At 60.6% G+C, this 104,321-nt stretch carries 95 protein-coding genes (1 of these 95 running past the window's edge); 49 read left to right on the forward strand and 46 right to left on the reverse strand.

The window, feature by feature from the left end; translation table 11 throughout:
- The 6 genes from B3605_RS06415 to B3605_RS06440 form a co-directional block, all read left to right on the forward strand.
- On the forward strand, positions 1-7 hold the 3' portion of the coding sequence (locus B3605_RS06415; protein WP_112820026.1) for a glutamine synthetase beta-grasp domain-containing protein. It extends 1,034 nt beyond the left edge of the window; the window shows 7 of its 1,041 coding nt (coding positions 1,035-1,041); its start codon lies beyond the left edge, outside the window; the stop codon is at positions 5-7.
- Positions 8-267: 260 nt separating this feature from the next.
- Entirely contained in the window at positions 268-2,217 is a 1,950-nt protein-coding gene (locus B3605_RS06420; protein WP_296433397.1) for a BTAD domain-containing putative transcriptional regulator, read from the forward strand.
- 120 nt (positions 2,218-2,337) lie between these two features.
- On the forward strand, positions 2,338-2,463 hold the full coding sequence (locus B3605_RS06425) for a hypothetical protein (RefSeq protein ID WP_280637067.1): 126 nt from the start codon (positions 2,338-2,340) through the stop codon (positions 2,461-2,463).
- A gap of 11 nt (positions 2,464-2,474) precedes the next feature.
- The gene (locus B3605_RS06430; protein WP_113168213.1) at positions 2,475-3,731 is read left to right on the forward strand and encodes a YcaO-like family protein; all 1,257 of its coding nucleotides are present in this window, start codon (positions 2,475-2,477) and stop codon (positions 3,729-3,731) included.
- Positions 3,728-4,471 (forward strand): TfuA-like protein, encoded by a 744-nt coding sequence (locus B3605_RS06435; protein WP_112943332.1) that lies wholly within the window; start codon positions 3,728-3,730, stop codon positions 4,469-4,471. The genes B3605_RS06430 and B3605_RS06435 overlap by 4 nt, the downstream gene beginning before the upstream one ends.
- Positions 4,472-4,550: 79 nt before the next feature.
- Entirely contained in the window at positions 4,551-4,820 is a 270-nt protein-coding gene (locus tag B3605_RS06440) for a hypothetical protein (protein ID WP_018896781.1), read from the forward strand.
- 27 nt (positions 4,821-4,847) lie between these two features.
- On the opposite strand, the gene B3605_RS06445 is transcribed toward B3605_RS06440, so the two are convergent.
- The 5 genes from B3605_RS06445 to B3605_RS06465 all read right to left on the reverse strand — a co-directional run bounded on the left by B3605_RS06445 (position 4,848) and on the right by B3605_RS06465 (position 8,573).
- Complete coding sequence (locus B3605_RS06445; protein ID WP_018896782.1) at positions 4,848-5,246, reverse strand: helix-turn-helix domain-containing protein; 399 nt, start codon at positions 5,244-5,246, stop codon at positions 4,848-4,850.
- A 601-nt stretch (positions 5,247-5,847) separates the two neighbouring features.
- Entirely contained in the window at positions 5,848-6,342 is a 495-nt protein-coding gene (locus B3605_RS06450; protein ID WP_113168212.1) for a cupin domain-containing protein, read from the reverse strand.
- 53 nt (positions 6,343-6,395) lie between these two features.
- Entirely contained in the window at positions 6,396-6,725 is a 330-nt protein-coding gene (locus B3605_RS06455) for a chaperone modulator CbpM (protein ID WP_112436559.1), read from the reverse strand.
- Between the two features lie 2 nt (positions 6,726-6,727).
- Entirely contained in the window at positions 6,728-7,645 is a 918-nt protein-coding gene (locus B3605_RS06460) for a DnaJ C-terminal domain-containing protein (RefSeq protein ID WP_112820016.1), read from the reverse strand.
- 127 nt (positions 7,646-7,772) lie between these two features.
- Positions 7,773-8,573 carry an inositol monophosphatase family protein gene (locus B3605_RS06465; protein ID WP_113168211.1) on the reverse strand — a complete coding sequence of 267 codons (801 nt, stop codon included), beginning with the start codon at positions 8,571-8,573 and terminating at the stop codon, positions 7,773-7,775.
- A 193-nt stretch (positions 8,574-8,766) separates the two neighbouring features.
- Between B3605_RS06465 and B3605_RS06470 the strand changes: the two genes are divergently transcribed.
- The 3 genes from B3605_RS06470 (at position 8,767) to B3605_RS06480 (ending at position 13,125) form a co-directional block, all read left to right on the forward strand.
- Positions 8,767-9,780 (forward strand): substrate-binding domain-containing protein, encoded by a 1,014-nt coding sequence (locus B3605_RS06470; RefSeq protein WP_289727756.1) that lies wholly within the window; start codon positions 8,767-8,769, stop codon positions 9,778-9,780.
- Between the two features lie 120 nt (positions 9,781-9,900).
- Positions 9,901-10,785, forward strand: a complete 885-nt coding sequence (locus B3605_RS06475) for a helix-turn-helix domain-containing protein (RefSeq protein ID WP_113009063.1) — start codon at positions 9,901-9,903, stop codon at positions 10,783-10,785.
- A gap of 171 nt (positions 10,786-10,956) precedes the next feature.
- Complete coding sequence (locus B3605_RS06480; RefSeq protein WP_296433355.1) at positions 10,957-13,125, forward strand: TonB-dependent siderophore receptor; 2,169 nt, start codon at positions 10,957-10,959, stop codon at positions 13,123-13,125.
- 104 nt (positions 13,126-13,229) lie between these two features.
- Here B3605_RS06480 and B3605_RS06485 read toward each other — a convergent pair whose 3' ends face one another.
- Positions 13,230-13,376, reverse strand: a complete 147-nt coding sequence (locus B3605_RS06485; RefSeq protein WP_018896790.1) for a hypothetical protein — start codon at positions 13,374-13,376, stop codon at positions 13,230-13,232.
- A gap of 283 nt (positions 13,377-13,659) precedes the next feature.
- Here B3605_RS06485 and B3605_RS06490 point away from each other — a divergent pair, with 283 nt between their 5' ends.
- Both B3605_RS06490 and B3605_RS06495 read left to right on the forward strand, forming a co-directional pair.
- Positions 13,660-16,596, forward strand: coding sequence for a PAS domain-containing protein (locus tag B3605_RS06490; RefSeq protein WP_296433356.1), 2,937 nt, complete (start codon positions 13,660-13,662; stop codon positions 16,594-16,596).
- A 153-nt stretch (positions 16,597-16,749) separates the two neighbouring features.
- Positions 16,750-17,364 carry a biliverdin-producing heme oxygenase gene (locus tag B3605_RS06495; RefSeq protein ID WP_289727752.1) on the forward strand — a complete coding sequence of 205 codons (615 nt, stop codon included), beginning with the start codon at positions 16,750-16,752 and terminating at the stop codon, positions 17,362-17,364.
- Positions 17,365-17,411: 47 nt separating this feature from the next.
- Here B3605_RS06495 and B3605_RS06500 read toward each other — a convergent pair whose 3' ends face one another.
- Positions 17,412-17,639: a hypothetical protein gene (locus B3605_RS06500; protein WP_165936888.1), complete on the reverse strand. Its 228-nt coding sequence runs from the start codon at positions 17,637-17,639 to the stop codon at positions 17,412-17,414.
- Positions 17,640-17,988: 349 nt separating this feature from the next.
- Here B3605_RS06500 and B3605_RS06505 point away from each other — a divergent pair, with 349 nt between their 5' ends.
- Positions 17,989-19,998, forward strand: coding sequence for a N,N-dimethylformamidase beta subunit family domain-containing protein (locus B3605_RS06505; RefSeq protein ID WP_296433357.1), 2,010 nt, complete (start codon positions 17,989-17,991; stop codon positions 19,996-19,998).
- On the opposite strand, the gene B3605_RS06510 is transcribed toward B3605_RS06505, so the two are convergent.
- From B3605_RS06510 to B3605_RS06550, 9 genes are all read right to left on the reverse strand, one after another.
- Positions 19,995-20,777 carry an ABC transporter ATP-binding protein gene (locus B3605_RS06510; RefSeq protein WP_112819996.1) on the reverse strand — a complete coding sequence of 261 codons (783 nt, stop codon included), beginning with the start codon at positions 20,775-20,777 and terminating at the stop codon, positions 19,995-19,997. The genes B3605_RS06505 and B3605_RS06510 overlap by 4 nt on opposite strands.
- A 1-nt stretch (position 20,778) precedes the next feature.
- Positions 20,779-21,636 carry an ABC transporter permease gene (locus B3605_RS06515; RefSeq protein ID WP_112819994.1) on the reverse strand — a complete coding sequence of 286 codons (858 nt, stop codon included), beginning with the start codon at positions 21,634-21,636 and terminating at the stop codon, positions 20,779-20,781.
- Between the two features lie 24 nt (positions 21,637-21,660).
- Complete coding sequence (locus B3605_RS06520) at positions 21,661-22,677, reverse strand: ABC transporter substrate-binding protein (protein WP_113168205.1); 1,017 nt, start codon at positions 22,675-22,677, stop codon at positions 21,661-21,663.
- 279 nt (positions 22,678-22,956) lie between these two features.
- Complete coding sequence (locus B3605_RS06525) at positions 22,957-24,249, reverse strand: hypothetical protein (RefSeq protein WP_113168204.1); 1,293 nt, start codon at positions 24,247-24,249, stop codon at positions 22,957-22,959.
- Positions 24,250-24,290: 41 nt separating this feature from the next.
- Positions 24,291-25,028, reverse strand: coding sequence for a histidine utilization repressor (gene hutC / locus B3605_RS06530; protein ID WP_113168203.1), 738 nt, complete (start codon positions 25,026-25,028; stop codon positions 24,291-24,293).
- 49 nt (positions 25,029-25,077) lie between these two features.
- On the reverse strand, positions 25,078-26,091 hold the full coding sequence (locus B3605_RS06535; protein WP_296433358.1) for a zinc-dependent alcohol dehydrogenase: 1,014 nt from the start codon (positions 26,089-26,091) through the stop codon (positions 25,078-25,080).
- A gap of 4 nt (positions 26,092-26,095) precedes the next feature.
- Positions 26,096-27,424, reverse strand: coding sequence for a histidinol dehydrogenase (hisD, locus tag B3605_RS06540; protein ID WP_296433359.1), 1,329 nt, complete (start codon positions 27,422-27,424; stop codon positions 26,096-26,098).
- Between the two features lie 230 nt (positions 27,425-27,654).
- Positions 27,655-28,425: a glucose 1-dehydrogenase gene (locus B3605_RS06545; protein WP_296433360.1), complete on the reverse strand. Its 771-nt coding sequence runs from the start codon at positions 28,423-28,425 to the stop codon at positions 27,655-27,657.
- 85 nt (positions 28,426-28,510) lie between these two features.
- Complete coding sequence (locus tag B3605_RS06550; RefSeq protein WP_112943317.1) at positions 28,511-29,314, reverse strand: potassium channel family protein; 804 nt, start codon at positions 29,312-29,314, stop codon at positions 28,511-28,513.
- Between the two features lie 212 nt (positions 29,315-29,526).
- Here B3605_RS06550 and B3605_RS06555 point away from each other — a divergent pair, with 212 nt between their 5' ends.
- A complete protein-coding gene (locus B3605_RS06555; protein ID WP_162704895.1) occupies positions 29,527-29,697 on the forward strand; it encodes a hypothetical protein in 171 nt (56 codons plus the stop codon).
- 317 nt (positions 29,698-30,014) lie between these two features.
- Here the strand turns inward: B3605_RS06555 and B3605_RS06560 are convergent, their stop codons facing one another.
- The 5 genes from B3605_RS06560 to B3605_RS06580 all read right to left on the reverse strand — a co-directional run bounded on the left by B3605_RS06560 (position 30,015) and on the right by B3605_RS06580 (position 35,782).
- Positions 30,015-31,079 (reverse strand): ABC transporter ATP-binding protein, encoded by a 1,065-nt coding sequence (locus B3605_RS06560; RefSeq protein ID WP_113168200.1) that lies wholly within the window; start codon positions 31,077-31,079, stop codon positions 30,015-30,017.
- Positions 31,080-31,103: 24 nt separating this feature from the next.
- Positions 31,104-32,624 (reverse strand): DUF5060 domain-containing protein, encoded by a 1,521-nt coding sequence (locus B3605_RS06565; RefSeq protein ID WP_113168199.1) that lies wholly within the window; start codon positions 32,622-32,624, stop codon positions 31,104-31,106.
- A 36-nt stretch (positions 32,625-32,660) separates the two neighbouring features.
- Positions 32,661-33,542: a carbohydrate ABC transporter permease gene (locus tag B3605_RS06570; protein ID WP_026282700.1), complete on the reverse strand. Its 882-nt coding sequence runs from the start codon at positions 33,540-33,542 to the stop codon at positions 32,661-32,663.
- 5 nt (positions 33,543-33,547) lie between these two features.
- A complete protein-coding gene (locus B3605_RS06575) occupies positions 33,548-34,444 on the reverse strand; it encodes a carbohydrate ABC transporter permease (RefSeq protein ID WP_113168198.1) in 897 nt (298 codons plus the stop codon).
- Between the two features lie 99 nt (positions 34,445-34,543).
- The gene (locus tag B3605_RS06580) at positions 34,544-35,782 is read right to left on the reverse strand and encodes an ABC transporter substrate-binding protein (protein ID WP_113168197.1); all 1,239 of its coding nucleotides are present in this window, start codon (positions 35,780-35,782) and stop codon (positions 34,544-34,546) included.
- A gap of 232 nt (positions 35,783-36,014) precedes the next feature.
- Between B3605_RS06580 and B3605_RS06585 the strand changes: the two genes are divergently transcribed.
- Complete coding sequence (locus B3605_RS06585; protein ID WP_113168196.1) at positions 36,015-37,214, forward strand: ROK family transcriptional regulator; 1,200 nt, start codon at positions 36,015-36,017, stop codon at positions 37,212-37,214.
- Positions 37,215-37,241: 27 nt separating this feature from the next.
- Here B3605_RS06585 and dhaL read toward each other — a convergent pair whose 3' ends face one another.
- From dhaL to oiaX, 13 genes are all read right to left on the reverse strand, one after another.
- Positions 37,242-37,886 (reverse strand): dihydroxyacetone kinase subunit DhaL, encoded by a 645-nt coding sequence (dhaL, locus tag B3605_RS06590; RefSeq protein WP_296433361.1) that lies wholly within the window; start codon positions 37,884-37,886, stop codon positions 37,242-37,244.
- Positions 37,886-38,902 carry a dihydroxyacetone kinase subunit DhaK gene (locus tag B3605_RS06595; RefSeq protein ID WP_112943310.1) on the reverse strand — a complete coding sequence of 339 codons (1,017 nt, stop codon included), beginning with the start codon at positions 38,900-38,902 and terminating at the stop codon, positions 37,886-37,888. Before B3605_RS06595 ends, dhaL begins: the two co-directional genes overlap by 1 nt.
- Before the next feature lie 58 nt (positions 38,903-38,960).
- Positions 38,961-40,838 carry a D-apionate lactonase gene (apnL, locus tag B3605_RS06600; RefSeq protein WP_296433362.1) on the reverse strand — a complete coding sequence of 626 codons (1,878 nt, stop codon included), beginning with the start codon at positions 40,836-40,838 and terminating at the stop codon, positions 38,961-38,963.
- The gene (locus B3605_RS06605) at positions 40,835-41,869 is read right to left on the reverse strand and encodes a Gfo/Idh/MocA family protein (protein WP_112943308.1); all 1,035 of its coding nucleotides are present in this window, start codon (positions 41,867-41,869) and stop codon (positions 40,835-40,837) included. Before B3605_RS06605 ends, apnL begins: the two co-directional genes overlap by 4 nt.
- 3 nt (positions 41,870-41,872) lie before the next feature.
- Positions 41,873-42,937 carry an ABC transporter permease gene (locus tag B3605_RS06610; RefSeq protein ID WP_018896822.1) on the reverse strand — a complete coding sequence of 355 codons (1,065 nt, stop codon included), beginning with the start codon at positions 42,935-42,937 and terminating at the stop codon, positions 41,873-41,875.
- Positions 42,934-44,478: a sugar ABC transporter ATP-binding protein gene (locus tag B3605_RS06615; protein ID WP_112435306.1), complete on the reverse strand. Its 1,545-nt coding sequence runs from the start codon at positions 44,476-44,478 to the stop codon at positions 42,934-42,936. Before B3605_RS06615 ends, B3605_RS06610 begins: the two co-directional genes overlap by 4 nt.
- 2 nt (positions 44,479-44,480) lie before the next feature.
- Positions 44,481-45,125, reverse strand: coding sequence for a DUF2291 family protein (locus tag B3605_RS06620; RefSeq protein WP_296433363.1), 645 nt, complete (start codon positions 45,123-45,125; stop codon positions 44,481-44,483).
- An 84-nt stretch (positions 45,126-45,209) separates the two neighbouring features.
- Positions 45,210-46,151: a D-ribose ABC transporter substrate-binding protein gene (locus B3605_RS06625; RefSeq protein ID WP_296433364.1), complete on the reverse strand. Its 942-nt coding sequence runs from the start codon at positions 46,149-46,151 to the stop codon at positions 45,210-45,212.
- A 76-nt stretch (positions 46,152-46,227) separates the two neighbouring features.
- Positions 46,228-47,055, reverse strand: a complete 828-nt coding sequence (locus B3605_RS06630) for a phosphogluconate dehydrogenase C-terminal domain-containing protein (RefSeq protein WP_112943306.1) — start codon at positions 47,053-47,055, stop codon at positions 46,228-46,230.
- A gap of 76 nt (positions 47,056-47,131) precedes the next feature.
- The gene (locus tag B3605_RS06635) at positions 47,132-47,569 is read right to left on the reverse strand and encodes an RpiB/LacA/LacB family sugar-phosphate isomerase (protein ID WP_296433365.1); all 438 of its coding nucleotides are present in this window, start codon (positions 47,567-47,569) and stop codon (positions 47,132-47,134) included.
- A gap of 55 nt (positions 47,570-47,624) precedes the next feature.
- Positions 47,625-48,383: a triose-phosphate isomerase gene (locus B3605_RS06640; RefSeq protein WP_296433366.1), complete on the reverse strand. Its 759-nt coding sequence runs from the start codon at positions 48,381-48,383 to the stop codon at positions 47,625-47,627.
- A 2-nt stretch (positions 48,384-48,385) separates the two neighbouring features.
- On the reverse strand, positions 48,386-49,720 hold the full coding sequence (locus B3605_RS06645) for a four-carbon acid sugar kinase family protein (protein ID WP_296433367.1): 1,335 nt from the start codon (positions 49,718-49,720) through the stop codon (positions 48,386-48,388).
- 4 nt (positions 49,721-49,724) lie between these two features.
- Positions 49,725-50,984, reverse strand: a complete 1,260-nt coding sequence (gene oiaX, locus B3605_RS06650) for a 3-oxo-isoapionate-4-phosphate decarboxylase OiaX (RefSeq protein ID WP_296433368.1) — start codon at positions 50,982-50,984, stop codon at positions 49,725-49,727.
- Positions 50,985-51,174: 190 nt separating this feature from the next.
- Here oiaX and B3605_RS06655 point away from each other — a divergent pair, with 190 nt between their 5' ends.
- The gene (locus B3605_RS06655) at positions 51,175-51,885 is read left to right on the forward strand and encodes a transcriptional regulator NanR (RefSeq protein ID WP_018896831.1); all 711 of its coding nucleotides are present in this window, start codon (positions 51,175-51,177) and stop codon (positions 51,883-51,885) included.
- A gap of 117 nt (positions 51,886-52,002) precedes the next feature.
- Here B3605_RS06655 and B3605_RS06660 read toward each other — a convergent pair whose 3' ends face one another.
- From B3605_RS06660 to B3605_RS06670, 3 genes are read right to left on the reverse strand one after another with little or no spacing between them, the layout of a single operon-like run.
- Complete coding sequence (locus B3605_RS06660; protein ID WP_296433369.1) at positions 52,003-53,637, reverse strand: GMC family oxidoreductase; 1,635 nt, start codon at positions 53,635-53,637, stop codon at positions 52,003-52,005.
- Positions 53,638-53,650: 13 nt separating this feature from the next.
- Positions 53,651-54,178, reverse strand: coding sequence for a sugar dehydrogenase complex small subunit (locus B3605_RS06665; protein WP_112819947.1), 528 nt, complete (start codon positions 54,176-54,178; stop codon positions 53,651-53,653).
- A 50-nt stretch (positions 54,179-54,228) separates the two neighbouring features.
- Positions 54,229-55,599 carry a c-type cytochrome gene (locus B3605_RS06670; RefSeq protein WP_296433370.1) on the reverse strand — a complete coding sequence of 457 codons (1,371 nt, stop codon included), beginning with the start codon at positions 55,597-55,599 and terminating at the stop codon, positions 54,229-54,231.
- A 366-nt stretch (positions 55,600-55,965) separates the two neighbouring features.
- On the opposite strand from B3605_RS06670, the gene B3605_RS06675 reads away from it, so the two are divergent.
- Positions 55,966-56,871, forward strand: coding sequence for a LysR family transcriptional regulator (locus B3605_RS06675; protein ID WP_112943301.1), 906 nt, complete (start codon positions 55,966-55,968; stop codon positions 56,869-56,871).
- Between the two features lie 34 nt (positions 56,872-56,905).
- Here B3605_RS06675 and B3605_RS06680 read toward each other — a convergent pair whose 3' ends face one another.
- Positions 56,906-57,193 carry a hypothetical protein gene (locus B3605_RS06680; protein WP_112819943.1) on the reverse strand — a complete coding sequence of 96 codons (288 nt, stop codon included), beginning with the start codon at positions 57,191-57,193 and terminating at the stop codon, positions 56,906-56,908.
- Positions 57,194-57,549: 356 nt separating this feature from the next.
- Here B3605_RS06680 and B3605_RS06685 point away from each other — a divergent pair, with 356 nt between their 5' ends.
- Positions 57,550-58,539, forward strand: coding sequence for an aldo/keto reductase (locus B3605_RS06685; protein WP_296433371.1), 990 nt, complete (start codon positions 57,550-57,552; stop codon positions 58,537-58,539).
- A gap of 75 nt (positions 58,540-58,614) precedes the next feature.
- On the opposite strand, the gene B3605_RS06690 is transcribed toward B3605_RS06685, so the two are convergent.
- Complete coding sequence (locus B3605_RS06690; RefSeq protein ID WP_296433372.1) at positions 58,615-59,508, reverse strand: LysR family transcriptional regulator; 894 nt, start codon at positions 59,506-59,508, stop codon at positions 58,615-58,617.
- 130 nt (positions 59,509-59,638) lie between these two features.
- Here B3605_RS06690 and B3605_RS06695 point away from each other — a divergent pair, with 130 nt between their 5' ends.
- From B3605_RS06695 to B3605_RS06775, 17 genes are all read left to right on the forward strand, one after another.
- Positions 59,639-60,832, forward strand: coding sequence for an MFS transporter (locus B3605_RS06695; protein ID WP_113009086.1), 1,194 nt, complete (start codon positions 59,639-59,641; stop codon positions 60,830-60,832).
- Positions 60,833-60,854: 22 nt separating this feature from the next.
- A complete protein-coding gene (locus B3605_RS06700; protein WP_296433373.1) occupies positions 60,855-61,685 on the forward strand; it encodes an aldo/keto reductase in 831 nt (276 codons plus the stop codon).
- A gap of 145 nt (positions 61,686-61,830) precedes the next feature.
- Positions 61,831-61,926 carry a pyrroloquinoline quinone precursor peptide PqqA gene (gene pqqA, locus B3605_RS06705; protein ID WP_018896842.1) on the forward strand — a complete coding sequence of 32 codons (96 nt, stop codon included), beginning with the start codon at positions 61,831-61,833 and terminating at the stop codon, positions 61,924-61,926.
- Positions 61,927-61,970: 44 nt separating this feature from the next.
- A complete protein-coding gene (gene pqqB, locus B3605_RS06710) occupies positions 61,971-62,885 on the forward strand; it encodes a pyrroloquinoline quinone biosynthesis protein PqqB (RefSeq protein WP_296433374.1) in 915 nt (304 codons plus the stop codon).
- Positions 62,857-63,639, forward strand: coding sequence for a pyrroloquinoline-quinone synthase PqqC (gene pqqC, locus B3605_RS06715; protein WP_051110751.1), 783 nt, complete (start codon positions 62,857-62,859; stop codon positions 63,637-63,639). Before pqqB ends, pqqC begins: the two co-directional genes overlap by 29 nt.
- Entirely contained in the window at positions 63,639-63,932 is a 294-nt protein-coding gene (gene pqqD, locus B3605_RS06720; protein ID WP_296433375.1) for a pyrroloquinoline quinone biosynthesis peptide chaperone PqqD, read from the forward strand. Before pqqC ends, pqqD begins: the two co-directional genes overlap by 1 nt.
- The gene (gene pqqE / locus B3605_RS06725) at positions 63,932-65,059 is read left to right on the forward strand and encodes a pyrroloquinoline quinone biosynthesis protein PqqE (protein ID WP_018896846.1); all 1,128 of its coding nucleotides are present in this window, start codon (positions 63,932-63,934) and stop codon (positions 65,057-65,059) included. The genes pqqD and pqqE overlap by 1 nt, the downstream gene beginning before the upstream one ends.
- 193 nt (positions 65,060-65,252) lie before the next feature.
- Positions 65,253-66,326, forward strand: coding sequence for an ABC transporter ATP-binding protein (locus B3605_RS06730; protein WP_183794297.1), 1,074 nt, complete (start codon positions 65,253-65,255; stop codon positions 66,324-66,326).
- A gap of 28 nt (positions 66,327-66,354) precedes the next feature.
- Positions 66,355-67,317: an ABC transporter substrate-binding protein gene (locus B3605_RS06735; protein WP_112819925.1), complete on the forward strand. Its 963-nt coding sequence runs from the start codon at positions 66,355-66,357 to the stop codon at positions 67,315-67,317.
- A 28-nt stretch (positions 67,318-67,345) separates the two neighbouring features.
- Complete coding sequence (locus B3605_RS06740; RefSeq protein WP_296433376.1) at positions 67,346-69,025, forward strand: ABC transporter permease; 1,680 nt, start codon at positions 67,346-67,348, stop codon at positions 69,023-69,025.
- 193 nt (positions 69,026-69,218) lie between these two features.
- Positions 69,219-70,187 (forward strand): 3'-5' exonuclease, encoded by a 969-nt coding sequence (locus tag B3605_RS06745; RefSeq protein ID WP_112943295.1) that lies wholly within the window; start codon positions 69,219-69,221, stop codon positions 70,185-70,187.
- A gap of 635 nt (positions 70,188-70,822) precedes the next feature.
- A complete protein-coding gene (locus B3605_RS06750) occupies positions 70,823-71,863 on the forward strand; it encodes a LacI family DNA-binding transcriptional regulator (protein ID WP_162704904.1) in 1,041 nt (346 codons plus the stop codon).
- A gap of 25 nt (positions 71,864-71,888) precedes the next feature.
- Positions 71,889-73,199: an ABC transporter substrate-binding protein gene (locus B3605_RS06755; RefSeq protein WP_112820151.1), complete on the forward strand. Its 1,311-nt coding sequence runs from the start codon at positions 71,889-71,891 to the stop codon at positions 73,197-73,199.
- A gap of 98 nt (positions 73,200-73,297) precedes the next feature.
- The gene (locus B3605_RS06760; protein ID WP_112819920.1) at positions 73,298-74,143 is read left to right on the forward strand and encodes a carbohydrate ABC transporter permease; all 846 of its coding nucleotides are present in this window, start codon (positions 73,298-73,300) and stop codon (positions 74,141-74,143) included.
- A complete protein-coding gene (locus B3605_RS06765) occupies positions 74,140-74,973 on the forward strand; it encodes a carbohydrate ABC transporter permease (protein ID WP_047511710.1) in 834 nt (277 codons plus the stop codon). Before B3605_RS06760 ends, B3605_RS06765 begins: the two co-directional genes overlap by 4 nt.
- A gap of 13 nt (positions 74,974-74,986) precedes the next feature.
- Complete coding sequence (locus tag B3605_RS06770; RefSeq protein WP_296433377.1) at positions 74,987-77,077, forward strand: ADP-ribosylglycohydrolase family protein; 2,091 nt, start codon at positions 74,987-74,989, stop codon at positions 77,075-77,077.
- Between the two features lie 11 nt (positions 77,078-77,088).
- Entirely contained in the window at positions 77,089-78,159 is a 1,071-nt protein-coding gene (locus tag B3605_RS06775; RefSeq protein ID WP_112943292.1) for an ABC transporter ATP-binding protein, read from the forward strand.
- A 51-nt stretch (positions 78,160-78,210) separates the two neighbouring features.
- Here B3605_RS06775 and B3605_RS06780 read toward each other — a convergent pair whose 3' ends face one another.
- Positions 78,211-78,468 carry a helix-turn-helix domain-containing protein gene (locus B3605_RS06780; protein WP_112819912.1) on the reverse strand — a complete coding sequence of 86 codons (258 nt, stop codon included), beginning with the start codon at positions 78,466-78,468 and terminating at the stop codon, positions 78,211-78,213.
- 139 nt (positions 78,469-78,607) lie between these two features.
- On the opposite strand from B3605_RS06780, the gene B3605_RS06785 reads away from it, so the two are divergent.
- The 6 genes from B3605_RS06785 to mnhG are packed head-to-tail and all read left to right on the forward strand — an operon-like array spanning position 78,608 to position 84,569.
- The gene (locus tag B3605_RS06785; RefSeq protein WP_296433378.1) at positions 78,608-81,511 is read left to right on the forward strand and encodes a monovalent cation/H+ antiporter subunit A; all 2,904 of its coding nucleotides are present in this window, start codon (positions 78,608-78,610) and stop codon (positions 81,509-81,511) included.
- Positions 81,511-81,846, forward strand: coding sequence for a Na+/H+ antiporter subunit C (locus B3605_RS06790; protein ID WP_112533468.1), 336 nt, complete (start codon positions 81,511-81,513; stop codon positions 81,844-81,846). Before B3605_RS06785 ends, B3605_RS06790 begins: the two co-directional genes overlap by 1 nt.
- Positions 81,843-83,462 (forward strand): monovalent cation/H+ antiporter subunit D, encoded by a 1,620-nt coding sequence (locus tag B3605_RS06795; RefSeq protein ID WP_296433379.1) that lies wholly within the window; start codon positions 81,843-81,845, stop codon positions 83,460-83,462. The genes B3605_RS06790 and B3605_RS06795 overlap by 4 nt, the downstream gene beginning before the upstream one ends.
- Complete coding sequence (locus tag B3605_RS06800) at positions 83,462-83,938, forward strand: Na+/H+ antiporter subunit E (RefSeq protein WP_112943288.1); 477 nt, start codon at positions 83,462-83,464, stop codon at positions 83,936-83,938. The genes B3605_RS06795 and B3605_RS06800 overlap by 1 nt, the downstream gene beginning before the upstream one ends.
- Positions 83,935-84,216, forward strand: coding sequence for a K+/H+ antiporter subunit F (locus tag B3605_RS06805; RefSeq protein ID WP_112819904.1), 282 nt, complete (start codon positions 83,935-83,937; stop codon positions 84,214-84,216). The genes B3605_RS06800 and B3605_RS06805 overlap by 4 nt, the downstream gene beginning before the upstream one ends.
- Positions 84,213-84,569, forward strand: coding sequence for a monovalent cation/H(+) antiporter subunit G (gene mnhG / locus B3605_RS06810; protein WP_183794294.1), 357 nt, complete (start codon positions 84,213-84,215; stop codon positions 84,567-84,569). The genes B3605_RS06805 and mnhG overlap by 4 nt, the downstream gene beginning before the upstream one ends.
- A 79-nt stretch (positions 84,570-84,648) precedes the next feature.
- Here the strand turns inward: mnhG and B3605_RS06815 are convergent, their stop codons facing one another.
- Entirely contained in the window at positions 84,649-85,659 is a 1,011-nt protein-coding gene (locus tag B3605_RS06815; protein ID WP_112820145.1) for a LacI family DNA-binding transcriptional regulator, read from the reverse strand.
- 263 nt (positions 85,660-85,922) lie between these two features.
- On the opposite strand from B3605_RS06815, the gene B3605_RS06820 reads away from it, so the two are divergent.
- The 6 genes from B3605_RS06820 (at position 85,923) to B3605_RS06845 (ending at position 93,199) form a co-directional block, all read left to right on the forward strand.
- A complete protein-coding gene (locus B3605_RS06820; RefSeq protein ID WP_112943287.1) occupies positions 85,923-86,969 on the forward strand; it encodes a sugar ABC transporter substrate-binding protein in 1,047 nt (348 codons plus the stop codon).
- 69 nt (positions 86,970-87,038) lie between these two features.
- Positions 87,039-87,860 (forward strand): ATP-binding cassette domain-containing protein, encoded by an 822-nt coding sequence (locus B3605_RS06825; protein WP_037179379.1) that lies wholly within the window; start codon positions 87,039-87,041, stop codon positions 87,858-87,860.
- Positions 87,857-89,119 (forward strand): sugar ABC transporter permease, encoded by a 1,263-nt coding sequence (locus B3605_RS06830; protein WP_296433381.1) that lies wholly within the window; start codon positions 87,857-87,859, stop codon positions 89,117-89,119. Before B3605_RS06825 ends, B3605_RS06830 begins: the two co-directional genes overlap by 4 nt.
- Positions 89,120-89,141: 22 nt before the next feature.
- On the forward strand, positions 89,142-89,870 hold the full coding sequence (locus B3605_RS06835; protein ID WP_296433382.1) for an SDR family oxidoreductase: 729 nt from the start codon (positions 89,142-89,144) through the stop codon (positions 89,868-89,870).
- Positions 89,871-89,931: 61 nt separating this feature from the next.
- A complete protein-coding gene (locus tag B3605_RS06840; protein WP_113168178.1) occupies positions 89,932-91,548 on the forward strand; it encodes an FGGY-family carbohydrate kinase in 1,617 nt (538 codons plus the stop codon).
- A 628-nt stretch (positions 91,549-92,176) separates the two neighbouring features.
- A complete protein-coding gene (locus tag B3605_RS06845; protein ID WP_113009098.1) occupies positions 92,177-93,199 on the forward strand; it encodes an LLM class flavin-dependent oxidoreductase in 1,023 nt (340 codons plus the stop codon).
- Between the two features lie 84 nt (positions 93,200-93,283).
- On the opposite strand, the gene B3605_RS06850 is transcribed toward B3605_RS06845, so the two are convergent.
- From B3605_RS06850 to B3605_RS06865, 4 genes are all read right to left on the reverse strand, one after another.
- A complete protein-coding gene (locus tag B3605_RS06850; protein WP_113168176.1) occupies positions 93,284-95,446 on the reverse strand; it encodes a glycosyltransferase family 2 protein in 2,163 nt (720 codons plus the stop codon).
- Positions 95,431-96,732, reverse strand: a complete 1,302-nt coding sequence (locus B3605_RS06855; protein WP_296433383.1) for a hypothetical protein — start codon at positions 96,730-96,732, stop codon at positions 95,431-95,433. The genes B3605_RS06850 and B3605_RS06855 overlap by 16 nt, the downstream gene beginning before the upstream one ends.
- Before the next feature lie 64 nt (positions 96,733-96,796).
- Complete coding sequence (locus B3605_RS06860) at positions 96,797-98,098, reverse strand: HlyD family secretion protein (protein ID WP_289727719.1); 1,302 nt, start codon at positions 98,096-98,098, stop codon at positions 96,797-96,799.
- Positions 98,099-98,436: 338 nt separating this feature from the next.
- The gene (locus B3605_RS06865) at positions 98,437-98,817 is read right to left on the reverse strand and encodes a MarR family winged helix-turn-helix transcriptional regulator (RefSeq protein WP_296433384.1); all 381 of its coding nucleotides are present in this window, start codon (positions 98,815-98,817) and stop codon (positions 98,437-98,439) included.
- A 230-nt stretch (positions 98,818-99,047) separates the two neighbouring features.
- Here B3605_RS06865 and B3605_RS06870 point away from each other — a divergent pair, with 230 nt between their 5' ends.
- Together B3605_RS06870 and B3605_RS06875 are read left to right on the forward strand one after the other, a co-directional pair.
- Positions 99,048-101,126, forward strand: a complete 2,079-nt coding sequence (locus B3605_RS06870; protein WP_113168175.1) for an FUSC family protein — start codon at positions 99,048-99,050, stop codon at positions 101,124-101,126.
- An 85-nt stretch (positions 101,127-101,211) separates the two neighbouring features.
- Entirely contained in the window at positions 101,212-101,661 is a 450-nt protein-coding gene (locus B3605_RS06875; RefSeq protein WP_296433385.1) for a YbaN family protein, read from the forward strand.
- Between the two features lie 16 nt (positions 101,662-101,677).
- Here the strand turns inward: B3605_RS06875 and B3605_RS06880 are convergent, their stop codons facing one another.
- On the reverse strand, positions 101,678-102,568 hold the full coding sequence (locus B3605_RS06880; protein ID WP_113009104.1) for an AraC family transcriptional regulator: 891 nt from the start codon (positions 102,566-102,568) through the stop codon (positions 101,678-101,680).
- A gap of 201 nt (positions 102,569-102,769) precedes the next feature.
- Here B3605_RS06880 and B3605_RS06885 point away from each other — a divergent pair, with 201 nt between their 5' ends.
- Entirely contained in the window at positions 102,770-104,236 is a 1,467-nt protein-coding gene (locus B3605_RS06885) for an alpha-glucosidase/alpha-galactosidase (RefSeq protein ID WP_113009105.1), read from the forward strand.
- Positions 104,237-104,321: the final 85 nt, after the last annotated feature.

A 104,321-nucleotide genomic window follows, 5' to 3' on the forward strand; every position in this document is an offset into this window, starting at 1 on the left:
CGCCTAAGCCAAATCCTGATTGATTGTGATGGCGCTGGTCGAAAGGCCGGCGCCATTTCTTTTGGATCACGGTTGATGTGCCTCGCATTGGCACGGTGATCGACCATCGTTGCGATTTCTTCCCGCGGATCCCGATTTTTCTAAACCCTGTTTGTGATCGGCATCGTCTAACGGTTGAAAAACTCAACCGAGCAGCCGCATTCCTTTTGCGTTACAGTTTCTTTTCACTATACTTGCCTTGGATCATCCAAACGCGAGTTACCCTTGGTGTCAGTGGCTAAGCACAGCCTCCTGCTTCGCTTGCTCGGAAAGCCCGCGCTTTTCGCCAATAACGGCGAAATCGTGCTTCCGGAAAAAGCCTATCCGCTCCTGGCTTTCGTGGCTGCGTCGTCGCAGTTCTCGATGGAGCGTGAGACATTGCGGGGCATGCTCTGGCAGTCCGACGTGTCGAAACAGCGCGCCGGCAGCCTTCGACAGCTGCTCGCCCGCATCGATCGCAGCGTGCCGGAAGGGCTTCCCCGCCTGATCACCGCCACCAACACCCATATCACGCTCAATGCCGAGTACTGGGCCACCGATGTCCTGCTGCTCAGGGATGCAACGCATCCGCTGGCGCGGAGCGATTGGGCCTTGCTTGCGGGCGAATTGCTCGAAGGTTTTCGCGCGCCGACGATGGAAGCGGACGAGTGGGTCACGATCGAGCGCCGTCGCATCGCCGAATGCCGCGATGCGCATCTGATGACGCTGCTTGATTCGCCCGACAAGCTGACGCTCGCCGATACCGTATTGCTGGCCGGCTTGCTGGTCGCCACCGATCCGGCGAACGAGGCGGCCTGCCGCGCACTGATGAAGGCGCATGCGACGGCGGGCGATCTTGCTTCCGCACGGCAGGCCTATTTCCGCTGCCGCAACGAATTGAAAGCCGAGTACGGCGCCGAGCCGGATGCGGCAACGCAGGCGCTCGCGCTGGAGTTCGGCATCATCGCGCCGGCCGCCCCTGCCGTAGCCGAAGCCGCCCCCGTCCGGCCCGCGACCGCCGATCCGCTCGGCCAGCCGCGCGTGCTCATCCTTCCGCCGGAAACAATGCTGTCGGAACCGCTTTTGCAGCGTGTCGGCCGCGCGCTGCTCGAGGACGTCACGATCGGTCTCAGCCAGCAGCGCGGCTTCAAGGTGATTGCTGCGCATACCAGCGTCGAGATCCTGAACCGCAGCCTCGCCAGCGGCGAACTGCAGCCGATGCCGCCGGAATTGCGTTTCGATTACACCGTCTACGTGACGATCCACGGCCGTGAGGACGAGATCTACGCGACCTGCCGACTGACCAAGACCTCGACCGCCGAAGTGCTTTGGGCGATCGACTTGCCGCTTGCCATGCAGAAGGTCAACCAGTCCTTCGGCCAATTGGCGCGGCGCATTGTCATGACGCTCGCCGATACGATCGAGCGGCGCGAATTGACGGATATGATGCACGATGTCTCGCCCTCGGCCTATCGGCTCTATCTCGAGGGCAAGCGGCTGGTTTCGAAGACCGATCTGCAGCACCTCCGGCAGGCACGCAAATGGTTCAAGTCGGCGCTGTCGAGACATGACCGCTTCTCCTCCGCCCATGCCGGCATGGCTCGCGTGTTGGGCATGGAATGGCTCGTTCGCGGCATGAAGGACACCGCACTTCTGGAAGAGGCCGATCGCTCGGCATGGCAGGCTCGCGACAGCGATCCGAACAGCGGAAGAGCCATGCGCGAGCTAGGCTTCGTGGCGCTCTATCGCCGCCGCTTTGCCGATAGCCTCGATTTCTTCGCCGAAGCGCAGATGCTCAATCCGAATGACGCGGATATTCTGGCCGATCACGCGGATGCGCTTTTGCATGACGGGCAGAGCGACCGCGCGCTAGAGCTCAGCCACGCCGCGCTGAAGCTCAATCCGCTGCCGCCGGATTACTACTACTGGAACCTGGGCGGCATTCATTTCGTCCAGGAGAATTACGCCAAGGCGATCGAGGTGCTCGACCGCGTCAAGGACCGGCCGGCGACCTCGCGTCTGCTCGCCGCAGCGCACGCCAAGAACGGCGACAAGGCCACCGCAGCGCATTATGCTTCGGTTGTCCTCGAGAATTTTCCGGATTTTCGCACGGAAGATGTCTGGCGTTTCGTGCCGGATCGCAACCCTGACGATACTCGCCAGTTGATAGACGGACTCAGGATGGCCGGCCTGTCCTGAAGTGCGACACATGACGATTTTTGCCGTTAATTAGCGAAATTTCCAGTCACACCGGAATAACGCCGGCCGGTCACAGTCTCTCCTGTCCGCAGCAAATGCTGCCACCAAAAGGAGAAAACCATGACCAACGCAATCAAGTCCACCGTTCGCCTCTCCGCTGCTGCCCAGGCCGTCCTGAAGCAGAACGCCGTTCAGCTCGACACCAACGCGACCGCGAACATCGTTCACGCTCTGAAGTTCCGTTGAGGTTTTTGCGAATGTCTGTTCAGGCAGCACTCACGGATCTGGCTGGGGATCTAAGTCTTTCCGCGGCGGGCGTCAGCGCCTACCACGACCGCTCCCTGACGCCTGGACAGACATTCGCGGCGATCAAGCCGCACTTTGCCGAGCTTGGAATAACGCGCGTCGGCTTGTTGACGGCGCTCGATCTTCTCGAAATTCCGGTCGCCTTCGCGACCCGTCCGAACAGCTACACACTGTCCGTCTTCCAGGGCAAAGGCATCGACGAGGACGCCGCGATGACCTCGGCTGCCATGGAAGCGGTCGAAACCCGCGTTGCCGAGATGCAGCCGGATGATCTGGTGATCGCCACGCTCGCCGGCATGAAGGCCGAGCGGGCGCCGCTCATCGATCTGGGTTCCGTCGCGCGCTGCGTGCCGGACGAAATCGATACAGGACCGCTCGCCTGGAGCGAAGGTCTTGATATCATGAACAACACGCCGGTTTTCGTGCCGTGGTCGCTCGTTGGCCTCGACCATCGTGGCACGCGCCCTTCCGGCTTCGAGCAGTCCAGCGACGGCTTGGCATCGGGCAATCGCCCTGCCGAAGCCGTACTTCACGGCCTGTGCGAACTGGTCGAGCGTGACGCATGGGCGCTGACGCAGCTGCGGCCCTTCGATGAACTGCGCGGCTCGCGCATCGATCCGGCTGGCTTCGGCGATCCCGTCATCGACATCATCACCGACCGCATCGCCCGCGCCGGCATGCGGCTCCTGCTGCTTGATATGACGACCGATATCGGCGTGCCGAGCTTTCTCGCTGTCATCGTTCCCGGCGACCTCGGCGACCGCGTCGATGCGCGCTGGACGAATGTCTGCGGCGGCTGCGGTTGTCATCCCGATCCTGTTCGCGCGGCGCTGCGCGCCATCACCGAGGCAGCGCAGAGCCGGCTGACGGCGATTGCCGGCAGCCGTGACGACTTCTCGCCGCGCGTCTACCAGCGCCTCGATGGCGACGGACCGATGCAGCAACTTATCGAACTCTGCGACGAGACGCCGGTCGCACCGCGCTTTGCCGAGCCTGCCAAGCGTAGCATCCAGCAGACCATTCGCCACATTCTGGATCGGCTGCGTGCGCGGGGTATTGAGCAGGTCGTGACCGTGCCGATCCCGCATCCGCGCCTTCCGGTCTCCGTTGTCCGCGTCATCGTGCCCGGCCTCGAGGTCGATGTCAGCGGAGAATTCATTCAACTTGGCTTGCGCGCGATCGGCGCCATGCAGGGAGCCCAGGCATGAGAGTAATTTTCGCAGGACCAAGCTTCGGCCGGGATCTCGACAAGCTTCAGGCCGAGCATCTGTCGATCGAGTTTCGCGGGCCAGCCGCCCGAGGCGATATCCTGCAGGCGGTGCGTGACGGCGCGCGTGCCATCGGCATCGTCGATGGCTATTTCGGCGAGATGCCGTCCGTCTGGCACAAGGAAATCCTCTTCGCGCTCGAGCAGAACGTCGTCGTCGCAGGCGGCGCCAGCATGGGCGCGCTCAGAGCCGCTGAATGCTCGGCGTTCGGCATGGTCGGCATCGGCTCGATCTATGACGACTACGCCGATGGCCGGCTCATCGACGATGAGGCGGTGGCGCTGGTTCACGCGCCGGCGGAGCTGGGCTGGCTGCCGCTCTCCGTTCCGTGGGTCGATTATCAGCCGACCATCGACGCGCTGAACAGGCAGGGCCTGCTGTTGTCGGGCGAATACAAGAAGCTTCTTCTGGCGGGCCGCGCGCTGCATTTTTCCGAGCGCACCTATCCGAAGGCGGTGGAAGGTTGCGCTTTCGACAACACCATGCGCGCCAAGGAGATCGTGAAATTGATTCGTGCGAACAAGATCGAGCGCAAGCGCGCCGATGCCGATATGGTTCTGGATTACCTCGAGAGCGTGAAATTCACCGCTGGAAAGCGCAACTGGGGCTTCGCAGCAACGTCACACTGGGAGATGCTGCATGCGGAAATCAGCACCCCGGTAACGCCTGTAACGCTCTAATAACGCCACGCCTGAATGATGGAAGCACTGGAGCCCCAAAGTGGTGTTTGGGGCGTCTCAGAGAGGCGGAGCGGACGAGATGAACATTCAGACGATGGACGAGGGAAGCGGAAGCGAATACGCGAGGATTTTCCGCTTGCTGTCGGCCGCGAAGGACGAAGCGCAGAAGCTCAAGTTGAACAACCTGACGCATCTGACGAACATGGCTCTGCTTCAGGTCGTCATCGATTGGGATGGAATCGACCCGGAGCGTGAGCTGGACGTGAATCTGGAGAAGCTGATCGGTACCAAGACGAAAGTGGCAATGAAAGACGCGCGAGAAAACCTCGTCGTACTGGAGCGCCACTAATCGTTGATGGGACCCGCCGAAGCCGCTTTATTCGGCGGCTTCGCTTTCGATCTGCTCCATGCCGGCAATTGCCTGCACCAGCTTGACGATCTTCTTGCGAACCTGCTCGTTCTTGATCGACAGGAAGGCAGCGTTCAGGAGTACACCGTCGCGCGATACGACGAATTCGTCGCTCGGGGTCGGATTGTCATTGGCGTTGGCCGAAATATCTTCGAAGAAGGAGCGGACGTCGACATCGAGCGCACCGGCGATTTCGACCAGCATGCTTGCCGAAACGCGGTTCGAGCCCTTCTCGTATTTCTGAATCTGCTGGAACGTGACGCCGACGCGGTCACCCAGTTCGGTCTGCGAAACCTTGCGCATCAGGCGCTTGATGCGGATCGTCTTGCCTACGTGAACGTCGACGGTATGCGGAGCTTCTTTCATGGCCTTATCCTTCTAACGCCAGTTGCGGCGTGCTTATTATTCCCTGCGGCAACCTTACCAAGATATTTGAACGGATCAATTGTGCCGCTCACTTTTATTCCCGCCAACTCATGTGCCTGAAGACCCTGACTTTCAACTGAAAAAAGCCTGTAGTTCAGCAAATTTGTGCGACGTCGAATGCAATCATAAGTAAGTATTCCGGTTTGTTTTGACCAAACGAGGCTTATATACATCTTCCGGTAGATAAATCGCCGGAATTTGAGACTTGCATCGAAGGCCTTGATATCCGCCTGGAACGGTCTTTTTAGGGCGTTTCCGGGTAGTAACAAAACGGTGTACGCGGCGGATTGAAGATTGGATTAGTACCTTCTGAACTTATTGTTGTGGTCTGCGCTTGTTCGCGCCGGCCACCGAAAGTCCCTGCTGGGCAGTGCTTCTGACGTAAGGTGCTGGACGGAAACATGAATCCGGCTGTCGTTTTCTCGTCGATTTCGGCCTTGGGGCTCGATGACCGTCATCTGCCGAGACGAAAGAATTATCTGAAGCGAATTTCGGATGTCGCCGTCGATCAATTCTTCGTTAGCGCACTACCGAGAGTGGATTATTTGTGTATCGGATCGATCCACCGAACGTCTTCCGGCAGTTCAACCGGTTCAATATCGAGATTGACCACCACGGGCTCCTGTCCGGACCGCACGAGGACGCATTCGAGCGTCTCGTTTTGGCTCGCATTGATCTCCTGGTGCGGCACGTAGGGCGGCACGAAAATGAAGTCTCCGGGTCCGGCCTCGGCAGTAAATTCAAGATTGTCGCCCCAGCGCATGCGGGCCTTGCCCTTCACCACATAGATGATGCTTTCGAGGTCACCATGATGGTGCGCGCCGGTCTTCGCGTTGGCGTGGATCGTGACCGTACCGGCCCAAATCTTCTCAGCGCCGGCGCGGGCATTGTTGATCGCCGTTGCTCGGTTCATGCCTGGGGTCTGCGCGGTGTTCGGATCGAGCGCATTACCCGGGATGACCTTCACGCCGTGTTCGCGCCAGTCGATGGGTTGATGCGGATAATCTGCGTCGTGGGAGCCGTCATCGTTGTTCAAGTATGGTCTCCTTTTCTTGTCCGGTCCCTTTGTTACCCGCAAGGCTGCGCCGTTCAGCCTGCTCGCGTGGACAGCGCGTCGAGTTTGCGACGCAGCCGGCGGCGTACGTCGTCGTCCTGCTGCTCCATGGCGCCAAGCATGTCACGGACGGTGCCGCGCAGCCCGTGTATCTGGTCAACGAGATCCATGATCAAGTCGACGCCGGCCTCGTTGACGCCCATATCGCGGGTGAGGTCGAGGATCAGCCGCGCGCGCGCGACATCGTCGTCGCGGAACTCACGATCGCCATCATGCGCTTCGGGGATCAGCCACCCCTGCTCAATCCATACGTCCACCACGGTCACGTCGATCTTCAGGGTTCGGCGGAATTCAAGATCATTCATGGCTACTCCTCCATGCCTTTTCTCGGATTCTGCGGATTGGCCGGCGTCCACTCGCTCATGAATTCGGCAAGCTTCGGGTCCGGCTCATCCGGCAAGACGACTTTCAGCGACACATAGATATCGCCGGCCCCGCCGCCGCGCTTCGGCGCGCCCTTGCCCTTCAGGCGCAAGACCTTGCCGCTGCTGGAATTCGCGGGCAGCGTCAGATTGACCGCGCCCGATGGCGTTGGCACACGCACCTTGCCGCCGAGCACCGCCTCAGGAAGCGATATCGGCAGATCGATGCGGATGTCATCGCCATCGCGAACATAAACCTTGTGCGGACGAACGCGGATCTCCACCAAAGCGTCACCTGGCGGACCGCCGCCGATCCCCGGCTCACCCTTTCCCTTCAGGCGCAGCGTCTGGCCGTCGCGGGTTCCCGCCGGGATCTGCAAGTCGAGGGCCGGGCCATCGGGAAGGCGTATCTGTGTCTTGGTGCCGTTGATGGCGTCGAGAAAATCGACTTCCATCGAGTATTGCCGGTTTTGCCCCTGCGAACGGAACTGCCCGCCGCTGCGTCCGCGTCCGGAGAAGAAGCTCGAGAATATGTCGTCGCTGTCGCCGAAATCGGCAAAGCCGGCATTGTTCTGATAGCGGCTGCCGGCACCGGCCTGCGAGGCGTAGTCGCGATAATAGTTGCGCTGCGCTTGCTCGGCGCCGGTCATGTCGATCTCGCCTTTGTCGAAGCGCTTGCGCTTGTCCTCATCGCCGACGATCTCGTAGGCGGCAGAGATTTCCTTGAAACGGTCCTCCGCCTTTTTGTCGCCAGGGTTAAGGTCCGGGTGCAGTTTCTTGGCGAGTTTGCGGAACGCGCTCTGGATCTCTTTTTGCGTAGCGTCCTTTTTGACGCCCAGAAGCTCGTACGGATCTCGGCTCATACATGTCTCCGTTCAGCCGGCGCGGATCGCCGGCATTCTTCGCATGTATATATAGGTTGCAAAATCGCGTGGGACGAGAGGCGCGATGTCGCTTCTGTTCTCGCGCCCGCCGTCGAGGCGAGCGTGTTTAGACGCCGGCGATCTTGCGGAGATCGTCGATGGCGCCGGGTCCCGCCGCGAGCACCTTGGCACCCTTGGTCAATCCCTCTCCATTGGTCGGGAAAGGATGGAACCAGCCGCCGGCTTCTTGGACGAGGCAATATCCGGCCAGGCAGTCCCAGGCATGCATGTAGGGCTCGTAATATCCGACGAGGCGGCCCGCGGCGACATAGGCGAGCATGAGCGCGCCGGAACCGTTGCGAATAAAATTGCCGCCCGCTTCCAGCAGTTCCTCGACCATCTTGGCGACTGTGGCGGGCGAAACATGGCTGTTCGCGCCGATACCGGTCACCGCGTTGCGGATGTTGCGGTCGGGGCTGAGTTCAAGCTTCTTGCCGTTCAAGGTGGCGCCCATGCCGAGGGCTGCGGCGTATATCTCATCATGGCAAGGCGAGGCGATGACGCCCACGACAGGCATATCGTCGTGCAGCAGGCCGATCGAGACGCACCAGTTCGGCATGCCGCTGACGAAGGGACTTGTGCCGTCGATCGGATCAATCACCCAGGTGAAGCCCGACGTGCCTGATGTCAGGCCATACTCCTCGCCGAGAACGCCATCTCCGGGATAGGCGTCCGCGAACCGTGCGCGGATCAGGTTCTCGACCTCACGGTCAGCGATCGACACCACGTCCTGCGGGTCGCGTTTTGTCTCAATCACGAGAGTGTCGCGGCGCTTGAAATAATCGAGCGCCACGGCGCCTGCCTCGCGGGCAACAGCCGCGGCTAGGGCCAGACGTGCTTCGAGCCCTGGAATAACGCGCAATGTCATCGCAACATGTCCTTTATTGGAAACGATGGCTGGATACAGCCGCTGAAAGTCGCGCTTGCAAGCGCGTGCAAAGCGAACACATCGCCGTGTGTGATGTCAATATTCGTCATGAAAACTTCATATTGGCTAGGGTCGTTACGGATTGCACGCAAGTGCAACTCGATGCAAAGGTGCGTGCAACAAAAGGATCGCTATGCCGTCTAAATTATTCGTCAGCGCGCAAGAAGTTGCCGAGAGGGCAGGGGTATCACGTTCCGCCGTATCACGAACCTTCACGCCCGGAGCCAGCGTATCCGCTGACACCCGCAGGCGGGTGCTGGAAGCAGCTGAGGCACTCGGCTATCACGTCAATCATCTCGCCCGCGGCCTGATGCGCAATGAGAGCGGCATCGTGTGCCTGATCGTTTCCGATGTCGCGACGCCGTATCGCTCGGCGCTGTTGCGGGAACTGACAATCCAGTTGCAGAACGCCGGCAAGGTCGCGATGTTTGTCAACACTGATCGCTCGGACGGCAGCGTCGACCGCGCGCTGCAGCAGGCTATCCGCTACCGGGCCGATGCCTCGATCATCCTCTCCGGACTGCCGGATAAGTCGATCACCCAGCTTTGCCTCCGCAGCGGCCAGCGCCTGGTGCTGATCAACCGCGATGACGACCAGCCCGGTCCGTTGAAGATCAACCTCGACGACTACGAGTCCGGCGGCAGGATCGCAACCGCATTCGTGCGCGCGGGGTGCAAGACGCTCGCTTTCGCGAACTCCGAAGCTGGGACGCCAAGCTTGATGGGTCGCGAGCGCGGCTTTATCGCTGCCGCCACAAAGCTCGGCCTCGAGGTCGTCGTCGAGCGCTATGGATCGACGGGATACGAGGCGGGTCGGGTGCTTGCGCAGCGTATGTTGACGCGCGCCGAGCGGCCTGATGGCGTGTTCTGCGCCACCGATTTGCTCGCCTTCGGTTTCATGGATGCCGCGCGTCACCAGTTCGGTCTGTCGATCCCGGATCAGCTGTGCGTTGCCGGCTTTGACGATATTGAGCAGGCGTCGTGGTCTTCCTTCAATCTCACGACCTTCGCGCAGCCGGTTATGGCGATCGCCACGCAGGCGGTAAAGTGGCTTGCTACCGGTGGCAATGAGGACGAGCCGGAAGAGGCTCATTCGGTTCGCTTGAAAGCCGAACTCATCTGGCGCGGGTCCATCCGCAAGGGCTGATCGAAGTCGCACGGCCACTGCGCCCTAAAATATGGGGGGCTTTTATAGCGCGGGATTGCGTTAGATCACCGCTTGCTTTAAACTTGACTTTATTAAGAAGGTATAGTGCGCGCCCCATCCATGACATTTCAGCCCCGCATGCAGAACAAGATCGAAGGTTTCTCCGTCGTCGGCGGCCTTCACAGGCGATCCTGGAACGGCATCGTTGCGGATGTTTGGGATGTGGAGTGCGCGCCCTATGCCGGCGGTTACTATGTGTCCAATGATCCCAGGCTTTTTATCCTTCTCGACATGAATGGCGCCGGCCGTTCGACGATGAAGCTGAGTTCAAAGGGTGCGGGTGCCGCGGAAGAGGACGAGAACCAGCCGATTTCCTATGTGCCTGCGGGAATGGAGCTCTGGGCCAATCTGAAGAACGTGCAATTTCTTCGTCACCTGGATCTGCATTTCGACGCCGAGATGGTCGCGCGCCGTTTGATGGAGGAGCTCGATCCCGATCGGCTGACGAGCCCGCGCTTACTGTTTTCCGACGAGCGCGTGCTGACGCTGTCGCGCATGATCGCGGCCGAATGCATGAATCCGGCGCCGTTGCACGATCTCTATGGCGACGGTCTGGCGCTAGCGCTGATCATCGACGTGATGAAGCTTGGGAAAAGCGAGGTGCGCAAGCGCAGCAAGCTCGCTTCATGGCAATTGCGCAAGGCAACGGATTTCATCACCGAGAACTGCATGCGCAATATTCGGCTGGAAGAGCTTGCGACGCTCGCCGGGCTCTCGCAATCCCACTTCAGCCATGCCTTCAAGGCATCCACCGGCATGGCGCCGCATCAGTGGCAGATGAATGCGCGGCTGGAGCGGGCGAAAGAGCTCCTGCTGAACGGCGACCAGCCGCTCATGGTCATCGCAGCCGAGACCGGTTTTTCGGACCAGGCGCATTTCACGCGCGTTTTCCGCAAGAATATCGGAACGCCGCCCGCCACCTGGAAAAAGGCCCACGTTGCTTGAACGACACACTGAGTGAGCGTTTGGCCGCTCCGCGAAAAATTGCCCAAAAACATTCAATTCTTCCGGGATCGCGACAAGCTGGGCCGTTAAAATTGAGTTAATCACTCATCTTATTCGTGATGTTGGCCGGGCCGTTGGGATGACGGTGGCGTGAGTAGGGTGACGACAAATATGGGTGCGAGAGCAGACCGAGTGATCTTCAAGGCAAAGCTTCTGGCGGGTGTCGCCATCTTCGGCGCGAGCGCCACGTTCGCAGTCGCGCAGGATGCGACCGAGCTGAAGCCCGTCGTCATCCAGGGCGCCGGAACTGCGGCGGCTGACGGCGCCAGCGAGGCAACCGGCCCGGTGAAGGGCTATGTGGCCAAGAAGAGCACGGCGGGCTCGAAGACGGATACGCCAATCAACGAAATACCGCAGTCCGTCTCGGTCGTCGGCCGCCAGGAGCTCGATGATCGCGCTGTCATCAACAAGGTCGATGAGGCCCTGCGTTACACGGCTGGCGTCGCCACGCAGACCTTCGGTACCGATCCGGATACCGACTGGTTCTACATCCGTGGTTTCGATGCCGGACAGAGCGGTGTCTATCTCGATGGCCTCAATCTGTTCTCCTATGGTTTCGGCAACTTCCAGATCGATCCCTTCATGCTGGAGCGCGTCGACGTCCTGAAGGGACCGGCTTCGGTTCTCTATGGTGGCGCCAATGCCGGCGGCATCATCGATATGATCAGAAAGCGGCCGACCGACGATCCGCTCTATTACACCGAAATCGGCATCAACTCGAATGGCAACGCCTTCACCGGCTTCGACGTTTCCGACAAGGTCGGGTCGAGCGACACGATGACCTATCGCCTGACCGGCAAGATCGCCGGCGGTGACGGCTATACCGATTACACCCATGATCTGCGCGGCTTCGTCATGCCGCAGCTGACCATTTCGCCGGATGATACGACAAGCCTGACCGTCTGGGCCTATGCCGGTGGTCTTGATCAGGTTCACACGGGCAATGGCTTCCTGCCCTACGAAGGTACGGTCGTCGACCGGCCCGGCGTCGGCAAGATCTCGCGCCGCTTCTTCCCCGGTGATCCGGATATCGATACCGGCCGCTACGATCAGCAGATGATCGGCTACGAGTTCGAGCACGAGTTCGAGGGCGGCTGGAAATACTCGTCGAATGCCCGTTACGGCCATCTCGATAAGTATGAGCGCCTTGTCTATCCTTATCTGTGGTCCGGTCCGACAGACCTTCAGCTTCTTAACTTCGAGGGCGACACCTCCGTCGATACGCTGGCCTGGGATAACCGCATCGAAAACACTTTCGATCTCGGCGGCACCGAGCACAAGGTCATGCTGGGCGTCGACTACCGCCTGTACCGCATCGACAACGTGCAGAACAACAAGTTCGGCTCCGGCTCGCTCAGCGTGACGAACCCCGTTTACGGCCTCCCGCAGCTGCCGATGGACCCGCTCTACAGCGAGCAAGTCACCATGAATCAGATCGGCCTTTACGCGCAGGATCAGATCCATTTCGGCGATGGTTGGCTGGCAACGCTCAACGGCCGCTACGATCACGTCAATACCGATTTCAAGGATCGGCTGGCGTCTTCTAACAGCTTCGAGGATTCCGACGGCGCCTGGAGCGGCCGCGCCGGTCTTGCATACGAGTTCGACAACGGCCTGACGCCCTATGTCAGCGCCGCGACCTTCTTCAACCCGCTGGTCGGCCGTGGCGGACACGGGCCGCTGAAGCCGGAAGAGGGCGAACAGTATGAAGCCGGCATCAAGTATGAGCCGACCTTCATGGATGCGTCCTTCACCGCCTCCGTCTTCCACATCAACAAGCGCAACAACTCTGTCTCTATCCCGGTCGCGCCCTTTACCGACCAGCTCGGCGAAGTGGAATCGAAGGGCTTTGAGCTCGAAGCCAAGGTCAACATCGACGACAACTGGAAGCTGCTCGGCGCCTTCGCCGCGACCGACGTGACCGTTAAACAGAACGACCCGAACCCCGGCCTGATCGGCAAGACGCCTTACGTCGTGCCTGACTATACGGCTTCCATGTGGGTCGATTACACTGTGACGAACGGCCCGCTCGAAGGCCTCAGCCTCGGCGCCGGCGTTCGCCACAAGGGTCGTTCCTGGGCGGATGAGGCCAACACGCTTCGCGTTCCGGAATCGACCGTGTTCGACGCGGCGATCCGCTACGAAAAGGAAAACTGGACGGCATCGCTCAACGTCGCCAACCTGTTCGACAAGGAATATGTCGAGGCTTGCCGCACTGAAGGCGCCTGCGGCTACGGCGATGCCCGGACTTTCACCTTCAAGCTTGCCAAGAAGTGGTAAGCTGACCGTACTCGTGAAAACGGCTGGAGAGCGATCTGTTTCGCTCTCCAGCCGTTTTCGTTTTAATGCGGTCGAGTCTTAAATGCGACTTGCAAGTGGCCGGATCAGCCAGCCAGCGTGAAATAGATCCAAGCCGCGACAAAGGCTGCGATCACCACGACGATCGAGATCAGCTTGCGCAGCCATGGGCGTGGCGGCTTCGGGGTCTTTTGTGGCGCGGGTTTGCGGAACTGGATGACGTTATCGCTCATCTCGCCTGTTTCCTCGTTCTAACGGACGACATCATGCTCCCATAGCAGCGTCAACTTAAATGAAAAAGCCGGTGATCGCGTCGGCTGTCTTTTTTCTGCTTATGGCAACCGAAGTGCAACTCCAACGGCCGTCGTTCCATCTTCTGCATTTAGCGGTTTTCCGGCGCGCGTCAGCGCCGCAATATTATGCCTGCTGGCGCGCTTGTTCTCGCCCTAGCGCCATGGACAGGGTCATTCCCGTCCCCTATGAAACAAGAGAATTTCTGGTTCAGTTGGTGGCTTTATGACTTATCAGTTCACGTCCGGCCATTGGCCCATCGGCGGCGGCGAGACCGGAGAACTTGTTCGCCGTTTCGATTGGGCGGCAACCTCGCTTGGCCCGATCAGCGAGTGGCCGCAGAACCTGAGAATCAAGGTCAATTCGATCGTCAATTCGCCCATCCCGCAGGTGCTGATGTGGGGCGATGATCATGTTATGATCTACAACGACGGCTACGTGGAAATTGCCGGCAATTATCATCCGCGCGCGCTCGGCGCGACGGTCCCCGGGATATGGCCGGAGATCTGGGACTGGAACAGCAAGATTCTCGAGGCCGGCTTCCGCGGTGAGGTCCAGTCATACCGCGACCAGAAGATGGTTCTGCATCGCCACGGCCTCCCTGAGGAAGTCGTATTCGACCTGTTCTACACGCCGATCTATGATGACGACGGCAAGGTGAACGGCGTTCTCTGTACGGTGCTCGAAAATACCGACAAGGTGAAGGCGGTGGCCGAGCTTGCGGAAAGCCGCGAGGAGCTGAAACGGCTGACGGATGCGCTCCCCATCCTCGTCGGTTTCATCGATCGCAGCCATATCTACCGCTTCGCCAACCAGGGCTACGTGGAATGGTTCGGCCTCGACGCAGCCGATGTGGTCGGCAAGCATGTGGCTGAGGTGATTGGCCAGACCAGCTACCAGACACGCCTTCCCATGGTCGAGCAGGCGATGGCCGGCGACCGCATCATCACCGATACATCCATCACCCGGCCGGATGGAACGGATCGCAATGTCGAGATACGCTATGTGCCCCGGCGGGCTTCAGGCGGCGATGTCGAAGGCATCTATGTGGTGATGATCGATATTGAGGATCGCAAGCGGTCCGAAGTAGCCTTGCAGCGGAGCAACGGCCGTTTCCGTGCGGCGGTGAATGCCGTCCACGGTGTGATCTGGACGAACGCCGCCGACGGCCGCATGCTCGGTGAGCAGCCGGCATGGTCGGCGCTGACTGGGCAGCCGTTCGAGAGCTACCAGGGTTACGGCTGGGCGGACGCCGTGCACCCGGATGACCAGGACGGCTCGGTCGAAAGCTGGAAGGCGGCGGTCGCGGCAAAGGCCACCTATGTTCATGAGCACAGGGTCCGGCGCGCCGATGGCGTCTACCGGACGTTCGCCATTCGCGGCGTGCCGATCTTCGATGTTTCGGGCGAGATCGAGGAATGGGTCGGTGTTCATACTGATATCACCGAACAGCGCGAGGCAGAGGCCAGCCTTCAGGAGCACGCCACAAGCCTCGAGCGCCAGGTTCGCCACCGCGTGAGAGCCGAAGAGCAGCTGCGGCAGCTGAACGAAAGCCTTGAGGCGCGAGTTGAAGCCGAAATCGCCGAGCGCCATCAAACCGAGCGCGCGTTGCAACAAGCGCAGAAAATGGAAGCGATTGGCCAGCTGACGGGCGGCGTGGCGCACGACTTCAACAATCTTCTTCAGGTGGTCTCGGGTAACCTGCAGCTCCTGTCCAAGGATCTGACGGGCAATGAGCGGGCGGAGCGGCGCTTGGCCAATGCGCTTGCAGGCGTCAACCGCGGTGCGAAGCTCGCAAGCCAGCTGCTCGCCTTCGGTCGCAGGCAGGCGCTCGAACCTCGGGTTATCAATATCGCCCGCTTCATCGGCGGAATGGACGATCTGCTGCGGCGTTCGTTGGGCGAAGCGGTCGAGATAGAGGTCATTACCAGTGGCGGGCTGTGGAACACCTATGCCGATCCCACGCAGGTGGAAAACGCGCTGCTCAACCTCGCGATCAACGCGCGCGACGCTATGAACGGTTCCGGCAAGTTGACGATAGAGATGGGCAACGCGGCGCTCGACCAGGAATATGCGCGCAGCCATCAGGAGGTCATGCCGGGTCAGTATGTGATGCTCGCTGTCACCGACACCGGCACGGGTATGGCGCCTGAAATCTTGAACAAGGTGTTCGAGCCGTTCTTCTCGACCAAGCCAGAAGGCAAGGGAACTGGGCTCGGGCTGTCCATGGTCTATGGCTTCGTCAAGCAGTCGGGCGGACATGTGAAGATCTACAGCGAGGTAGATCAGGGAACGACGGTGCGCATCTATCTGCCGCGTTCCGTTGCCGACGAGGACCGCGAGGTGACAGTGCATGGCGGGCCTGTGGTGGGCGGCACGGAAACGGTGCTTGTCGTCGAAGATGATGAGGAAGTCCGCGCGATCGTCGTCGAGACGCTGTCCGATCTCGGCTACAGCGTATTGACTGCGAAGGACGCGCAGGCCGGACTGAATGTGATCGAAAGTGGCATGCAAATCGACGTGATCTTCACCGACGTCGTCATGCCCGGGCCGCTGAAGAGCAGTGAGATGGCGCGCCGCGCGAAGGAGCGGCTGCCCGGTGTGGCAGTGCTCTTTACGTCAGGCTATACGGAAAACTCGATCGTTCACGGCGGAAGGCTCGACCCGGGTGTCGAGTTGCTATCGAAGCCCTATACGCGGGAGGCGTTGGCGCGCCGGCTCCGCCATGTGATCGCCAACCAGAAGCAGATCAGCCAGGCCTCCTCGCCGCGCAGCGCGGCACCGATCGACGAGCCTGTGGCTGCGGTGGTCCCACGAATTCTGCTTGTCGAGGACGATTTCCTGATCCGCTCCAACACAGCTGAAATGCTGCTCGAACTCGGGCACCAGGTGACGGAGGCGGCAGATGGCGCGGAGGCGCTCGAGTTCTTGCAGGGAAACGAGATCGACGTACTGGTCGCGGACATCGGACTACCTGATGTCAGCGGCGTCGATCTGGCTGCGGCCGTACGCCGTCTGTATCCAGACGTCGCCATTGTATTCGCTACGGGAGAACACAGTCTACCGACGGGCGCTCCGTCGAAGGCTCTCCTCCTGCGCAAACCCTATTCCGAGATGGAATTGAAATCGGCCGTTGAGCGCGCCTGGGCAACCAAGCGCTAAATGCTGTCCGGTCCCATTTGGGCGGTGGATGGGTGATAATGCTGGGCCCTCGATCGGCATTCGATATCACGGCTTGGCTTCGCAGAAGCGAGGCGCAAAAACCTGGCTGGGCGCAAGCTGAATGGCCGAGAACTGACTGAAGGACGGAATACAATGTCGATTGCCACGGAAATTTCGGCGGTGCCCGAGGAAAAGCGTACCCAGCGACTGAAGGCTGCGACGCATGCCGCGCACGAACGACTGGACAAGCGCATCATGCAGGCTAATCCCTTCACAGATCGCGAGAGCTACGGCCGGTTCGTCACCATGCAGTACCTGTTTCACCGTGATCTCGATGCCCTATTCTTCAATCAAGAGCTCGGCGCTTTGCTGCCAGATCTCTCCGGTCGCCGTCGTTTGACGTTCATAGAGCAGGACCTTGCCGATCTCGGGATCGCAGTCCCGCAGTCGATATGCACTCCGACATTCACCAAGGGAGACAAGGTCGCACTCGGCGATTCCCTTGGATGGCTATACGTGATCGAAGGGTCCAATCTTGGTGCTGCATTCCTTTTGAAATATGCGGCCAAGCTCGGTCTCGACGAGACGATGGGCGCGCGCCATCTTGCAGGTGCTCCTGAAGGGCGTGGCCTGCATTGGCGAACGTTTACCGCAGCGCTCGACAGCGTGGAACTGAGCGATGGAGAGGAGCGGGCCGTCATCGATGGAGCGGACGCTGCCTTCGCGCGCGTCTATGATTTCGCTGAGCTTGCCTTCTCGGAGCGTTGAAATGGGCGGGTTCTACCAATCTCACGTGAACCGACGACGCAGTCGGCTCAGCTGATCACCATAAAATTGGCGCAGCTTGCATCAACGCTTCCGATGCGGATTCGGTGTTCGGTCGTCGCAGCAAGCGGTCGGAAAATTACTCGCTTGGCGGCCTTCGCGCGCCGCAGCAATTCTTCGCCGGCAAACAACAGCCCGTCCTTCTCTGTCATTTCGTAGGCAACATGGCCGTTATGCCCGTCATCGGCAATGGTGATCGTCCCCAATCCTGAACGCATTATGTGAGTCTCCCTCGCATTGCGCATATCGTGCATTGGGGAGATAAGAAACTCAACGCTGTGAAAGGGTTGTCCACGTATTGAAGAATGGTTGGCGGACAAAGAAAAGCCTCGCGTAGGGGCGAGGCTGAAGTTTCGGCCGCATCGGGGAAAACGGATGCGGCCAAAGCGCTCTTAGCCTATTGCCCTCGTCGTTAACAGGTCAGAATCTGTCGGTTTGGTACGCATCGCAAGAATATCTCAGCCGGCGGAGCGCTTGACGGCATGAAGATGTATAGACAAAACTCCCGCCGATACTGGGTCGCCATCCGATTGCCGCCCCTACTTTGAGAATACGGGGTGTGCCTGCATGCGAAAGCAATTGAACCACGACGCAATGGCTGCGATTGGTTTCATCGAGCCTTGGAGCGTGAAGGCCGGCGGCGCCACGGGTGGTTTTCTGTCCTGCGCCGATCCGAACGCAAGCGTCAGGATCGTCACGCTTGATCGCGACGAGGTGGTAACCGTCGAATGGGAGATCGCACGGCATTCGACCACGCTCTCCATCCGGGAGTACGAACTCGGCTCCTGGGCCGAGATCCCGGCTACGGCTCTTCGGTCTGATGTCTATGAACTATCCCTCGAAATCCTCTTCACCAGGAACGAGACATCGAAGCCGGTTATCGCGATCGGTTCCCTGCTTCTCAGCCTGGAGCCGGATGGCCGTCTGGTTGCCGTGATTGATGGTCAGAGCCATACCGTTGCTGAAGTCCGCAACGAGCGATGGTATCAACTCGACCTCTCCGTTTCGCCGAGCGCGATCGGTTACAGGGTTAGGCGTGCTGACCAGCAAGCCGTAGCGGTACGGACGATCCCGCTCGTCGCGGCAGATACCGCCGGGCTGATCTGTATCGGCGGTGTCGCGGATCGCTCGCGACAGACCTTGAACGGCAGGCTCGGCCGCATCCGGTTAATCAGCGCCAGCCACGAGACGGAATGGCGCTTTCCCACGCGCGGGCCGATGCGCGATATTCGGCCTGTCCAGCAAGGTGATCCTGCGATCATCCTCCACAATGCGCCGACATTTGCCGTCGCCTCGCCGCGCTTTTCCGGTGAGATCCATGATCCCCGTCTGGATCCCGATCATTTCGATTCCATCCACCTGCACGACGATGATTTCGGCGGTTTCGACTGGGCGGCGGATCTGACTGTTCACATCCCCGAGGATGCCCGATCCGGTGTCTATGCGCTTGAGATAGGGACCGATCGCGGCGTGGAGAGGCTACCATTCTTCGTTCGCCCGACAGAGCCTCAATCGAAGGTGGCGGTGCTGCTGCCGACGGCGACCTATCTCGCTTACGCCGACGAACAACTGCCGCCGCATCGCTACCCCTGGCATGGCAGCGACCGCGCCCACCTGTTCGCGATCGACAACAATTTCCTCAGCCTATACGACACCCACAGCGACCTCAGCGGCGTCAGCCTGACCTCGAGCCGGCGCCCGCGCGCGACGTTGAGGGACGACTATCACTATCCTCTGTCGAACTCGCCGCATCTTCTCTCTGTCGATCTGCAGCTGCTGAAATTCTATGCGCGCCATGGCATCGCGGTCGATGTGCTGACCGATCACGATCTTCATGACGAAGGCTTGGAGAGCCTGTCGGCCTACAGCCTGGTGCTGACAGGCAGTCATCCGGAATACTGGTCGTCCGCGATGATGAGCGGGTTGGATCGCTATCTCGCGGCCGGCGGAAGCCTCGGTTATCTCGGTGGTAACGGCTTTTATTGGGTGGTCGCCTTTGACGGCGACAACATGGAACTGCGGCGCGGCAAGAACGATATCTGGAGTGGCCGGCCGGGCGAAATGCACCTCTCGATGACGGGCGAGCCGGGCGGAAACTGGGAAGATCGCGGCAACCGTCATCCCCAGGCGCTTGTTGGCGTCACCTATGTGATCATGAGCTTTGGTCCATCGCGACCGTACCGCCGGCTGGAAGGGAGTTACGGCGGCGAACATGCATGGCTGTTCGACGGTGTCGGCGAGGCCTTCGGCGATAGTGGCACGGTACTCGGCGGCGCAGCGGGATACGAGGTGGATGCGGTGCTGCGTTCGGAGGAAACCCCAGCCAACCTGGTTCGGCTGGCGGTCGCCGATGGTTTCGACGACAGCTTTCAGGTGCGTCCCGATCTTTGGCTTGCCGATGGCGAAGCGGAGCGGGCCGCGATGCGGCGATCGGATATGACGATTTACCGTCACGATGCCGGCGGATTGGTTTTTTCCGCCAGCTCCGTTGCGTGGATCGGCGCGCTGCCGGCGGCGGGAAAAGATAATGATGTCGGCCGCATTATGCTCAATCTCGTCGGCCGGTTCACAGCTTAGAGTGCATCATCCTGCTGCGAACCCGCGCGGATCGCCGCCAGCACTTCCTTCTGAATGGAGATGAAGTCCGAGGTCGAGATCATGTCCTGATGTCGCGGGCGCGCCAGGCCGACGTGGAAGGTTGCGTTAATTCGGCCGGGATTGATGCTCATCGAAATGATGCGGTCGGAAAGGTAGACGGCCTCTTCGACGTCATGGGTGACAAACAGCACGGTCAGGCGGTGCTCTTCCCAGATCTGCGTCAGCAATTCCTGCATCTGATGGCGGGTCAGCGCATCCAGCGCCCCGAAGGGCTCGTCCATCAGCAGCATCTTTGGCCTGTAGGACAGCGCTCGTGCGATGGCGACGCGCTGCTTCATGCCGCCGGATAGCTGCGAGGGGAAGGCATCGGCGAAACGGTCGAGCTTGACCAGATTGATATGGTGCCGCGCGACTTCCCTGCGTTCGGCAGCCGATAGGCCCGCCGCCTGAAGGGCGAACTCGACATTCTGCTGCGCGGTCAGCCAGGGCAGCAGCGTGTAGGACTGGAAGACAACGCCGCGATCGAGGCCGGGTCCCACGATCGGCGCGCCATCGGTCAGGAGCACTCCGTCGTTGAACTTCTGCAGGCCGGCGACGATCGACAGAAGCGTGCTCTTGCCGCAGCCGGAAGCGCCGACCAGCGACACGAATTCGTTGTCCGCCAGTTCCAGATCGATGTCGCTGAGGGCGTGAACGCTTCGTTTGCCCGATCCGTACCACTTGTTGAGCGCTTGGATCTTTAGTTTCGGTTCAGTCATATCAATGTCTCGACGTATAACGGAAGAAAACACGCTCGAGAGCTTTCATGCTCTGATCGGTGATCAGGCCAAGTATGCCAAGAAGCAGGATGTAGCCGATGATCGTCTGCGTCTGGAAATAGCGCTGGGACACAACGATGCGGTAGCCAAGCCCCGAGGTGGCCGCGACAAGTTCGGCCAGAACGAGCCACGTCCAGGCCCAACCCATGCTGATCCGGAGAGTGTCCCAGATCCCCGGCAGCGACGACGGAAGTACGATGCGCCAGAGGATCTTCGGTTCCGAAAGACCAAGCGTTCGTCCAAGCCCAACGAAGTCGGGCGGGACGCGCTTGACGCTGTCCATCACCATCAGCACTTGCTGGAAGAACGTCCCGATCCAGATGATGACGAATTTCTGGATGTCGCTGGTTCCGGCCCACAGGATCGTCAGTGGCACGAAAGCGACGACAGGCATGTAGCGCACGAAGTCAATAAATGGTTCGATCGCCGCTTCCCAGGTGCGGTAGCAGCCGATCATGATGCCGATCGGGATCGCCATCAGCGATGCCAGCGCGAAGCCAACGAGCATTCTATAGATGCTGATGCCGGCATCGTTCAGCAACGTCCCGTCAAGCGTCAGTTCCACCATCTTGGTCCAGACAGCGCCCGGGCTCGGAAGGAAAATGGGCTTGACCCAGCCGGTCGCGGTTGCTGACCACCAAAAGGCAAACAGCAGTGCGAAGACGCACACTGCGATCAGGAGGAACGTTTTTGCGCCAAGCGGATCACCGATGCGAAATGCACTGGGCGGTCGTCCGACACCCGCGCGCGACTGCGCGCGGGTGTCGGTGCTGGCAGACGAGGATTGTGATGCCGACATGGATGATCCGTCTTGAATAGCGCGTTACTTGTTGGCAGCGTCGACGAAGGACGAGTCGATCATCTGTTCCGCGGTCACGTCCTGGGTCAGGATCTTCGCAAGCTTCGCGGCCTTGAGCACATCAACGAAGGTCTTGGTCTTGAATTCGCCGGCGAAGGCCTTGGACGCTTCGGCGGTCGTGTAATACTGCACGCCGTCGAATGCAGTCGCGAGGTCTTCAGGCGATGCGCCTACGGCCTTGGCGATGATCGCGCGATCGTCGGCCGTGTTGGCCTTGTAGTCGGCAAGTGCTGCGTCCCAGGCCTTCAGCATGGCAAGAACCTGGCCCGGCTTGGACTTCAGAACGTCTTCGCGAACAACCAGAACGTCAGACACGAGGCCCGGATCCTTGCCGGCTTCGAAGAGAAGCTTGACAGCCTTGTCCTGCGCACGTGCGGTCGAGATGTAGGGTTCGTAGGTCACGGCAACCGGGACCTGGCCGGCGATCAGAGCGGAACCGGCATCGGCCGCCGGCATAGGAACACGGGTGATGTCGTCGATGGTTAAGCCGTTGGCGGCCAGCGCGTAATTGAGCAGGATGTCGCTGGTCGTACCTTCTTCATAAGCGACGCTCTTGCCCTTCAGGTCGGCGACGCTGTTGATGTCGCTGCCTGCGAGGATGGCGTCGGCCGTGAGGCTGAAGTCGAGGAGCGAGACGATCTTCACCGGCAGGCCGGCGGCGACCATGCCCATCGCGGTGTGGGTCGCGATATTAGCTGCGTCCAGCTGGCCGCTGGCGAGCGCTGCATTCAGGTCCTTGTCTTCCGTGAAGTTGACCAGTTCAACTTCCTCCAGACCGGACTTCTTGAAGAGATCCTTGCTGGCGGCGACGTGCCACTGGCCGTAGCCGAGCCAGGGCTCGATGCCGAGCTTGAAGGTGCCGGCTTCCGGCTTGGCGGGAATGTCGGCTGCCGAAGCCGGGACGGCCTGCGTGAGAGCGCCGATAACGCCGGCGACGATGGCCAGGCGCGACATGTGAGACTTGATCGATGCGTATGTCATGGTAACCCCTCTTTTCTATGATGAATGTGTTCGCTAGGCCCGAAGCCGAGACGGCATTCGTGCGTTTTGTATGTTCAGCCTATATTTTGGGCGATTGGCTGAGTAGCATTATGTATAGTCATTTCTTTGCCCGAACTTGTAAATCTGAATCTGCGCGATACCGCCAATTGGCGCCGCGCAAAGTCAGAAAACCTCTACCCCTCTATGAATGCGCCTGTCGATTTCGGCAATCGCCGATGTCGCGTTTTGGCGAATTCGTGATGGTGCAAAACGCTCATCTTACGCATTCTCCGGATCGATCGCGTCGAGGAAGCGGGTCACGATATCGGCGCCCGCTGTCGGCTCACTGCCCACCATGACCGCCGTTGAAAAGCCGATCAGTGAGGACGTCGGATTATGCGTGGCCGCGCCGGCGCGAAGGTTCATCACCAGCGTCGGGCAGAGGAACAGCCCGAGCCGGATCACCGTCCTCCAATCCGCTGGAAGCAGTGCGCGGCTCTTCAGTTCCGCAAGGAGCGGCTTCCACAGCGCCGTTGACTTGACGTCGAGAAGGGCCTGACGGACCGAGCTCGGCTGCCAATCGAAATTGGCATGCAGCGTGCCATTTTCGTAGCGCGCCCGGGCTTCGAATTTCTGCTCGGCAAGGGCAGGCTCGTAGAGCCAGAGCGGGTGTGCGAAGATGTTATGGAAGGTGGTTTTGACCTCGGCAAGGAGCGTCGGAATATGCTCGCCGGCGAAAGCGGGGTCGAAGAAGGCGAGCGACGCACCATCCTCGCTCTTGCGGTACCAGACGTTTGCGTTGTGAGCGTCGCCATGGGCGGTGACGCCGCCGGCATCGGCGAGGCGAAGTGGCGCAAGGCGGCTGTGCGCATCGTCAAACAGTTCGCCGACCGTCTTTTCATAGGCAATCCCGTTGATGACGAAGCGCGCCGCTGCGAATTCGCTCCAATCGAGCGAAACGCCAGGGAAGGCGAAGTGCTTGCCGATGTAAAAGCTCTCGTAGCGCCCGCCCGGGAATGTCGCGCCAGGTTCGCTGACGAGGCGGGCGGAAAACAGCCGGTGCACGGGCTCCTCGGCCACCTGCGCCGGCGTCACCGGGTGCAGCGTCTCCAGATAGACCTTCAGCACGGCCTCGCTGAGCTCGCGCTCTGCGTCCACCGCCTCCACGGCTGCGGCCGCATCCGGCTCAAGATCGATCGCGCGCAGCACGTCGGAGAAGCGCGGGTCGAAGCGACGTTTGTATACGAGGATCTGTTCACCCGGCAGGGTCGACATCATCACCGGCTGATCGACGGGAAGGCCCGCGCGCGTCAGGATATCGGCGCGGTAATACTCGCCGCCCATTTTCTCCTCGCCTTCCTCCTGGTGGAATTTGAAGAAGTATTTCTCCTCGCCGCTTTCGAAGAAGCCGTTCAACGAGTTCAGGCTGTACTGATCGAAATTGATCGCGAGATTCTGTGCATCGAGCTCGAACAGATCGAAAAGCAACTCGGCGAGAAGTGTCTCGGCCACGCCATCGCGCTTCTTGGCGTGATCGCGGATAATGGCGGTTCGGCTGTTGGTCTGGCTCATGGAATGCGCTTCTCGAATAAATAGGGTGTTGATGCGTGTTGTCAGGCAGGCTTGTGGGTCGGGCGATACCGGCTGCCGAGGGAGTAGCGGCTGCCGACATGAGTGAAGGTGTTGACGGTCGCGACCGTGGCGCCGGTCCAGGTCTTGCGGTGCAGGACGAGGCAGCTGTCGCGCTCGGGCATGTGCAGCAGACGCGCCTGCTCCGCGCCGGCAGGCACCGCGCTGATCAAGTGTTCGACCTCGGTCAGCGGCGTGCAGCGCTGCAGATATTCCAGCGTCGCGATCGAGGTGAAGTCCTGATCGAGATAATGCGGGACGAGAGCGGGGTTCACATACCGCTCCTCCAGCTGCACCGGAATGTCATTTTCGAAATGCACGACGAGTGAGTGATCGACGGGTTTGACGCGATCGAATTCGAATGCGCGGACAATGGCGGGCGCGGGATGTTCGACGCGCTCGAGCAGGATGACGCCGGCGCGATGCTTGCCGCCGCGATCACGGATCTCGTTGATGATGTTGCTGACTTCGATCAGCGTCGACTGCGCCTTGGGCGGCGCGACGAAGGTGCCGACGCCCTGGACCCTGCGAAGATGGCCTTCCGAGGTGAGTTCGCGCAGCGCACGGTGGACGGTCATTCGGGAGACGCCCAGCGAATTCACGAGATCGTTTTCGGAGGGCAGCCGGGCATTCTGCGCCCACTTGCCGCTGCCGATGTTCGCGAGCACGAAGTCCTTGACCTTCTCGTAGAGCGGCGATGCCGAATCCGAAAGTGCACTCAATGACAAACTCTCCAGTTCGTTCTCGTGAACGGCTATCGCGTGGCGAACCTCAATGCGCGATCTCGACGATGGCCTTCAATTTCTGGCTCTGGCCTTTGAGCAGCCGCTGATAGGCATTCGGGACATCGTCGAGCGACGCCAAGACCTCGCTGAATTCGATGAGCGCCGGCTCCAACTCGGCCAGCAGGGCGATCGCTTCCGGCAGCTCGGATGCGAAAGCATGGCAGCCGACCAACGATATTTCCCGTTCGACCAGGATATTCGGATCGAGATCCAGTTTGCCATGGCTGATGCCGACAAGCGCCAAGCCACCGCCGCCGGCAAGCAGATCGAGGCCGGCGGCAATCGCATCAACGTTGCCTGTCGCATCGATGGCATAGCGCAGCCGTTCGCCGATCAGCGCGGTGTCGATCGCAGCCTTGTCCAGCGCGACCGCCGTCCCGCTGCAGACGCGCGCGACCAGCGCCGCGCGCTCGGCATTGGTGTCGGCGAACAGAAGCTTGCCCTTATGGAGCTTCGACAACAGCAGCCCGCTCAAGCCGCCGATCGTGCCACAGCCGATAACGAGAACCGCTTCATTCTGTGCTGCGTTGAGGCGTTTGACAGCATGCAGCGCAACCGCGAGCGGCTCCGCCATCGCCGCGACCTTCGGTGCCAACGTTGGCTCATGCTTGAAGAGCAGCTTTGCCGGCAGCTGAACATGCTCGGCAAAACCGCCGTCGCATGCCTCTCCGACGAAGCCCAGCGTTTCGCATATATTGCTGCGTCCCGACATGCAGGCCGGGCAGGTGCCGCAGTAGACGCGCGAGTCTGCCGCCACGTAATCGCCAACCTTGAGATGCTCGACGCCTTCGCCGACATCGGTCACCCGGCCGCAGAACTCGTGACCTGCCGTCGAGGGGCGCCTGCTGATCCACTGGCCGGTGCGGAAGTTGTGCAGGTCGGAGCCGCATATGCCAGCGGCGCGAACCTCCACATTGACGAAGCCACTGGGTGGGGCCGATGGCGGGTCGATCGCTTCGACCCGCAAATCCCCAGCATCGTGGAGGCGCACAGCTTTCAAGGGCTCAGCCTTTCGTCTTCAGGTAAGCGTCGCGCACGTCGGAGACGGCATTGGCGTGCGAGGAGAAGCCTTCGTACAGCGCAAGCTTGTGAGCATGCGCTGCGAATTCGGGATAAGCAGGTGCTGTGACGTAGCCTATCGAGCTGCGCTTGACGAAGTCAGTGACCGACAGCGGGCCATAGGTGCGCGCCCACCGGCTGGTTGGGAGCACTGCGTTTGGGCCCAGGCAGAAATTGCCGATGCTGACGGGCGTGTGCGGTCCGAGCAGAATCTCGGCGGCTTCGGTGATGTGGCCGAGATGCGCAAAGGCGTCGGTAGAGAGAATTTCGAGGTGCTCAGGCGCGTAGGCGTTGACGAAGGCATAGCTCTCCTCGATCGAGGAGGTCAGCACGACGCCGCCGCATTTTCCTGTCAGCACGGTTTTGGAGAAGCCGACGCGCTGTTCCGTCATCCGGCCCCAATGCTCCGGAAGGGCCGCGATGGCTTCTTCCGCAACACGGCGGCTGTGGGTGACGAGATAGGCGGACGAATCCGGGCCGTGCTCGGCTTCGATCAAGAGGTCGAGTGCTGCGAGCCCGCCATGCACGGTGTCATCGGCAAAAATCATCGCCTCGGAGGGGCCTGCCGGCAGGCCTGTGTCGATCACGCCTGACAGGAGACGCTTCGCGGCGACGACCCACGGGCTGCCCGGTCCGACAATCTTCAACGCCGGCTTGATCGTCTCCGTGCCGTAGGCGACGGCGGCGACGGCCTGGGCTCCGCCGACCTTGTAGACGGTGTTGACACCAGCGAGACGGGCCGCGACCAGTGTTGCGGCATCGACGCTTCCATCCGGCGCGGGCGGGGTGACGATCGCAAGGTTCGGCACGCCGGCAACTACGGCCGGAACCGAGGTCATCATCGTGACCGAGGGGAAGGAGCCCTTTCCGCGCGGCACGTAGAGCGCGACGGACTGGATCGGCGTGAAGCGGTCGCCGGCGAAGGCGCCCGGGCGAATTTCCTTCAGCCACATGGCCTCGGGCTTCTGCTCATCGTGGAAGGTGCGGATGTTAGATATGCCGAACTTGATCGCCTCGATGACGTCGTCCTCGACGAGCTTGAAGGCGGCGTCGAACTCGGCCTCGGTCACCTGGATCGAGCCTTCCGTTACGTCCGCCTTGTCAAGCTCGCGGGCGAAGCGTGCAACGGCCCGGTCGCCTTCCGTGCGAACCGCCTCGAGGATCGGGCCCACCTTCTCGATAAAGCCGGAGATATCGGTCTCCGACCGGCGAAGCAGGGACGATTTTTCGTCTGAAGAAAGCTTCGAATATTCGTAAAAGGAGACTTCAGTCATTGTGCACGTAACCTTGTTGGCGTCTTGGGCAAGCGCCGGCGAAAACCCAGCAATGGGCACAGCTTCGCCGCCGATGTCCGTTCGATCGGCTGTCTACTCAAACCAGTGGCTCAGGTCGAGGATTGATGTTCCGCTTTATCTATTTTGACGGAGTGAAACATGTATATACATGCCATGTCAACGCACTTTGCACCGAGAATTGTGCGCCGCACCTTGCTGGCGGTCATGTGTCAGATGGAGGCGAGGAAACCGCCGTCGACGGGGAGGCAATGGCCGGTGATATAGCCCGCCGCGTCGCTGGCGAGAAACACGACGGCGCCCCCGAGATCAGCCGCCTCGCCAAAGCGGCGCTGCGGGATTCTTGTCAGTATGCGCGCCTGCCAGTCCTCGTCCTCATAGAAGCCGTCGGTCATCGCTGTCCTGAAATAGCCGGGCGCGATCGCGTTCACGCGAATACCGGCCTCGGCCCATTCGGCGGCGAGCGCACGCGTCATCCCGAGCAGACCGGATTTGGATGAGCCGTAGGGAACGGCGGTCGGAATGCCGACAAAGGAGGTCAGGGAGCAGAGATTGATGATGCTGCCGCTGGTCTCCTGCTTGGACATGCGCTTCGCCGCCGCCTGCGACCAGAAGAATGCGCCCTTGAGATTGGTTCCGACAATCCGGTCCCACAGCGCTTCGTCCACATCGAGCGAAGGCGCGACCTGCTCGATGCCGGCATTGTTGACGAGGATGTCGATCCTGCCGGTAAGCGCGCATGCCTGTTCCAGCGCTGCGTCGATCGAGGTGAGATCGCCGACATCTTGTGCGATAGCGATGCAGCGCACACCCCGGCCTTCTACCTTGGTCTTCGTGTCCTGCAGCGACACCAGCACTCTCGCCGTGATGCAGAGGTCGGCGCCCGCATCCGCCAGCGCAAGGGCGATCGCCTGGCCAAGGCCGCGGCTGGCGCCGGTGACGACGGCGACCCGCCCGTTCAGATTGAATGGATGTCCGGACATGTGATCCCTCCGATGTTGCGCCGAGGAAAGCATCTTTCCGCGATCATATCTATACATATAACGGTCGTGGCTGTTCGCGCCGCCGTCACTGGCCTTCGTCGGGAATGTTCAGCAGATGTCCGCAGGCCTTGCAATGCACGGCGTCGGCATCATGGCGCTGCAGGCCGCATTGCGGGCAGGGGAAGTTCACCTTGTAGGGACGCACGACCGCCTGCGCGAGGCGGACGAAGAGCGAGATGCCGACGATCATCGTCACGATCGATGTCAGCTTTCCCATGGCGCCGGGTAAGGTGATGTCGCCGAAGCCCGTCGTCGTGACCGTCGCCACGGTGAAATACAAGGCATCCACGAAGCCCTCCCATCCGCCTTGGCGGTAGAAGAATGTGGTGTAGACGAAGCCGGTGACGATGAAGAGGAAGACCACGAGGTTGACGCAGGCGCGTACGACATCCAGCAGATGCGCACAGCCAAGGCGCCGCAATCCCTCTTTCAGGAATGGGCTGTTGCCGATCGCCCAGATCCGCATGGCCCGCAGGAAGGTGAAGTTGAACAGCAGGTCCGGAAGCAGCAGCGTCGCCAGGATGAAAAGATCGATCCAGCTCATCGGTCGTTTCACGAAAGCCTTCAGGCTTCCGGCAACGATCGCCTGGGCGATCAGTTCAATCGCCACCCACACGGCGATCATATAGTCGATGATGAGATAGGACGGCCCGGTCCTCAGATATGGCCCGAACAGGAAGAAGGCAAGGATAGCGAGGTCGACGAAGGCAAGCAGACCCTGCAGCTGAAGCGAGCGGACATCCCTTCCGCGTTGCAGCCAGTTCAGTTGCTTTCGGAGTGTCTTGACGATGCCGTCTGCATCGTTTGAATCGGTGCGCGCGTTGCTCATGCGCCAGAACTATCAATCGCCTTCAGCTTTTCAACCGTGAAGGTGGGCGGAAATGAAATCGGAGCAGCGACATCCAGCAACTGCAACGTGTCATTTGCCTTGATCCTGCCACGCTGGCGACATTTGGGTGTTACATGCGCGTAGTATCCCTCCTTGCAACAAAGGAGTGTGCCATGCAGGACATGACCATGTCGGAAGTGTTGAGGGATCCGATGATCCGCCAGATGCTGCGGGCCGATCGGATCAGCCTCGGCGTTTTCGCCGAATTGCTCGAAACGGCGGCCAAAAAGCGCGCGCATGCCTTTGCCGCAAACAGAACGGCCGCGTTTTGCGCCGGCATGCGTGCCGAACAAGCTGAAACACAGGTCAAGACGGCGTCTTGAGCGACTGTCTGCCAACGCTCGGTTTCGGGCGTTGAAAGCTATTTCATCGCATAATCGAAAGTCTAGAACCCGTCCTCGCCCCGCGAGGACGGGTTTACCGATCCGTAACCCCACGGACCACGGTGTTTGGGACCGCTGTCCGTTTGATGGCATTGCTTCATGTTGCCATGCAACTGAAAGTACGTTGCTTGGTTAGCTGGTAAGGTTACCAGCCACGCGATGGGGGACAATACCTGCCTTGAAAGCAATACTGCTGCAAAAGCCTTGCATCCAAACCTTGAACCGACGAATGCAAGTCTTGTTCGTTTTGTCGCAGTCTAGATGCGGCGCTGCGTGACCTTGTCGAAGAAATGCACGTTCGGCGATTTCAGCGAGAGCTTGACGACCTGGCCCGGTGTCAGGTCGGCGCGTTCGCGCATGACCCAGGTGATCTCCTTGCCTTCGACCTCAAGCGCGACATGGGTTTCAGATCCTGTCGGTTCCACCACGCTGACGGTCGCCGGAACGCCGTCGTCTTGCGCGAACGCCAGGTCCTCAGGGCGAATGCCGACGATGACCTCGCGGCCATCGGTGTTCGCGGCACCCTGCGAGAGCTCGACCTGTTGGCCAGATGGCAGTGTCAGCCGCGGTGTGTCGCCGCCCGTCAACTTGCCTTCGAGAAAGTTCATCGCCGGCGAACCCATGAAGCCCGCGACGAAAACATTCTGCGGCCGATCGTAGAGTTCCAGCGGCGTGCCGATCTGCTCGACCTTACCGCCCTGCAACACGACGATCTTGTCGGCCATGGTCATGGCTTCGATCTGGTCGTGCGTGACGTAGACGATCGTGGTCTTCAGGCGCTGGTGCAGGGCCTTGATTTCCGCGCGCATCTTGACGCGCAACTTGGCGTCGAGGTTGGAGAGCGGCTCGTCGAAGAGGAACACCTTCGGATCGCGCACGATGGCGCGGCCCATGGCGACGCGCTGGCGCTGGCCGCCGGAGAGCTGTGCCGGCTTGCGGCTCAGCAGCGGCTGGAGGCCGAGGATGCCGGCAGCCTCGCCGACCTTCTTGTCGATCTCCGCCTTCTTCGCGCCGGCCAGTTCCAGCGCGAAGCCCATGTTCTGGGCCACCGTCATCTGTGGATAGAGCGCGTAGTTCTGGAATACCATCGCGATATCGCGATCCTTGGGCTGCAGATTGTTGACGACGCGGCCGCCGATCGAAATCTCGCCTCCGGTGATCTCCTCCAGCCCGGCGATCATTCTGAGCAAGGTCGATTTTCCGCATCCGGACGGGCCAACGAGAATGACGAACTCGCCATCGGCAATGTCGACGTCCACGCCGTGAATGATGTCCACGGCACCGTAGGATTTCTTGACGTTTCTAATGGCCAATCCGGACATAGAATTCCTCCCTGTGAGACCTGCTCAACGCTCGCTGCGCACGCGAAGTGCCAGATATGGCTTGCCTGGCAGCTCGACACCGAAAGCGGCATCGGCCTTGCCGCCGCGCACGATCGCGCCGTGGCGTGTCGGGTGCGGAATCGGCGCTTCCACCTTCTTGGCGGGCGTGATCGTCATGTTCCACGTGTCGATGATGTCGACCTCATAGTTGTCGCCATCTTTCGGGAAGCCCGAGGACCAGACGACGGGCTGATGCTCGCCGAGATAGATGTAGCGCAGGTCGGTGCTGCCATCGCGCACGCCGGAAACGCGGGTCCACGGCCATTCGCCGACAGCGCCCATGGGATCAAGGCCGTGTGTCACGTCCTGCTCCAAGAGGTTACGGAAGAAGCTAATGCGCTTCCAGGCTTCGCCGCGCAGCTCGCCGCCCTTGGCCCACCAGATCAGATCATCAGGGTGCGAATAGGTCTCACCATGTCCGGCATAGCCGCCGCGCGTCACGGTGATCCAGAAGCGGTGCACCAGCTCCTGCGCCGTCAGGTTGCCCCAGCACTGCACGATGTTGCCTTCATATTCCGGCTCGTCATTGACGACGGGCTTGCCATAGGCGTCGCGCCAGGTCTGCGTCAGCTTGACGTCGGGGTTCTGAATGCAGGTATGCGTAACCCATGGCTTGCGGTGATCGAAGTTCATCGACACCTCGCCGTTGTGGATCGACTTCAGGTGCTGGTAGGGATCGTTCTCTTCCAGGATGTGGAAATAGCGGTCCCACTGCTCGACCGGCTTGGTGTCGAGCAGGAAGTCGTATTCATTGGCGAGCGCCCACCAGACGTTACGATAGGCGGCAAGGCGTGCCGCGAGATATGCGACATAACGGAAGTCCTGCTCGGCCGACATGTCGGCGTAACCCCAGCGATCGTAGGGGTGGAACATGATGATGTCGGCTTCGATGCCGAGTTCGCAGAGAGCCGCGACCTGCTGTTCGAAATGGCGGAACATGACCGGGTTCGGACGATCGAAATCTTCCTTGCCGTCGGCGCCACTTTCAAAAGAGGGATAGAGCGGTTCGTTGGTGTTATAGGGGTAGTCCTTGGGGAATACGCCCATGCGGATCTTGTTGAAGCCTGCGGTCTTCAGCATCTCAAGCGTCTGCGCCTGCATCTCGAGTGGTTGATGCGTCCAGGCGTAGCAGGTCGTGCCGAAAGAGAGGAACGGCTTGCCGTCAGCATAGGCAAAATGGAACTTGTTACGCACGCGAACCGGGCCATGGTTGCCGGCAGACGGTGCGGTTGCGACGAATGCGCCGCTCTTGCCGTTGAGCTCGGCGGTCTGCGAGCGCGTCTTAAACGACCACTCGCCTTCGACATCGGGCATGAAGCGCACGCGATAGACGCCATCGCCGTCATAGAAACCCGGCACGCGGACTTCGCGGCTCTTATGGGTGAAGACGGCGTCGAGGCTCACGTCGAGATAGGGATTGCCGCCGGACGGGCCGTTGAAGGCCACTTCGAACACACCCCATTTTTCGACTGTTGCTGTGGACATGAAAGATCTCCTCGAAAGACTTTGAATTTCGGTCGCTCAGCCTTTGACCGCACCAGAGGTGAGGCCTGAGACGAAGTACCGTTGGAAAATGAGATAGACGAGCGTTGCGGGCAGGACCGTCATGACGATCGCGGCGTTCAACTGGCCGTAATCGCTGGAGAACTGGCCCTGGAAGGACATCAGGCCGAGCGGCAGCGTCCACATGTGTTGGTCCTGAAGAAGCACCAGCGCCATCGCGAATTCGTTCCAGGTGGAGACGAAGTCGAGGATGAGGAGCGCAGCCAGAACCGGCAGGCAGACCGGCAGGAAGATGCGCCGGAAGATGGTGAAGTGAGTGGCGCCATCAATCAGCGCGGCCTCGGACAGCTCCTTCGGCAGGCCCTTGAAGAAGCCGTGCAGGATGAAAACCTGGTAGGGAACGCCGAAGGCGATGTAGGGCAGGATGACGCCGGGATAAGTGTCGATCAGGCCGAACGAATTGACCAACGTGAAGAGCGGCGCCAGCATGACCTGGAATGGGATCATGGTTCCGAAGACGACGATGAGCAGCAGGAGCTTGCTTACTTTCATCTTGATCTTCGCCAGTGCGTAGGCCGCCATCGCCGACATGGCGAGGCCAAGCGGCACCTTGAAGACGGTGATGATCACGCTGTTCATGAACGACTCGGCGAAGTTGCCGCGGCTCCATGCACTGGCATAGTTCTCGAAGGCGAACTCGACCGGCGGCATGAACGCGCCGGTGCTTGTTACCGCCGCCTTCGTCTTCAGCGATGTGAAGACGATGAAGACGAAGGGCGCGAACCAGACGAGGGCTACGATGATCAGCGCGATCCACAGGCCGATCAGGACGGGGTCACGGCCGGGCTTGTTCGTGGTGGTGATGGTTTCAGACACAGAGATCGGTCCTGATGATGTCATCGTCATTATTCGGTGTCCTCATGCTTCTGCGTCCAGCGCAGGTACGGCACGACGATCGCGATGGTGATCAGCAGAAGGACGACCGAGATGGCGGCGCCGCGGCCGAAGTCGAAGATCTGCATCGCCTGCGTGAAGGCCCATAGCGCCAGCATCTGCGTGGATTGTGCCGGTCCTCCGCCGGTGAGGCCGTAGACGATATCGAATGCCTTCAATGACGAGATGATCGAGAGAACGAGCACGATGGTCATCGTGGTGCGCAGGGCCGGAAAGGTCACATGCTTGAATATCGCCCAGCGGCCGGCGCCATCGATGCGGGCGGCTTCGACCAGCGTCTGCGACACGTTCTGAAGGCCGGCCAGGAACAGCACCATCGAGAAGCCGACAGACTGCCAGAGATAGGCGACGAAGACCGAGTAGAGCGCGATGTTCTTGTCGCCCAACCAGTCCTTGATCCACATCTGCAGGCCCATATTGGTCATGAGCTGGCTGAAGAGACCGAAAAAGGGATCATACATCCACTTCCACATCGTCGCGACCGCGATCGGCGCGATGATGACGGGGAGATAGAAGATGGCGCGAAACGTGTTGCGGCCGAAGATCTTCTGATTGAGCGTCAGCGCCAGCAACAGGCCGACCATCGGCGGGAAGGCCACCGACATGATGGTCCAGATGACCGTGTTCTTGAAGGCGACCCAGAATACCGGATCGCGCGTGAAAATGTACTGGTAGTTCGCCAGGCCGACGAAGGGGCGTTGCGGATCTAGTCCGTTCCACTTCTGGAAGCTGAGGAGCACGACGTTTAGCATCGGGTAAAGCGCGAAGACCGCGTAGATCGCCATGGCAGGCGCGAGCAACAGGAGCGCCTGGAAGCGCGGGTCGTGTGTTCGATTTTTCAATGACATGGGTATCTGCTCCGCGCGACGTGTGTCTGGCGAGTGGCATTGGATTGAGCGGTGGTCGGTCCCAACGAGGTGCGGGACCGACCGATGTCCTGGGAGGACTTAGGTGCGACCGGCGATGAACGTCTGCAGCTGCTTCGCTGCATCGGCCGGTTCGGTGTTGCCGGCTGCGACGTCGTTGATCACGCGGAAATACTCGGTCGTGACGTCAAGCGGAAAGGCCTGGTCGCCGTTCATGTAGACCTTGCCGTAGGTCTTGAAGACATCAAGCCATTCGGCTTCCAGCGGCTTCTGGTTCGCGTACTGGACGTTCTTGTTGACCGATGTCGAGCTGATCTGGCCGACGAGATCCTGCTGCACCTTGGTCGACAGGAAGTAGTCGAGGAACTTCGCGGCGAGATCCGGATGCGGGCTCTTGGTGCTGATGTAGTTATACTCGGCAAATCCGTAGAGGCGCTGCGTGTTGGTCGGGAACGGGAACATGCCGTAGTCGTCCAGATTGGCGCCGCTGGTTTCCAGCTGGCTGACCAGCCAGTCGCCTTCCAGCATCATCGCCGCGCGCCCTGCCGTGAACAGACTGTAGGACTGCTTGTTGTCGATGCCCATGAAAGGCTGCAGCGTATAATCCTTCGTCCACTTGGCGAACTCGGTGAAGGCGTCGGCGGCGCAAAGCTCGGTAGACCAATCAGCCTTCATGGCCTTCAGCGCGTCGTGCTTTTCGGCGCCGCACTTCGTTTCCAAGATGACGTCCATCAGGCGCATGACGTGCCAGTTGACCGATCCGCCGAAGGTGAAGGCGGGAATGCCGGCGGCTTTCAGCTTTTCCGCGTCGGCCAGAAACTCTTCATAGGTCTTCGGCTCTTCGGTGATGCCGGCCTGCTGGAACAGCTTCTTGTTGTAATAGACGGCTTCGCCCTTGAAGGTGAAGGGAACGCCATGCTTGCCACCGGGATAGAGGTCGGCGAATGCGGCTGCAGCCGGAAGCAGCTCATCGTTCCACTTGTATTCGGTGTAATATTTGTCGAGCGGTGCCGAAAGGCCGGCCTTCACATATTCGCCGCCCAGGCCAAGGCCTGCCCAGCTGAAGTAGATGTCGGGGCCCTTGTTCGAGCCGGCCGCGACACGCAGCGCGGTCTTGTGCTCATCGATGGCGCGCTGAACGATTTCAACCTTGGTGCCGGGATTTGCAGCTTCGAAGTCGGTTGCGACCTTCTTGAGCGCGACGTTGGCAGCGTTGTTGTCGAAGTTCAGCGTCCAGAGCGTCAGGTCTTCCGCTTTCAGGCTCGTCGCGGTGATCGCGAGCACGGATAGCGTGGCCATGAGTGTAGTCTTGATCGTCATTAAACCCTCCCTTGTGCGGTCCTCTCCGCTAATGTTCACACTCTCGAAAATTTCGACTGAAGTCAAGACTTATTTCGAAAATGAACAAAGTCCGTTGCATATATGCTAAAATTCGGGCTTTAATTTTTGAAGCAGGAGATTTTACGCGTGGGATAGGCGCTATTAATTTCTGTTCAGAAATATCTTGCGGCCGAGCGGCGAGTCAGCGCTATTTCATGGAGAGGAGCTGTGAATGGTTGGCATAAGGGAACTTTTCGAGGATCAAACCGCGCCGGCGGGGCGCATCGTACGCGCGATTGCGGCGATCGGATCCGCGACCGCGACACAACTGGTGAAGTCGACAGGGTTGGCGCGGTCGACCGTGTCCACGCTACTCACCGAGCTGAAAGATAGCGGCGTCGTTCTCGACGTCGATACGAAGAGCAACGGTTTTGGGCGGCCATCACAGCTTTTGTCTCTGAATCCGGCGGCGGGACGGTGCGCCGGCGTGCTCCTTGGGCTTGGCGAAATCCGCATCGCGATCTGCGACCTCGCCCACACCGTACTGTCGGATATCTGGTTCGCGATGGACACGGACTATACGCCTGAGGACGCCGCGCGATGTGTGCGGGCGAGCCTTGAGGAGCAATGTGCTCTCCTTGGTGTGGAAATGTCCGAACTGCTGGGCGTGGGGTTGGCGATTTCCGCGCCGGTTTCATATGACGGTGAAATCCTCAACGGCTCCATCTTGCCGACATGGTGCGGCACCAATATCGCCGATGTGTTTTTCGAGCAGCTCGGTTGCCCAATCCATGTCGAAAACGAGAGCCATTGCGGCGCTCTAGCGGAAATGACCTGGGGAGCGGCGGTTGGGGAAACCAACTTCGTCCTCTTCAAGTTCGACCTCGGCATCGGTGGCGCCATCGTCATCGACGGCACGGTGCAGCGCGGCGCCCATGGATATGCCGCCGAGTTCGGCCACATGTCGCTCGATCCGCGCGGACCGCTGTGTCGCTGCGGCAATCGCGGCTGTCTCGAGACCTTCGCTGGCGGCTTCCAGTTGCTGAGATATGCCGAGCAATCCTTGCGTGAGCCCGTCAGCATCGAACAGTTTGTCGAACGCGCGCGCAATGGCGATCCAGGATATGCGCGACTTGTCGATGACGCGGCCGAGATGGCGGGCTGGGGAATGGGGATTGCCTTCACCATCCTCAATCCCCCCTTGTTCATCATCGCAGGCAAGCTGGCCGAGGTTGGCGAGAGTTTTATCGGTGGACTCGAGCGAAGTTTCGCCCGCCACTCCGTCGCGCCGCCCGCGCACTCGCCGGAAAAGCGCAAGCCTCGCTTCGTCGTCGGCACGTTCCGGGGCAACGACGACACGGTCATGGGCGCGGTGGCGCTCGTGTTGCGGCAACACGGACGCATCACCAACGAAGCGTCGCCTGTATCCTGAGTGCCGAATCGGCAGTTTGGAGGAGGCCTATTCCGACGTCAGGGCGTTTCGGATGCTCGATATGACCATGGTGGCGGACGCCGCTCCGGGGTCTATATGGCCGAGAGATCGCTCGCCGAGCCGCGCGGAGCGCCCCTTGCTGGCAACCATATCCTTGGTCGAATCGCGTCCCTGTTCGGCCGCTTCCAGTGCCTGTGAAAAGCATTGTCGCAAACCGTCTCCGCGTGCCCTGGCCTCCTCGCAGGCCGCTGCGGCCGGTGCCCAGGCATCCACCATCGTCTTTTCGCCGATCTCGGCCTTGCCGCGGTCTTGGATGCCCCTGGCAAGGGCGGCGAAGACATCGAGCAGATCTTCGTCGCCAAGTGTCGCCTTGCCTTTCACTGCTGTGCCAGCCCGCATGAAGGCGGTTGCGTAAAGCGGGCCGGAGGAGGCACCGACAGCATTCAGGAACGCCTTGGCAGCCGTGTTGAACAGCGTCGTCGGATTTGTATCGGCAGGGTCAAGTGCGTCGGTGGCTTTGGCTGCAGCGGTAAAACCGAGCTCCATTGCGATCCCGTGATCAGCGTCGCCAATGACGCCGTCCAGCTGGCACAGATTGTCCCGCTCTGCGGTCATCACGTCGGCGATATCCTGGAAGAGGCGCTGAAGGTCCTTCGTCGTCATCTCACCCATCAGATCGCCTTCCCGCTGCGAAACATTGCGCAATCGCATGGATGATCGATCAGTGCCTGCAATTCGTCATCGAGCGCCATGAGCGTGATTGATGCACCAGCCATTTCGAGAGAGGTGCAATAGTTGCCGACGAGCGAGGTGTGAATGACAAGACCAGCCTCGTCCAGCCGCGCCTTCACCCGGCGCATTATGATGTAGAGTTCCATCAGCGGCGTGGAGCCGAGCGAGTTGATCAGGACGGCCAAGCGAGTTCCCGGCGCGATAGTTGCATCCTTCAAGATCGCATCGAGCAGTTCGTCGGTGACAGCGTCGGCCGGCCTCAGCGTTTCGCGCGAGACGCCGGGCTCACCATGGATGCCCATGCCGACTTCCATCTCATCGCCGCCGATCTCGAAATTGGGCCGCAACGTCTGCGGCAGCGAGCAGGGGGATAGGGCGACACCCATGGTAAAAGTGTGGTCGTTGGCCTTGCGCGCGACACGCTCGACCTCGTCAAACGAGTACATGAGATCACAGGCAGCACCGGCCGCCTTGAAGACGAAGACGTTGCCCGCGACGCCACGGCGCTTTTCTCGCTGGTCGCGCGGTGCGGAGGCGACGTCGTCGGTAGTCACCACGGTGCGTACGTCGATATCGTCCATGGCAAGCATTTCCGCCGCCATGTCGAAGTTCATCACGTCGCCCGCGTAGTTTCCGTACATGAAGAGAATGCCTGCGCCGTGATCAACCGCCTTTGCGCATTCGATGATCGGATCGGGCGGAGGCGAGGCAAAAACGTTGCCGACAGCCGCAGCATCCGCCAGCCCCTTGCCAACGAAACCGAGGAAGCTCGGTTCATGGCCGGAGCCGCCGCCAATCACCAGCCCCACCTTGCCATCGCGCGGGCCGCGCTTCGCAACGATCGATCGCGGCGATCCGTCGATGGCGTAGAGATGGTCAGGATGCGCCGCGAGGATGCCCTCGAGCATTTCATCGACCGCCGCGCCGCCGTCATTGATAAGCTTTTTGGTCTTCACGCTGGTCCTCCCGATTGACGCGTCTGGAAGGCTATAGCTACGCCTTCCAGACGCAAGATCAATCCGAAAGCGCGACGGAGGTCGTCTGATATGGGGAAAGAGTGAGCACGCCGCCCATCAACGCGTCGGAGAGCCGGAGCGATCCGAGATCAACCTCCTGGTCTCGGCCGGTGATGTTGACGATCCAGAGTGTTGCGCGCGTCGCCGCCTTCGTCGCGAACGCCAGAACGCGCGAGGGGTTGGAAGACAGGCACTCCCTCCACTCGGTGCCGGCGAGACCGGCGAGCGTCTTGACCGCGTTGAAGAGCGGGCGGCGTCCATCGGCGGTGAAGGGCTCATCCTGTCCGGCAAGGAGGCCGAAACTTCCGGTCACAGCCGAGAGAGTCAGGCATTCCAGCTCGGCGTCCAGCACCTTTGCCACATAGGCCATCGCAAAGGCTTGCGCGAAAAGAGCGTTGTGACGCGGATCGGTGTTGGCCATCGGTATCCGGCCGCCCGTCGGGTTGTCCATCGTTCGGCTTCCGTAAGGATTCTGCCGCATGGGAATTGTCGATGGGCCGATGCGATAAGGCTTGTCGCCATAGATTGCGCGGACCGATCGCGTGATGAAGGGCAGGGCCTCCAATGTCTGCATGACGCTGAGGTCATCGGCGGCATGGACGATCGGGTTGGTGCAATGGCTGATGAAGGAAAGCGGAGCGGAAGGCACACGCTTGCGGTTGAGCTCGGTGAAATAGCTGAGCATGCCGCCGCCGATGCGGATATCCGGGAATGCCGCATGCGCGGCGTCGTAGACATCTTCGAGCGACGGGCATTCCGGCCACTTGCTGCCCGGCGGAGTGGATTGGCGATCGACCGATGGCGAGATGATGATCGCGTCCGGCTTGAAGCCGGCATCGCGCATCTGAGTTGCGATCAGCGTCGTTTCTTCAAGGAGCAACTGCTTGCACGGCAGCGCGATCTCGAGCGTTGATGTGCCGGGATGAAGCCCGGCCACCTCGGCGAAGCGCTTGAAGGCTTCCGCACCATGTCCGGCCGCAGGGTCGAAATGAAAGAGCAGTTCCTGTGGCTTGATCTCGCCAAGCACGGCGCTCGCCGTGACTACGGCGCCCGCTTCTTCCTGCGTTACGATCATGCCGATTGCTGGCATGCGCCCGCGACGCTCGCCGAGCGTCAGTGTCGTCAGCGACGAATGGCCATTTGTCGTCGCAGCCAATGGCTTCTGGCGCTTGTCGGCAATATCGAGGACGATGCGCTGCTTGACCGTTTCACCGGCCGGTATCTGGTAGGGCCAGGGCAAAGCGAGCGGGCGCACATAGGTCTTGTAGGAGGCATCCGACCAGTTGCGCTGGTCTTCCATCTCGAAGACATCGCCTTCCATGCCGCACCGCGCCGTCACGTTGGTCATGACGGTGTGGGTGATCGCGCTCATGTTCATGAACGGCTGCCACGGCTCGATCTGGTCAGGGAACCGCGTCTCGACGCGCTGTCCGTCGGCATGCTCGACGGTGACGGGCGCGCCGGCAACGCCGACGATCGGGTGAAGAATGCAGAAACCGCAGCGGTTCGTCTCAAAGCTTGTGTCGGAGATCGCATCGGCCTCAAAAAACAGAGGCGAGCCGGCTTGCGCCGAGATGCGCACGCCGATCGACAGCTCGGTCGCATTCGTTCCCTTGCAAAGGGCGGTGTAGCGGACCGAAAAGGCATCGTCTCCCTGCTCAATGGTCAGGTCGGCGATTTCGGGGGCGTAGGTGCCCCAATCACGATCGCGCACGAGATAGGAGACGGCGCGCAGTACCTCCACACCGTCATAGGCGATCGTGCGCAGATTGCCGTCGCTGAGATCAGCGGTCAGCCTGCCCGCGGTGAGACGGACAGGCTCCTGCTCAACCGCATGCGTTCCGTAGATCCGGAAGCCGTCTGAAGGCGTGCTCATCGCAGCATCGCCTTGACATCGACCGTCTGGCCGCTGGCGGCGCTGTCATAAGCTGCCTCGACGAGCGCGAAGGTCTTGAGGTTGTCGGCGCCCGAGGTCGAGGTTTCGCCGCCGGAGGCTAGGCGCTCGGCCCAGTGCTGCTGGATGGCGTAGACGCTTTCCTGGATATTGTGCCAGGGGCGCGATGCCCAGGAGAGCAGCGTCGGCGACACGTCAGAGATCTCGGTGCCGTTCTTGCCTGTTACTTCGAGCTTGTAGCCCTGCGACAGGCGGATGCTGCCTTCGGTGCCGTCGAGTTCGATCAGCGTCTCGGGGAAAGGCTCGGTCGAGAGCTTGGAGGCATAGCTGACATCGACGATCGAGGTCGCGCCGCCTTCGTGGTCGAGCAGGATGGTGGCGACGTCCTCGCCCTTGATCTTCGGGTTGACCCGCTTCGTGCGGGCGCTGAGCGCTGCCACGTCGCCCAGGATATAGCGGGCGATATCGAGCGTATGGATGCCGAGATCTTCGATGATGAAGCGCTCGCCCTCAGCCAGATAGGGCTGACCCGAAAAGACGTCGTAGCCCGAACGGAACGAGAAGCGGCCCCAGAAAGGCTGGCCGATGGCGCCGGATTCCAGAACCTTCTTCACGGCCTGGATCGGCGTCTGCCAGCGGAAGTTCTCGTGCACCATCAGGGGCAGCCCGGCATCGGCGCAAACCTTGACCATGGCCTTGGCGTCGTCGAGTGTCTTTGCGAATGGCTTCTGGCAGATCGCCGGCACATTGTGCGCGGCGGCCATCTCGACCAAAGCGCGGTGGCTCTGGACGGTGGTGGCGATGTCGACGAAATCGAAGCCGCCATCGGCGAACATCTGGGCCGCATCGCTATAGCGCCTGTCGATGCCGAACTGGTCGCCGACGATTTTCAGCCGCTCGGGGTCGCGATCGCAGATCGCCACGATCGAAGCCCCGGCAACGTCCTGCCACGCATGCATCTGGTTGACCGCGAAAAAGCCGCAGCCGATGAGTGCGCCATTCAATTCCGTCATTGCTTATCCTGCCTTTGCCATTTGCATGAGAGTCACGCGCTGTTGCAGACGGCGCTGCGCCTGATCCACCACAACCGCGATAATAATGACCAGCCCCTTGATGACCATCTGCCAGAAGGACGATACGCCCATCATGACCAATCCGTCGGACAGGATACCGATGACGAAGGCGCCGATGATCGTGCCGCCGATCGTGCCGCGTCCCCCCGACATCGAGGTGCCTCCGAGGACCGCCGCGGCGATCGCGTTGAGCTCGAAGCTTTCGCCGGTGGCCGGATGCGAGGCCATCAGTTCGGACGAGATGATGAGGCCGACGATCGCCGCGCACAGGCCCGAGAACATGTAGACGAAGATCTTCACCACATCGACCCGGATGCCGGACATGCGCGCTGCACGCTCGTTGCCGCCGACGGCGAAGATATGCCGGCCGATCGGCGTCGAGCGCGCCACGTAGGCGGCAATTAGGGCGAGCACGATCAGAATCCAGATCGAGACTGGCAGGCCCAGCATGCGGCCGGCGCCGAAGACGTCGAAGCCCGTCGTCATGTATTCCGGCTTGCCCACGAGATTGGGGAAGGTCTGACCGTCGGAGGAGAGCAGCGCGAGGCCGCGTGCGATATAAAGCGTGCCGAGCGTCGCGATGAACGGCGCGACGTTGAGCTTGGTGATCAACAAGCCGTTGATCAGGCCGATCGCCAGGCCGACGGCCAGCGTAATCAGCACGATCTCATAGATGTTGAAGAAGATCGTGTAGCCGATCGGCAGTTCCACGCCGTTGAGGATCAAGGCGCCGGCGACCATGCCGCACAGGCCGACGATCGAGCCGACCGAAAGGTCGATGCCGCCGGTGATGATGACGAAGGTCATGCCCATGGCGAGGAACGCGTTGAGCGCGACGTGCTTCGACATCAAGATCATGTTGGCCGTGGATGTGAAATTCGGCGCGAAGATCGCGAAGAAGATGATCACGGCAAAAAGGGCGATGAAGGTTCTGAGCTTCATCAGCGTGAGGAGAATGGAGCCGCTCGACCGCTTGGCCCCGAATGTGGAAGAGGTGTCCGCCGTCATGACGCGAGCTTTCCTTGGTGTCCGTGACCTTTGGCAGATGCCGCGATGATAGCCTCTTCCGTTGCTTCGCTTCTGTCGAAGACGGCGACCAGCTTGCCGTTGCTGAGAACGGCGATGCGGTCGGAAAGGGCCATGACCTCTTCAAGGTCTGAGGTTGAAAACAAAATTGCAAGGCCCTTGGCGGCCAGTCTGCGCATGGTGCGGAACACGTCCGCCTTGGCGCCGACATCGATGCCGCGGCTGGGCTCGTCCATCAGGAGAACCTTCGGGTTGGTCATCAGTGCCTTACCGATAACCACTTTCTGCTGGTTGCCGCCGGACATCGAGGTGACTTCGAATTCCGGGTTTGGCGCTTTTATGGAAAGATCGCGGATCATGTCGTTGATGCCCTGCCTTTCGGCGCCTGCCTTGATATGAAAGATCCGCGTGAAGTGATCGAGGCTGGCGAGCGTCAGATTGCTGGCGATGGAGAGCACCTGCACCAGCCCTTCGCGCTGACGATCCTCGGGGATGAGGGCAAGCCCTTTCCTGATCCGCCCCGTCGTATCCTGCGCGCGTACTTCCTGACCGTCGATGAAGATCTTGCCGGTTGAGTGCTTGTGGCGGCCGATTACGCATTCGAAGAACTCGCTGCGTCCCGCGCCCATCAGGCCGTAGATACCGAGGATCTCGCCCGCGCGGACTGAAAGCGAGACGTGATCGACGGCCAGACCGCCGGTCCTGCGCGGCAGGCTGATCTCCTCGGCGCGAAAGGCTTCCGGTCCGAGCTCATGGTCGGCTGCCTTGGCGAAATCCTTGGCATCCGAGCCGATCATCGAGCGGACGATCCACTTGGTGTCGATGTCGCGGACCATCGCATGGCCGGTGATCTGGCCATCTCGTAGCACGGTGATGTAATCGCCGATCCGCATCAGCTCTTCCAGCCGGTGCGAGATATAGACGATGGCGACACCCTGCGCCTTCAGTTCGGCGATGACCTTGAACAGGATTTCGACCTCGGCGGCCGATAGCGCCGATGTCGGCTCGTCCATGATCAGGATGCGGGCGTTGAGCGACATCGCCTTGGCAATTTCGACAAGCTGCTGCTGGCCGATCGGCAGGTCCTCGACCATGGTTTCGGCATTGATGCCGGCATCCAGGCGCTTCAGAAAGGCGTTTGCCTTTTCGATCTGCGCCTTGTGATCGATGCCGCGAATGCCGCGGGTGATCTCGCGGGTGGCGAAGATATTTTCGGCCACCGTCATGTTGGCGAAGAGGTTGAGCTCCTGGAAGATCATGCCAATACCGTGCGCCTGGGCGTCGGCAGGGCTGTCGAAGGAGACCGTTTCGCCATCGAGGACGATGCGTCCAAGCGTTGGCCGCTCGACGCCGGCGATGATCTTCATCAGCGTCGACTTTCCAGCGCCGTTCTCGCCGACCAGCACGTTGACCGCGCCGCGCCGGAGCTCGAGGTCGGCGCGCTTGACGGCCACGATGCCGGAATAAACCTTGGACACCTCTTCGAGGCGCAGGATAACGTCGTGTTCGATCGTTTCGCTCATCACTACGGCCCTTCCGTCAGTTCGGCCGGGGTCACCAGCGGCAACTGGCCGGATGACGGCAGCGGGAAGGCGCCGGTGACCGTGACGGTCTTGCCAGTCAGGCCGTCGCGCGGCAGGGGCCCCAGGAGCGCGGCATTGATCTTCTCGTTGAACGCCTTGCCGAACTGGGCCCACTCGATCTGGTTCTTGAATTCGTTGAAATTGACGAACTCAAGCGTATCGCGCAGCGCCGTTCCGCGCACCGCGGGGCCAATCTGCACCTTGGCGTCGGCCTTTCCATCGCCATCGGCGTCCAGATCGATCGTGGCGGCGCGCGACGCGGTATCGGCGGCGACAACCTTGCCGCTCAGCTTGACCGCATAGGTCCAGGGCGCACTCGCCTGCTTGCGGGGATTGCCGTATTTCTCGCCGGCCTGATCCGGGCTGGAGGCAGCAAGCGCCACGACGTCCTTCAAATCGCCGGCCCGCTTTTGCAGATAAGGAATTGCCTGCGACTGCCAGATGGCCTCGACCTTTGCCGCGGGATCGAAGGCGCTCTTTGCGGTTTCCGCTGCCTTTTCTTCCGCCGTCGGCGTTTTGATGATTTTGCAGCCCGGCAGTGCCATCGCAAGCAATGCGATCACAACCGCGCTTCTGACCCTCGCCATCCACGAAACTCCAATCTTATGGAATAGGATAAGAAACGAAGAGCGCGGATGATCGCGCTCTTCGCCAGTGGTCTCAAGCTGTCGTTACTTGGCGATCGCGAAGGTTTCGAGCTTGGAGGCGTTGTCGGCGTTGATGAGAATGCAATCCATCAACTGCTTCTCTTCCTTGGGAAGAGTCTTGTTCTTGATGTAGGCGTCGGCCTGTTCGACAGCCATCTGCGCCTGTGCGTAGGCAGGCTGCAGAACGGTGGCCTTGATGCCGCCGGACTTGATGGAGTCGCGGACGTCGTTGGAGCCATCGAAGCCGACGACGATCACGTCCTTGCGGCCGGCGGCCTGGAGAGCGGCGATCGCGCCCATGGCCATCGTGTCGTTGCCGGAGATGACGCCCTGGATATCCGGGTTCGCCTGCAGGATGGTTTCCATCTTGGCGTAGGCTTCCGTCTGGCTCCAGTTGGCCGACTGCTTGGCGACCGACTTCAGATCCGGATAGTCGTCGATGACGTCATGGTAGCCCTGCGAGCGGATGCCGGCATTGGTGTCGGATTCCTTGCCGACGAGCTCGACATAATTGCCCTTCTCGCCCATCAGCTTGACGAATTCCTGCGCGCCCAGCTGGGCGCCCTGGTAGTTGTTGGAAACGATCTGCGCGGCGGCAACGCCCGTGGCGTTGATTTCGCGGTCGATGAGGAAGGACGGAATGCCCGCGTCCTTGGCCTTCTTGACGGCGGCAACGGTCGCATCAGCGCCGGCGTTGTCGAGAATGATGGCCTTCGCACCGCGACCGATGGCGGTGTCGATCATCTGGGATTGCTTGTTGGCGTCGTCGTCATGGGTCATGACGAGCGCTTCATAGCCCAGTTCCTTCGCCTTGGCTTCAGCACCTACGGCTTCAGCCTTGAAGAACGGGTTGTCGTGTGCGGGGGTTATGATGGCGATCAGGTCCGCGGAAAAAGCGGGCATGGCAACGCCAAATGCGAGCGCGCTGGCAATGGCAGCGACGGTCAGTCTACGTGTCAGTCTCATTGGTTTCCTCCCAAAAGAAGCCCTGTTCCCAGCAGGGCGGTGAAAGGGGAGGGGTTGCCCCCTCCCGGGATCGGTATCAGGTGATACGCTTGATGCTATCAGCGATCTCCTGCGGTTCGAACACGCGCTTCCAATCGTCCTTCATCAGGGCGGGAATGCCGAATTCGATAGCCTTGTTGCAAGCGTCCGAGAACACGCCCTGGACTTCGCCGAAGATGACGGCGCCGAGAACGTTCAGGTGGCCGAGCAGGAAGTCGCGGGCAGCTTCTTCCGGAACGCCGCGTGCGACGCACTCATCCATGGCCTGCTTCATGACGACGAGCAGCGAAGCGGCAACGGTCTCGGAGAGACCCGGCTCCAGCATCGCCATCTGCTCGACGGTGACGCGGTGCGAGCGCATGACCGGTGCCCAGATCGTCTTGGCGATTTCTTCGCCGACGGCGTAGGCTTCTTCCGGACCCTGCATGAGAGCCGAAACGATGTGCTGCTTAGCGAAGAGGCCGCCGAAGTGGTCCTTCTTGGCCTGCATGTCGGTTTCGTCATTGAAGATCGGCGGATGGCACGGATGCGTGACGAAATACGTCAGATCAGGACGCTCCGGGAAGTGGCCAGCGAATGGCGCGGCAGCGTCAAGCGCAACAACCATGGTGCCGGCCTTGAGCTTGTCGTTGATGCTGGCGGCAACCTTGCCGATATGCGTGTCCGGAACGGCCAGGATGACGACGTCGACGCCATCAAGCGCTGCGTCTACGTCCACGGTCGAAAGGCCGAGGTCGTCCTTCAGGCGTGCCTTGCCGACATCGCTGATTTCGACGTGGCGAACGTCGTAGCGCGAACCCTTGAGGTTCTTTGCAAGCCGGTAGCCCATTTTGCCGCCGGCGCCGAACAGAGCAATGGAAGTCATGTTTCCTCACTTCGTGTTTTGCTGGAATTGTTAACGTTGCTGGTATGATGAGTCAATCACCACCCCAGAATAAGTATTACTTAACCGCGTCGAGCCTGTTGATGGCGTCGACGTTGCTTGCCGAAGCGCCCTTCGGGTCGAATTCGGAGGCGAGCCAGGTGTCGACGATCGACTTGGCAAGTTCCGGACCGATCACGCGTGCGCCCATCGTGATGATCTGTGCATTGTTGGACTTCGCGGCGCGCTCGGCCGAGTAGGTGTCGTGCGTCAGCGCGGCGCGGATGCCCGGAACCTTGTTGGCCGAGATCGAAACGCCAATGCCGGTGCCGCAGATGAGAATACCGCGCTCATGTTGGCCGTCGACGATGGTCTGCGCGAGGTTCTGCGACAGGTCGGCATAAAAGCCGGCCTGGCTGAGATCGTGCACTTCGAGGCCCGCCTTGGTGGCGAGGTGGGCGGCGATCACGTCAAGCAATGGCTTGCCGGCGCTATCCGCTCCGATGGCGATTTTCATGGTCCGTGTCCTTTCAATCATTCGGGGGCTGGATGAATGGAATTGGTGGCTGCGATCAGATGACCGCGGCAACGCGCTTCAGAATGTCGAGATAGCCTTCGACGGCCCAGGCAGAGCGACCGATGAAAAGGCCGTCGATGTGCGGTTGCGTAATCAGCTCCTCGCAATTGCCTGGATTGACGCTGCCGCCGTAGAGAACCGGAACCGCCCGACCGAGCACCTTGGCAGCCACATCGGCGATGCGCGCGTGGCGTTCGTCGGCATAGTCGGCGGTGGCTGGAATGCCGTTGACGCCAATCGCCCATACCGGTTCGTAGGCAAGAAGAATTTCCGCGTCCTTGCCTGATGTGGTCACGCGCGCCAGCGCGCCCTCAACCTGCCGCTTCAGCACCGCGTCGGCATCACCAGCGTTGCGCTCGGCAAGCGTCTCACCGATGCAGATCAGCGGGATCAGGCCGTGCTTGACGGCGCTTTCGACCTTCAGGCCGACGGTTTCGTCAGTCTCGCCGAAGTGCTCGCGACGCTCGGAGTGGCCGAGCTCGACGATGTCGAGGTTGCAATCATTCAGCATCGGAGCCGAGATTTCGCCGGTCCAGGCGCCGGCGGCGTCCCAATGCATGTTCTGCGCGCCGACCTTCACCGAGCTGTCGGCGAGAGCGTTCTTGACCTCGCGCACCGCCGTGAAGGGCGGGATGACGAAGCGCTGGATGTCCGCGTGGCGATCGCCATCGGCGACTGCCAGCTTTTCGGCAAAGGACAGAGCCTCGCCAAGCGTCTTGTTCATCTTGAAGCTAGTGCCAACCCAGTAGCGCATGTTCAAGCCCTCCGTCCGTCGCGGATCTGTGCGAAATAGCCGTCGGTTCCGACCTGGCCGCCCTTGAGCGCGATCTGCAGTCCGTTGGTCGGCGCGTAGTTGCCGTGCGCGGTGCAGAGTGGCGAGCCGGGGGTCTGCGGCAGTGGCAGCAAGGTCGTCAGAGCGTCCACACGCAGTTCCTGCAGCGCGTGGCTCGACGTGTCGCCGCCGGCAATGACCGCGCGGGGCAGCTTTTCGGTTTCGATCAACCGGCGCAGGATCGTGCCGAGAGCTGAGCCGAGGCGATGGCGGGATCCGGGAATACGATCGATATCGGTTCCCTTGTCTGACGATGAGCCGAGCGCCGTGTGCAGGATGACGCTGCGGCCTTCCTTCAGGCGCTGGACGCCCTCAGTGACAGCCGTTTCGATGGCGCGGTCACCGCTTTCGCCGACGAGATCGAGCGGATCGACGGCTATGCCGTCAAAGCCGTTTTCCGTTGCGTTGCGGATCTGCCGTTCGGTGGTTGGCGAGACGCTTCCGGACACGACGGCAAGGCGATCGACCTTGCCGGGCTCGGCGAAGGTTGTCGGTTCGCCAAGCAGCCCTTCGGCCTTCCATGCCTGCAGCAATGCGTATTCGACGCCTGACGAGCCGGCTGTGAACAGGCCGCCGTCGCGCTTGGCCCGCCAGACCTGACGGCCGGCGAGAGCCTGCGACTGGGCGCTGTCCACGTCGATCAGCAGGATGCCATCGAGGTCCGCGATCGTCTTGTCGATGCGCTGGTCGGCATCGGGCGCCGCCGTGGTGACGAGATCGGCGAGCGCTACGGGCAGTGCCGTCTGTTTTGCCAGATGCAGCGTCAGGTCGGCTTCGGCCATCGGCGTCACCGGATGACGGCTCATGACGGGATGGCGATCGATACGATAGTAGCGATCCTGGTAGGCGGCGAAGAGATTGCCGAAAGCGGTGAAGCGCTTCAGCTGCGGCGCGCCGACGACCACAGGCACGACCGGCTGGCCATAGAGTGCCTTGCCGATTTCGATCGCCTTGCCGATGTTGCCAACCGCAGGGCTGGAATCGAAGGTCGAGCAGACCTTGTAATGGCAGATGTCGGCATCGAGCGCCTTCAGCCATTCAAAGATCGCCGGCAGATGCTTTTCCATCCACTCCGGCGTTTCGCTGCGGCTGGTGCCGGCAATGCCGAAGGCGCGGTAATCGGCGAAACGCTTTGCCGTCTCGGTGCTGGGGATGCCGAGGAAGAGCACGGTCGGCACGCCGTTGGAGGCGAGCGCTTCCATGACGTCGGCGGAACCGGTGAAATCGTCACCGTAATAGGTAAGCAGAGGTTTGGTCATGGTCTCAAGCTGCCTTGCCGTCGCCGAACTTCGCGATCGAGGCCGCGAGTTCCGGGTGATCCTTGGCGTATTCGTCGAGCGGGATGTCGGCGACCGCCGCCTGCCAGGCCTGCTGCACGGCGCGTACGCCGGCCGCCGGGCCACCAGGATGGCTGACGATCCCGCCGCCGCATAGATAGAGCAGGTCGGTAGTGCGGCCGGTGCGGTTATAGGTGTCCGGCGCCTGGCCACCCCACTGACCGGAGCCAGCGACTGGCAGCGGGCAGTCGGCCTTGCTGAACAGCGGCGTGCTGACGGCCTTGAAGGATTCGACGAAGCTCTCGTCCGGCTCCCAATACTTGATGCGGATGCCGTTGATCTGGAACTGGTCAACACCGAGCAGGCGCCAGAACTGCTGGTAGACCTTGAAGTCGAGACCGGCGCCCGGATCGCGGGTCAGGATGTCCCAACCGTTGCGATGGGCATGCAGCACGAGGCCCGAACGTTTGCGCAGGAAGCTCATGCCGCCGAAGCCGATCGAATTGATGTTGACGACGGCGCAGTTGCCGCCGGCCTTAAGGACGAGATCGTGATTGCGCATCATCTCGTCTGGATCGGCATGCGAGATGCCGAAGGCGTACATGACCTTCTTGCCGGTCTTCTGCTCGTGATCGAGGATCTTTGGCATGATGGCCGCGACGCGCTCCTTGAGCGGCGAATAGGCCGGGCTCATCAGCTTTTCGTCGTCCTTGATGAAATCGACGCCGGACTCGATGAGTTCGCCGACAAGTTCCGCCGTCTCATGCGGGCGCAGGCCGAGCGCCGGTTTGACGATCGTGCCGATGATCGGCCGACCTTCGACGCCGGTCAGCCGGCGGCTGCCGGGCAGGCCGAATTGCGGGCCGGGGTGGGCGGTGGCGAAGGCCTCAGGCAGCTTCATGTCGACGATGCGGATGCCGCTCATGCCCTTGATCGAGAATACGCCGCCGATGGCAATGGTCATCAAGGCGGAGAGATCCGTACCGATCGCGTCCATCGGGAAGGCGATATCGGCATCGGCGCGGTGGATGGGGCCGCTGCCGGGTGCAACTTCCGGCCAGGTCGGGTATTCCGCATCGGGCAGGTGGCGAATGGCGATAACACGTGCCGCGACGCGTGCCTTCAGCTCTTCCGTTTCGCCGGGAACAGGGACGAACGTGCCGGTCGACTGATCGCTGGCGATCTTGGCGGCCATGGCCTCGACGTTGCCGGTCGTTTCGATGCGGTAGGTAACTGTGATCATCATGAGGTTTCGTTGCTCCTCCTGCCTAGGCCGAAAGTTTGCCATGGCGTCAACTCATGAACTGGTATAATGAGTATTCCAATTTCTGCAACGAAAATTTTTTGAAAGAGCACATACCGATTTCCGACGACGGCCTTTCGTGCCGGGACGCTAGCATGCATAAAGGAGGGATATTGTGAGCCAGCGAGACACCATGAACCAGCCAATCGAACAGATCGTGCGTCGCAAACTATCCGATGAGGTTTTCGATCGGCTGGAGAGGATGATCACCTCGGGCGAGCTTCGCCCCGGTGACGAAATGCCTTCGGAGCGGGTGCTGATGGAGCGCTTCGGGGTTGGAAGGCCTGCTATCCGCGAGGCGATGCAGTCGCTGGCCAATATGGGCCTGGTCAACATCTCGCACGGAGAGCGCGCCAAAGTTCTGCAGTTGACCGCAAGATCGATTTTCCGCCAGGTGGACCTGACGGCGAAGATCATGCTCGCGCAATCTGCCGACTCGCTCGATCACCTCAAGAGCTCACGCATCTTTTTCGAGCGCGGGATGGCGCGCGAGGCGGCGGTCAAGGCCACGCCTGCCGATATCACCGATCTTCGCGATATCATCGAGGAGCAGCGTCGCTCGCTCGGCAACGCGGAAGACTTCATCGCCGCCGATATGCAGTTCCATACGCGGATCGCGCAAATCTCGGGTAACCCGATCTTCGTTGCCGTCAGCGAGGCGATGCTGGCATGGCTGAAGGCCTATCACACAGACATGCTGATCTGGACCGGCAAGGAGAAGTTCACGCTGGTGGAGCATGAGCAGATCCTCGACTGTCTCGCTGCCAACGATGCGAATGGTGCGGAAGCGGCGATCTTGAAACACCTTGAGCGCTCTAGCGCGCTCTATACCAACCGCGACTGACGTCGCTTCCATCGGCGAATACGAAAACAGCGACCTGCCTGCCAGGCGGTCGCTGTTTTCGTTTTGAGATGCGAAAGGCCCCGACCATTGCGGCCGAGACCTTTTTGAGTGCTGAAATCAGATCTCCTTGATCAGCTGCTCGGCAATACGCACGCTGAGCGCCGCACCCGTCAGTGTCGGGTTCATGCAAGAGGCCGACGGCATGACGCTGGTGCCGGCGATGAACATGTTCGAGTGGTCATGGGTGCGGCAATCGCGGTCGACGACTGAGTCCTTCGGATCGTCGCCCATGCGGGTCGTGCCCATGACGTGCTGGCGGTTTTGCCACTTCACGTCGGTCGACAGGACCTCGGCGTCGAGCAGCTGGGCAATCTTGTTCAAATCTTCCAGGCCACGATCGCGGCCGGCATTCCAGTAGTCGGTGACCGAGTAATAAAGCACCGGAACCGGGATGCCGAGCGCATCGAACTTGGTCTTCGACGGCGTGACGCGGTTTTCGGCCAGCGGCAGCGGCTCGAAATCGATCGCCCAGTTCAGCGAGCGGGCCGAGTACTTGCGGATCTGCTCGTCGAGCTTGGAGCCCATGATGCCCTTTTTGATGAAGCCTTCGGTCATCTGGGCTGTCGGTACCGTATTGCGCACCTTGATCTTGTAGCTCGGGTAATCCTTGCGGAAGGCGCCGTCACGCTGGTTGAGATAGACCAGCAGTTCGGTCGGGCCTTCGCCCGGCCACATGTCCTCCTTGGTCAGCATGTTCATGCTGATGCCGGTGTGGTCCATGAGGTTGCGGCCGACCTGATCCGACGAATTGGCGATGCCGTTCGGATACTTGTCCGAGGTCGAGATGAGCAGCAGCTTGGCGGACTCGATGCCGTAGGCGGCAAGCACGAAATAGCGCGCCGTCAGCCGGTGCTCGGAATTGTCGGGCTTCTTGTACCAGACCGCAGTGATCTTGCCGTCGTCGCCCGCTTCCACCTTGTAGACTGGCGAGTTGTCGAGCAGCTTGGCGCCATGGCGTTCGGCTTCGTCGATGTGCATCGAGCCGTCATACTTGGCGCCGATCGGACAGACCGGATTGCAGTTGTTGTTGCCGGCGCAGACCGGGCGGTTGCCGTAGGGGCGCGAGGCGCGGCCATGCGGCTCGAGTACCGGGTTGAAGCCGCCTACCGAGAGCTTTTCAGCCAGCGTCGTGAACATGTAGCTGGAATTCAGCTGCTTCATCGGGAAGGGCATGGAACGCGGCGGCATCGGACCACCGCCCTGGCCGCTTTCGTCCTGGCCGTCCATGCCTGTGACGCCGAGCTCCAGCTCGGCCTTGTTGTAGTAGTCTTCCAGATCGTCATAGCCGATCGGCCAGTCGCGGCCGCGACCGTAAAGCGACTGGATCTTGAAGTCGTTCGGGATCATGCGCCAGAGCGCCGAACCGAAGTGCCAGGTCGTGCCGCCGACAACGCGCAGGTAGGAGGTGTTGTATTTGACCGGGCCTTCATACTGCAGATAGTCGCCATAGGTGGATGGCGCCCAGGGCATGCTGGGGAAGGGGGATCCGGCGCCCTGCAGCTTGGCGTTCGCCAGCGAGAGCTTGACCGGGGCGTTGCGGAAGGTCTCAACGATCTCGCGGCGATCGACACGCGGACCGGCTTCGAGAATGATCACCTTCTTGCCGGCTTTGGCGAGCTGTGCGGCGACGATGCCGCCCATGACACCCGATCCGATGACGATCAGGTCCGCATCATATGCGTCGTTTGCCATTGTCTATATCCTGTCAGATCTTGCTGCCGGGCTTCGGTCCCCAGGCGTTCGGGCCGGGACCGTAGGTCGGAATGGGAAGGAGGCCCTTGGTCGGGCGGTACATGAGCGATTTCTCGTAGGTGATGAGTTCCGCGTCCTCTGGGTCGCCGACCACGCCGAGATACCAGGCGGAGACGATCTTCGCTGAAGTCTTCATCTCGCGCTCGGCGGGCTTTGTCGCGAGAAAGCTATCCATGTCCTTGGCGCCGGACTGGCTCACGGCCTGCTGCAGGGCGGCGATGTCTGCTTTCAGCGTCTTGCTGCGCTTGGAGAGTGCTGCAAGGAAGCGTGCGCCGAGCACGGGGTCGAGTTCGTAGCCGGTCAGGAATTCGGAAAGCTTGGTGAAGCCCTGGACGTCATCGTCGGCCGCGAACGCCGATACTGGTGCTGCAAAGGAGGAGAGGGCGGCCAGTCCCCCGACGGCCACGGTGGCGCGCAGGAGGTCTCGGCGGTGGAGGGGCCGGCTCATGAGAGAGCCCGCATTGTTCGGGTCGATTGGCATCGCTGATATCCTCGATGAGGTAGTCAGAACTGGGAAAAAGGGTGAAATGGTCAGGCGTGGGCCGGCTGCCGCCTGCGGCGAGCAACGAGTAGCGCGATGACGAGTGCAGCGAGGATCAACGCCACGGCAAACGCCGGAACGATGAACGGTGCAACCGCTGCCAATGCCGGCTTTTCTCCACCCTCGCGGACACGCAGGACATCTGCTGCGGTGACGGTCACCTTGCCGTTGCCGAAATGGCTCAGCACATAGTTGCTGACATCGGCGACGTCCTTGTCGGAGAGGCGATCGGTGTAAGACGCGTTCTCGCCGAAGGCCGGCATGAATGTCGGTATGCCGTCGATCGTGCGCGACAGGCCGAAAAGGATCGTTGCGATCAGGTTGTCCGGGTTATTGCCGCCGGTTGCGGTATTGTGAAAGAGCGACGGATAGTGGTCGTTGCCCTCGCCATCGACCTGATGGCAGGCGGCGCAGGAGCCGCTGAAGATATGGAAGCCCTTCTCGGTCACGGCCTGGCCAGGCAGGCCACGTAGATCGAGTTCGGCTGTCGAGGGCTTGCCGACATCATAGCGCGGCGTGGCTTCGCCGGTGGTGATCGGCTTCGTATCCTTCAGATAAACGACGAGCGACTTGAGGTCCGCCTCGGTCAAGTGCTGCATGCTGTGCTCGATGGCTTCCGCCATCGGGCCGGCTGCCTGCGCCTTGCCGACGACATGGCCTGTGCGCAGATACTGCACGAGTTCCTCGTCGGACCAGCCGCCGATGCCATCAACCTTGTCGGAGGTGATGTTCGGTGCGAACCAAGAGCCGATGGACGCGCCCGAAAGCGCCCGGCTTCCGCTTTCCGCCATAAGGAGATTGCGTGGCGTGTGGCAGGTGCTGCAGTGCTCGAGAGCCTCGGCCAGATAGGCGCCACGGTTCCACTCGGCGGACTTGGATGCATCCGGCTGGAAGCGATCCTTGTCGAGGAAGAGCAGGTTCCACACCGACATAGAGGCGCGGATGCTGAACGGGAATGGCAGCGCCGTCTTCTCCGGCGCGTGATCAATCGGCTTCACGTCCTGCATAAAGTAAGCGTAGAGCGCGGAGATGTCCTCGTCGGAGAGCTTGGCGTAGGCCGTGTAAGGCATCGCCGGATAGAGATGGCTGCCATCCTTGGCGACACCGTTGCGAACGGCGTGAGCGAAGTCTTCCTCGCTGTATGTGCCGATGCCGTCGGTCTTGGATGGCGTGATGTTGGTCGAGAAAATCTTGCCGAGCGGCGATTCGATCGCATAGCCGCCGGCAAAGGGCTGCCCGGAGTTGGGCGCGGTATGGCACGCGGCGCAATCGGCCGCGGTCGCCAGGTAGCGGCCCTTGGTGATCAGGTCGGTTGGCGTCGCCGTCTGATCTTGCGCGGAGGCTGCGCCAGTGATGGACACCAGCGCGGACAGACAGAGTGCGATCGATCGCAGGCGTTTAAAGTGAGGCCGAGAGATGGCGGTATGCAAATGCATTATCGACGTGCTTTCATCAAGCATGAATAAACGACAACAGGCTTTGCATCACCTCCCACGAGCGTAGCCGATCCACGTCGCCGCGAGGACATATGTGAAAAACGTCGATTCAAGCCAATGTAAGAAAAACAAATCACTGAACTTGGTTTGCTAAATCGCTCTAAATGAGGATATGGCTTTATGCGTCGACGTGTCACGCTCGCGACTTGGCAATCGTCATAACCGCGCTATGCTGCGTTTGAAAATCAATTTGTCATACAAACAGTTTTCACAGAAAATGAAAGCGGAACCGTGAAATTCGACCTGATTGACTTACGCATATTCCTGGCTGCGGTCGACGGCGGTAGTCTGACAGCCGCCGCTCGTCAGAACAATGTCGTCGTGGCGGCCGTAAGTGCGCGCCTGAGGCGTCTGGAGGAGGCGTTCGATCTCGAGCTCTTCGAACGTACTGGACGGGGGATCAAGCCGACCTTGGCGGGCGAAATGCTGGCAAGTCATGCCCGTCAGATACTGGACGACGCTCGCCGGATCGAGGCCGACCTCGACGCTTTCGCCGATGGCCGCAGCGGTCATGTCAGGTTGCTGTCAAACACCAATATGCTTGCAGAGCATTTGCCGCAGGCGCTTGGCGCCTTTCTTGCAGCAAGCCCGGATATCAGTGTCAGCGTCGAGGACAAACCGAGCCTCGAGGCGGTGAACCTACTGAAGCAGGGCCAGGCCGATATCGCGATTGTTGCCTCCTCGGCCGATATGACCGGGCTCGAGCGGTTTCGTTTCGTTCCCGACCGGCTGGTGCTGATCGCGCCGCGCGATCTCGACGTGCCGTTCGATGCCGTCGCGTTTCCGCGCATCCTGGATTTCAAGCTAGTTGGCCAGCAAGGCAATCCGGCCTTGATGCAGTTTCTAGGGCGTCAAGCGAACGAGCTCGGACGCACACCGCATTTCAGGCTGTTGATTGCAGGATTTGAAGCGACGTGCCGGGTTGTCGAACAGGGAGCTGGTGTGTCGATCATTCCAGAGAGTGCTGCACGACGCTACGCACACTTCATGAATCTCAAGGTCGTGCCAATCTCGGAGCCTTGGGCGGATCGCGAACTATACGTTTGCGTCAGAAACGAAATGCAGCTTCCAGGCTATGCGAGGATGTTACTGGCGCATCTGAAACACTACGTGCAAACGTTTGATGATGGCCGTTGAAAGTTGCCGTCATATCTTCGAAGCTATGCCAGATTCAGTGGAGCGTCAGCGTCTCTGGGCGATGTGGGTCGCGGAATCGGAATTGCTCGATCAGTGTCATGGCTTGCTGCAGCAGGAACTCGGCTGCCTTGAGATCGGTGTTCGCAAGGCCATGCACGCTGCCGCGAATTGTCGAAGCAAGGTCACCTGAGCTCGCCGCAAAACTTGCGTTGCCTTCGATTAATGCCTCCTTGGCACTTGTCTCCAGCGCATCGGCAACAGCGGCCAATATGTCCCGCCGTTCGCGGACACTCATCTGCACAATCGTCTTGGATCCCTTCATGATGGACGACCCTCCCTTCTGAAAGGCGTGCGGTTACTGCAGCCAATAATGCTTGATGTAGGCGCAATCGTCGGTTCATCAATGTGCCACCGTTTCTCCTTGCACGCGTTGGCTCCGACTGGGCAACCCAGCTGCGGTCCCTGCTTCCTCATCGGTTCTTCCATGCGTACTCATGAGCCGCAGATATAAGTCCATGCGGAGATCATGGTCTAATGCGGTCGCGGGTTCGGTGGTACTTTTAGGGTGCAGGAATATCTGGAATGCCCGGACAGTGAGAATGAAGCTCATCGTTTGCCGGAGGCACTCCTGTTTAATGCCGACGTGAGACGGCGAGCGCCGTCCTGAAGGAGCGTAATATGGAAAAGCGGATACTTGGAAAAAGCGGACTGGAAGTCTCTGCCCTCGGCTTTGGCTGCATGGGCCTGAACTTCAGCTATGGCCATGCGCTGAGCACCCAGGAGAGCGTGACATTGGTGCGCCAGGCCGTCGAGCGCGGCGTGACGTTTTTCGACACCGCCGAGATCTATGGACCTTATACGAATGAAGAGATCGTCGGCGAGGCGCTCCGGCCGATGCGTGACCGGGTGGTGATCGCCACGAAGTTCGGCTTCAATATCGTTGATGGCAAAATGGCCGGCGTCAACAGCCGCCCCCAGCAGATCCGCAAGGCGGCCGAAGGTTCGCTGAAGCGCCTCGGGGTCGATGTCATCGACCTGCTCTACCAGCACCGCGTTGACCCCAACGTGCCGATCGAGGACGTCGCCGGCACGGTCAAGGATCTGATCGCGGAAGGCAAGGTGAAGCATTTCGGCATGTCAGAGCCGGGCGCACAGACGGTCCGCCGCGCCCATGCGGTGCAGCCGGTCGCCGCGCTGCAGAACGAATATTCGCTGTGGACGCGCGGGCCGGAGACCAACGGCATTCTCGAAGCCTGCGAGGAGCTTGGCATCGCGCTGGTTGCTTACAGCCCGCTCGGCAAGGGCTTTCTCACCGGCGCGATGAACAAGGACACGAAGATCGGCGAAGGCGATTTCCGCAAGATGCTGCCGCGCTTCACGCCGGAGGCGATGGAGAAGAACCAGGCGCTGATCGATCTCATGAAGCGCATCGCCGAGGACAAGAAGGCTACGCCGGCGCAAATCGCACTGGCCTGGCTGCTGGCCCGGAAACCCTGGATCGTGCCGATCCCCGGCACGACGAAGCTGCATCGCCTTGAGGAAAACCTCGGCGCGGCCGAGGTGGCACTGAGCGCCGACGATCTCGCGCAGATCGAGACGGCTGCGGCCGCAATCCAGGTCGAGGGCGAGCGTTATCCGGAGCAGTTGATGAAGACGACCGGTCTTTAAGATACGAGCCCGGAATTGGAACTTGGAAACGGCGTACCCCGGGTGCGCCGTTTCAAAGTTGGCTGACGCTCGCGGCTAGATCTGCTCGGCGAGAAAGTCGATCAAGGCCCGGATCCGGCTCGCGAGATGCGGGTGGCCGGGATAGACGGCGTGGATATGCTCGATATCCTCGGGATTGAACGCTTCTAACACCGGCACCAGACGGCCTTCGTCGATATGCTCCTGCACGTGAAATGCGCCCACCCGGATCAGCCCAACGCCCGCGAGGCAGAGACTGCGAATGGTCGGCCCGTTATTCACTTCGACATTACCGTGGACCGCTTTCAGGAAGGTCTGCCCTGTTGCGGGGTCCCGAAACGGCCACTCTTCCCAGGTTTGCCGGAAGTTGAACGTCATGCAGTTGTGCCGGTCGAGATCGGCGGGCTTTTCGGGATTGCCCATGCGCTCGAAATAGCTCGGTGCCGCCACGACCACGCGCCGGCTGTCCATCAGCTTGCGGGCCTTCATCGAGGTGTCGCGAAGATTGCCTGAACGGATCGCGACATCGGCGCGTTCCTCGACGATGTCGATGATCCCGTCGGTCAGTGAAAGGTCGAGCTGGACGTTCGGATAGCGGGTCAGGAATTCCGGGATCAACGGCACCACATGACGAACGCCGAAGGCGACCGAGGCGCTCACCCGCAGACGTCCGCGCGGTGCTGCCTCGCCGCCTGTCGAAACGATCTGCTCGGCTTCCTTGATATCCTCGAGAATGCGCTGCGCGCGCTCGAGATAGACCTCGCCTTCCTGCGTCAGTTGCAGGCTGCGCGTGGTTCTGACGATAAGGCGGGTCTTCAAGCGTTCTTCCAGCCTGCTCACAAGCTTGCTGACCGCCGAAGGCGACATGCGCAGCAGGCGTCCGGCCGCCGAAAAGCTCTGCAGCTTCGCTGTATGCACGAAGACCTCCATCTCGCCGACGGTATTATCCACTGCTCACTCCTGTGAATTCAATTCATAACTATTGAGGCAATGTAGCTGCTTATCGAGATAATGTCAGTGGTCCATATTGCCGCCATCCCAAATCGCCGCTTGTCCGGCATCGTCACTGGATGGATTAACAATGCCCCTTGCCCTGTTTGCCTTAACCGTCGCGGCCTACGCGATCGGCACGACGGAATTCGTCATCGTTGGGCTCCTGCCCACCGTCGCCAATGATCTCAACATCGATCTGCCGCTCGCTGGCCTGATCGTCAGCGTTTACGCGCTCGGCGTTACCTTCGGTGCGCCTGTTCTGACCGCGCTCACCGGTCGCCTCGATCGCAAGCTGCTGCTTCTCGGCCTTATGGCGCTGTTCATTCTCGGCAATACAATGGCAGCGCTCAGCCCAGGCTACGCGCCTCTGCTTGTCGCCCGCGTTCTCTCTGCCTTCGCGCACGGCGTCTTCTTCTCCGTCGGCTCGACCATCGCCGCCGATCTCGTTCCCGAGAATAAGCGCGCCTCGGCGATTGCCATGATGTTCATGGGTTTGACGGTCGCGATCGTGACAGGCGTTCCGCTCGGCACGCTCATCGGTCAGACCTTCGGCTGGCGCGCGACATTTGCGGCTGTCGCCGGCCTCGGCGTCATTGCCTTCGCGGGTCTTTGGATCCTTCTGCCGGCAAACCTCAAGAAGGCGCCGGCGGCAACGATCGGCGAGCAGGTCAAGGTTCTCGGCAGCGGCCGTCTGCTGATCGTCTTCGCCATGACTGCTCTCGGCTACGGCGGTACCTTCGTCACCTTCACCTTCCTAGCCTCTATCCTCGAGCAGGTCACCGGTTTCCAGGCCTCGGCTGTTAGTCTGATCCTGGTGCTCTACGGCATCGCGATCGCCATCGGCAATATCGCCGGCGGACGCCTCGCCAACCGTGATCCGATCAAGGCTCTTGCCTGGCTCTTCACCGCGCAGGCCATCGTTCTCGCCATCTTCAGCTTCACCGCCGTGTCGCCTTGGCTGACGATCCCGACGCTGGCCGCCCTCGGCTTCCTGTCTTTCGCAAATGTGCCTGGCCTGCAGATTTACGTCGTGAAGCTTGCCGGCGTGGTCCGTCCGGCAGCGGTAGATGTCGCCTCGGCCTTGAACATCGCCGCCTTCAATCTCGGCATCGCGGCAGGCGCCTGGGTCGGCGGCCTCGTGGTTGCCTCTTCGCTCGGCCTTGGGGCCACGCCATGGGTCGGCGCCATCTTCGTCGTCGGCGCCCTCATTCTCACGCTCTGGAGCGGCTCGCTCGACCGCCGCGCGCTTGCTTCAACCAATACCGTCGCTTCCGCGGCCTGATACTATCGAAAGGAAAATCCTCATGAAACTCGTCAACGCCAATGGCGCTTCCATCCCCGCGCTCGGATTCGGCACGTTCCGCATGGAAGCCGCCGATACCGAACGGATGGTCTCCAATGTGCTGAAGACCGGCTACCGCCACGTCGACACCGCGCAGATCTATGGCAACGAAGCTGCCGTAGGCCAAGGGATCGTCTCGTCGGGTGTCGCCCGCGCTGATATCTTTCTCACCACCAAGGTCTGGGTTGCGAACTACGAGCGCAGCGCCTTCCTTGCCTCCGTCGATGAAAGTCTGTCGAAGCTGAAGACCGACTATGTCGATCTCCTGCTGCTGCATTGGCCGAACACCGTCGTCAGCCTGGAAGAGCAGATCGCCTCGTTGAATGACGTCGCCAAGGCAGGCAAGGCGCGCCACATCGGCGTCTCCAATTTCAATACGACGCTGATGAGGGATGCCGCGCGTCTCAGCGAACGGCCGCTTGCCAACAACCAAGTCGAGTATCATCCGTATCTCGATCAGCGTCCGGTCATCGAGGCCGCGCGCGAGCTGGGCTTGTCGCTCACCGCCTATTACGCGATGGCCGATGGCAAGGTTTTGAGCGACCATGTTCTAGCCGACATCGCCTCAGCGCATGGCCGCTCGATCCCGCAGATCGTGCTTCGCTGGATCGTGCAGCAGGGCTTCGTTACGCTGTCGAAGACCGTGTCGGAAGCGCGCGCTGCAGAGAACGCCGCGATCTTCGATTTCGCTCTGAGCGATGAAGACATGGCGCGCATCCATGCGCTTGCTCAGGCTGACGGCCGCATCGTCAGCCCCGACGGTCTGGCGCCTGAATGGGACCCGGCAGCCTAATCTGGCCGCTTTGCCCGCCCGATCTCGCGATTGTGATGGCCTTGCGACATTGGGCGGGCAGCCATGCTGAAAACGCTATTGCAGTGCAGCATGAGTGGGCCTAGGTGAACCCTTGTAAGACAAACCAGCATGAATGGAGACACACATGTCTTGGCACGCCCCTAAGTTCATCGAAGTCAGCTGCGGTATGGAAATCAACCGTTACGCTCCTGCCGACGGCAACGAACCGATCCTTTTCTAAGGTCGGCTAAATCCAATTTGACTTGTAATGTTTGAGGTCCGCGCGTGACAGATTCATCTGGCTTTCGCGGTCTGGTTCTTGGGGCCGCCGCGGGCGGCGGCCTTCCGCAATGGAATTGCGGTTGCCAGAATTGCCGCCTTGCGCGCGATCCGGCATCCGGTGTCAGGCCACAATCGCAATCATCGCTCGCCGTCAGTCTCGATGGCCACAGCTGGGCGGTTTTAAACGCTTCTCCCGATATCAGGCAGCAGATCATCGACAATAGCGCGCTGCATCCCAAGGCGCTGCGCGACAGTCCGATCAAGAGCGTGCTGATCACAAACGGCGATATCGACCATCTGGCCGGCCTGTTGATTCTGCGCGAGAAGCAGCCGCTGGACATCTTCGTGACGACGGAGATTGCCGAGATCATCGACGACAACCCCGTCTTCCGCGCCCTTGATCCCGCCTTTGTGAAACGTCACACGATAACGCTCAAGCAGCCGTTTTCGCTACTCCCGGACATTGAGGCCCGGTTGTTCGCTGTCCCCGGCAAGGTGCCGCTGTTCATGGAAAACGGCGAACCCGAGCTGAAGCTGGAAGGCGAGCAGACTGTCGGCGTCGAGCTGATCGCAAAGGGCAAGCGCGTCTATTACATTCCAGGCTGCGCCCACATCAGCGATGGCCTCATCGAGCGGATCGACGGCGCCGACGCCTTGTTCTTCGATGGCACCGTGTTCACCGACGATGAGATGATCACGCTCGGCGTCGGCCAGAAGACCGGGCAGCGCATGGGCCATATGGCGATCAGCGGCCCCGATGGCAGCTTAGCGGCCCTGTCGAAGCTCGATATCGCCAAGAAAATATACGTCCACATCAACAACACCAATCCGATCTGGCGGGCCGGGCCCGAGCGCGACATGCTCGAGGCGAGCGGCTTCCAGATTGGCCATGACGGCATGGAGATCGACTTTGACTGAAGCACCTGACCGGCAGGCATTCGAAGCGCGGCTGATGGCGATCGGCGCGGACCGCTACCACGACAAGCACCCGTTCCACAAAATGCTGCATGGCGGCCAGTGCACCATGACGCAGGTCCGCGCCTGGGTGATCAACCGCTATTGCTACCAGAGCCATATCCCCATGAAGGACGCCGCCTTCATGTCGCGCCTCACGGATGCCGACATGCGCCGCGCCTGGCGCTCCCGCATCGAGGATCACGATGGTGGGCTCACCGAAGGTGGCGGCATCCGGCGCTGGCTAAAGCTCGCTGAAGCCGTCGGCCTCGATCCTGACTATGTGGCTTCCGGTCGCGGCATCCTGCCCGCCACGCGCTTTGCCGTTGAAGCCTATGTTCACTTCGTGCGCGAAAAGCCGCTGCTTGAGGCCGTCGCTTCATCGTTGACGGAGCTTTTCGCGCCGAAGATCCATGCCGATCGTATCGCCGGGCTGTTGCAGCATTACGCCTTCGCTGACGATCAGGCGCTCTCCTATTTCCGTCAGCGGCTGAACGAGGCGCCCGTCGATGTCGCTTTCGGCCTCGCTTATGTGCTCGACAACGCGAACACGCTGGAGAAGCAGGACGCGGCGGCAGCGGCGTTGACATTCAAGACCGAGGTGTTGTGGGCGCAGCTCGATGCGCTACATTTCGCCTATGTTACGCCGGGCCTGATCCCACCGGGTGGCTGGGACGGTCGCGAGGGCGTGATCGGCGAGCTCGAGGAGATCGCGTGATGAGCGAAGACACGGTCGCGATAACCGGCAGCATGGTCGTCAAGCTGGCCCGTGGCGTGCGTTTGCGCCACGATCCGGTGCGCGGGCAGACCGTTCTGCTTGCACCTGAACTGGCGATGGCGGTGGATGAGATCGCCGTGAAAATCATCGAAGCGCTCGATGGCGAGCGCAATCTTGACTCGATTGCCGACGACTTCGCCGCCGAATTCCAGGCGCCGCGCGAGCAGATCGCGACCGATGTCCTGGCATTCATCCGCGAGCTCGCCAATCGTCGCATGCTGCAGGTGTTGTGATGGGCGTCGAGGCAAGGGTCGTCAAGCAAACGGTTGCTCCGCTATCTTCAGTAGCGCCGCCGCCGATGGCACTGCTCGCAGAGCTAACGCATCGCTGTCCGCTTGCCTGCCCCTATTGCTCCAATCCGCTGGAACTCACGGGCATCAAGGAAGAACTGTCGACCGAAGAGTGGATCCGGGTCTTCCAGCAGGCTGCCGAAATGGGCGTCCTGCATCTGCATCTCTCTGGCGGGGAGCCGGCCTCGCGGCGCGATCTGGTCGAGCTGACGGCAGCGGGTGCAGCCGCCGGTCTCTATACCAATCTCATCACATCGGGTGTCGGCCTCACCGAGAAGCGCCTGCTCGAGCTCGCCGATGCTGGTCTCGACCACGTGCAACTCTCGCTGCAGGGAACGAACCCCGCGAGCGCCGATCGCGTCGGCGGCTATAAGGGCGGCTACGATCGCAAGATGGCCGTCGCCGCCTGGGTCAAGGCAAGCGGCATACCGCTCACGGTCAATGCCGTCTGCCACAAACAGAACATGGATCAGTTGGACGACATGCTCGATCTCGCGGTGAAGCTCGGCGCCCGGCGTATCGAGATCGCCACCGTGCAGTTTCACGGCTGGGCCGAAAGAAACCGCGCCGCACTGATGCCGACGCGAGAGCAAGTCGAGCGGGCAAACAAGACCGTCATCGAGGCCCGCAAGCGGCTGGAAGGCATTCTCGTCATCGACTATGTGCCGGCCGACCACCACTCGTCCTATCCCAAGGCATGCATGGGTGGCTGGGGACGGATCGGCCTGAATGTTACGCCGTCTGGCCGGGTTCTCCCCTGCCACGCAGCGGAGACGATCCCCTCGCTGACCTTCGATAATGTTCGCGAGAAGTCGCTGTCCGATATCTGGTATCACGGCTCCGCCTTCAACGCTTATCGCGGCGAAGATTGGATGCCGGAGCTTTGCCGAAGCTGCGACCGCAAGGCGATCGACTTCGGCGGCTGCCGCTGCCAGGCAATGGCGCTTGCCGGCGATGCCAGCGCAACCGACCCCGTCTGCATTCGCTCGCCGCTGCGCGACGCACTGACATTGCAGGCCGACAAGGATGCGGCGGCTATCCCTGGCGAGTTCGTCTATCGCGGTCGATAGAGGGTTGACCTCAAGCTTTGCGAAATCACACGCCGTCGGAAAACCGGCGGCGCGGATCGCGACCGCCCGCTGGAATACGGGCGGTTTGCCGTCCCACAACTCTGTGATGTCATACATCCCACGTTAACAATTATGTCACGAAAGTGTCATTCCGTCTGACTATAAGCGGCTAAATTTCTTTCTGTTGATAGTCATGATAACCAATTTTTCTGCACAACCAGCCGCCGTGTCGGTGTCGGGTCTCAGCCTCCATTTTGGCTCAAACACGGTACTTAACAACGTCGATCTCTCGCTTGAGAAGGGCAAGGTTCTCGCGCTGCTCGGCCCGTCCGGTTGCGGCAAGACCACGCTTCTGCGCCTGGTGGCCGGCCTCTTGGCGCCGAACAAGGGCAGCGTAAAGATTAACGGAAGTGTGGTGGCCGATGCCGCTGGCGGCCTGTTCGTGCCGCCGGAAAAGCGCGGCCTCGGCATGGTGTTTCAGGACTATGCGCTCTGGCCGCATTTGAGTGTCGCGGACAATATCGCCTTCCCGCTGGAGATGCGCGGTGTCAGTCGCAAGGATTGTAAGCGGCGTGTCGCGGCAGCTCTTGAACGGGTCGGCCTCGGCGGTTTCGGCGCCCGGCGCATCAGCGACATGTCGGGCGGGCAGCAGCAGCGCGTTGCAATCGCCCGCGCCATCGTCGCGGAGCCGGCACTCGTCCTTTTCGACGAGCCCATGTCGAACCTCGACCGCGAGCTTCGCGAGACCATGGTGCGCGAAATCGGCGCGCTGATGTCGGATCTCGGCCTTACCGCAGTCTATGTTACCCATGATCAGAGCGAGGCGTTCTCACTGGCCGATCAGGTTGCCGTGATGCGCGGTGGCGTCATCGAGCAGATGGCGTCGCCCGAGACACTGGTGAGCGCGCCGGCGACGCCTGAAGTCGCTGAGTTCCTGCGCTTAGGCTGCGTTGTTCCTGTTTTTCGCGAGGAGAGCGGCCTTCGTCTCAACCAAACCGGTATCGTCCTCAAGGATGACTATGCCCCCGCTGGCGCGACCCATGTCTTGCTGCCGTCTCAGGCCGTTCGCCTGACATCGGGGGAGGGATTGCCCGCCGAGGTCGTCCACTCGCAGTTTCGTGGCGATGGCTATCTGACCACGGTTACGCTGGGCGCCGGGCCGGCTGCAAGCGAACTCACATTCCTGGCGCGCCAGCGCGCTGTCACAGGTGAGGTGGTCAACCTCGCCATCGATAGCGCGAACATGCGCTGGTTCACGCGTAACTGAAGCATATCAAACGCTTATGGAGGCACATATGAGCAGATCATTTCTTGGTGCGGGCTTCGCCCTCATCGCCGGCATACTCGCGGCAGGCGTCGCCCACGCCGACATCACCGTCTACTCTGCCGGCCCGGGTAGCCTGATCGAGAAGCTTGCTGCAGGCTACACCAAGCAAACCGGCCACAAGGTCGAGGTGTTCCAGGCGACGACGGGCAAGATCATGGCGCGCATTGAAGCCGAAGCAGCCAATCCGGTTGTCGACGTGCTGATTTCGGCATCTTGGGATACGGCGACCGACTTTACCAAGCGCGGCTGGCTGGTTTCCTACACGAGCCCGAACGCTGCCAAGGTTCCTGACTTCCTCAAGTCCGAGACGGCAGTTGCCCAAGGCGTTTCCGCGCTCGGTATCGCCTGGAACCCCGCAAGCAATACGCCTAAGCCGACCGAATGGGCCGACCTCGCAAAGCCGGAATACAAGGATCTCGTCAACCTGCCGGATCCCGCGCAGTCGGGTGCAAGCTTCGAACTGGTGGCTGCGCTTGCCGGTAGCCAGGGCTGGGACCTCTTCTCCAAGCTGAATGCCAACGGCGCCGTTGTCGCCGGCGCCAATGCCGAAGCGCTGAACCCGGTTCTGCAGGGTGCCAAGGCAGCCGTATTCGGCGCGGTCGATTACATCTCGCTCGCCGGCAAGGCAAAGGGCGAAACGATCGACGTCATCTTCCCGGCTTCGGGCACCGTCGTCGCGCCGCGCCCAGCAATGATCCTTAACTGGTCGAAGCATCAGGATGAAGCCAAGCAGTTCATCGACTACATGCTGTCCGACGAAGGCCAGAAGTTGGTCGCCGCCACCTACCTGATGCCCGCCCGCAGCGACATCCCGGCCAACCGTCCGCTGGTTGCCGATCTCAAGGTACTCCAGATCGATGCCGCTGCCGTTTACGGCAAGCGCGACGAGACGCTGAAGGAATTTGGCAAGATCTTCGCCGCCGGCAACTGAGACTGAAGAAGAATCGAGACTGAAGAGCATGAAAGCGAACGGCGCAGCCGGCACCGGGCCGATAGTATGGGTGGCGACATCGGGTTTGATTATCGTCGTGGCCGTGCCGTTCGTCTTCATTGTCCTCCAGGCGATTTTCCCTGAACTGGGGCGGAGTTCTCTTGCCGCCCCGTTCCTGCACCTTCCCGAGATGCTATCCGATCCCAAGCTTTTGCGAATGGGGGGCAATTCGGTCATTCTCGGCATCTGCGTCATGATGGCAGCCGCGTTGCTGGCCGTGCCGCTTGCGGTTTTCCGCGCCTTGTTCAAGGTGCCCTTTGCGATCTTTTGGGACGTGGCGCTGCTCGTTCCCTTCATGATCCCGCCCTATATTGCGACGCTCGGCTGGATCATGACATTGCAGCCGCGCGGCTATCTGCAGCAGCTGACCGGCTTTCACCTCGCCCCCTTTCTGTTTTCCCTGGCGGGGATGACGACGGTGATGGCGCTCAACACGTTTCCGCTGGTCTACTTCGCGGTCTCGCGCACAATTGAAGCTGTCGGAGCGCGTTATGCCGACGTGGGCCGCGTGTTCGGCGCCTCTTCCTGGCGCGCCTTCTGGCGCATTACGCTGCCGCTTTCGACGCCGGGGCTGGCCGCCAGCCTGCTCCTCGTCTTCGCGGCGGCGATCGAGGAATATGGTACGCCGGCAGCGCTTGGGCGGCGATCCGGCTTCGACGTTCTGGTAACTGAGATCGATCTGCGCATTTCAGACTGGCCCATCGATCTTGCGGGCGCCGCCGTCTTCTCGCTGATGCTGGTGATACTGTCGCTTGCCGCCTTCATGGCGCAACGGTGGATCCTCGCCCGCCGCTCCTATGTGACCACGGGCGGCAAGCCGCAAGCCAAGGATAAGCGCCCGCTCGGAATTCTGACCATTCCGGTTCTCATCCTTTTCGGTCTCGTGACGCTGCTTGCCACCGTGATCCCGCTTCTGGCCATCCTGGCGACCGCGCTATCGAATACTATCTCCGGCGGTCTGGCCGTCAGCAATCTTGGCCTCTCCAATTTTGCCGCGATCGCCGATAACAGCGCCGGTGCCTTGCGGGCGCTTGGCAACAGCTTCGCGCTCGGATTGGGCACGGCCCTGCTCACCGGTATCCTCGGCGCCGTCTCGGCCTATGCGGTGGCAAAAACCCGGTTCCGCGGCCGAATGACGCTGGATTTTCTAACAGCCTTGCCGAACGCTTTACCCGGCGTGGTCGTCGCCGTGGGCCTTATTTTGGCGTGGAACCAGCCGGTGTTACCGATCACGCCCTACAATACACCGCTTATACTGCTTCTTGCCTACTGCTGCATACTGCTCCCGCAGCCGATGCGTTACACCACCGCGGCGCTGCATCAGATCGGCGACAATCTCGAAGCAGCCGCGCGCGTCTGCGGCGCTGGCGCCTTCACGGCGTTTCGCCGCATCTTGCTGCCGCTGATCGCGCCGAGCCTGGTCACGGCTATGCTGCTTGTGTTCGCTGTCGCCACCCGCGAGCTCGTCGCGTCGATCCTGGTCGCGCCTGTCGGTATGCAGACGATTTCGGTATTTATCTGGCGGCAGTTCGAGCAGGGGTCGATCGGTCTCGGCATGGCAATGGCCTTCGTCACCGTCGTGCTGACCACGCTGATCCCGCTGGTTCTGCTGTCGCTTCTAAGGCGCAGCGGGCTTGTGGCGGAGTAAATGGGCATTGTGCCTGGTCCTTTGGTGCGCGAGATTTTTTCCACAGCCTTCGTGAGCTACGTCGGCATCAATCGGCTTCGCTTGCTGTTTATTCTTGCCGATCGGTGCAATTTCCCCATTGCTCTTACGGGTATATCAACTCGATTCGTTCGTTTTGGCGGCGGAACGGGGGCGATGGCAAAGATCAGGGACAATGGCAGAACAGTTCGACATGTTCTCGGGCGGCGCAAGCCAGTCCTCCGGACAGACCCCGCGCAAGGGACCGCTGAAGAGCCATGCTGCTGGCGAAATCAGCGAGCAGACGATGGTCGATCGCCTGGTCGAGACGGGTCGTTACCGGATTTTGAAGAAGCTTGAGCCGCGCACCGTGGCCGCGATGCCGCGCGCCGGCTTTCCGCTCCGTGGCGTTATCCTCGACACTGAAACCACAGGTCTCAGTCACCGCAAGGATGAGATCATCGAGATTGGCGTCATCGCGTTCAGCTTCGACCACGATGGCAATATCGGCGACGTCACGGGCGTTTACGGCGGCATGCAACAGCCAACGGTGACGATACCGGCCGAGATCACCAAGCTGACGGGTATCACCGACACGATGGTCGCAGGCCAGGAGATCGATCTTGCGGCGTTGAAGGCCCTGATTGAGCCGGCCGACCTGATCATCGCCCATAATGCCGGCTTCGACCGGCCATTCTGTGAAGCCTTCTCGCAGATTTTCGCCGGCAAGGCCTGGGCCTGCTCCAATGCCGAAATCGACTGGTCGGCCCGCGGCTTCGAAGGGACGAAGCTTGGCTACCTTGTCGGACAGGCGGGTTATTTCCACGATGGCCACCGCGCGGTCGACGACTGCTTCGCGTTGTTCGAGGTGCTTGGCCAGAGTGCTAGCCCCGGCACCGCGTTTTCGGAGCTCTATGCGGCCAGCCAGCATGCGCGCGTGCGCATCTATGCCGAAAATAGTCCTTTCGACATGAAGGATCATTTGAAAGCTCGCGGTTACCGCTGGTCGGACGGAAGCGACGGCCGTCCCAAGTCGTGGTGGGTCGAGGTCGATGAGAACGCCTTCGAGGATGAGCTCTCCTTTCTCCGGTTGGATATCTACCGCTGGCCGGACGCCGATCCGCCAACCCGTCGCCTGACGGCCTTCGATCGTTTCAGAGCGTAACTCCCCCAATATCCCAGGGCGGTGGACTTCTGCATTTCGTGCATGGCGGTGTGATCCACTGTCACTTTCTCGCACAATACCGCAGCGGCATCCGTGCTTTTGCTCGTGCTTCCGCAGTCTTCTAGGCCCTCAGTAGAGCATTCGAAGTCACAACGCTCGCTCCTAGCAGGCGTTTGTTCGTTTCGCGCCGGGCGCCAGCCTCCAGCGCGGGCCGGCGCGCTAGGCGATGCCGTCCTCATAACCTTGCCAAAGCCGCAGGTCGTTGACGGTTGACATGATTGGCAGGGGTCGTTGCCTTGAACGAAGGAGAGCAGATATCGGTGACGGCCGGTATTGTTCGTTGATCGCCAAAAGGAGGGACCTTGCACCGCAAGTTTGGACATTCGCCCTGTCTAAACGGGATCGGCAGCCCAATCTCATTCCTATCCGCCGAACAGCTGATATCTCATGGGTCTCGCAGGTCAATCGGGCAAATCCAGCGCTACGTGGGGTAACGAAATTCCTGCGCGTTCGTCCGGTCGCCTGGCACCCGCTGGACAACTGGCGGGCGCGTCCGGAGGAGCCAACCAAACTGACAGTAACGCGCTTGACTCCTGCGTTGATACGTATCAATAATCAATCGATACGTATCAACGATGGAATTTGTGGTGGCTGGCCGTAGGATCACACAGAAGGAAGTGGCGGAGCAGGCCGGCGTAGCGCAGGCAACCGTATCGCTTGTTTTGAATGGAGGCAGGGACAAGGTTGCACCTGAAACTGCTGACCGCATCGAGGCTGCAATCGCCCAGCTGGGCTACCAGCCCAACCGCTTTGCCCAGGCACTGCGCACAAGCCGGTCTCATGTCATCGCATGCGTTGTCCCGGATCTGACGAACCCGTTTTATCCCTCGCTTGTCGTCGCGGTTCAGAAGGTGGTTCGCAATGCCGGCTATGAGGTCATCACGATTGATACGGAAGGTGAAATCGCAAATGAACGCCAAGTGGTCGCGGCCGCATTGCAGGGGCGCTACGACGGCGTCGTAGGGGTGTTCTTCAATCTGTCAGCGCGTGATCTCGCGCCCCTCGGAAAGAATGGCGTGCCGGTCGTGCGCATCGAAGTGCGACGCAAATCGGGCGGTTCGCTTCCGATAGACGATCTGTTTATCGACAATCAGGCGGCCGCGCGCGCTGTTACCACGCATCTTCTAGGTATTGGTCATCGCGACATCGCCATGGTCGCCGCCCGCGGTGGCCCGCAAAGCGTTCGCCTACAGGGCTATCTAGACGCTATGGCATCGAGCCACGCAGAGCCGATCGTGCTTGAGGCGACGCATTTTACTGTGGAAGCAGGCAGCGAGATGGCCGATCGCATCGTCGCGAGCCGCCGGCGGGTCACCGCCGTCATTGCCGCCAATGACCTGATGGCGATTGGCGTTATTAAGAGCCTGCTGCGAAACGGATTGTCGGTCCCCAAGGATATTTCCGTCGCTGGCTTCGACGATATCATGGCCTCGGCACTCGTCACTCCGGGTCTCACAACGGTGGCGCAATTTCAGGATCGCCTCGGCGCGCGCGCTGCCGAAAAACTTCTCTCGCGCCTGATTTCCCGCGAAACCGAGCCGGCCCAGCCCGAGGAGATGCCGTTTGAACTCGTCATCCGAGCATCGGTCGCTCCACCGCCGGACGTAAAGAATTAATCCATCGAACAAGGGAGGAATGAATATGACCAAGATGAAGACGAAACTGCTTGCCGCTGCCGCCATCGTCATCGGCGCCGCTCAGATCGCCGCCGCCCAGGATCGGGTGACTTGGTGGTACGAGCAGGCAACCCCCGATCAGCAGAAGCTGATCAAGGAGAACATCGTCGAGCCTTTCGACAAGGCCAATCCAGAGCAGAGCCTGAAGATCGATTACCGCGGCACCGAACTCGACAAGCAGCTGCGCGTTGCCATGCTGTCCGGCAATGGTCCCGATGTCGTCTACACGGCGGGCCCGAGCTACGTCGCGCCGATGGCCCAGTCGGGCCAGCTCATGCCGCTCGACGATTATGCCGCCAAGTACAAGTGGCAGGATCGCATCCTGCCGGTTTTCCTGAAAATGGGTGAGTATAACGGCAAGCTTTACGCGCTGCCGAAGACTTACGAGACCGTCGGTCTTTTCTACAACAAGACCTTGTTTGAAAAGCATGGTTGGCAGGCGCCCAAAACGCTCGACGAGATGGAAACGCTCGCCGATGCCATGTTGAAGGAAGGCATCACGCCTTTCGCCGCCGGCAATGCCGATTGGCGTGGCGCCAATGAATGGTTCGTGACGCTGGCGCTCAATTCTGTCGCCGGCCCCGACAATCTCAACAAGGCGCTGCGTGGCGAAATGCCCTGGACGGCCGAGCCTTTCGTCAAGTCGATCGATCGCCTGAACTCCTGGTGGCAGAAGGGCTATTTCGGCAAGAACTACTTCTCGCTGACCAGCAGCGAGCAGGCGGCTGACGCGATGGCCTCCGGAAAAGCCGGCATGATGCCGACCGGTACATGGCAGTTCCAGAACGTTGCGACCTACGGCAAGAAGGCTGGCTCCGAGGCGGGCTTCGTCGGCTTCCCGAGCGTGTCCGGCGATCCGATCTTCCCGCTCGGGATCGGCTCGACCTTCTCGATCGCGACCAAGGCGAAGAACCCCGAAGGTGCCGCCACGGTGATCAACTACGTCTTCTCGCCGGAAGTCTACGGCACGATGAACTCCGCCTGGCAGGGCGAATGGAATATCCCGCTCAAGGATATATCGAGCGTCAAGATGGCGAGTGAAGTCACGCCGCTGTTTACCGAGACGATGAAGAACCTCTCCGCCTCGGTTGCCGACGGGAAATACGGCTACACCACCTGGACCTTCCTGCCGCCAGCGACCGACAGCTACATCATCAATGGCATCGAGGAAGTCTGGCTGAAGAAGATCTCGCCGACGGACTATCTGACCAAGCTCGACGAGTCCTTCCAGAAGGAATCCAAGGCCGGAAAGGCGCCTGCCGTCCCGGCTCGCTGATCAGGACTTTGTGAGGCGCGCTCAGCGCGCGCCTCCCGCCCGCCTTCCACCGGTGCCGGTGGCAGGGCAGGCCGGACCATGCCCGAAAAGGTAATACCATGCACAGACTCTATGTTCTGCCGACCCTCATCATAAACATCGTCATCATCGCCATTCCGGCGCTGCTGACGGTGGCCCTTGCCTTCTTCGAATGGGACGGCATCAGCACACCTGTTTTCGTCGGGTTGGACAATTTCGCGGCGCTGTGGGGCGACAGCGTGTTCTGGACGGCGCTTACCAACAACATCATCTGGACGATCATCTTCCTGACGGTGCCGATTGGCATGGGTCTGCTGGCGGCCACAATGCTTTTGGTCGCCCGTCGTGGCTCCAACACGTTCCAGGTCATCTACTTCCTCCCTGTTATCATCGCCACGGCCATTACCGGTCGTGTCTGGCAGGGCATGATCTACTCGCCGGTGACGGGTGTTACGGGCCTTCTCCAGCGATTGGGTATCGAAATTGCCAACCCACTGACAGAGACGTCGAGCGCGCTTTACGGCATTGCCGTCGTCGATCTGTGGCACTGGTGGGGTTTCCTGTGCGTCATCTTCTTTGCCGCCCTTCGCCAGGTGCCGGCCGAGCAGATCGAGGCGGCCCGCATCGAGGGCGCGACCTTCTTCCAGATGATCCGCTACGTGCTGCTTCCGGGCATCATGCCGACCATCACGCTGATGATGATCATGACCGTCATCTGGTCGTTCCTCGTCTTCGACTTCGTCTACATCCTCACGCAGGGCGGCCCCGCCTATTCCTCCGAAGTGCTGTCGACGCTTGCCTATCGTTCGGCCTTCTACGATCTCGCCGTCGGCAAGGCGGCCGCTGTTTCCGTCGTCATCAGCCTCTTCGGGCTGGCTGCCACTGTCCTCTATATCCGCGCGCAAGCATCGGAGTTCGAACAATGAACATGACCGAGAGCCGCATCACACTGACGCTCGTCTATGCGACGCTGTCGTTGCTGCTGATCATCACGCTGTTTCCCATCGTGCTGATGGTGCTGAATTCGCTGAAGGCGTCCGCCGAAATCGTGCAAAATCCGCTCGCCTGGCCGTCGGAATTGCGCTGGGACAACTTTACCCGCGCATGGTCGGACGCAAATTTCGGCCGCACACTCCTCAATTCGGCGGTGCTGACCGGCATGACGATCATCCTCGTCTGCACGACGGGTTCGCTGACGGCCTACGTTCTTGCCCGCCGCAAGATCAAGACGTGGAAGATCCTCACCTTCTATCTCCTGGCAAGCACCACGGCGCCGATCCAGCTCTTCCTCTTTCCCCTCTACTTCGGCTTCGCGCGCTTCGGGCTGATCAACAATCCGATAGCCGTGTCCTTCATCTACACGGCGGTCTACTCGCCCTTCGCCATCATGCTTCTGCGCACCTATTTTCTCGCTGTTCCCAAGGAGCTTGAGGAAGCCGCTTTGATCGACGGGGCGACGCACTGGCAGGTTTTCCGGCGCGTCTTCCTGCCGATCGTCTCGCCGGGCATCCTCACCGTCGCGTTGATCATCGGGCTTTACTCGTGGAACGAGTTCCTGATCGCAACCACCTTCCTGCAGGATCAGGACAGGCTGACGGCCGTCGTTTCCTTCTTCCTGCTGTCCGGCCAGTACTCGTCCGACTGGGGCGAGATCATGGCGGCGGCCCTCATCATTATTCTACCCATCGTAATTCTCTTCATCCTGCTGCAGCGCCATTTCATCGAAGGAATGGCAGGCGGTTCGGTGAAGGGCTGACAAGGAGCTTCTGATGTCCATACCTGCAGACTACAACAACCGTGTCTACGCCGGCGTTCTCGGCAAGCTGATCGGCGTCTATCTCGGCCGCCCATTCGAAAACTGGCGCTACAAGGATATTCTCCAGAAGCTCGGACCGATCACCTACTACGTCCACGAACGGCTGGGCGATCCGCTTGTCGTCACTGACGACGACGTCGGCGGCACCTTCGCCTTCCCGCGCGCGCTCGACGACTACGGCATCTCGCCCGACCTTTCCGCCGAGGATATCGGTAAGGCTTGGCTCAACTACATAATCGAGGAACGCTCGATCCTCTGGTGGGGCGGAGCCGGAAACTCTACCGAACACACGGCCTGGCTCAACCTGAAACGCGGTATTTCCGCACCCGCCTCCGGTTCGATCGAAACCAATGGCGCAACGGTCGCTGAGCAGATCGGCGCGCAGATCTTCATCGACGGCTGGGCGCTCGTGTCTCCCGGCAAGCCGGCGCAGGCTGCAAAGCTCGCGCGGGCGGCTGGTTCCGTCAGCCACGACGGTGAAGCGGTCCATGCCGCAGTGCTCTGGGCCGCAATGGAAGCGGAGGCTTTCGTCAGCAAGGATGTTAATCATCTGCTGGACACCGGCCTGTCCTATATTCCAACGGACAGCCTGATCGCTAAGCTTGTCGCTGATATCCGCCACTGGACATCCGGTAACGAGGATTGGGAGGAAACCCGCCAAAGGATCGAAGATAACTACGGCTACGACAAATATCCGGGCAATTGCCATGTCGTTCCGAACCATGCGTTGATGATCATGGCGCTCCTACATGCACCGCATGATTTCCAGCGCGGCCAGATGATCGTCAACACGTCCGGCTGGGATACGGATTGCAATGCCGGCAATCTCGGTTGCCTGCACGGCATCATGCTTGGTCTCGAGGGACTGGACGCCGGCCCGGATTGGCGCGGCCCGGTTGCCGACCGGCTCTACATGTCGACGGCCGACGGTGGTCGCTCGATCGCCGATGCCGTCGATGTTGCTCTCTGGCTTGCCAATCTCGGCCGCAAGCTTGCTGGTCAGGCCCACGAACCGGCGCCCAAGGACGGTGCCAAGTTCCACTTCTCACTGCCGGGGTCTGTTCAAGGCTTCCGTGCGCAAGCGGCCGATAGCGCGCTCGCCGATCTCAAGGTGAGCGGCACCGGCAATGGTCTGGCGATCGATTTTTCCGCGCTTGCTCCGGGCCGCGAGGCGGCAACCACCACGCCCGTGTTTACCCCAGCCGAAGTAACGAAGATGCGCACCTATGATCTGATGGCCAGCCCGCGTATTCATGCCGGCCAGGTGCTCAAGGCGCGCGTCAGCGCTGATCCAGGCAACAAGGGTATCGTCGAAGCCAAACTGCGCATTCGTCACTATGACGGGACGGACAACCTCGTCGCCATCGACATGCCAAATGGCGAATTGTTGGCAGCCGGCGCATCTGCCTCGCTCTCATGGACTGTGCCGGAGACCGGATACCAGCCGATCGCCGAGGTCGGCTTGGTGCTGAAGACGGCCGACGGCAGGGCAAACGGTCGTGTCGTCATCGACAGCCTGACCTGGGACGGCTGCCCGGCGGTGACATTTCGCCGGCCCGAGGGTGCCGGTGATTTCTGGCGGCGTGCCTGGGTGAGCAATGTGCATTTTTTCTCCAAGCACTTCCCGCAGGATTTCCGCATCAGCCAGAACCGCGGCGACGGCATGATCATGCAGGGCACGCGTGACTGGACGGATTACGCGATCGACGCCGATCTCATGCTCCATCTCGGCGATTACGGCGGTCTGGTCTTCCGTTCGCAGGGTCAGCGCCGGTATTATGCCGCGCTGGTCACTCGCGCCGGCGAGTTGCAAATCGTCAGGTGCAAGGACGAGGATCGCAAGGTGCTTGCCTCCGTCGCACTCGACGTGGAATTCGAGAAGGCATTTACGCTGAAGGTGTCGGCGAAGGGCGGGCATTTCGAAGCGCGCATTGGCGACACCACCGTCGAAGCCGACGATACGGCTTTTCAGGGCGGTTCGGCCGGTCTCATCATCCATGAGGGTGCATTGTCGGCCACGCGCATCGCAATTGGCGCGGCGTGAGGGGTGACAATATGGCCAGCGTAACAATCGATAAGGTTGTCAAGCGCTATGGAAGCGCTGAGGTCATTCACGGCATTGAGGCAAATTTCAATGAGGGCGAGTTCGTCGTCCTCGTAGGCCCGTCGGGCTGCGGGAAGTCGACGCTTTTGCGAATGATCGCGGGTCTGGAAGAGATCTCCGGTGGTGAAATATCGATCGGCGGCAAGGTGGTGAACAACCTGCCCCCGAAGAGCCGCGACATCTCGATGGTCTTCCAGAATTATGCGCTTTATCCGCATATGACCGTCGAGGAGAATATGGCATTTTCCCTGACGCTGGCCGGCGCCAGCAAGGAAGAGAAGCACAAAAAGGTACGTGAGGCGGCGGAAATCCTGGGCCTGGTTCCGCTCCTCCAGCGCAAGCCGAAGGCCCTATCGGGTGGCCAGCGTCAGCGTGTGGCCATGGGGCGCTCGATCGTGCGCAAGCCACAAGTCTTCCTGTTTGACGAGCCGCTTTCCAATCTTGACGCCAAGCTGCGCGTGCAAATGCGAGGCGAGATCAAGTCGCTACATCGCCGTCTTGGAACGACCATGATCTATGTTACCCACGATCAGATTGAGGCAATGACCATGGCCGACCGCATCGTCGTCATGCAGGCGGGCAAGATCGAGCAGGTTGGCTCGCCACTTGAGCTTTACGATCGCCCCGCAAATTCTTTTGTGGCGCAATTTATCGGCTCTCCTGCGATGAACCTGTTTCCGGCCGTCGCCCGATCCGGCGAGTTTGTTCTGCAAACCGGGAAGGGGACCGGATTGAAGGTTCCTGGAGGCGTACGCGATGGGCAGTCGATATTGATTGGCAAGCGTCCCGAAGAAATCGCACTTGTTAGCGCTGGTGTTGGCGAGCTTGAAGCCATCGTCGAGAATATCGAGCCGACGGGAGCGGAGACTTTCGTCGAGGCACGTCTTGGGGAGCAACTGGTTTCCATTGTATTGCGCGAACGGCCCCAGTTCGACGTCGCCAGCCGACAGCGTCTTTCACTTTCTCAGGGAAATCTGCATCTTTTCGACCAGGAGACGGGACGACGGATTGTGTCCCCATAGCGCGCCGAACCGCTTGGCGCGTGACAGGCGTGGTGGCTAGCCAGCTCGGCGTCACTGCTCGTTGCTGGAGCAAAGAGCTATTTTGCCGTCGTCCAGATTGACGAAGGTTACACCGCCACTCTCAAGCGCGATTTTCAATTGTGCAGCCGTTGCGCGGTGAACATCGTGGCGCCCGCCTTCGTAGTCGCGAACCGTGCTTCGCGACACGCCCGCCCGTGCTGACAGTTCAGCCTGTGTCCAGTCCACGAGACCGCGTGCCGCTCTACATAGGGCCGGCGACAAAATCTTATGGTCGTAAGCTTGACCCATCTTCGACTATCGCCCATATTGGTTGATATAGATCATATAGGCTAATTTAAAAGTGATTTCTAGGTCGTTGCTAAATATGCGATGCCTCTAATCACAATTCGAAAAGGACAGACGCATTGGGATAACAGCCGGACCCTTCATGCTCGTTGCCCTGCTGCTTCTTCCGTTCGTGGGTAGCATTCTGTCGGTCTTTTTCCTGAGAACGGTATCACGTCGCCTGCCTTCCAGCCTTGCTGGTATTGTCGTCTTCCTCGCCCTTTTGCTTAGCGCCAGTCTCTACCCGCAGGTCTCTGACGGGGGTGTCATTCGCTTCGACGCTGAGTGGTTGCCGCAGCTCGGTCTTGATCTGACTCTGCGCATGGATGCCTTTGCATGGATTTTCACCATGCTGATCACCTCCATCGGTTTTCTGGTCATCCTCTACGCCCGCTATTACATGTCGGAAGACGATCCGGTCCCGCGATTCTTCTCGTTCCTGCTTGCGTTCATGGGAGCGATGGTCGGCATTGTCATTTCAGGGAATGTCATCCTACTGTCGGTGTTCTGGGAACTGACAAGCATCTTCTCGTTCCTGTTGATCAGCTACTGGCACAACAATGCTGCCGCCCGAGACGGCGCTCGAATGGCCCTTACGATCACTGGGATCGGGGGCTTCTGCCTGTTGATCGGCCTGATTTTGCTTGGCAAGATCGTCGGCAGTTACGATCTGGACAAGATCCTGAACTCAGGTGACCTGATCCGAAATCACAGCCTTTATGTGCCCGCGCTGATTTTCATTCTGCTTGGAGCTTTGACGAAAAGCGCTCAGTTTCCATTCCACTTCTGGCTGCCCAATGCCATGTCGGCGCCGACGCCCGTGTCGGCATTCCTGCATTCGGCAACGATGGTGAAGGCGGGCGTCTTCCTGCTCGTGCGCTTCTGGCCAGTCTTGTCTGGAACCTACGAGTGGTTCTGGATCCTCGGCGCCGCGGGAATGATCACTTTGCTGCTTGGCGCATACTTCGCCATATTCCAGCGCGATCTGAAAGGGCTCCTTGCCTATTCGACGATCAGCCACCTTGGATTGATCACGACGCTGCTCAGCCTCGGAAGCCCATTGGCAACGGTGGCTGCGATTTTTCACATGCTCAATCACGCGACGTTCAAGGCGTCGCTGTTCATGGCGGCGGGCATCATCGACCACGAGACCGGGACGCGCGATATGCACAAGCTTAGCGGCTTGTACAGGTTCATGCCGATCACGGCGACCCTTGCCGTCGTCGCCAGCGCCGCTATGGCCGGCGTACCACTGCTGAACGGATTCCTTTCGAAGGAAATGTTCTTCGCGGAAGCGGTCGAGACGCACGCCGATTCCATCCTTGATAGAATTCTGCCCTATGTCGCGACGCTTGCTGGTGCCTTCAGCGTTGCCTATTCGCTGCGTTTCATCCACACCGTTTTCTTCGGCCCCGCGCCGACCGACCTGCCGATCGCGCATCCGCACGAACCGCCACGCTGGATGCGCTTTCCGATCGAGTTTCTCGTCGTGCTGTGCCTGGTGGTCGGTATCGTGCCGGCACTATCAATTGGACCATTTCTCCACAGCGCGGTGATCAGTGTTTTAAGAGACGACACGCCTGAGTACAGCCTTTCGCTGTGGCACGGGATCAATCTCCCGCTGATCATGAGCGTCATAGCGCTGATCGCCGGAACCGCGATCTACTGGGCGTTGAAAGGTTATCTGTCACGTTGCGACGACGGTCCACCCTTTATCCGGCGGCTGAAGGGGCAGCGCATCTTCGAACGTATCCTCGTGGAAGTCTCCTGGCGCTGGGCGCGCGTTGCCGAGCGGCGGCTTGGGACACGCAAGCTGCAGCCGCAGTTGCGGTGGCTGGTGGTCGCTGGACTGCTTGCGGGTGCCCTGCCGCTCTATCTCCGCGGCTTCGAACATCGTCCTTTTGCCTATTCCGGCGTCGATCCTGTCTTCACGGCGCTCTGGTTGATCGGGGTGTGTCTGGCGATCGGTACCGCTTACACGGCCAAATACCATCGACTGGCCGCGCTGGTCATGCTCGGCGGCGTCGGCCTGATCGTGTGCATCACCTTCGTATGGCTTTCGGCGCCTGATCTTGCGATCACCCAATTGCTGGTCGAGATCGTTACCACCGTTCTCATTCTGTTGGGGCTGCGGTGGCTGCCGAAACGATCTGAAGACATTCGCGAGTCCATGACGATCCGCGCCCGGTTCCGGCGCTTCCGCGACTTCGCGCTCGCCGTCCTCTGCGGCGTCTCCATGTCGGCCATCGCCTATGCCGTGATGACGATGCCGGTACCTGACGCGATCGCCAACTATTTCCTCGAGCATGCCTATTCGCTCGGCGGCGGACGAAACGTCGTCAATGTTATTCTCGTGGACTTCCGCGGATTCGACACGCTGGGCGAAATCGCGGTGCTAGGGGTCGTCTCGCTGACTGTCTACGGCTTGCTGCGTCGTTTCCGCCCGGCTGAAGACAGCATGGGAATGCCGGAGCAGCAGCAGGTGCAAAACCGCTTCGACGAGGAGCGGCCGGAGCGCTCGGCTGGCGACACGGTGCGCGACTATCTGCTCGTACCATCGGTCATCATGCAGTGGATGTTCCCAGTCATCATCACCTTCTCCGTCTACCTCTTCATGCGCGGGCATGACCTGCCGGGCGGCGGGTTCTCGGCGGGATTGACGCTCTCGATCGCCTTTCTCCTGCAATATCTCGCCGGCGGTACGCGCTGGGCCGAGGACCGCGTCCGCATTCTGCCGCTGCGGTGGATGGGCGCGGGATTGTTGACGGCGGTGTTGACGGGCGCCGGTGCCTGGTTGCTCGGCTATCCGTTCCTGACCTCGCATTCGCGCTATCTCGAACTTCCCCTGATCGGCAAGGTGCCGGCGGCGACGGCACTGCTCTTCGACCTCGGCGTCTTTTCGCTCGTTGTCGGATCGACCGTGCTGATCCTTGTCGCCCTTGCCCACCAATCGTTGCGGATCAACCGCCTGCGCACGATCGACGCGGCCAAATCGGAGGAGCGGTGATGGAACTGGTTCTGTCGATCGCCATCGGCATCATGACGAGCTGCGGGGTCTGGCTTATCCTGCGCCCGCGCACCTATCAGGTAATCATCGGGCTCTCGCTCCTCTCCTATGCCGTCAACCTCTTCATCTTCGGCGTCGGCGGCGTGAAGGCCAACGTTCCGCCGATCCTGGGAGGCGACGATCCGTCCATTCTCGCCGATCCGGTACCACAGGCCCTCGTGCTGACCGCCATCGTCATCGGCTTTGCGACCACGGCGCTGTTTCTCGTGGTCCTCCTGGCGTCGCGCGGGCTGACGGGCAGCGACCATGTCGATGGAAGGAACGAGCCGAAATGAGCGGTTGGTCCCATCACCTCATCGTAGCGCCCATCCTCATTCCGCTGATCGCCAGTGCCCTCTTGCTGTTCATCGACGAGCGGCGCCGCCTCGCCAAGGCGATGGTCAGCCTCGCCTCCGCGATCTCGCTCACCGTGATCGCTTTCATCCTGTTCAGGATCGAAAGCGGCCCGAATGGGTTCGAGGGCGTCTATCTCGTTGGCAACTGGTCGGCACCCTTCGGCATCGTGCTCGTTCTCGACGGGCTATCGGCCATGATGCTGCTTTTGACCGCACTGCTTGCCGTGTCGGCACTCGTCTTCTCGCTGGCGCGCTGGCATGCGGTGGGCGCGCATTTTCACAGCATGTTCCAGCTGCTCCTCATGGGGGTCAACGGGGCCTTCCTCACGGGCGACCTGTTCAACCTCTTCGTCTTCTTCGAGGTCATGCTGGCAGCCTCCTACGGTCTTCTGCTGCATGGCTCAGGCCCGCTGCGCGTCAAGGCTGGCATGCATTACATCGCGGTCAACCTCGTGGCCGCGCTGCTGTTCCTGATTGGCGTCAGCCTCATCTACGGAACGGCGGGGACGCTCAACATGGCCGACCTTGCCGCCCGCATCCCCGAGATCGAGCCCGACCGGCGCATGTTGATGGAGGCCGGCGCCGGCATATTGGGTGTCGTCTTCCTTATCAAGGCTGGCATGTGGCCGCTTTGCTTCTGGCTCCCCACCGCCTATAGCGCCGCATCTGCACCGGTGGCCGGTATCTTCGCGATCATGAGCAAGCTTGGGATCTATGTGATCCTGCGGCTGACGATGCTGCTGTTCGGTGAGGGCCCCTCGGCCGGGTTCGGCGCGCCGGTTCTGCTTTATGGCGGCATGGCCACGTTGATCTTCGGCATCGTCGGCGTGCTTGCATCGCAGGCGTTGGGACGGCTTGCGGGCTTTTCCGTACTGGTCTCCTCGGGGACACTGCTGATGGTGCTTGGTATCAACGACGGCGCGGTCTCTTCCGGCGCGCTGCTCTATCTCGTCAGCTCAACATTGACGATCAGCGCCTTCTTCATGCTCATCGAACTCGTCGAACGCGGCCAGGATGCGGGCGCAAACGTGCTTGCCGTGACTATGGAGGCTTATGGCGAGGCCGACGAAGAGCCCGAAAACGAGGAAGAAGGCGTCACCATGCCGGGGACCATGGCTGTTCTCGGCATTTGTTTCGCGGCCTGCGGCATCTTGCTCTCCGGCCTTCCCCCGCTCTCGGGCTTCGTCGCCAAATTCGCCATGCTCTCTGCGATGATGGGCACCGGCTCCATCGGCGTGCCGCCCACTGCGGCGATCTGGGCTTTGGTCGTTCTCGTTATTCTCTCCGGCATAGCCGCGCTGATTTCCATGACGCGCGTCGGCATCCGCACCTTCTGGAGCTCGATCGAAGGAACTGTGCCCCGCGTGCTGGTGATCGAGATCGTGCCGGTGATGTTCCTCTTGGCGCTGACGCTCGCGCTCACCGTGCAGGCCGGGCCGGCGATGCAATACATGGACACGACGATCCGCACGCTGAGCAAGCCGTCGATCTATATCGACGCGGTCAACAACGCGCTGCCGATCAAGGGCGTCAAAGCTGGAACGGAGGGCGAGTGATGCTTCCCTATCCCATTCTTGCGACGTGCCTGCTCATCATGTGGTTGCTGCTAAACGGCTTCACCCTCGGCCATTTCATCCTGGGCCTCGTCGTTGCGGTCTTCGCGGGCTGGGCGATGGCCTCTCTCAAGTCGGAACCGGTACGGCTGAAGAAATGGTATCTCCTGCCGAAGCTCTTCGGTTTGGTGTTCGGTGATATCGTCAAGTCGAACATCGACGTCGCGTGGATCATTTTGCGCAGCGGGAAACGACGGCACAACCCCGGCTTTATCACCATACACTTGGAACTCCGCAGCCAGTTCGCGCTTGCCGTGCTGGCCGTGATCTTGACTAGCACGCCAGGATCCGCATGGCTGGAATATGATTCCAACGATCACACGGTGTTGCTGCACGTTCTCGACATACAGAACGAAGCCGTATGGCGCGATACTATCAAGAACCGATACGAGGCGCTGTTGCTGGAGATATTCGCATGAGTGCAATCATCCTCTTCACGGCCGTGTCGGTCGCTCAGGTCATGCTCGTTGCGGCCATGGCCATCGTTTCGGTCCGCATGTTCGTCGGCCCCCGCGCGCAAGACCGCATCATCGGCCTCGACACGTTTTACATCAATGCCATGCTGCTTTTGGTAACCTTCGGCGTCGGAACGGGGAGGGTGGTCTATTTCGAAGCCGCATTGGTCATAGGAATGATAGGCTTCGTAGCAACCGTGGCACTGGCGAAGTTCCTGATGCGCGGGGAGGTGATCGAATGATGCACGCTGCCGTGGATCTGCCGGTCTGGGTGGCGTCGCTTGTCGCCTTCTTCCTCGTTCTCGGAGCGCTGCTGGCTCTGATCGGTGCGATCGGATTTCTCCGTCTACCAAGTTTCTACCAACGTATCCACGCGCCGACACTCGGAACCAGCTGGGGGATTGGCGGGGTTATGCTCGGCTCGATGATCTTCTTTTCCGCTGTGTCCTCTCGCTTTGCGGTCCACGAGATTTTGATCGGCGTGTTCGTGACCGTGACGACACCGGTAACTCTGATGATGCTGGCACGTGCTGCCTTGCACAGAGACCGGGCAGAGGGAAATCGAGAAGCGCCGCCAAAGCACGCCAAGGAGTGAGATACGAACGCGTAAGCGCCAAATTGGTGCTGAAGTCTTCCGCGCAATACCGGTATCGCTTATCCTGCGGCCCGCACGCTTAACGAAGAACGGGCGGGATTTCTGACACGTTCGGCTCAAAGTTTCCGTGCTCGATCAGCTCGAACATTCTGGCAAGCATTGCCGGTACGTCCTGGCGAACCATCTCGATGTTGTCGCCGAGTAGGGCGACGAGGGGATCATAGTCGAAGCATCCGAGTGCGAACTCCTGCTCGCTGACAGGTCCGGCGAGCCGCACCCAGCGGAGCACGCCTTCAAGTGTAATTGTCGAGTTGACGAACATGCCTTTGGAAAAGGGCAAGCCGCTGGTAGCGCGCTCCATTAGCGCGCTCTGCGCCTTTTCGGGGGCGTAACCACAGGCGATGACCCTGTCGTCATCAAGGTCGATACCGTGATCCGCATGTGCTTGGCGAAATCCCCTTAGACGTTCCATCGTGTTGTGATCGCCGCCACGACCGCCGACGAACATCAGTGGTTCCATTGAGCCAAATCGGTGTTGGCAACTGACGAGTATTCTTCGCGTCAGCTCGCGAGCGCCTGCGAAGTTGTCGGAAATGATGGAGGGTGCAAGTTTGCCGGGCAGATCGAGGTTGATCGTCCGCACGCCTGCAGCGGCACATAGTTCGGTAACCCTGTCGGGGTCCGTAGCACCTGTCGCAATCACGCAATCCACCTGGTAGGAGAGCATCGCTCGAGCGGCCTCAATCTCAAGCGCAGGGTCGCGTCGCGTGCATGTGATAAGCGGAAAGAAGCCCTTGTCGCGAGCCATGGTCTCGAAGAGTTCCACGATCGAACCGAAATATCGGTTATCGTACTTGGGAACGATCATGCCGATGATGTGCGACTTTTCACGGCGCAGCAGACTTGCCTGCATGTTGAGCGCGTAACCCTGCTCCTCGGCTATTCGCGTTATCTTCTCGGCAAGCTGCTTGCTGATACGGCGCTTCTTCCAGTTCCCGTTCAAGACAGCACTGACCGCGCTCGCAGAGGTGCCGGCGAGTTCCGCAAGGTCGTAGATCGTGGTTCGCTTCTGCTGCCTGTCCAATTTCAAAATTCTCATCTCCTGTGTCGGGCGCTAACTTGACATCAAACGAGAGAAGTGGCAAATCTTGCTTCATCGATTGAGCAAATGCGCTCAATCGATGATACGTGCCAGCTAGGAGGCTGGCACCGGGAGGTGATTTCGCAGCTATTGGTGGTCCTCTTTGCCGTGCGGCTCGTCGAGCCGCGGCCTGGGGGCACTGGCGCATCGCGCGTCAGGTCAATGTTGCGGCAATGGCCGAACCTTGCTGTTGGTCAATTAAGGAGGAGAACATGACCTATCGCAAACTTTCCCTGATGTCGGCGACCATGCTGGTGGCGCTCGGCGGAGCAGCACTCGCCCAGGAAGCGTCGACGGTGGCGTTTCTGATGCCTGATCAGGCGTCGACGCGCTATGAGCAGCACGATTTTCCGGGCTTCAAGGCCGAGATGGAAAAGCTGTGTGCCAAGTGCACCGTCGTCTACCAGAACGCCAATGGCGACGCATCGCTGCAGCAGCAACAGTTCAACTCGGTGATTGCGCAGGGTGCCAAGGTCGTGGTCCTCGATCCGGTCGATTCCGCCGCAGCCGCGGGCCTCGTTGAGCTCGCCCAGTCACAGGACGTCAAGGTCATCGCCTATGACCGTCCGATCCCGGACAAGCCTGCTGATTTCTACGTTTCCTTCGACAATGAAGGTATCGGCTACGCGATTGCCAAGTCGCTGGTCGAGCATTTGAAAAAGGCAGGCGTGCCAGACGGAGCCGGTGTGCTCGAGATCAACGGTTCGCCGACCGATGCGGCCGCCGGCCTCATTCGCGACGGCATCCATCGCGGCCTGAAGGAATCCAAATACAAGACGCTTGCCGAATTCGATACGCCGGAATGGGCGCCGCCGAAGGCTCAGGAGTGGGCGGCCGGCCAGATCACGCGCTTCGGCGCCGATATCAAGGGCGTGGTTGCCGCCAATGATGGCACCGGCGGCGGCGCAATCGCGGCGTTCAAGGCAGCCGGCGTCAACCCTGTTCCGCCGGTCACCGGCAACGACGCGACGATCGCAGCCCTGCAGCTCATTATTTCGGGCGACCAGTACAACACGATCTCCAAGCCTTCCGAGATCGTAGCGGCCGCAGCCGCACAGGTGGCTGTCCAGCTCATCAAGGGCGAGAAGCCGGAAGCCAAGACGACGCTCTACAACACGCCGTCGCAGCTCTTCATCCCGGCCGTCGTCACCGCCGAGAACATCAAGGCGGAGATCTTCGACAAGAAGATCCAGACGGCTGAGCAGATCTGCACCGGCGAATATGCCGAAGGCTGCAAGAAGCTCGGCATCGGCAACTAAGAGCCAATCAGCCATTCCGGCCGCACTGTGTGCGGCCGGTTTCTCAAGGACGCACAAAGGCCTTTAGCTATGAGCACCACAGCAAGCAATGTACCGGAGCGCGGACAGCCCATCCTGCGACTGCGAAATGTGTCGAAGAACTTCGGTGCCGTCTCGGCGCTGACCGATATCGAACTGGACGTCAAGGCGGGCGAAGTCGTGGCCCTGGTGGGAGACAATGGCGCCGGCAAGTCAACCCTGGTAAAGGTCCTGGCTGGCGTGCACCAGCCTTCTTCCGGTTCGATCGAGTTCTGCGGCCAGAGTGTCTCGCTCGACAGCCCCGGCAAGGCGCTGGAGCTCGGTATTGCAACCGTGTTTCAGGATCTGGCGCTCTGCGAGAACCTCGACGTCGTGGCCAACCTATTCCTCGGGCATGAGCTCTCGCCCTGGGCGCTCGACGAGGTGGCGATGGAAGTCCGCGCCTGGACGCTGCTTCGGGAGCTGGCCGCGCGCATCCCGTCCGTCAGGGAGCCGATCGCCTCGCTGTCGGGCGGCCAGCGCCAGACGGTGGCAATTGCCAGATCACTCCTCCTCAACCCGAAAATCATCATGCTCGACGAGCCGACGGCTGCACTCGGCGTCGCGCAGACCGCCGAAGTTCTCAATCTCATCGAGCGTGTCCGTGACCGCGGGTTGGGCGTCATCATCATCAGCCACAACATGGAAGACGTACGCGCCGTGGCCGATCGCATCGTCGTATTGCGGTTGGGCCGGAACAACGGCGTCTTCACGCCTGATGCATCCAACCAGGAACTTGTCGCCTCGATCACGGGCGCCACGGAGAACTCAGTCTCGCGCCGTATCGAGCGCAAGACAGGCACGGCGCAGGAAAACAGTGGGAGACCGGCATGAGCCAGAAACCATCCAATACAACAGTCGCACCCGTCACAACGCTCGATCGCAGCGACGAACGCGTCCGCCATGACGACAGCATGATGGCGATGGTCGGGGCCTTTATCGATCGGGTTAAATCCGGCGACTTGGGCATGCTTCCGGTCGCTGTCGGGCTGATCGTCATCTCCACGGTCTTCTCGCTCCTCAATCCGGTGTTTCTCGCACCCAACAATCTCGTTAACCTGCTCTTTGACTGCGCCACCGTCGGCATCATCTCGCTCGGCATCGTTTGTGTGCTGATGCTTGGCGAGATCGACCTTTCCGTAGGTTCGATGAGCGGCTTGTCATCCGCCATCCTAGGTGTGCTCTGGGTGAACAACGGTGTCCCCTTCGTCGTTGCGATCATAGCTGCCATTGCCGCTGGCGCGCTCGTCGGAACCGTTTACGCCGTACTCTACAATCGGCTTGGAATGCCAAGCTTCGTGGCGACGCTTGCCGGCCTTCTGGCGTTGCTCGGTATGCAGCTTTATATCTTGGGCCCGAGCGGCAGCATTAACCTTCCCTATGCATCCCCGCTCGTCCGCTTCGGCCAGATCCTAGTCATGCCCGATTGGCTGTCCTACCTCCTGGCTCTGCTTCCGGGTGCAGTGATCATCGCCAAGGGTCTGCGGACGCGTCAGCAGCGCGCGGCGGTCAATCTATCCTCGCAGCCTTTTGCCGCTACCGCTATCAAGGCCGTTGTGCTGACCGCAGCACTCGAGTTCGCGGTCTATTATCTCAACCTCGGCCGAGGCATTCCGTGGATGTTCGGGCTATTCGTCGCCATCGCGGTGGTCCTGAATTATGGTTTGACGCGCACGCAATGGGGACGCTCGATGTTCGCCGTCGGCGGAAACCGTGAAGCTGCGCGTCGCGCCGGCATCAATGTTCGCCGCATCTATCTGAGCGCTTTCGTGCTTTGCTCAACGCTTGCGACCATCGGCGGTATTTTGTCAGCCTCGCGTCTTGCCTCGTCGAGCCAGCAGGCCGGCACGGGTGACGTCAACCTCAACGCAATCGCCGCTGCCGTGATCGGCGGGACGAGCCTCTTCGGCGGTCGCGGTAGCGCCTATTCCGCACTGCTCGGGATCATCGTCATCCAAGCGATTTCCAACGGCTTGACACTACTCAACCTCAGCTCTTCGTTGCGCTACATGATCACAGGCGGCGTTCTCGCCATTGCCGTCATCGTCGATTCGCTCGCCCGCCGTTCCCGCGTCAGCCACGGACGCGCTTAATCTAATTCTAAGGAGTAAATTCATGACTGACCTCATGAAAGGCAAAGTCGCCGCCATAACCGGTTCGGCGTCGGGCATTGGGCTCGAATGCGCCCGCACATTACACGCCGAAGGCGCGACCGTCGTCCTCATCGATCGCGCCGAGGACAAGCTGGATGAAATCTGCGAGGCGTTCGGCGAGCGCGCATTCCCGCTTGTCGTCGATCTTCTCGACGGAAAGCAACTCTCGGGCATCCTTCCCAGAATTCTGGAGGTCGCCGGCAGACTCGACATCTTCCACGCTAATGCCGGCGCCTACATAGGCGGGCAGGTCGCCGACGGCGATCCCGATGCCTGGGACAGGATGCTCAATCTGAACATCAACGCAGCTTTCCGCTCCGTTCATGCCGTGCTGCCGCACATGATCGCTCAGAAGTCGGGCGACATCCTGTTCACCAGCTCGATCGCAGGTGTTGTCCCGGTTGTCTGGGAGCCAATCTACACCGCCTCGAAATTCGCCGTACAGGCATTCGTACATTCGACACGTCGTCAGGTGGCGCAGCACGGTGTGCGGGTCGGAGCTGTCTTGCCGGGTCCTGTCGTCACCGCGTTACTCGATGATTGGCCGAAGGCGAAGATGGAAGAAGCACTCGCCAATGGCAGCCTGATGCAGCCCAAGGAAGTTGCCGATTGCGTACTCTTCATGCTGTCGCGGCCGCGCAACGTCACCATTCGTGACCTCGTGATCCTTCCCAATAGTGTCGACCTCTAACGAAAGTGATTCCCGCGCAATGCGCGGGCATCAGCCATTTATGCTAGAAAGATGAGAGACAATGAGCGAAGAAGTCCAAACACCGCGCTACGTGATCGGCGTTGATGTCGGCACCGGAAGCGCTCGCGCCGGGGTGTTCGATCTCGGCGGACGAATGCTGGCCAGCGCCAAGCGTGACATCTCGCTTTACCGTGAAGCCGGCTCAATCGTCGAACAGTCGAGTAACGAGATCTGGCAGGCAGTCTGCGAAGCCGTGCGTCAGTCCGTTCGCGATGCCGGGGTGGCGGCGAAAAATGTCGTAGGATTGGGCTTCGACGCCACCTGCTCGCTCGTCGTCCTCGGTGACCAGGGAAAGCCCTTGCCGGTTGGCCCATCGGAAGATCCGCAGCGAAATATTATTGTCTGGATGGACCACAGAGCGGTTGCCCAGGCGGATCGGATCAATGCGCTCGGCCACGAGGTCCTGCGCTACGTCGGCGGCCGCATTTCTCCAGAGATGGAGACGCCCAAGCTGCTCTGGTTGAAGGAGTGCCGCCCCGAGGTGTTCGAGGCGGCATGGCAGTTCTTCGACCTTGCCGATTTCCTGACTTGGCGGGCCACAGGCGACCTTTCGCGATCCACCTGCACCGTGACCTGCAAGTGGACCTATCTCGCGCACGAGAAGCGCTGGGATCCGACATATTTCGAAGAGATCGGCCTCGGCGCGCTAGCGGATGAAGGCTTTGCCCGCATCGGCCAGGCGATCGTCGAGCCGGGCTCGGCACTCGGCGGCGGCCTGACGCCGGCGGCGGCAGCGGAACTCGGGCTGCTACCGGGGACGGCGGTCGCTGCTGGACTGATCGATGCTCATGCCGGCGGGATCGGGACGGTTGGCTTCGGCGACGGGCCGACGGCGAACCTTGGCTATGTCTTCGGTACCTCATCGTGCACGATGACATCGACCGTCGAACCGGCCTTCGTGCAGGGCGTATGGGGGCCTTATTATTCGGCGATGGTTCCCGGGCTTTGGCTCAACGAAGGCGGTCAGAGCGCTGCCGGCGCAGCAATAGAACAGCTGATTTCATTTCATCCCGCTGCCGCGCAGGCGTTGCAGAGTGCAAAAGAAAAAGGCCAGTCGCTTCCCGTGATGCTTGCCGACATTGCTGCCAGCAAGGCAGGAACCGACCCAACCTCGCTCGTTCAGGGCCTTCATGTTGTCCCTGAGTTCTTGGGTAACCGCGCACCGCTTGCCGATCCACACGCTCGCGGGCTGATAGCGGGCATGGACATGGAACGCGATATCGACAGCCTCGTTCGACTGTATGTAGCAGGGCTCTATGGCATCGGCTATGGCCTCAGGCAGATCATCGACGCCCAGGCGCAGGCGGGCGTCGAGATCAGTTCCGTCGTCATCAGCGGCGGGGCTGGCCAGCAAAGCTTTGTTCGTCAGCTTTTGGCGGATGCATGCGGTAAGCCCATCGTCGCAACGATTGCCGACGAACCGGTATTGTTAGGCGCGGCGATCCTGGGCGCGGTCGCCAGTGGCTGTTATCTCGATGTTCGAGAGGCGATGGTTATGCTGACCAAGGTCGATGAAACGTTCATGCCGTCGGCAGGGCGAACCGCTGAAAGCCATCTGAAACGGTATGATGCTTTCAAGGCGCTACAGCAGTTGGGCCAGAAAGTGCGTGGTTGTTGATGACACGTCGAAGATGACGTGAAAGCTTGTATGGTCGGCTTGCATCTGGGTGCCAAACTCCGGCGTTTCACGGGCCGACCTCTGCGCCTTTACCGGATCTCGTGCGCCGAACATCACCTCGAAGCGCCTGAACGGCAGGTTCCAGTTGTTGATCGCTTGTGGTCCTGACTATGCCGTCGAGACAGCGATGCCGGAATGAGTGAGCCACTCGGACAGGCATGTTCGTGAACAATCGGTATCTCTGTTTTATTCCATGCGAAAAATGCATAGCTGCACTGCACAATAGTGCCTAGAAAATGAACAGATATCGGTTATATTCATTTTTAACGAAGCGATGCACCTCCTCCCGCAGAGCTTCGTGGTTCGGGCGCCCCACTCCTCCTCCCAGGGTCGCCTGAGGGAACAACAGCACTCCTCCTCCCAGCTGTTGTTCGGTTCTTTTCGAAAGCCTGCCGCACCTCCTCCCGCGGCAGGCTTTTTCGATTCTGGGCCGCAGCTTTTTGACGTGAAGTTGACGCTCGATGAGATGAAGCGTTGACACTGTGGTCACACCCGGACCGCTGTATCCGCGGCCGGAACTGTGCGATGAACCATGAATTCGTCAATCACGCTTTCACGGTGCTACATCATGAAGAAAATCGGTTTCCTCTCGTTCGGACACTGGACACCGTCGCCGCAATCGGGAACCCGCTCGGCGGGCGACGCGCTTCTCCAGTCCATCGATCTTGCGGTTGCTGTCGAAGAGCTTGGGGCCGACGGCGCTTATTTCCGCGCTCACCACTTTGCCCGCCAGCTCGCATCGCCGTTCCCCCTGCTTGCCGCGGTTGGTGCCAAGACCAGCCGTATCGAGATCGGGACCGGCGTCATCGACATGCGCTACGAAAACCCGCTCTACATGGCAGAGGACGCCGGCGCCGCCGATCTGATCTCAGGAGGGCGCTTGCAGCTCGGCATCAGCCGTGGCTCGCCGGAGCAGGTGGTCGATGGTTGGCGCTACTTTGGCTATCAGCCGCCCGAGGGCGGGTCTGATGCCGATATCGGTCGGCGTCATGCAGAAGTTCTGCTCGATGTTCTGCGCGGCGAAGGTTTCGCCCAGCCGAACCCGCGTCCGATGTTCCCCAATCCTCCTGGACTGTTGCGCGTCGAGCCGCATTCCGAGGGACTGCGCGAACGCATCTGGTGGGGCTCCGGGTCGAATGCGACCGCCGTCTGGGCGGCCAAGCTTGGAATGAACCTGCAGAGCTCGACGCTGAAGGACGATGAGACCGGCGAGCCGTTCCATGTGCAACAGGCAGCGCAGATCCGCGCCTATCGCGAAGCATGGAAGGAAGCCGGTCACACTCGCACGCCGCGCGTGTCGGTGAGCCGCAGCATCTTCGCGCTGGTGGACGATCGCGACCGGGCCTATTTCGGCGGCAGCGGTCAGGGCGACGACAAGATCGGCTTTATCGACGAGAAGACGCGGGCGATCTTCGGTCGCAGCTATGCCGCCGAGCCCGATGCCCTCGTGAAGCAACTGGCCAAGGATGAGGCAATCGCCGAGGCCGACACCCTGTTGCTCACCGTGCCCAATCAGCTCGGCGTCGATTACAACGCTCATGTGGTCGAGCAAATCTTGAAGCACGTCGCACCCGCCCTGGGCTGGCGCTGAACCGCTTCGCCAACGGCTATCCGCTAACAGAGATGCCGGACCTCCAGGGGATCCGGCATTTTTCTTCGCGTCAGTAAAGCCCGATCACTCGGCGGCCGCCGGCGGAGTGGCACCACCGCCAAGTTGCAGCAGCGGAACCTTTGGCGAGAAGACGTGCGGCTTGTGGAACTTGCGCGGTGCTTGGCGCCCATTCAACGTATAAGGCTCGGTGTCGCCGACCAGAACCGCGGGCCGTGCGAACATGCGCTGCATCAGCCCCTGGACGGCGAGCACAGGGTAGGCGCGGGCAGGCATCACCTCCGGCATCTCGCTGAACATGCGCTGCACCATCTTGCGCCTGATATCCTCGGCGCCCTTCTTGATTTCGTGATCGTCGCGCCGGTCCCTGATGGCGACGATCGAGAGCGACAGGCCCGAATTCGCGCGGTCCATGCTGGTGATCTGCCCCGCGACGTCGAAATTGTCGAAGGGTGCGAAGATCAGGATATCGCCAAGGCGCATCTGGCTGAGCGCGCTCTCCTCGCGCATCGTGATCTTGGCCGTCTCGATCGAGATCGTATCGATCATGCAGGGAGCGGCCTTGCCGCCGCTGGCGACCTGTCCTTCGCGGGCAAGCGCAAGCTCAAGCTTTTCAAGGGGCGGGCGGGGGAGCTCAATGCAGACGAGCATCGACACGAAGGCGTAGACCATGACGACCATGCCCCAGGCGACGCTGAAGCCGTCGAGATCGTTGTAAGTGCTGAGCAATGGTCCGTTGAGCATGCCGACGAAGGTCAGCACAATGATGGCGAAGAACGTCGCGGCGATCGGGTAAAGCACCTCCACACGCCCGCGATCTTCACCCTTGGCGGTAACCTTGAATGGCCGGCCGAAGGGGTGGAAGAGGGCGTGGATGAGGGCGATGGTGATCGGAATGGCCGAGACCATCTGCGAAACCTCGGTGAAAAGCGGCAGGCTCCGCCGCCCGGAAACCCAGGAATGGAATGTCCACATGCCGGCGACCATCGGCAGCGCATAGAGGAAGAACGCCTCCGGCTCCATCAGAATGGCAGGCAGGCCGAGGAAGTAGAAGAGAAGTGGGGCGGCCATAAGGAGCAGGATGAAGGGCCGGCAGAACCAGAAGAGCAGGCCGTGGAAATAGTGCAGCCGCTGCATCAAGGTGTAGCCGCGTCCCAGAAACGGGCCATCCTTCAGGAGCGCCACCTGGATGGTGCCCAGGCACCAGCGGCAGCGCTGTGTGATATATCCCGAGAGGCTCTCGGCCGAAAGACCGACGCTCAGGCGTTCATTGAGCCAGCGGGTTTTCAGGCCCTTCTGCATCAGGCGATAGGTGAGGTGGATATCTTCAGTCACCGTCTCCTGCGGCATGCCACCGATCATATCGAGCGCATCACGGCGGACGATACAGGACGTTCCCACGCAAAAGGCTGCGCCCCATCCGTCCTTGGAGGGCTGCATGACGTCGAAGAAGATGCGCTGATCGTCGACCCATGCCTTCGAGGCTAGCAGATTATGCTGGACCGGATCGGCATTGTAATAAAACTGCGGCGTTTGGATGAGGCCGATTTCGGTGTCGATGAACTGGCCCACCGTTCGTTTCAGGATGCCGCGCTGCGGCGCGAAGTCGGCATCTAGAATGAGGATGAAGGGGGCGTTGGTGTCCTCGGCGGAACGTCGTACCGCGTTGTTGATGTTGCCGCCCTTGGCGCCGACGTTGTCGTTGCGGCGTAGATAGCGCACGCCGATCTCGTTGCAGTAATCCTCAAGCCAATCGCGGCGTCCGTCATCCAGGACCCAGACGGTGAAATTGCTGTAGTCGATCGCCTTGGCGGCGAGGATCGTGCGCTCCAGAATGGACAGTTCTTCGTTGTATGTGCAGATGAAGATATCGACGGCCGGGTGGCGCGAATGTTGCGCGATCAGCGCTTCGCTGGCGTCGGCGGCGCCACTGTGGTCGGTCCGCTTGAAGAAGAAGACGATCGAAAGCACCGTGTAGAAGATGACGACCACTTCGAAGCCGAGATAGAAGCGCGGCCAGATCGCGTAGGGGCTCCACTCGAAGTCCGGCAATGTCTTGGTGATGCGGAAATACAGATAGTTCAGGAGCATGACGACCAGGATCGTGCCGAAAATGACGCGGTCCTTGCCGCGATTGGCGTCCAGCAGCCAGGCGCAGCCCACGATCAGCGCGATCGCCAGCAGTGAGAACAGTATTGAATCCGACAAGGTGACTACTTCGGGGGACATGGACCATCCTTGCTGCTGGCCTTCATCTGGCCTTTCAGGCCGACGAAGGGGTTGATATCGAGAGCGGCAAGAACGGCCCAGCCGGTCGCGCCGATATGCGGCAGTCGGTAGTACTTGAAGTCGCCGGGCGCCGAGTTCGGCCCGACCTGCAGGCCTGTCGTTAGTTGCTCGTTTTCCGTGGCGTAGACGAGGCCGCCGGGCTCGCGCTGCTTGGCGATGGTGGCAAAAAGCGGTTCGGCCTTTTCGGGTTGGCCGGTCTCGCGAAGCACGAGCGCGGCCTGCGCCGTGCCTTCCAGCCAGACGCCATCGCGGTCGTTGTTGAAGTCGTAGCCGCCCTCCACCCCGTGGTTCAGGTCAGTCCATTCCATCACGCGATCGGCCCTGGATTTGAATTCCGGAACCGCGATCAGCGGCCAGAGTTCGGCGTCGAGGCCCGACATGCCCACGTTCGGAGCGTTGCTGTCGGGCACGCTGCCGATATAGAAGCGGCCTTCCGGCTCGTTCCACATGGTCTTGAGAAACTGCAGTGCGCTGTCGCCCTGGTGCGTCCAGTCGCCACCCGCATCTAGCCGGGCGAGCCAGCTGTCGGCGGCGTAGACGTCGAGATTATGCTCCGTCGACTTCCAGGTCATCCGCTCAGGCGTCGGCTCATGACCGAAAAAGCCGCCGAAATAGCCGTCATTCTTCGGATCGGCCGTGCTGCGGTGGATCCAATCCATGATTTTACGGGCGGAGTCGAGATAGGCCTGCTGGTCGGTTTCCTCATAGGCCATTAGCAGGGCGAGCGCGCCCCAGGCTGTGCTGCCGGTCGCAGTTCCGACCTGATAGCCGTCCTCGATCCAGGAATTGCTCGCCGTGCTCCAATAGCCTGGAAGCAACATGCCTTCCTTGCCCGGAATGACCGTGCCGGAGCGATAGGCGTTGCGCAGGCGACCGTCGTGGTAGTGACGGTCGGTTTCAAGCGCGACCACCAGCGCATCGGCAACGCGGCGGGCTTCGGCTGTACGCTGGCAGCCGTAAAGCGCCATCATCGCAAGCGCATTGTCGTAGGTGAAGCCGGTATTCTCCAGCGACGGATGCAGCGCCGAACCGCCATTGGCCGGCTCGAAACTGCGAAAGAAGAATGGCTGCTCGGGCTCGCCCGTCATCTTGGCGGCCAGCGCGTCGCACATCGAGCAGGCGAGCTGCGTCTTCGCCTCATCATCGGCACGCGCCGCGTCGATTGCCGCTGCAAACAGCATGGCAGCCAGGAGTGATGCGATCAACCCGCGCCAAACCTCACCCATTGACGAGTTCATGCCCTTCATTTTCGCCCCTCGCAATACGCGGATAAACGTTCAGCTTGGCTCTTCAGGGTGTCGCAGTCTTGTCGGCCGGCGGTTGCGGACCGGTGCCCTTGTCCAGCGATGTGGATGCGGACAGAACAATCGCCGGCGATGTCAGCCCGGCAACGACAGCCATCGAGTACCGCGCGATACGCGAGGTGATGGTCTCGCCGAGAGAGACGATGACATCCTCGCCGACGTGGCATCCGAAGAACTTGTCGTTGTTCTGCTGGGCAACACTGCCGTCCTGGGCGGTCGGCTCGTCGATCTTGACCAGAACATAGACCTCATGGCCCTCGGCCTCGGGGAATTTCGCGAAATAGCGGTTTTCTGGGCCGGAGTTAAAGTACCGGACGATCTTGTAGATGTGCCCGCTGCGCTTCACGCCAAGGCTGCGGAAGTTGACCATCGCGGGCGTGCCGATCTCGAGCGCGGTCACGTCACGGCTTCGGTAGACGGCCGCGGCGAAGGCCTCGGTGCAGTCGAGCGACTTGGCGACCGGCTGGCCCTGCATGACGAAATCGCCGAAGGATGCGTCGACGCTGACGATCTGGCCGTGGCGCTCGGCGGTGACCTCGGCCGCACCGGTCTTGCCGAGGCGTCCTTCCTCGCGCGAGATCAGGTTCTCGACCTGCTGCTTGCGCTCCGTCATTTGGTTGATTTCGATATTGTCCTCGGCGATGTCGCCGGCGAGCTTCGTGCGTTGCATCTCGAGCGTCAGCAGGTTCGCGGCAACAGTGCCGCCGGTATAGATATCGCGGCCGACAAGCGACTGGACAATCTCGTTGCGGCGTAGCTCGCCCTTGGCGGAATCAAGCTCGGCCTGGGCTGCATTGCGCTTCTGGCGCTGTGGCTCAAGACTACTGTCGGAAATCAGGCCTTTTTTAAGGAGCGTCTGCTGGCGCTGCAGCAGCGCGTCCTGCTCGTTGAGGCGGGCCTGATAGGTTTGGACGTTGAATTCAGAATTGACGATCACTGCCGAGAGTTCACTCAGAACGCCCGCCTTGACGCTGTCGATCTGCGTCTTGACCTTGTTAAGTTGCTCGGTGCGCTCGGCCGCTACGCTGGTCGTGTTGTTGAGCTTTTCGGTCAGATCGAGCTTTTCCAGCCTGAGTCCCGTCAGAGATGTCTGATCTTGGTTGGGGTTTGAGACCGTTGCCATGACGTCGCCGAGATTGACGACCTGGCCAACCTGCAGTGAGATCTTATCTACCCTGCCGTAGATGGGAGAAGCGATCAGCTGCACCGGTGCGTTGATCACCGCCCGTGTCGAGACGATGAAGAATTGGTTGGGAACCATCGCCATCGCGATGATAAAAATCAGCATAAATGCAAACGCATAACCTAGGATACGCGATACAGATAGTATCTTACGGTCCTTGGGGTCGATACTGTTATTTGCGGCCTTCATTTTTCAATCCTGACATCATCATGCTGCAGGTGAAGTGAAGGGCGTTTCCAGGGTGGTGTTTTTTATTTGTAATGTCTTTTATATGAGGAAGAATATTCGAGCAAATAAAATTCATCTACTTAAAGTGATGTATTGCGTGGCATCTCCATTTTTATTTAGTTGATGTTGCAATATTGCCAGCAGCACTTAATTGCCGTGTTTACTATTCGTCGAATCTGGCTATTTGTTTGTGACACTTCTATATCCTTTTGGTCTCAGTCATCGGTAGAGTTTTCTACACTTGCCCGCACAATGGCATTCAAGACGCGGTGGGCTGCCTCGATGTCGGCATCATCGACGTTGCGAAGCACTCTGTTGCGCAATGACGCGATGACGCGTTCGACGCGTTCTGCCAGTTGCTGTCCGTCGGGGGTCAACCAAATTGTTTTGGCACGCCTGTCGTCCGGGTCGTCTTTGCGTTCGATATGACCACCGGCGGTGAGTTCATCCAGCAGGCGGACCAGCGATTGGCTGGCGAGGCCGAGGCTTTCGGCAAGCTGAACCTGGCGGACACCGCCGCCCGACCGGCTGACCAGAAGCAGCAGATTGGCGCGCGACGCCGAAATTCCGTCCTCTGCCAGCGCCTTCTCCGCCATGCGCTTCCAGATGCTTCCCGCCTGTAGCATGCTGGAGGTGACCGCTGCTCTACGGCTCAAGGGTTTCGTCTGCCTTGTCATCCTCTGCGTCCGTCCCTTGCTGTTTCTCGTTGAAAGAGCGCTAAAGGCGCTCGCTCGCGCAGTAAAGCATATTGTTTTATTTTAATTCGTATGCGAATAGTACGTAAACGATCGAAATTACAAGCTGTAGCGCTCACCTCCGGTTTCCCATGGCAAGCAAGAAGCTCACCTGGCTCCCCGATACGTGGGACATGGTTTTCTCGATTAAGACATTCATTGCAGCCATGCTGGCGCTGTTCATTGCCTTGTGCTTTGACCTGCCCAATCCCTATTGGGCTGTGACTACCGTCTACATCGTTGCCCATCCGCTATCAGGCGCAAGCACCTCGAAGGCGGTCTATCGCCTGGTCGGCACAGCGGCGGGTGGGGCGATGAGCATCATTCTCGTGCCCAATCTCGTGAATGCGCCGGAATTGCTGACATTGGCGATCGCGCTTTGGGTCGCGGTTTGCCTCGCGATCAGCCTGCTCGACCGCACACCGCGCAGCTATGGTTTCATGCTGGCAGGTTACACGGCCGCGCTCACCAGCTTTCCGCTGGTCGACAACCCGTCGGCAGTGTTTACCTATACCACCTCGCGCGTCATAGAAATCTCTGTCGCAATCATCTGCGCGGCAGTCATCAACCGAGTTGTATTTCCACGTCATGCCGGTCCCGTACTGACGGCGCGCATCGATGCTTGGTTGAGCGATGCATCTGTTCTGATTGCGGCAGCACTCGACAGACGCCCGGAGGATCCCACACTGATGCGCACATCCGGCCGTCTTGCGGCCGAGGCCGCCGATATCAGAACGTTCACGACCCACGTGTCCTACGACACGTCAAGCCACAGTCAGCTCGTCGGCGCTTCACGCGAGTTGCAGCGTCACATGATCACGCTCCTGCCCGTGGTGTCCGGCCTCGTGGATGTGGATCGCGCGCTAACAAGGACGGGGTACGAACACACACACGCCGTCAAGAAGCTCATTGCTGATGCCGAGGCGTGGATGCGGACAAACGAGCCGATGTCGGAGGAGTGCTACAGCGAGATGCTGGCGCCGCTTCAGGCGCTTGAGGCTGAAGCGATGTGTTCAAGCGGGTGGCAGGATCTGCTGGTGCTGGATTTCTCAGCCCGGCTGCGCGACCTGCTGGAGATCTGGAACGAATGCGTGGGCTTGCGGCTGCATATTGCCTCGGGATCACGGCCTGCCTGGAAGGGGCAGTCGTTCGGCTTCAAGCAGAAAAGCGCGCGCCCGATTCACAGAGACTATGGCATGGCGCTTTTCTCCGGTTTTTCGGCCGCGCTGGCCATCGTGCTGGGCACGGTCTTCTGGATCATGACAGGCTGGAGCAGCGGCGCCGGTGCACCTGTGATCGCAGGCATTCTCATCTGCTTCTTTGCCGCGATGGACAATCCGACGCCGATTATTCGCAAGTTCATGATCTTCAGCATGGTCGCGATTGTTCTCAGCTTCGTGTTTGTATTCGCGGTAATGCCCGTTCTCAGCGGATTCTCCTCGCTCGTGCTGGCGCTGAGCTTTCTCTTTCTGCCGCTTGGCGTGCTGATCGCGCGCCCATCGACCTTCCTGCTCGGAATGGCTTTGTCCGCCAACATACCGACGATGCTGACACTGCAATCGAGGCCTAGTTTCGATCTCGCCTCCTTCCTGAATGCCAATCTCTCGACGGTCCTCGGAACGCTGATGGCGATCGGTATTGCGGCCGTGGTTAGGTCAGTTGGCGCGGAGTGGAGCGCGCGTAGGCTCTTCAAGGCCGCATGGGCTGATATAGCCGCTGTGGCGCGCAAGTCGCAGAAGCGCGACCCCCAGGCCCTGCTATATACGATGCTGGATCGTCTTTCGCTGATGGTACCGCGTCTTGCCTCGTTGGCGCAGGATTCCGCTGTCACCCAGGCGGACATGCTGAAGGATATGCGGGTTGGAACAAGCGTCGTCGATCTGCAGGCATGCAAGGGGCCGCTTCTCGCAGACCAGCGTGCAGCCGTAGACGAGGTTCTCGATGCTGTTGCGTATTTCTACGCGGAAAGACGGCGCACGCCCGAGACGCAGCCGGACCAGTCGCTGCTGCAGTTGGTCGATGCCGCGATCGATACGGTTCGTGGCCCTGTCAGGTCGTCGGCGGTGCGCAAGATCCTGATGGCGCTAGTCGGTCTTCGGCACAATCTGTTTCCCAATGCTCGCCAGTTGCAGGACAGCGAGCCGCTAGCGTTGCGGGAGGCGGCAGAATAGCGGCGATTACCGGAAAAATGACCATGTATCTTGCATTGCGCCACGCTGTCGTGAAAGGGATACTGCGCCCTCTATAAACCGGAAGATGTCTGTGAAACCCGGCCGCGTCACCGCCCTCACTTTGCGTGCAGGATATTTTATCCTTGGCATACTGATGCTGGTCCTCGCCTTTATCGGGGCGTTGCTGCCGCTAATGCCGACGACCATCTTCCTGATCCTAGCCGTCTGGTGCTTCACCCGCTCGTCGCCCCGTCTCGAAACCTGGGTCCTGAACCATCCGACGTTTGGCCCCACGCTGCGGGCGTGGCGCGACCAGGGCGCGATATCGATGCGTGCCAAGGCCATGGCGCTCACCGGCATGGCTGGGGGCTATGTGGTGTTCTACCTCGCGGCAAGACCGGGCATATGGCTCGCACTTTTTGTCGGCTTGCTGATCGGGGGATGTGCATTTTATGTCGGGTCGCGGCCGCTGCCATCCGCATCGGCGCCCTCCGACGCCGATCATGGCGGCCCACCGCAAAAGTCTTCGGATTGAACCAGCCCGGCTGCCATCAGTGCGGTCTGCCGACGCTGGCATACATGCCGGTCGTGCGAAACTCCGTGGGATTGGTGCCGTAGACCCGACGGAACACTTTGGAGAAATAGTTGGCGTCCTCAAAGCCGGAGCGGATCGCCACTTCCTTGACCGGCATGTGGGCAGTCTTCGTCAACAGCTTGACCGCCCGTTTCAAGCGCTTCTGCAGCACATATTCGGCCGGCGGGAGGCCTTCGTTGGCGGCGAACATGCGAGAAAAATGCGCGCGGCTGAGGCCTGCCACCCTGGCGAGGTCCTCCACCGGTAGCGGCTTTTCAAGATTGTCGGTAATGTAGTCGATGACGTGCTGCATGGTCCGGTACTCTTCGCTGAATACGGGATGCGAGCCGAACACGTCGTCATAAAGGGCCATCGCCGCCTCATAGGCAATTGACGACGCCAAGCCAGGCGTTTCGCCGCCAGTGATTAGCCGTAGGCTGCAATCGGCAAGATGTTCGATCGTCCGCGGCTGCAGTTTCAAGATCGGACCGGTGACCGCGAGGATAGATCGGTGAATGCGCAGTGCTTCCTCGCCGTTCATCGAGATCCAGAAGAACTCCCAGCGATCGCCGTCCTCCAGCCAGTAGCGATGATTGTGTGGCACCAGCACCAGCAAAGTCTCGCCCTCCTTCACCCGCAGTTCGCGATTCTCGTAGCGTAGATTGCCAGCACCGCTAATCGTGTGCTGCAACACGGTAAAAGGCGTCTGCCCGCGCTTGCGTCCATCCCAGTCATAGGTGGCATTCTCGCGCACTTCGTAACCGGTGCTTGTTGGCATGGTATGCAGGGATTGTCGGCCGCGCGGCAGGGAAACCGTTCGCATGGACGGCCCACGATCGATCAAATCCTGCAGCACAAAATTACCCATGAAAGCATAATCCTTCTCTGGCGGCCTTGAAGATTTTACGCATAATCCGCCCCAAGAGAGAGAACACCGCCGGGCTCATGGAGCGGCGGGGAGGAGAATAAGCCGGATTTCTGGCCTTTTTCGTCGTCGGACGCAAGCCCGCGGCCTATTCTTCTTCCTGCTGTCCAAATCCGGCATCTTAATCGCATCGAGGCTAGGATCATGAGTTTCAAAATCGCTATCATCGGCGCAGGCAGCGTCGGCTTCACGAAAAAGCTGTTCACCGACATTCTGTGCGTTCCAGAATTTCGGGATATCGAGTTCGCGCTCACGGACATGAGCGAGCACAATCTGCAGATGATCAAGCAGATCCTCGATACGATTGTTGCATCGAACAAACTGCCGACCAAGGTGACGGCGACGACCAACCGCCGTGAAGCGCTGACCGGCGCTCGCTACATCATCAGCTGTGTGCGCGTCGGTGGTCTGGAAGCTTATGCCGACGATATCAGAATTCCGCTGAAATACGGCATCGACCAGTGCGTCGGTGACACGATCTGCGCCGGCGGCATTCTCTACGGTCAGCGCAACATTCCAGTCATCCTCGACTTCTGCAAGGATATTCGCGAAGTCGCCGAGCCCGGCGCCAAGTTCCTTAATTACGCGAACCCGATGGCGATGAACACCTGGGCCGCGATCGAATACGGCAAGGTCGATACCGTTGGTCTCTGCCACGGCGTCCAGCACGGCGCCGAACAGATCGCAGAAGTGCTTGGCGCGAAGTCGGTCTCCGAGCTCGACTATATCTGCTCGGGCATCAACCACCAGACCTGGTTCGTCGATCTGAAGCTCAACGGCCGCAAGATCGGCAAGGAAGAGCTGGTTGCCGCCTTCGAGGCGCATCCTGTGTTCTCGCAGCAGGAAAAGCTGCGCATCGACGTCCTAAAGCGCTTCGGCGTTTATTCGACGGAGAGCAACGGTCACCTGTCGGAATACCTGCCCTGGTACCGCAAGCGGCCTGACGAAATCACCAAATGGATCGACATGTCCGACTGGATCCATGGCGAAACCGGCGGCTATCTTCGCCACTCCACCGAAACCCGCAACTGGTTCGAGACGGAGTTCCCGCAGTTCCTCGCTTCGGCCGAAAAGCCGATCGATCCGGCCAAGCGCTCCAACGAGCACGCCAGCCACATTCTCGAGGCGCTGGAGACCGGCCGTGTCTATCGCGGTCACTTTAACCTCAAGAACAACGGCGTGATCACCAACCTGCCTTCTGATGCGATCATCGAATCGCCCGGCTTCGTCGATCGCTTCGGCATCAACATGGTCTCCGGCATCACCATTCCGGAAGCCTGTGCTGCGACTTGCGTGGCGTCGATCAACGTCCAGCGCATGTCGGTTCATGCCGCCATCAGCGGCGACATCGATCTCCTGAAGCTCGCCGTCCTGCACGACCCGCTGGTCGGCGCGGTGGCGACGCCGGAAGAGGTATGGCAGATGGTCGATGAAATGGTTGTCGCCCAGGCGCGCTGGTTGCCGCAATATGCGGATGCAGTCCCGGCCGCCAAGGAACGTCTGGCGAAATCGACGGTAAAGACCCGTGAATGGGCAGGTGCCGCACGCCGCAACGTCCGCTCGATCGACGAGCTCCGCGCCGAGAAGGCGGCGCTCAAGCAGGCCGTGTAAGTTTCCCGGAGGACGGGTGGCGATGGCGTCCCAAGGAGGGGACGCCATCGCCACAAGCCCGTTTCCGGATCGTTGAGGAGAACCG

This window comes from Rhizobium sp. UBA1881, assembly GCF_002338015.1.
In the GTDB taxonomy this organism is placed as follows: Bacteria; Pseudomonadota; Alphaproteobacteria; order Rhizobiales; family Rhizobiaceae; genus Rhizobium.

Bases quoted from the DNA above. Each gene is read 5' to 3' on its own strand.
- mnhG (WP_183794294.1), top strand. From the start codon at position 84,213: ATGATGCACGCTGCCGTGGATCTGCCGGTCTGGGTGGCGTCGCTTGTC.
- apnL (WP_296433362.1), bottom strand. From the start codon at position 40,838: ATGAGCACGCCTTCAGACGGCTTCCGGATCTACGGAACGCATGCGGTT.
- B3605_RS06645 (WP_296433367.1), bottom strand. From the start codon at position 49,720: ATGACCAAACCTCTGCTTACCTATTACGGTGACGATTTCACCGGTTCC.
- B3605_RS06425 (WP_280637067.1), top strand. From the start codon at position 2,338: ATGACCAACGCAATCAAGTCCACCGTTCGCCTCTCCGCTGCTGCCCAG.
- pqqC (WP_051110751.1), top strand. From the start codon at position 62,857: ATGACGGCATGGAGATCGACTTTGACTGAAGCACCTGACCGGCAGGCA.
- B3605_RS06615 (WP_112435306.1), bottom strand. From the start codon at position 44,478: ATGAGCGAAACGATCGAACACGACGTTATCCTGCGCCTCGAAGAGGTG.
- B3605_RS06880 (WP_113009104.1), bottom strand. From the start codon at position 102,568: ATGGGTAATTTTGTGCTGCAGGATTTGATCGATCGTGGGCCGTCCATG.
- B3605_RS06505 (WP_296433357.1), top strand. From the start codon at position 17,989: ATGCGAAAGCAATTGAACCACGACGCAATGGCTGCGATTGGTTTCATC.
- B3605_RS06735 (WP_112819925.1), top strand. From the start codon at position 66,355: ATGAGCAGATCATTTCTTGGTGCGGGCTTCGCCCTCATCGCCGGCATA.
- B3605_RS06510 (WP_112819996.1), bottom strand. From the start codon at position 20,777: ATGACTGAACCGAAACTAAAGATCCAAGCGCTCAACAAGTGGTACGGA.
- B3605_RS06570 (WP_026282700.1), bottom strand. From the start codon at position 33,542: ATGACATCATCAGGACCGATCTCTGTGTCTGAAACCATCACCACCACG.
- pqqD (WP_296433375.1), top strand. From the start codon at position 63,639: ATGAGCGAAGACACGGTCGCGATAACCGGCAGCATGGTCGTCAAGCTG.
- B3605_RS06800 (WP_112943288.1), top strand. From the start codon at position 83,462: ATGCTTCCCTATCCCATTCTTGCGACGTGCCTGCTCATCATGTGGTTG.
- B3605_RS06555 (WP_162704895.1), top strand. From the start codon at position 29,527: ATGATCCGCCAGATGCTGCGGGCCGATCGGATCAGCCTCGGCGTTTTC.
- B3605_RS06525 (WP_113168204.1), bottom strand. From the start codon at position 24,249: ATGAGCCAGACCAACAGCCGAACCGCCATTATCCGCGATCACGCCAAG.
- B3605_RS06795 (WP_296433379.1), top strand. From the start codon at position 81,843: ATGAGCGGTTGGTCCCATCACCTCATCGTAGCGCCCATCCTCATTCCG.
- B3605_RS06760 (WP_112819920.1), top strand. From the start codon at position 73,298: ATGCACAGACTCTATGTTCTGCCGACCCTCATCATAAACATCGTCATC.
- B3605_RS06845 (WP_113009098.1), top strand. From the start codon at position 92,177: ATGAAGAAAATCGGTTTCCTCTCGTTCGGACACTGGACACCGTCGCCG.
- B3605_RS06460 (WP_112820016.1), bottom strand. From the start codon at position 7,645: ATGAGCCGAGATCCGTACGAGCTTCTGGGCGTCAAAAAGGACGCTACG.
- B3605_RS06695 (WP_113009086.1), top strand. From the start codon at position 59,639: ATGCCCCTTGCCCTGTTTGCCTTAACCGTCGCGGCCTACGCGATCGGC.
- pqqA (WP_018896842.1), top strand. From the start codon at position 61,831: ATGTCTTGGCACGCCCCTAAGTTCATCGAAGTCAGCTGCGGTATGGAA.
- B3605_RS06830 (WP_296433381.1), top strand. From the start codon at position 87,857: ATGAGCCAGAAACCATCCAATACAACAGTCGCACCCGTCACAACGCTC.
- B3605_RS06740 (WP_296433376.1), top strand. From the start codon at position 67,346: ATGAAAGCGAACGGCGCAGCCGGCACCGGGCCGATAGTATGGGTGGCG.
- B3605_RS06515 (WP_112819994.1), bottom strand. From the start codon at position 21,636: ATGTCGGCATCACAATCCTCGTCTGCCAGCACCGACACCCGCGCGCAG.
- B3605_RS06485 (WP_018896790.1), bottom strand. From the start codon at position 13,376: ATGAGCGATAACGTCATCCAGTTCCGCAAACCCGCGCCACAAAAGACC.
- B3605_RS06470 (WP_289727756.1), top strand. From the start codon at position 8,767: ATGCCGTCTAAATTATTCGTCAGCGCGCAAGAAGTTGCCGAGAGGGCA.
- B3605_RS06565 (WP_113168199.1), bottom strand. From the start codon at position 32,624: ATGTCCACAGCAACAGTCGAAAAATGGGGTGTGTTCGAAGTGGCCTTC.
- B3605_RS06835 (WP_296433382.1), top strand. From the start codon at position 89,142: ATGACTGACCTCATGAAAGGCAAAGTCGCCGCCATAACCGGTTCGGCG.
- B3605_RS06640 (WP_296433366.1), bottom strand. From the start codon at position 48,383: ATGCGCTACTGGGTTGGCACTAGCTTCAAGATGAACAAGACGCTTGGC.
- B3605_RS06580 (WP_113168197.1), bottom strand. From the start codon at position 35,782: ATGACGATCAAGACTACACTCATGGCCACGCTATCCGTGCTCGCGATC.
- B3605_RS06430 (WP_113168213.1), top strand. From the start codon at position 2,475: ATGTCTGTTCAGGCAGCACTCACGGATCTGGCTGGGGATCTAAGTCTT.
- B3605_RS06435 (WP_112943332.1), top strand. From the start codon at position 3,728: ATGAGAGTAATTTTCGCAGGACCAAGCTTCGGCCGGGATCTCGACAAG.
- B3605_RS06490 (WP_296433356.1), top strand. From the start codon at position 13,660: ATGACTTATCAGTTCACGTCCGGCCATTGGCCCATCGGCGGCGGCGAG.
- B3605_RS06495 (WP_289727752.1), top strand. From the start codon at position 16,750: ATGTCGATTGCCACGGAAATTTCGGCGGTGCCCGAGGAAAAGCGTACC.
- B3605_RS06750 (WP_162704904.1), top strand. From the start codon at position 70,823: ATGGAATTTGTGGTGGCTGGCCGTAGGATCACACAGAAGGAAGTGGCG.
- dhaL (WP_296433361.1), bottom strand. From the start codon at position 37,886: ATGGGTGAGATGACGACGAAGGACCTTCAGCGCCTCTTCCAGGATATC.
- B3605_RS06745 (WP_112943295.1), top strand. From the start codon at position 69,219: ATGGCAGAACAGTTCGACATGTTCTCGGGCGGCGCAAGCCAGTCCTCC.
- B3605_RS06440 (WP_018896781.1), top strand. From the start codon at position 4,551: ATGAACATTCAGACGATGGACGAGGGAAGCGGAAGCGAATACGCGAGG.
- B3605_RS06820 (WP_112943287.1), top strand. From the start codon at position 85,923: ATGACCTATCGCAAACTTTCCCTGATGTCGGCGACCATGCTGGTGGCG.
- B3605_RS06630 (WP_112943306.1), bottom strand. From the start codon at position 47,055: ATGACTTCCATTGCTCTGTTCGGCGCCGGCGGCAAAATGGGCTACCGG.
- B3605_RS06610 (WP_018896822.1), bottom strand. From the start codon at position 42,937: ATGACGGCGGACACCTCTTCCACATTCGGGGCCAAGCGGTCGAGCGGC.
- B3605_RS06755 (WP_112820151.1), top strand. From the start codon at position 71,889: ATGACCAAGATGAAGACGAAACTGCTTGCCGCTGCCGCCATCGTCATC.
- B3605_RS06765 (WP_047511710.1), top strand. From the start codon at position 74,140: ATGAACATGACCGAGAGCCGCATCACACTGACGCTCGTCTATGCGACG.
- B3605_RS06635 (WP_296433365.1), bottom strand. From the start codon at position 47,569: ATGAAAATCGCCATCGGAGCGGATAGCGCCGGCAAGCCATTGCTTGAC.
- B3605_RS06500 (WP_165936888.1), bottom strand. From the start codon at position 17,639: ATGCGTTCAGGATTGGGGACGATCACCATTGCCGATGACGGGCATAAC.
- B3605_RS06805 (WP_112819904.1), top strand. From the start codon at position 83,935: ATGAGTGCAATCATCCTCTTCACGGCCGTGTCGGTCGCTCAGGTCATG.
- B3605_RS06790 (WP_112533468.1), top strand. From the start codon at position 81,511: ATGGAACTGGTTCTGTCGATCGCCATCGGCATCATGACGAGCTGCGGG.
- B3605_RS06840 (WP_113168178.1), top strand. From the start codon at position 89,932: ATGAGCGAAGAAGTCCAAACACCGCGCTACGTGATCGGCGTTGATGTC.
- B3605_RS06475 (WP_113009063.1), top strand. From the start codon at position 9,901: ATGACATTTCAGCCCCGCATGCAGAACAAGATCGAAGGTTTCTCCGTC.
- hisD (WP_296433359.1), bottom strand. From the start codon at position 27,424: ATGACTGAAGTCTCCTTTTACGAATATTCGAAGCTTTCTTCAGACGAA.
- B3605_RS06665 (WP_112819947.1), bottom strand. From the start codon at position 54,178: ATGCCAATCGACCCGAACAATGCGGGCTCTCTCATGAGCCGGCCCCTC.
- B3605_RS06545 (WP_296433360.1), bottom strand. From the start codon at position 28,425: ATGTCCGGACATCCATTCAATCTGAACGGGCGGGTCGCCGTCGTCACC.
- B3605_RS06480 (WP_296433355.1), top strand. From the start codon at position 10,957: ATGGGTGCGAGAGCAGACCGAGTGATCTTCAAGGCAAAGCTTCTGGCG.
- B3605_RS06730 (WP_183794297.1), top strand. From the start codon at position 65,253: ATGATAACCAATTTTTCTGCACAACCAGCCGCCGTGTCGGTGTCGGGT.
- B3605_RS06465 (WP_113168211.1), bottom strand. From the start codon at position 8,573: ATGACATTGCGCGTTATTCCAGGGCTCGAAGCACGTCTGGCCCTAGCC.
- B3605_RS06680 (WP_112819943.1), bottom strand. From the start codon at position 57,193: ATGAAGGGATCCAAGACGATTGTGCAGATGAGTGTCCGCGAACGGCGG.
- B3605_RS06520 (WP_113168205.1), bottom strand. From the start codon at position 22,677: ATGACATACGCATCGATCAAGTCTCACATGTCGCGCCTGGCCATCGTC.
- B3605_RS06775 (WP_112943292.1), top strand. From the start codon at position 77,089: ATGGCCAGCGTAACAATCGATAAGGTTGTCAAGCGCTATGGAAGCGCT.
- B3605_RS06700 (WP_296433373.1), top strand. From the start codon at position 60,855: ATGAAACTCGTCAACGCCAATGGCGCTTCCATCCCCGCGCTCGGATTC.
- oiaX (WP_296433368.1), bottom strand. From the start codon at position 50,984: ATGATGATCACAGTTACCTACCGCATCGAAACGACCGGCAACGTCGAG.
- B3605_RS06875 (WP_296433385.1), top strand. From the start codon at position 101,212: ATGTCTGTGAAACCCGGCCGCGTCACCGCCCTCACTTTGCGTGCAGGA.
- B3605_RS06660 (WP_296433369.1), bottom strand. From the start codon at position 53,637: ATGGCAAACGACGCATATGATGCGGACCTGATCGTCATCGGATCGGGT.
- pqqE (WP_018896846.1), top strand. From the start codon at position 63,932: ATGGGCGTCGAGGCAAGGGTCGTCAAGCAAACGGTTGCTCCGCTATCT.
- B3605_RS06455 (WP_112436559.1), bottom strand. From the start codon at position 6,725: ATGAATGATCTTGAATTCCGCCGAACCCTGAAGATCGACGTGACCGTG.
- B3605_RS06870 (WP_113168175.1), top strand. From the start codon at position 99,048: ATGGCAAGCAAGAAGCTCACCTGGCTCCCCGATACGTGGGACATGGTT.
- B3605_RS06620 (WP_296433363.1), bottom strand. From the start codon at position 45,125: ATGGCGAGGGTCAGAAGCGCGGTTGTGATCGCATTGCTTGCGATGGCA.
- B3605_RS06655 (WP_018896831.1), top strand. From the start codon at position 51,175: ATGAACCAGCCAATCGAACAGATCGTGCGTCGCAAACTATCCGATGAG.
- B3605_RS06780 (WP_112819912.1), bottom strand. From the start codon at position 78,468: ATGGGTCAAGCTTACGACCATAAGATTTTGTCGCCGGCCCTATGTAGA.
- B3605_RS06885 (WP_113009105.1), top strand. From the start codon at position 102,770: ATGAGTTTCAAAATCGCTATCATCGGCGCAGGCAGCGTCGGCTTCACG.
- B3605_RS06605 (WP_112943308.1), bottom strand. From the start codon at position 41,869: ATGACGGAATTGAATGGCGCACTCATCGGCTGCGGCTTTTTCGCGGTC.
- B3605_RS06560 (WP_113168200.1), bottom strand. From the start codon at position 31,079: ATGTCCGGATTGGCCATTAGAAACGTCAAGAAATCCTACGGTGCCGTG.
- B3605_RS06585 (WP_113168196.1), top strand. From the start codon at position 36,015: ATGGTTGGCATAAGGGAACTTTTCGAGGATCAAACCGCGCCGGCGGGG.
- B3605_RS06855 (WP_296433383.1), bottom strand. From the start codon at position 96,732: ATGGGTGAGGTTTGGCGCGGGTTGATCGCATCACTCCTGGCTGCCATG.
- B3605_RS06445 (WP_018896782.1), bottom strand. From the start codon at position 5,246: ATGAAAGAAGCTCCGCATACCGTCGACGTTCACGTAGGCAAGACGATC.
- B3605_RS06625 (WP_296433364.1), bottom strand. From the start codon at position 46,151: ATGAGACTGACACGTAGACTGACCGTCGCTGCCATTGCCAGCGCGCTC.
- B3605_RS06575 (WP_113168198.1), bottom strand. From the start codon at position 34,444: ATGTCATTGAAAAATCGAACACACGACCCGCGCTTCCAGGCGCTCCTG.
- B3605_RS06865 (WP_296433384.1), bottom strand. From the start codon at position 98,817: ATGGCGGAGAAGGCGCTGGCAGAGGACGGAATTTCGGCGTCGCGCGCC.
- B3605_RS06550 (WP_112943317.1), bottom strand. From the start codon at position 29,314: ATGAGCAACGCGCGCACCGATTCAAACGATGCAGACGGCATCGTCAAG.
- B3605_RS06770 (WP_296433377.1), top strand. From the start codon at position 74,987: ATGTCCATACCTGCAGACTACAACAACCGTGTCTACGCCGGCGTTCTC.
- B3605_RS06860 (WP_289727719.1), bottom strand. From the start codon at position 98,098: ATGCTGATTTTTATCATCGCGATGGCGATGGTTCCCAACCAATTCTTC.
- B3605_RS06825 (WP_037179379.1), top strand. From the start codon at position 87,039: ATGAGCACCACAGCAAGCAATGTACCGGAGCGCGGACAGCCCATCCTG.
- B3605_RS06850 (WP_113168176.1), bottom strand. From the start codon at position 95,446: ATGTCCCCCGAAGTAGTCACCTTGTCGGATTCAATACTGTTCTCACTG.
- B3605_RS06785 (WP_296433378.1), top strand. From the start codon at position 78,608: ATGCTCGTTGCCCTGCTGCTTCTTCCGTTCGTGGGTAGCATTCTGTCG.
- B3605_RS06685 (WP_296433371.1), top strand. From the start codon at position 57,550: ATGGAAAAGCGGATACTTGGAAAAAGCGGACTGGAAGTCTCTGCCCTC.